This window comes from Mycolicibacterium sp. XJ870 (assembly GCF_053483975.1).
Map to the genome: position 1 here is coordinate 1 of NZ_JBEFTI010000009.1, position 114,080 is coordinate 114,080.

Genomic DNA, 114,080 nt, shown 5'->3' on the forward strand with positions numbered 1-114,080 from the left:
CAAACTGCTGCTGTTTGACGGCGTGTCGGGCAACTGACGCGCACGCTCGCGGTGCAGGGTGACCCCCTTGACCTCTAGTCCACGTCGAAGGCGCGGGCGCGCAGTGAGCGCTCGACGCCGGCGCGGCCTTCGACCACCAGGCGGCGTAGAGCGGGTGGCACGTCCGGGTCGGACAGGAACCGGTCGGCCGCGTCCAGCCCGTCCTGGCTGATGTCCCATGACGGGTAGAGCCCGATGACCACGGTCTGGGCGACCTCGCTGGAGCGTCGCTGCCACACGCCGGAGATCGCGCCGAAGTAGCGGTCCCGATACGGCGCCAGCAGCTCGGCCTGCCCCGGCTGTACGAAGCCGCCGACGATCGCGCGGGTGGTGATGTTGGCCATCGTGTCGTCCTCGATGACCTGCTCCCAGGCCGCGTCCTTGACCGCCGCTTGCGGCCGGGCCGCCGACGCCGCCGCGGCCTGGCGCTTGCCCGCCGCTGTCGGATCGCGCTGCGCCTCGGCATCGATGAACGGCGTCTGCGGTCCGTCCGCGTCGACCTGTCCGGAGCGCGCCAGCGCGGTGACGATCCGCCAGCGCAGGTCGGTATCGACCTCGACGCCCGGCAGTCCCAGCGTCACCGGATCCTTGTCCAGCAGATCGGCCAGCACGATCGCGTGCTGCGTCGACAGCACCGAGGTGCACAGCGCGTTGATGAACGCCAGCTGATGATCGGATCCGGGCGCGGCGCCGCGGGCCAGCTCGAGCAGGCGGTCGGCGAACGCCGGCCAGCCATGGGTGGCGGCCCATTCCGGATCGGCGTAGGAGATCAGCGCGGTCTGCGCCTGCAGCAGCAGCCGCTGCGCCACTCCGACCTCGGTCTCGGCGTGCACGCCGCCGGCCACCAGGGCCACGAAGTCGCGGGCCTTCATCTCGGCCTCGCGGGTCATCTCCCAGGCGGCCGACCAGGCCAGGGTGCGGGGGAGCGGTTCGGCGATGTCGGCGATGCGGGTCAGCACCGTCGACAGCGATTCGGGATCCAGACGCAGCGAGCAGTAGGTCAGGTCATCGTCGTTGACGAGAATGAGCTTGCCGCGTGGAATACCGACCAGCGCAGGCACTTCGGTGAGGTCACCTTCAACGTCGAGCTCTTCGCGGTGTACCCGCACGAGCTTGCCGTCGACGTCGTCATACACCCCGACCGCCAACCGGTGCACGCGCGTCTCGCCTGCGCCGGGCGCCGCGCCGGACTGGGCGATCGCGAACCTGGTGAACGCGCCGGAGCCGTCCACGTCGAAATCGGCACGCAGCGTGTTGAGTCCCGTTGTCTTCAGCCATTGCCGGCCCCACCCCGACAGGTCGCGCCCGGAGGCCTTCTCCAGCGCGCCGAGCAGATCGCCGAAGGTGGCATTGGCGAAGGCGTGGTCGCGGAAGTAGTCACGCAGCCCCGCCAGGAATTCCTCCAGCCCGACGTAGGCCACCAATTGCTTCAAGACGGATGCGCCCTTGGCATAGGTGATCCCGTCGAAGTTCACCTCCACGGCGGCCAGGTCCGGAATATCGGCGGCCACCGGATGCGTCGAGGGCAGCTGATCCTGCCGGTAGGCCCACGACTTCTCGACGTTGGCGAACGTCGTCCAGGCCTCCTTGTACTCGGTCGCCTCGGCCTGGCAGAGCACCGAGGCGAACGTCGCGAACGACTCGTTGAGCCAGAGGTCGTCCCACCAGGTCATTGTGACCAGGTCGCCGAACCACATGTGCGCCATCTCGTGCAGCACGGTCTCGGCACGCCGCTCGTAGGACGCCCGGGTGACCTTCGACCGGAAGACGTAGTCCTCCAGGAAGGTCACCGCGCCGGCGTTCTCCATCGCGCCCGCGTTGAACTCCGGCACGAACAGCTGGTCGTACTTGCCGAACGCATACGGCGCCCCGAAATTGGCGTGGTAGAAGCCGAAACCCTGCTTGGTCTCGGTGAACAGCCGCTCGGCGTCCATGAACTCGGCCAGCGACTTGCGGCAGAACAGGCCGAGCGGAATCTTGCCGTGCTCGTCGGAGTATTCGTCACGCCACACCGCGTACGGGCCGGCGATCAGCGCGACGAGGTAGGTGCTCATCCGCGGCGTGTTGGTGAAAACGTGGGCACCACCATCGGCACTGACGGTCGCCCCGTTGGAGATCACCTCCCAGTGCGGCGGCGCGGTGACCTGGACGTCGAAGGTCGCCTTGAGGTCGGGCTGGTCGAAGCACGCGAACATCCGCTTGGCGTCGGCGGTTTCGAACTGCGAGTACAGGTAGACCTCGTCGTCGACGGGGTCCACGAAGCGGTGCAAACCCTCGCCGGTGTTGGAGTACAGGCAGTCGGCGTCGATGACGACGACGTTGTGCTCGGCAAGGCCGGTCAGCGCAATGCCGTCGCACTCGTCGTATGCGGACACGTCGATCGCCTTGCCGTTGAGTGTCGCGCTGTGGATCTTGTCGGCCGCGAGGTCGAGGAAAGTGTCCGCACCGGCCAGCGCGTCGAACTCGACGGTCGTGGTCGACCGGAAAGTGCGTTCGCTCGGCTTGCCTTGGCCGTCGGTGAGGTCGAGGACGATGCGGTAGTTGTCGACGGTGACCAGAGCTGCGCGCTCGATGGCCTGATCGCGAGTGAGATTGGGAAGTGCCACCCGTCCAACTTATCGGCTGCCTGACGGGCGGGCCCGGCTACGGGCGCAGCAGGTTCAGACCGGGGGTCGCCAGCATGCTCAGCAGGGTGCCGTTGTTGATGGACGAAATCATCTGTGGGCAGTACATCGAGATCGCGATCCCGGTGAAGAAGGCCGCCATGTCCGGTGAGATGCCGTTGTCGCCGCGCAGCCTGGAGGCGACCGAGGCGAACGATTTGCCCGGCTCGACCAGCATCGGACACACCTGCTGGCCGAGCGCGACAGCCGCGCCCGGATCGTTGTAGGTCACCCCGCCGCTGTTGAGTGCGGCCAGGAACGAATCGTCGATCGGGTCGGCGTGGGCCGGTGCAGCGGTCAACATCGCCGCGGCGACGCCGGCGATCACAGGGGCGATCATGGTGCGAGCGGTCATGAACCGGCTCCTCCAGTTGTCACGGAGAGCACTCAGAGCGCTCTAGTACCTTTGGCAACACTGGTGTACCAGGGTCACAGAGGCAACACGATTCGATAAAGATCCGCACACTATGCGTTTCCTGTGCGCGGTTTCCGCGGCGGGTGTGCAAACAGCCGTCACACCTCGATCGTGTGAACCGTCGCGTCGTCGTCGAGCACCCGCACCGTGACCACGTCACCGTGGTCCTGCTCGGCCTTTGTGGCCTCGGCGATCGCCTCGCGCATCACGGTGCGCTTCGCCTCGGAATCCGGCCTGGTGTCCGACGTGGTGAACCACAGCGTGAACGGTGTGGCCGGGTCGGCCTGAAGGCGGGTTTCGATTATGGTCCGCACCACCGACGGGTTGGGGTTGCCCGACGCACCGTTACCGCTCAGCACATAGTGCTCGGCCAGGACCCGGCGCGTGAATTCGGCGCTGACGTTGTGCTCCGCGCCGTGGTGCTGCACCTTGAGCACATTGCACCGGAACGGTTCGCGGCGAAGCAGTTTCGCGGCCTTGAGCCCGTCGATGATCTCCGGTTCGGCCGCGTCTCCGGTGAGCAGGCAGGTGCGGCCGTGTTCCTCGGCGAGCAGGATGATCGACGCCCGGTTGGGTACGGTCACCTTAGATGCGTTGGCTTTCTTGATGATCTCGGCCTGGGCGGTCACGTTCTGGATCAGTTCTTTGGACGCGTCGAGCGCCATGTCCAGCGGGACGCCCCCGATGGCCAATGCCGGGCTGCGTGAGCCCCCACGGCGGGTGCCTCGTGGCGGCGCGGCGTCGAGCAGCACCTTGAATTCTTTGCGCAATTCGGTGATGTGCTTTTTCGCCGGTCCCAGCACGCTGAGCTTGAGCTCACCCAGATTCTCGACATGAATCGGACTGCGCAGCAACACCATTCCGTTGAACGGGTGGTTGAACGGGATCGGCACCCTGCCACCTTCGATCTTGAGCATCAGGTCCTCGCCCTGCTTCACGCTGGTGGCGAGGTTGGCCAACGCCAGCGCGGGTTCGGGCACTTCGGTGGCGTCGGCGCCGTATGCCAGGTCGACCGCAGCTCCGACGCTCTGTGCCAGATTGCCCGCCGGGTCGGCGAGCTTGTCGCCGAGTTGGCGACGCCATGAGTTGTGCCAGATCCCCTTGATTTCAGGTGGTTTCGGAACCTTCGGGGGCCGCAGGGTGTCACGTTCGTCCGGGTCAGCTTGCTGGTGTTCGAAACTAGCCCACTTCTCCACGGCATCCAGGAGCGGGATGATGCCGGTGATGTGGTCGGCGTCGATGTGGGAGACCACCACGAGGTCGAGCGCCTTGCCTTCGGTCGCCAGTGCATCGAGCATCGGCTGGGTGCATTCCTTGAAGCTGGTGCGCCGGCCGCCGTCGACGAGAACCCGGTGCCCGTCGGCCGATTCGAGCAGCATGCAGTCCCCGTCGGTGGCATGGAATACGTGCAGCTTCATTTTCGGTCCCCTGCGTTGTAACTGGCTGCTTCTGCGACGCAACCCGCAGGGTTGATCAACCCGAAGCCGGCGTCTTTTCGCCAGTTGAAGTTGTGTCCGATCAACGGCGTGGACGTCGCCCGGATGATGCCCTGGATCTGCGCGGCGGTGAGCCACGGGTGTGCTGCCAGCATCAGCGCCGCGACCCCGCACACATAGGGGCTGGCCATGCTGGTGCCCGTCATCGCCGTCCACTGGTTCCATGGATCGAAGCCGCACGCCGCGACCACATCGGTACCGTCGGCGCCGATATCGGGTTTGCAGCGGCCGTCTCGGGTGGGGCCGCGGCTGGAACTGACGTTGACCTTCTCGCGCCGGGCGTCGATGTTGGCCACCGCGATCACCCGGTCCGGGCAGGCCAGCGAGTTGATCATGCGGTCGGCGCTGTATGAGCCCGGTCCGAAGTAGGACGGGAAATCCCACAGGTTTCCGCCCCAGCGCTGCGGATCGTCGCGTTCGATCCAGGCGTCAAAACCGCCGTCGCGCACCACGATTCCGTGCAGTCGCACGGTCCACTGCCCCGGCGTAATGGGTTTCGGCGGTGGTTGCATGCCGTCGACCGGATCGGGGAACCGCGGCGAGAGCAGTATGGAGATCCGATTGGAACCGTTTGCCGGATAGTAGGTTTCGTTGACGATGCTGACCCGGGTGCCGTCGTCGAGGCGCTTGTTGATCAGCTCCTTGTTGGGTTTGATCCACGGGCTCCAGGCACCGCCAGGTGGCCGGACTGCCACCTCGATTCTGTCCTGTGCGTGGTACCAGATCTCCATCTCGTTCTCCGAGACGTCGGCGATCTGGTCATTGCCCTCGACGATCCAGGTGAGGTCGCGGCGCAACCCGGTGGCCCGCAGCGTGCCATTGGCATGGATTCGGCCGGTGATGAAGCCGCGGTCCTCGCTCGTGGCCGGTTCGGTCTGCCCCGAGTTCCCGCTGGCGATCGCGATGCTGCGGCCACGGTTCGACAGCGCGTGATCGATCCACTGCGCGGTGGGGCTCGTGGAATCGTGGGCATGTCCGTTGGTGCCAAGGCTGATGTTGAGCGACACGGACAGCGCGCCGCCGTCCCCGCCGAGTTCGGCGGCGAGGTCCAGCAGGTAGTCGACGGCGTCGGTGACGCGGGTCGAATCGTAGAAGCCGACCGGGGCTTCCCCGGACTGGCTGCCGAGGTCGATCAGCACCCCGGCCAGCCGGGCCTTGCGCGCCACACCGCGGTTGCCCGCCGCGATCGACGCGACATGCGTGCCGTGCGATCCCGGCACCATCTGCGACTGGGGTTCGAGCGAGGTGGCCGCCATCCGGCGCTCGGCGGCGGCATCGATCGCGGTGTCCATGTGGCGCTTCCGGATCAGCGACCCGTACTCGAAGCCGTTCTTGTCGCCGGCCCGCCCTGACGGCGGCGGACGGGTGCCACCCCCTTGATCCCAAATGGCTTCGAAACGGGTGTGGCCGGTTTCGTCGAGGAAATCGGGGTGGGCGAAGTCGAACCCGTTCACGTCGATGATTCCGACAAGGACACCCTCGCCGTACTTGTGTTGTTGCCGGCATTTCGTGATGCGGCGAAGACCGAAGTCCGGGGCACGATCGGATTTGGTTTCCGTGGGCCTCGGCGCGCTGAGACTCAAGCCGGTCTCCACGTAGCCGACACCTGGAATGAGGGCGATCCTGCCGACATCGCGGGTGCTCACCTCGACCATCGCGGTGTTGGACTTCCATCGCACCCGGCGCGCCGTCCCCGCCAGCGCGTCGGTCACGATGCGCCGGCTGTTGTCGTCGAGTTCGGCGTCGAGGTGCACGTAGACGCTGATCATGGTTTCGGTGGGATGGGCGGCGTCCACTGCTACCGATGAGCTTTGCCGGGCCCGCGCGTGGTTCGTCTGCTCGGAAGTCATCGCTATCACTTCCACCTTGGGCGCCAGTCCCATTGCAGCCGGTTTTGGATCGGCGTTGATCATGTGTGCCTCTCTGCCCACCAGACCAGTGCGATCACGATAGAACCGGGCGGCCGCACCGCGGATGCGTAATCGACTACTCGTTTTTTGTCCGCTCCCCGACTTTGCTGCCGCGGCGGCGCGAGCGGCAGGATGGGTATGACGGGAACAGTCCGGGGGCGCCCGGAGTTGTGCTGCACGGAGTTCTGCCCAGGTTCGCATCGAGAGGACATGTTGATGGCTCAAAAAGATGTCGCAGGTTTCTGGTTCGACCCGCTGTGCCCGTGGTGCTGGATCACTTCACGCTGGATCCTCGAAGTGGAGAAGGTCCGCGACATCGAGGTGCAGTTCCACGTGATGAGCCTGGCGGTGCTCAACGAGGGCCGCGATCTGCCCGAGGAATACCAGGAGATGATGAAGAAGGCCTGGGGTCCGGTCCGGGTCGCCATCGCCGCCGAGCAACTCAAGGGCCCGGAGATCCTCTCGCCGCTGTACACCGCGATGGGCTTCCGGATCCACAACCTGGACAACAAGGATTTCGACGAGGTCATCGCGCAATCCCTCGAGGAGGTCGGGTTGCCTGCCGAACTGGCCGAGGCCGCCAACACCGACAAGTACGACGAGGCGTTGCGCAAGAGCCACCACGCCGGCATGGATGCCGTCGGTGAGGACGTCGGCACCCCGACCATCCATGTGAACGGCGTCGCCTTCTTCGGCCCGGTGTTGTCGAAGATTCCGCGCGGCGAAGAAGCCGGCAAACTGTGGGACGCGTCGGTGATCTTCGCCTCCTACCCGCATTTCTGGGAGCTCAAGCGCACCCGCTCTGAGCGCCCCGAATTCGACTAGGCCCATTCAGCTTGCGTTACACCGCGGTTCACGCCACGGTGTAACGCATGACAGCCCCTGAGCCCAGCACCGACGGCTCTTATCGCGACCGAATCGCAGCGGTCGAACCCGGCGGCAACGAGTTCATCGCCGAGGCGGATCGGCACGGTAAGCCCAGTCAGCTGCTGTGGACCTGGGCATCACCCAACCTGGAGTTCGCCACCATCTTCCTCGGCGTGCTCGCCGTGGCCTACTTCGGAATGACCTTCTGGCAGGCGGCAGCGGGCATCGTGATGGGTGCCGGCCTCGGTGCGCTCGCGCACTTCTTCCTGTCCGCCCGCGGACCGCGACATGGTGTGCCGCAGATGGTGTTGGGGCGCTTGCCGTTCGGTTTCAAGGGCAACATCGTGCCGTCGACGTTGATGGCGATCACCGCCGGCGTCGGCTGGTTCGCCACCAACAGCGTCAGCGGTGCATTCGCGCTTTCGACGTTGTTCGGGATCGGCCCGCTGCTGGCGCTGGTGTTGGTGGTCGCGATCCAGACTGCGCTCGCGTTCTTCGGGCACAACTTGGTGCAGGCGTTCGAGCGCTGGGCGTTCCCGGTGCTTGCGGTGATCTTTGCGATCACGTCGGTCGTGATCCTCACCAACGCCGATCTGGGTGCGCCTGCGGTCGAGGGTGGCCTGGGCGGGGTGGGTGGTTTCCTGCTGACGGTCGGGACCACCTTCGGTTACGTGGCGGGGTGGGCGCCATATGCGGCCGACTTCAGCCGCTATCTGCCGAGCACTGTGTCGCCGGTCCGCACCGGCTTGTTCGCCGCGGCAGGCCTTTTCCTGGCGTGCACGGTCCTCGCGATCGTCGGTGCGGCCTCGGTCACCATCGTCACGGCCGCCACTGACAACCCGACCGACGCGTTCACCAGCTCGCTGCCCGGTTGGCTCGCCGCGGCGACGCTGCTGGCCATCGCGATCGGCGCCGTCGCGGCCAACGCGATCAACGTCTACTCGGCCGGGATGGCGTTCGTCACCACCGGAGTCAAGCTGCCCGCGCACCTCGCGCGGGCGTTGGCCACGGCATTTTTCGGGGTGGCCGGGTTCCTCATCGCCTGGTGGGCACTGGCCGATGCGGCCACCAGCTACAAGGGATTCCTGTTCCTGATCGCCTACTGGGTCGGCCCATGGCTGGGCGTCGTCTTCGCCGATCAGTATCTTCGCCGCGGTCACCGGGTCGACGGATTTCTCTATGACCGCAATTACTCCAACTGGCCGGGGCTACTGTCGTTCCTGATCGGTCTTGTGGTGTCGGTGCTGCTGTTCTGCAACCAGGAGTTGTTCGTGGGCTATGTGGTCCGGGCGGTGCACGAGCTGGGCGATATCGGGTTCTTCGTCGGATTTGCGCTCGCCGCCGGCTGCTATCTGACGCTGTGCCGGTCCAAGATCCAATCCGAACGGGTGGCGCTGTGAGTCCTGGGGAAATGCTCGACGTCGCGGTCGAGGAAGCTCGAAAAGGGTTGGCCGAGGGCGGTATTCCCATCGGAGCGGCACTGTTCACCACCGACGGGGTGCTGCTGGGCAGCGGACGCAACCGCCGCGTACAGAATGACGACCCGTCCGTGCACGGGGAGACCGACGCGTTCCGCAACGCCGGCAGGCAGCGCGACTACCGGTCGACGGTGATGGTGACGACGCTCTCGCCGTGCTGGTACTGCAGCGGGCTGGTGCGTCAGTTCAACATCGGCGCGGTGGTGATCGGGGAGTGCCGCACGTTCACCGGCGGCCACGATTGGCTGGCCGAAAACGGTGTACAGATCACACTGCTCGATGATCAGCGGTGCGTGACAATGATGGAGGAGTTCATCGCGGCACGGCCCGAACTATGGAACGAGGATATCGGGGTGGCTGAGTGAGTGCCATTGCGACGGTTGATATCTCACGCTGGTATGCGGGCGGCGCCGAAGCGGACGCAGTTGCCGCCGAGGTCGACGCTGGTCTGCAGCGGGCCGGGTTCATCGTGGTCACCGGCCACGGCGTGGACACCGAGCTGGCCGCTCGGGTGCGCGCGGCCAGCCGCGAGTTCTTCGCGCTGCCCGATGACGTCAAACAGCGCTATTCGGTGCCCGTCGGGGGGCACGGCTGGATCGGCCCGGGCGCCGAGGCCAACGGCTACGCCGAAGGCACCGAGACGCCACCGGACCTCAAGGAGAGTTACAGCCTGGGCGCCGAGACGGCCACCGGCGATCCCGAGGTCGACCGGATCTGGTTCGCGCCCAACGTGTGGCCGGCCGAGGTGCCTGCACTGCAGCCGTTGATCGCCGAGTACACCGCGGCGATGCGCAAGCTCTCCGACGATCTGCTGGAGCTGTTCGCCCACGCGCTCGGACTCTCCGTGAATCCCTTTGTGGCACTTGCGGACCAGCCGACATGGACGATGAACATCAACCACTATCCGCCGGTGAGCGTGGTGGGTGAGCCAGAGCCGGGACAGTTCCGGATCGGGCCGCACACCGACTTCGGAACCGTGACGGTGCTCGACCGCGAGCCCGGCGCCGGGGGACTGCAGGTGTACTCCGAGGCCGAAGGCTGGGAGGACGCTCCTTGGGAACCGGGTGCCCTCACGGTCAACATCGGCGATCTGCTGGAGTACTGGAGCGGACGGCGCTGGCCCTCGGGTCGCCACCGGGTGCTACCGCCCCAGCCGCATGCACCGGAAGAGGATCTGGTTTCGCTGATCTACTTCTACGAGGCCAACCACGATGCGTTGGTCACTCCGCTGGAACCACCGATCGGCCGGGTGCCCGGACTGGAGCCGGTGACGTCGTCGGCGTTCATCAAGGAGCGTCTCGACGCCATCACGATCGGGTGACACCGGCGTCTGCCAGAATGACCGGCATGCGCGTCTACCTGGGTGCCGACCACGCCGGACTCGAATTCAAGCAAACGATCATCGACCATTTGAAGAAGAACGGCCACGAGCCGATCGACTGCGGGGCGTTCAGCTACGACGCCGAGGACGACTATCCCGCCTTCTGCATCGCCGCCGCGGAGAAGACGGTCGCCGACCCGGGCAGCCTCGGCATCGTGCTCGGCGGCTCGGGTAATGGCGAGCAGATGGCCGCGAACAAGGTGCCGGGCGCCCGCTGTGCGCTCGGTTGGAGCGTCGAAACCGCGAAGCTGGCCCGTGAGCACAACAACGCACTGCTGATCGGTATCGGTGGCCGCATGCACACCACCGAGGAGGCCCTGGCGATCGTCGACGCGTTCCTGTCCACGCCGTGGTCGGGCGCCGAGCGGCACCAGCGCCGCATCGACATCATGGCCCAGTACGAGAAGGACCACGTCGCACCGCCGGTTCCGGGCGCGCCGGCCTGACCCGTGCCTGAGGGGCACACCCTGCACCGGCTGGCCCGGCTGCATCAACGCCGCTTCGGCCGGGCGCCCGTCATGGTGTCCAGCCCGCAGGGCCGGTTTTCCGACGGTGCCGCAGCGGTCAACGGCCATACCCTCAAACGTGCCAGCGCGTGGGGCAAGCATCTGTTCCATCACTACGACGGCGGCCGGGTGGTGCACATCCACCTCGGGTTGTACGGCGCATTCACCGAGGTGCCGGTGCCCTTACCGGTGCCGGTCGGCCAGGTGCGGATGCGGATGGTCGGCGCAGAGTACGGCACCGATCTACGTGGTCCCACCGTCTGCGAGTTGATCGCCGAACCCGAGATCGCCGATGTGATCGCCAAACTCGGCCCCGACCCGCTCCGCGCCGATGCCGACCCGACGCTGGCCTGGAAGCGGATCACCAAGTCGCGCAAGGCTATCGGTGCGTTGCTGATGGACCAGACGGTCATCGCGGGCGTCGGCAACGTCTATCGCAGTGAACTGCTGTTCCGCCACGGCATCGACCCCTATCTGCCCGGTATCCGATTGGGACAGGACGAGTTCGACGCACTGTGGACCGATCTGGTCGAGCTGATGAAGGTCGGGGTGCGCCGCGGCAAGATCGTCGTGGTCCGGCCTGAGCATGACCACGGTGCACCGTCATATGGACCCGGCAGGCCCCGCACCTACGTCTACCGCAGGGCGGGGGAGCCGTGCCGGGTCTGTCGGACGCCGGTGCGCACCGCAGTGCTGGAGGCCCGCAATCTGTTTTGGTGCCCCACCTGCCAGGTGTGAACGGGCTGGGGGTTAGGCGTCAGAACCCGCCGAAATCCCCACCGAAGTCGCCGCCGCCCCAGTCGCCGCCGGTGTCCATGCCGCCCCAGTCGCCCGCGCTGTCGCCGCCGCCGTCCATCCCGCCGTCCTGTCCTGAGGCGAGTCCATCGGAGGCGCCGTCGCCGTGGCCGCTCTCGAAGGCCTGGGCGTCATAGCCGACGCCTGCCATGCCGCTGAACATCGTGCTGAACAACAGCGCCGATCCGATACCCCAGGCGCCCGCGACGAGCGCAGGCTTCCACCACGGTTCGGAGTACCAGCCTGCGGGGACCGGGCGTCCCGCGACGCGTCCGCCGGGGTAGTAGTTCGGGGTGCGCTCCGAGGGTGTCGGGGAGGCCTCGATCTGGCGGCCTTCGAACTCGACGCGTCGATCCTCGGTGACACTGCCCGCGGTGCGTTGGCCCGCAAGGGATTCCAGTTCGGGGCCGGGATCCATGCCCATCGCCGTCCGCGCGGCGCGGACGTAGTAGAGCCCCTCGATCGCGCTCTCCTTGGCCAGTGCGGCCTGCGTGGCCGTGGTGGCCTGGTCGATCTGCGACGACGCCGCTGTGTAGCGCTCGGACGCGTCGACGAGAGCCTGCCTGGACGCTTCGTCGTTGCCGGTCAGGTTGAGCACCTGGCCGCCGAGCCGCTCGATGATTCGGCGCGCGTCCGCCTTGGCGTCGGCCAGGGATTCCGCCGAGCGACGGCTACTCGCCTTCGACGAGCTGTAGACCGCGAAAGCGATCCCAGCGATGACGAGAATGATCAGTACCAGCACGACGCTGTTCATGGCGTCCAGCGTACCTACAGGAAACGGTGTTTCCGGGTCTGTGAACAGGCCCTTAAATTACGCCCAGAGCGGAGTACACCTCGTTGGACAGCGCGACGGTGCGTGGGTCGGCGTTGCACTTCGTGGCGTCGAAACGATTCATCACGTACGCGTAGCCGATCCGGTGTTCCAGGTCGACGAATGCGAACGAGCCACCGGATCCGCCGTGGCCGAACGTGCGCGGGTTCGGGCCCGCCACCCGACGCTGATTGAGCATGTAACCCAGGCCCCAGCCGTGATCGGCGACGCGCGGACCGAGCACGACGTCGGTGTCGAATCCGCCCTGCGAGACCCGGCACAGCTCCATGTGCTCCCGGCTCAGCAGCTTCTCCTGGGCCAGGGCGTTGTAGAACGTCGCCATGCCCAGCGCCGACACGTGCGCGTTGGTGCTCGGGAATTCGGCTGCCCGCCAGGTCCCGATGGCCCGGGCCCCCAACTCGTCGTCGGGCACGAAGTTCATCGACACCGCCCAGCCGGCCATCGGATGGGCGTCGAGCCCGTCGGGCGGCGCTGAGACTCCGCTGTCGGCTAACAGCCCACGCACCGTGGGCTTGTTCACCATTTCGGCGCAGCGGTGGTGCTCGGCGGCGGGCAGCCCAATATGGACATCGATACCGAGTGGCTCGGCGATCTCGGTGCGCAGATACTGGCCCAGCGTTCGGCCCGTCACCCGGCGGATCACCTCACCGAGAATGAACCCGAACGTCACCACGTGGTAGCCCTGCGCGGTACCCGGCGGCCACCACGGCTCAGCGACCGCGATGCGCTGGCAAACACTGTCCCAGTCAGCGACGTCACGCCAGCCCATGGGTTCGCGCGGGCCGATCACCCCCGACCGGTGTCCGAGCACCATGGCCAGCGTGATGTCCTGTTTGCCCGCCTGGGCGAACTCCGGCCAGTAGCGGGCCACCGGTGCGTTCAGGTCGATCTCACCGCGATCGGCCAGCAGGTGCACGCAGGTGCTCGCCAGGCCTTTGGACCCGGAGAAGACGCTGGCCAAGGTGTTTTGGGTCCACGGCCGGCCCGCGGCGGTGTCGGCATGCCCGCCCCACAGGTTGACCACCAGATCACCCTCGACCCAGACAGCGACGGCAGCGCCGACCTCGCCGCGCTCGGCGAAGTTGTGCTCGAACGCGTCGCGCACCTTCTCAAAGCCGGACGCGCAAGTCCCGTTGGTCGTGACTGTCGGTTGGTCCCTCAACGATCCCTCCCTATATCGGCGAAGGCCCTGACCCGAGCGGGCGACTTCGATAGCACCCGCGAACCGATCCGAATGTCTGTATCGCCCGATCGTAGGCGGCTGTCGCCCAGTACACCGATAGCCGGAGCGGGATTGTTACTGCCTCGGAACCTTCGGCATTTTCCACGGGGTGGCCTTGATTCGCTGAGTAAAGTCAGTGTCAGGGTCCAGTTCTACGTGGTGTGCCGACGGGTCGCGGCCGCGGAGATAGGCAGACGCTGCCAGCGCACCACCCGAAAAGGGGAGGTCGGACGCGTGGCAAAGCTCAGAGGTCGTCAGATTGTGGTCGGTAGCGCTGCCGGGTTCGCGTTGTCGGTTGGTGCGTTGTTCGGGTCCGGCCTGGCGGGCGCCGCCCCGCCGGACGTCGTCGGCGAGACGTATGCCGACGCGGCGTCCACGCTCGAGGAGGCCGATCTCACACCCAAAGTGATCGCCACCGTCGGCGGCCGGCTACCTCAGGACGAGTGCATCGTCACCAGCGTCAGCGATCACAAATACCTGCGCCCGGCGACCGACGACACCATCTATGAGTACAGCTGGGACGAAGTGTGGCTGTCGTTGAACTGCAATGGCAGCCATGCCACCGCCAACTCACCGGGTGCGTCCGTGGCTTCTCCGGAAGGGCGCGAGGCTGCAGACCATGAGGAAGAGGTGCAGTGGCGTTCGGAGAATCCCGAGTGGTGCGAGGACGCCATGCTCGAGCATCCGGAGTGGGGCGAAATGGAAGGCTGCACCTACGAGTGAGCCAAGGGCGCGACGACGATGGTGCCCAGCTGTTCGCGCTGGCGCTGGCCCGGTTCAGGCGAGTGAAGTAGGCCAACGCCGACGACCACGCCGAGGCGATGGGCGGCTGGACGCGATGGCAGCCGCACCGGACTACGGGGAAAACGTTGTGCCGCTGAGAGGTTGATGCGCGATTGGCTGCGCTTTCACCAAGCCATCATGTCTACGAGTTCGATGTCGGTATCGAACGGCACGTGCATGTTGGAGTCTGACGCTGGAGTGCCGTCAGGTAGCTGGGATTTCCGGTACCACACGGTGACTCCTGGGGCCGCGCCTTCGTTGACGTGCTTGACCTTCAGGATCTTCAGGCCGTAGTTGTAGCCGTTCTCGTGGGCACCGATCCACTGACCAATGTGGGTGTCGTTCAGGTCGCGGGCCTTAATGCGCACAACTCTTACGGCTGCGTGCGTCTCCGGTCCACCGGGGACAACATCGACGATGGCCATCTCGGCTTCTTCCGGGTCAGGTGTCATCCGAACCTCCGTTGGGTGAAGTGTTGTGCCGCTTCCCCCTACTGCTGGATGTGTCCGCTCTCGAACCAGCCAACAAGGGTCACTGCCAGGATTACTGCTGACTCGGCCTCTTCCTGGGTGACGGCAGGAACCCCGACAGTCGAGGGTCCACCGTGGCGGTCGTGGTGACCGCGCCAGAGGGTGCGGAGCATGCCGACGAGGACGTCGTGGGTAGGCGCGAGATGGTGTTCCCGAAGATGCGGGAGCCTCCAGGTTCCGCCATCAATCGTGCGGATGACATCGCCGAGCGTCGATTCAGCCTTGCCGGTCGGCACCACCGGGATGGACGCATCCTCCACTGCTTTGACCGCCAGGGCGTAGGCGTTCGACGGGTCGGGGTTGACGCCGAACGCCTCTTCCCACGCAGCCGCCAATCTCTTACCCGCGTTGGGCTTTTGGAATGCCGCTTCGGCAGCGGTCTTGACTCCCTGGGGTACGCGGCGGACAAGTCCGGACTTGCCCTGTCGGTCACCGATCTCCCAAGCGGCCCCTGATTGGACGAGGATCTTGCCCAGCTCGTCAATCGCTCCGCTCCGGCGGTGAAGTTGCGACGCGAGAAAGTCGACCAGCCGCCAGGTCAAAAGGTCTGGGCCCCGGACTGCGTTCTGGACAGCGTGAAAACTCTCGTCGGGGTACGGGCCATGGTCTGCGATTGAGATCTTCAGGACTCGTTCACATTCCCGCGCGAGGCGGGGATTGAAGATCCGAGTCCTCTGTGTCGAGCCAGACGCCGAGAACCGATCGAAGATCCATGTCCACAGTGACCGGTAGAGGTAATCTGGCACGCCCTCGCGGAGCGCCGTGAACACCTCGACCTCAACTTCTCCAAGTTCGAGAGGTTCCCACTGGTCGTCGGTCATCGTCATGCTTCCGGTCCTTCGGTCCGCCCTTGGCGGCATTTCTCAGGGCTCTGTCGTAATCGAGCCCGACTGCAATTCACGGTATACGAACATCTGTTCGATGCAATGCGACACGCCGGGCGCGGGGTGGCCATGAGTGGCCGTCACGCAACACTGGTAACTCCAGGCTCGGGAGTCCCAGCGGTAACAAAGGAAATGCCCGTACCGCTCTGAGTGGCGGTACGGGCGCGGTACGGGAATTCCGTCCGAACGTCTGCGCTACCGCGTCGCCGCAGGTAGCTGGTGGAGCGGGCGGCGGGAATCGAACCCGGCGTAGCTAGTTTGGAAGGTTATTGCCGGCGTCGAACGGGCTGTGTACACCACGGGTTTCGGCAGGGTGTCGCGGACGGGCACCGCGAGTTCCGTGTGTTGCCTGCCTGCTCGAATTGGCGTATCCCTGGTGTCACTTTGCAGTCCGTAATCACAAGGAAGTTCAGGGCGGCCTATGCATCAGCGGGATAAACCCCCAGTGGGACGGGTCGGCCGCGTCCTCCGCGGGCGGCATGAGGGCTTTTACGTTGAGGTCGACGATGACACCAAGCGGCCGACAGGCAGCGGCTACTACGTTCTGTGGTGGACCCCTGATGTGTGTTACGACGATTGGGTTCTGGACTGGGAGGCCGTTGCCGAAGTCCTCGGCGAATCCGAGATTGAATGGCTAAGCCTTGAGGAATCCAACCGGATTGCGGGCCGACATCGCCACGGGCCTTGATGCCGCCTCGTGACGGTTCAGTCGTCGAAACTTCGTTCGCCCTGGTAAACACGCCTTTCCAGGGCTTTGATGGAGCGGGCGACGGGAATCGAACCCGCGTAATCAGTTTGGAAGACTGAGGCTCTACCATTGAGCTACGCCCGCATGTTGCAGCACCAGCACTGTACCGGTGCGCCCCGAATCAAATCCAATTGAATGCTCCGTGTCGCCAGCACGTAGTATCTCGCGTGGTCCTTTCGCGGGTTTTCGCTTGCGGGTCGGCCACGAATACGGGGTGTAGCGCAGCTTGGTAGCGCATCCGCTTTGGGAGCGGAAGGCCGCAGGTTCAAATCCTGTCACCCCGACTTACCCGCCAGTACGACAGAGACATCTGGAAAGACATCGAGGAGCACAAGAGTGAAGAGCACGGTCGAGCAGTTGAGCCCCACGCGAGTGCGCATCAATGTGGAGGTGCCCTTCACCGAGCTTGAGCCAGACTTTGACCGCGCGTTCAAGGAGCTGGCCAAGCAGGTTCGGCTCCCCGGCTTCCGCCCCGGCAAGGCCCCGCGCAAGCTGCTGGAGGCCCGCGTCGGTCGCGGCGCCGTGCTGGAGCAGGTCGTCAACGACGCGCTGCCGAGCCGGTACAGCGAGGCCGTCACGACCCAGGACGTGAAGCCGCTGGGCCAGCCCGACATCGAGATCACCAAGCTCGAGGACAACGAGGAGCTGGTGTTCACCGCCGAGGTCGACGTCCGCCCGGAGATCACGCTGCCCGATCTGGAGGCGCTGAAGATCACCGTCGACCCGATCGAGGTGACTGACGAGGAGGTCGACGCCGAGCTGCAGACCCTGCGGGCCCGGTTCGGCACGCTGACCGGTGTCGAGCGTGGCGCACAGGAAGGCGACTTCGTCTCGATCGACCTGTCAGCCACCGTCGACGGCAAAGAGGTCCCGGAGGCAGCCACCGAGGGTCTGTCCCACGAGGTCGGTTCCGGTCAGCTGATCGAGGGCCTCGACGACGCGATCAAGGGTCTCAAGGCTGATGAGTCCAAGGTGTTCACCACCAAGCTGGCCGCCGGCGAGTACGCCGGGCAGGACGCCGAGGTGACGGTCACGGTCAAGTCGGTCAAGGAGCGCGAGCTGCCTGAGCCCGACGACGAATTCGCCCAGCTGGCAAGCGAATTCGACACCATCGACGAGCTCAAAGAGAGCCTCACCGACCAGGTGCGCCGGGCGAAGAGCGTGCAACAGGCCGAGCAGATCCGCGACAAGGCGATCGAGGAACTGCTGGAGCAGACCGAGGTTCCGCTGCCGGAGAAGATCGTTCAGGCGCAGGTCGACGACACGCTGCACAACGCGATCCACGGTATGGAACACGACGAGGACAAGTTCGCCGAGACGCTGACCGAGCAGGGCAGCAGCCGCGAGGAATTCGACGCCGACAACCGCAGCAACGCCGAGAAGGCCGTCAAGACCCAGCTGCTGATGGACGCCGTCGCTGACAAGCTCGAGATCGAGGTCGGCCAGAACGACCTCACCGAGCGGCTCGTGCTGATGTCGCGCCAGTACGGGCTGGAGCCGCAGCAGCTGATCCAGATCTTGCAGCAGAACAACCAGCTGCCCGCGATGTTCGCCGACGTGCGCCGTGGACTGACCATCGCCGCGGTGGTGCACGCCGCCACGGTCACCGACACCGACGGCACCGTGATCGACACCGCGGAATTCTTCGGACCGCCGGCTGATCAGGCCGCCGCCGAAGACACTGCCGAGGTTGCCGACGACGCCGAGGGCAGCGAAGCCACAGACGAGGCCGACGACACCGACAAGTGACGCTGTGAGCGAACGCGCGCCTTTACGGGAGTGCACGGCGGTTCAGGTTGGTTAGTGTCGTCAGTACCAAGACGTAAGAGAAAGCAGGTATCCAGTCGTGACTGACATGCGTGGCGCCGGGCAGGGGCTCAACCTTGTCGACTCGGTGTACGAGCGGCTGCTCGCCGAGCGAATCATCTTCCTGGGTTCCCAAGTGGACGACGACATCGCCAACAAGCTGTGCGCGCAGATTCTGCTGCTGTCGGCGGAGGATCCGACGAAGGACATCCACCTCTACATCAACTCGCCGGGTGGATCCATCTCGGCGGGCATGGCGGTCTACGACACCATGGTGCTGGCACCGTGCGACATTGCCACGTACGCCATGGGCATGGCCGCCTCGATGGGTGAGTTCCTGCTCGCCGCGGGCACCAAGGGCAAGCGCTACGCCCTTCCGCACGCGCGGATCCTGATGCACCAGCCGCTGGGCGGTGTCACCGGCAGCGCGGCCGATATCGCCATCCAGGCCGAGCAGTTCGCCGTCATCAAGAAAGAGATGTTCCGGCTCAACGCCGAGTTCACCGGGCAGAGCATCGAGCGCATCGAGGCCGACTCCGATCGTGACCGTTGGTTCACCGCGCCGGAGGCACTCGAATACGGCTTCGTCGACCACATCATCACCAATGCCAACGTCAACGGTTCAGGCCCAGGAGCAGGACTCGACAAATGACCGACCACACGGACCCCCGTCTTCAGCCCCAGGCGCGCTACATCCTGCCGTCGTTCATCGAGCATTCGAGCTTCGGCGTCAAGGAGTCCAACCCGTACAACAAGCTGTTCGAGGAACGCATCATCTTCCTCGGCGTGCAGGTGGACGACGCGTCGGCCAACGACATCATGGCCCAGCTGCTCGTGCTGGAGTCGCTGGATCCCGACCGCGACATCACCATGTACATCAACTCGCCCGGTGGCTCGTTCACCTCACTGATGGCGATTTACGACACCATGCAGTACGTGCGCGCCGACATCCAGACCGTGTGTCTGGGGCAGGCCGCCTCGGCCGCCGCGGTGCTGCTGGCCGCCGGCACGCCTGGTAAGCGGATGGCGTTGCCCAACGCCCGCGTGCTGATCCACCAGCCCTCGCTGGGCGGCGTCATCCAGGGCCAGTTCTCCGATCTGGAGATCCAGGCTGCCGAGATCGAGCGGATGCGCACGCTGATGGAGACCACGCTGGCCCGCCACACCGGCAAGGATGCCGAGGTCATCCGCAAGGACACCGACCGCGACAAGATCCTCACCGCCGAGCAGGCCAAGGACTACGGGATCATCGACACCGTGCTGGAATACCGCAAGCTGTCCGCGCAGACCGCATAGGTTCTGTTCGCAAAACGACACGGGCCCCCGGGGGACCCGTGTCGTTTTGCGTTGTGTCCCCCTCACACTTTGACAGCGGTGACAAGCAGATACTCGGCCTCATAGGCCGTGCGCTCGATGGCCTGATTGGTCTCGGTCAGGAAAGTCAGAAAGGCGTGGTCGAGTGCCTCGACGCGTTCGGGGGATTCGGCGTTGAAGTTGTAGACCGCGATGGTCGGCCCGTAGTTGGCCTTCCAGTACTCGCGGAATTCCTCCGGCGTGGCGCAGTGGTCCATGGTGATCGTTCGGCGGTGCATCGTCAGCGCAGTCACCCTGTCGCCGAACAGCTCTCGTACATGGTCGGGATCTCCCCACAGCGGCGCCGGGCTGGCGCCCGGCGGTAGGGGAGGCGCATAGGGCTTCATCGTGGCGAACAACCGGCCGATGAATCCGGTGGGCGTCCAGTTGATCATCGCGATCGTGCCGCCCGGTCGGCACACGCGCACGAGTTCGTCGGCGGTCGGCTGGTGGTGCGGTGCGAACATGGCGCCGACACAGGACATCACCACGTCGAAACCGTTGTCCGCGAACGGTAATGCCTCGGCGTCCGCTTCGGCCCACGTCACGTCGACGCCGCGCTGGGCGGCGATCGCGCGGCCGGCGTCGAACAGTTCGGGAGTGAGATCGCTTGCGGTGACCGCCGCCCCGGCTGCCGCGGCGGGGATCGCAGCATTGCCGGCTCCCGCGGCGACATCGAGTACGCGGTCGCCGGGGCCGAGCCCGCTGGCCCGCACCAGCTCGGGGCCGAGTTGTGGGATCAGGTCCGCAGCGACCGCGGGATAGTTTCCGGACGCCCACAGGGCGCGCTGCTTGGCCTTGAGTGCACGGTCCGCGTCGGTCGCGGAGGCTGTTTGGGTCATACCGCGATACTTGCGCGCTGCGTGCACGGGCACATGAGGCGTTTGCCTCAACTTCTCGTCGGCCGCTACACCGGATTCACCAGACCGTGGCGCAGCGCGTACATGCTGGCGCCGATGCGGTTGGACACCCCGATCTTCGCGTAGGTGCGCTCGACGTGATTGCGGGCCGTCTTCTGGCTGATCACGAGCGATTCCGCGATCTCCTTGTTCGACGCGCCTCGCGCAACGAGGCGCAGCACGTCGACCTCGCGCGGGGTCAGACCGTCCGGCCGTACTTTCGGGCGTTCGGCGCGGTGTCCGGCAGCGTGCAGTACCGCCGCGACCGCGGCGGCGTCGAGTTCACCGGCGGCCACCCGCTCGCGAAGCCGTCGTGCCGCGGCTGTGGGAGTCAGCTCCTCGCGGTATGGCCTTGGCTCACAACCGGATTGGTAGCCGACGGCAGCAGCGAGAATCCGGTCGGGCAGGCTGAGCGTCGCCTCGGTGAGGCCACGCGGATACCCTGAGCCGTCGAGGCATTCATGGTGGTTGCCTGCGAGCTGGGCCACCGGACCAAGCCCCCGCACCTGGCTGAGGATCCGCACCGTCAGATACGGGTGCAGCCGCACGCGCTCGAATTCCGCCGCGGTCAACGGTCCCGGCTTGGACCAGATCTGGTTCGACACCCCGATGCGGCCCAGATCGTGGACGTGGCCCGCCCGCCGAACCAGCGCCACCGCTGCGGCATCGAGGCCTGCCGTTGTGGCAGCGTCTGCCGCCAGCGCTGCCACTGCCCGCGAATGCCCGAGAGTGAACGGGCACTTGAGATCCACGAAGTCACCCAGGGCCATGAGCAGCGAATCCAGGCCCCGGTCGTCGAGCTCGTCGTGGCGATCCGGCGCCTCCTTCAGCGCGGCCGCCCACGCGTCCCCGGTCGGCGGGCCGGCAAGGATCGCGTCGGCATCACGCACGAACACGTCGACTACCTGCGGATCGAACTGGCCGCCGCGCCGGCGCGACGCCATCGCCACCGCACCGGCGACCCCGTGGGTCCGGTGGTGCACTTCGGCCAGATCGGCGAGCTGTGCGACCCGCATCTGTATCGGAATGTCGTCACCGCGCACGCCGGCGGGCATGCCGCCGCCGTCGTAGCGTTCGAACGCGAACGCCAGCGCGGCCTGGACGTCGGGTCCGAGTCCCATCCGGTCAGCCAGCAGGGCAGCGGACGTGCAGTGCGAGTGAATCATCCGGGACAGGTGGCCGCGGGCGTTGACCATCAACGTCGCCATCACCTGCAGCCGGTGTGCCAACGGCTCACCGCGAGCGACGTTGTTGACCAGAAACCGCAGGAACGGCAGCCCCGACACGTCGACGGAGTAGGTGTCGTGGCGCACCGCGATGTCGTCTCCGAACCACTGTGCGTACTCATGTGAATCCGCGTGGCACCCGATCCACATGATCAACGTCGTGTAGTAGATGCAGTCGCGCTGCGGCCTGCTCAGGCCTAGCCGATCGGCGAGCCTGGTCGCGATCAACGCCGACCGCAGCATGTGCTCACTGGGCTGGCCGAGCCCGAGATCGACCGCCACCGACAGGGCCGCCAGCAACTCGGCCCGACTCGGTGATCGGATCGACGGCTCCGGCGGAGCCGGCTGCGAAGCCATTCGCTGATTATGCGCCCAGGTCCGGCGTCGTTCCGTCGATCAGGACGGTGCGGGCGGCGCGGTGCCGGGCCGCGTCGAACGTGTCGAAGTGTCCGGAACCGACCACGAAGATGCCACGCTGCGGGGGCCGGAAGTCGGCCAGCACGGCCTGGCGGTCCAGTGGTCCGGCCGGACCGAGGTCGGTGCCCTGCAGCACGGCGTGCCCGTCTGCGAGCCACACCTGTGTCGGCGCGATCATGAAGTGCTGGCCGTTCGGGGCAGTCCCGGCCAGTTGGATGGTGCCCGCGCGCAGCAGGGTTCCTGCCGTGCGGCCGATGAGCGCGAGCATGGCCGGACTGGTCCACGCGCGAGTGGGCAACCACCCGCCCAGAGTGCTGACCAGGCGCGTCGACCCGGTCGAGCGGATATCGACGGTCCATTCCAGCAGTCCGGGGATACCGACGAACAGCGACCACGGGTCCACCCAGGCGAAGTCGATGTCGCACTGGACCGCGTCGTTCGGTGTCGCCGAGCTGAAATACCTGGCACAGCTCTGCTGGCCCGGGGTGGTGGCGTAGAACGTCCACACGCCGGTCGGATCGCGGTGCCACACCGATCGGTAGCCCGGCGAGAACGTCGTCGCGGGGAAGTGACGCAGCGCCAGGTAGTGGCCACTGGCGAAGGGAAATCCCATGACGCCGAAGCCGACGAACCTCTCGTCGGCCCCCGCGGGCAGGGTCGGATCGGTCAAGACTGCCGTTGCGGCGTCCAACGGGGTACGTGGTTTTGTCATGTGCACCACCCTGCAGCGGGCCATAACCGCAGCGCATGGGGCGTTTGCCTCAACTTCGCGACCGGCCCCGACGGCGCGCACGGTATCGTGGTGACCGGCGAACATCACGGTTTTGGCGTTGTTCTCAGACCTCTGTCCGATTACCGCGGCGACACGCCAGGGACACAGTCCGCGTGCTGAGGGGTGGCAAGCCACCAGGAGCGATATGTTCTCCTGCACACGGTAAATACCAACGGAGCGATTCGGGCTTAACGGTCGCACCGTGACGGAACGAACGGGTAGCGTCGGGTTTACGCCCGAGGTGACCCACCAAGTGGCGTAAGACCGACGCGAACAGGAAGTAGGGCCTCCCCATATGGCGCGCATTGGAGACGGTGGTGACCTGCTGAAGTGCTCGTTCTGTGGGAAGAGCCAGAAGCAAGTCAAGAAGCTCATCGCGGGGCCGGGCGTATATATCTGCGATGAGTGCATCGACCTGTGCAACGAGATCATCGAGGAGGAGCTCGCCGACGCCGACGACGTCAAACTCGACGAGCTGCCCAAACCGGTCGAGATCCGCGACTTCCTCGAGGGCTATGTCATCGGCCAGGACACTGCGAAGCGGACGCTGGCTGTGGCGGTCTACAACCACTACAAGCGGATTCAGGCGCAGGAGAAGGCGCGCGATTCCCGATCCGAGCCCGTCGAGCTGACCAAGTCCAACATTTTGATGCTGGGCCCTACGGGCTGCGGTAAGACCTATCTGGCGCAGACGCTGGCCAAGATGCTCAATGTCCCGTTCGCAATTGCGGATGCGACGGCACTCACTGAAGCCGGCTATGTCGGTGAGGACGTCGAGAACATCCTGCTCAAGCTGATCCAGGCTGCCGACTATGACGTCAAGCGCGCCGAGACCGGCATCATCTACATCGACGAGGTCGACAAGATCGCCCGCAAGAGCGAGAACCCGTCGATCACCCGCGACGTCTCCGGTGAGGGCGTGCAGCAAGCCCTCCTGAAGATTCTGGAGGGCACCCAGGCGTCGGTGCCGCCGCAGGGTGGACGTAAGCATCCGCACCAGGAATTCATCCAGATCGACACCACGAATGTGCTGTTCATCGTCGCGGGGGCCTTCGCCGGGCTGGAGAAGATCGTCTCCGACCGGGTCGGCAAGCGGGGCCTCGGCTTCGGCGCGGAGGTACGCAGCAAGGCCGAGATCGACACCCAGGACCACTTCGCCGATGTGATGCCGGAGGACCTGATCAAGTTCGGTCTGATCCCGGAGTTCATCGGCCGCCTGCCGATCGTCGCTTCAGTGACCAACCTCGACAAGGAATCACTGGTCAAGATCCTCTCGGAACCCAAGAACGCGCTCGTCAAGCAGTACCTGCGACTGTTCGAGATGGACGGCGTCGAGCTGGAATTCACTGAGGAAGCACTGGATGCCATCGCCGATCAGGCCATCCACCGTGGCACCGGAGCCCGCGGGCTGCGCGCCATCATGGAAGAGGTGCTGCTGCCGGTGATGTACGACATCCCCAGCCGCGACGACGTCGCCAAGGTCGTCGTCACCAAGGAGACCGTGCAGGACAACGTGCTGCCGACCATCGTGCCGCGCAAGCCATCTCGTTCCGAGCGCCGCGACAAGAGCGCTTAACTTTTCTGCTCGCGGCTAGTGCTTCACGCGGTCGGGACGGGTGTAGACGTTCATCGACTCGCCGCGCAGGAACGCGACCAGGGTCAGGCCGGACTGGCTGGCCAGGTCGACGGCCAGTGACGACGGCGCCGAGACAGCCGCCAGCACCGGAATGCCCGCCATCACTGCCTTCTGGGTGAGCTCGAACGAGGCTCGACCGCTGACGAGCAGTACGGTGCCGGTCAGCGGTATCCGATTCTGTTCCAGCGCCCAACCGATCACCTTGTCCACCGCATTGTGCCTGCCGATGTCCTCCCGGACGGTCAGCATTGTGCCGTCCGCCGTGAACAGGGCTGCACCGTGCAGACCGCCGGTGCTGGCGAAAACCTTTTGGGCGTCGCGCAGTTGGGCGGGCATCGCCGAAAGGGTCTCGGCGGCGACCGTGGATGGATCGTCGCCAGGGCAGTAGCGGCTGATCAGCCGGACGGCGTCCAACGAGGCCTTGCCGCACACGCCGCATGACGAAGTGGTGTAGAAGTTTCGGGTGACGTCAACCTCTGGCGCCGGCACATCCTGGCCAAGTGTCACGTCGAGCACGTTGTAGGTGTTCACACCTTCGTCGTTCGCGCCCCGGCAGTATCGGACGGTGAGCACGTCCTCGCGACCCCGGATCACCCCCTCGGTCAGCAGGAACCCTTGCGCCAGTTCGATGTCCGACCCTGGGGTGCGCATGGTGACGGTGATCGGTGTGCCGTTGACCCGGATCTCCAACGGTTCCTCGACGACGAGCGTCTCCGGCCGGGCCTCGGCATGGTCCGCGGTGACGTGATGAGCGCGGCGGCGCGCGGTCACTCGGCCCATGGCTCGAGCCTTATGACGACGGCCTTGGACACCGGGGTATTGGACCGCTCCGCGGTGTGGTCGAGCGGAACCAATGGGTTGGTCTCCGGGTAGTAGGCGGCAGCATTGCCCACCGGGGTCGAGTATTCGACCACAAGAAAGTCCTTCGCCCGGCGTTCCTCGCCGTTGAACTCCGACACCAGATCAACCCGGTCGCCCACCTTGAAACCCAACCGTTCGATGTCGGCGGGATTGACGAACACCACCCGGCGGCCACCCTTCACCCCGCGATAGCGGTCGTCGAGGCCATAGATGGTGGTGTTGTACTGGTCGTGGCTGCGCAGGGTCTGCAGCACGAGCCGGCCCTCGGGCACCGGAACCCACTCCAGCGGATTCACCGCGAAGTTGGCTTTACCTGTGTGGGTGTGGAATTCGCGGGAATCCCGCGGCGGGTGGGGGAGTTGGAACCCGTCGGGCTGGCGCACCCGGGCGTTGTATCCCTCACAGCCGGGCACGACAGCGGCGATGGCGTCGCGGATCGTGTCGTAGTCGCCGGCGAAGGTCTCCCACGGGACAGGATGATCTGGGCCGAGCAGGGTACGAGCGAGCTGACAGACGATGCCGACCTCACTGCGCAACTGATCGCTGGGCGGGTGCAGGCTGCCGCGTGACAGATGCACCATCGACATCGAATCCTCCACCGACACCTGCTGTTTGTGGCCGTTGATGATGTCTCGGTCGGTCCGGCCCAGTGTCGGCAGGATCAGCGCGGTCGCACCGTGCACCAGGTGACTGCGGTTGAGTTTCGTCGAAATCTGCACGGTCAGGGTGCAACTGCGCAACGCGGCCTCGGTGACCTCGGTGTCCGGGGTGGCTGAGACGAAGTTGCCGCCCATGCCGATGAACACCTTCGCGCGGCCGTCGCGCATCGCACGGATCGCGTCGACGGTGTCGTAACCATGCTTGCGCGGGCTGGCTATCCCGAACCGGCTGTCGAGGGCAGTCAGGAACTTCTCGGGCATCTTCTCCCAGATACCCATCGTGCGATCGCCCTGCACATTCGAGTGGCCACGCACGGGGCACACCCCGGCGCCGGGCTTGCCGATCATGCCGCGCATCAACAACAAGTTGGTGGCCTCGCCGATGGTGGCCACCGCGTGGCGCTGCTGGGTCAGACCCATCGCCCAGCACATCACGGTGCGCTGCGAGGCGATGAGCATGTCGGCGACCCGCTGCAGCTGTGCGCGATCGACACCGGTGGCCGCGGTGACGATGTCGAGGTCCACAGCGCGGGTCTGGGCGGCGTAATCGTCGAATCCTGCGCAGTGCGCGGCGACGAAATCATGGTCCACAACAGGCGAGCCGGTGCCGCCGGCCATTTCGTCAGCCTCCAGCAGCAAGCGGCCCAGTCCGGCGAACAACGCCATGTCGCCGCCGATGCGGATCTGCACGAACTCGTCGGCGATCGAGACACCGTGGCCCACGACGCCGTGCACCTTCTGAGGATCCTTGAACCGGATCAGCCCCGCTTCGGGTAGCGGGTTGACGGCGATGATCTTGGCGCCGTTGGCTTTTGCCTTCTCCAGGATCGACAGCATGCGGGGATGGTTGGTGCCCGGATTCTGCCCGGCGATCAGGATGACGTCGGCCAGCGTCAGATCCTCGACGGTGACCGAACCCTTGCCGATGCCGATCGATTCGGTCAACGCCGTGCCCGACGATTCGTGGCACATGTTCGAACAGTCCGGCAGGTTGTTGGTGCCGTAGCTGCGCACCATCAACTGGTACAGGAACGCGGCCTCATTGCTGGTGCGTCCGGAGGTGTAGAACAGCGCTTCGTCCGGTGAATCCAGCGCGTTGAGCTCGTCGGCGATCAGCCGGTAGGCATCGTCCCAATCGATGGGGCGGTAGTGGTTGTCACCGGGCCGCAGCACCATCGGATGGGTGAGCCGGCCCTGCTGCGACAGCCAGAACTCGGGTTTGGCTTCGAGCTCGTCGACGGTGTGACGTGCGAAGAACTCGGGGGTCACCACGCGCTTGGTGGCTTCCTCGGCGACCGCCTTGGCGCCGTTCTCGCAGAACTCGGCGAGTTTGCGGCCGCCGTGCTCCTCCGGCCAGGCGCAACCGGGGCAGTCGAAGCCGTGCCGCTGATTGAGCCGGGTCAACGCCGCGGCCATGCGCAGCGGTCCCATCTGCTCAATCCCTCGCTGCATCGACACCATGACGGCCTTGACGCCGGCGGCCTCGTGCTCGGCCCCGGTGACCACCGCGGCATGGTCGTCGTAGTCGGCTGGGTAGTCGGAATCGGGATTGCGGGCCATGTCTCTATCTTGCTCCGTTCCCAAAAGCAGCGGCGCATGAACCTAGGCAATACACCTTGGACTCCTGTGGCCTGCGAACCGAACCGTTGTTCTGAGTGTGCCCTTTCATACGCAGTTCACGGCGCGCCGCGTATGAAATCACACAATCGGCAACCGGTCCGTTAGGCGCCGGGGATGGAGGCGCGGTCGACCATGGACACCTCGACGCGCTCGCCGGTGTTCAGTGATTCGACGCCGGCAGCGCATACCGCGGCCGCGGCGTAGCCGTCCCACGCTCGCGGGCCATCGACGTTGGCGCCGGCTCGGACGGCGTCGACCCAGCGCTGGAACTCGATGTCGTAGGCCAGGCCGAAGCGCTCCCGGAAGCCTGGCGTGATCTGACCACCCCAGGTGCCGGGTACTCCCTTGCGGATCAGCCCGACGTCGAGTCCGATGAATGCCGAGCCCTTCTCGCCGACGAGTTCGGTGCGGACCTCGTAGCCGACGCCGGTGGTGACGAACAGCTCCACGTCTACATGCTTGCCCGAAGCGGTGCGCATGATCGCGATCTGCGGATCTTGAATGCCTTCAGGCGCACCCGGATTGGTTGCCGGGCGGACGATCTGGATCGACGTGATCTCTTCGTCGAACAGGTACCGGGTGACATCGACCTCGTGAACCAGCGAGTCCTTGACGATCATCGAGCTGTCGAAGGACGGTGGCACAGCGGCATTGCGGTGCACGCAGTGCAGCACCAGGGGCCTGCCGAACTCGCCGGCGTCGAGCAGCGATTTCAGCTGCATGTACTCGGGGTCGAAGCGGCGCATGAAACCGACCTGGATGAGCCGCGTGCCGAGTTCGGCCTCGCGCCGTACCACCTCGAGTGCTGAGTCGACATCGGTGGTCAGCGGCTTTTCGCACAGCACCGGCTTGCGATGTTCCAGGCATGCCAGCAGTTGCTTGTCATGCGTCGGTCCCGGCGTCGCGAGCACGACGGCGTCGACGTCGGGATCGGCGATGGCGTCCAGAGGATCGCCCACCACCCGGCAGCCGGGGACACCGGCGGCGATCTGTTCAGCCCTCTCGGTGATGAAGTCGTTGACGACGGTCACCCGGGCACCGGAAATCCGGGCCGACAACCGGGCAACGTGATCGGCGCCCATGATGCCGACGCCGAGGACGGCGACGCGGAGATCGGACATGGCTAGTTGAACCTCACTGACGGGACACCGCACGAACCCAGGTAGGACCGGGTGCGCTTGGCGATGGGCAGGGGAGCTTCGACCTCGCAGGGATACATGTCCTGCTCGACGATCGCGAACACATCGATGCCCAGTTTTTCGACCGCGGCCAGAAGCGGTGGCATATCGGGGATTCCACGCGGCGGTTCGGTCATCGCGCCGAGTTTGACGGCTTCGCCGAACGGCAGATCCTCGGCTTCGACCTTGGCCCGCACCTCGGGATCGACCTGCTTGAGATGTAGATAGCCGATGCGCTCGGGCGCGCGTTCGATGATGGCGATGTTGTCGCCGCCGCAGTAGGAGATGTGCCCGGTGTCGAGGCAGAGGTTGACGAACTCGCCGTCGGTGCCGTCGAGGAACCGGTACACGTTCTGCTCGGTGTCGACGTGGCTGTCGGCGTGCGGATGGTACTGCGCACGCACACCGTACTTCTCGAACATTGCCTTGCCCAGTTCGTTCATGCCCTGAGTCTTCTTCTTCCACTGCTCGGGCGTGAGGTTGCGGTCCTCGAGGACCGCGCCGGTGGCCGGATCTCGCCACATCTCCGGGATGACGACGACGTGCTTACCGCCCACGGCCGCAGTCAGTTTCGCGACGTCCTCGATCTGACTCCACACCGCGGACCACGAATCATCCTGGTGCAGGTGCTCGAACACGGTCCCCGCCGACAACTTGAGATCACGCGCCGCAAGTTCGTCGGACAGTTGCTTGGGATCGGTGGGCAGATAGCCGTAGGGGCCCAGCTCGATCCACTGGTAGCCGGATGCGGCCACCTCGTCGAGGAACCGGGTGTACGGGGTCTGCTGCGGGTCGTCCGGAAACCAGACGCCCCAGGAGTCGGGTGCGGAACCAACCAGAATCGTGCTCATTGTTTCTTTCAGCGATCGGAGGGATTGACAAGGGGGCGTTGGACTTTCTTCCAGTCCGCGTAGCGTTGGTAGGCCTGTTGCGTCGATGCCAGCGTTGATACCTGGCTGACCGGCACGTCCCACCACGACTGGCTGTCCGGCGCGAAGATCATGGGGTCGGTTTCGACGTAGATGACCGTGGTGTGATCGCCGGCCTTGGCGACCTTGACCGCGTCGGAGAACTCCGCGGCCGTGCCCACCTTGATGACGTCTGCGCCCAGGCTGGCCGCGTTGGCGGCGAGGTCCACCGGCAGCGTGTCGCCGTCGAGGCGGCCGTCGGCGCTGCGGTACCGGTAGGCGGTGCCGAAGCGTTGTGAACCCACCGACTCGGAAAGCCCACCGATCGAGGCGAATCCGTGGTTCTGCACCAGCACGGGGATGATCTTGACGCCCTCTTGGACGGCGGTGACAAGCTCGGTGGCCATCATCAGGTATGAGCCGTCGCCGACCATGACGAAGACGTCGCGGTCCGGGGCGGCCATCCGAACCCCGATGCCGCCGGCGATCTCATATCCCATACACGAGTAGCCGTATTCGACGTGGTAGCCCTTGCGGTCCCGGGTCCGCCACAACTTGTGCAGGTCGCCCGGCATCGAGCCGGCAGCACACACCACGACGTCACGCGGGTCCGACAGCGTGTTGACGAGGCCGATCACCTGGTTCTGGTTGAGCGCAGCCGTGTCCTCGGTCGCGTAAACCGAGGACACTGTGTCATCCCACTCCTTGGCGAGTTCAGCAGTGCGGGAGCGGTATTCGTCACTCACGGAGTAGCCGTCCAATGCGGCGGTCAACCCGTCGATGGCCTCCCGCGCGTCGGAGACGACGCTGACACCGCCCTGCTTGACCGAGTCCAGTGACGCCACATTGATGTTTACGAACCGGACATCGGGATTGTTGAACGCGGTGCGCGATGCCGACGTGAAATCGCTGTAGCGGGTGCCGATCCCGATGACGACATCGGCTTCGGATGCCAACGCGTTGGCCGCGGTGGTGCCCGTCGACCCGATGGCACCGACCGACTGCGGATGGTCGAACCGCAGCGACCCCTTGCCTGCCTGGCTCTCACTCACCGGTATCCCGGTCTGCTCACAGAACGTCGCGAGGGTGTCTGAGGCGCCGGAGTAGATGACCCCGCCGCCAGCCACGATCAGCGGCTTGGTGGCCGACCGGATGACTTCGGCGGCCCGGGCGATCACTGACCGCTCCGGCAGCGGTCGGGCCACGTGCCAAGTGCGTTCGGCGAACAAGGATTGCGGCCAATCGTGTGCCTCGGCCTGAACGTCCTGGGGGATGGCAACCGTCGCCGCCCCTGTTTCGACGGGATCGGTCAGTACCCGCATGGCGCCCAGCAGCGCGGCGGGCAGCTGCTCGGGCCGCCACACCCGGTCGAAGTAGCGTGACAGCGGCTTGAAGGCGTCGTTGACCGTGACGTCGCCCGAGGACGGCAGTTCGAGTTCCTGCAGCACCGGGGAGCTGACGCGGGTGGCGAATGTGTCGGCGGGCAAGAGCAGCACCGGAAGCCGGTTGATGGTGGCCAGCGCGGCGCCGGTGAGCATGTTGGTGGAGCCGGGCCCGACGCTGGCGGTAACCGCCCAGGCCTGCAGGCGGTCCTTCTGCCGGGCGTAGGCGACCGCGCTGTGCACCATGGCTTGTTCATTGCGGCCCAGCACGTACTTGAGCCCGGGATCGCGTCCCGCCTCGGAGGCTTCGACCTCATCTTGTAGCAGCGCCTGGCCCAGCCCGGCGACATTGCCGTGGCCGAATATGCCGAAACAACCGGCGAAGAACTTCGCTCGCTCGCCGTCACGCTCAACGAACTGGTTGGCCAGAAATCGAACGGTGGCCTGTGCCACCGTGAGTCGCACGGTCGGTTCGTTGTCGACGAGCTTGTCGGTCGATTTCGGTGCGGTCGAAACCATTTTGCTCAGGCTCCTTTTTCGTGCAGGGGCAGCCGCGGATCGATTTCCTGGTCATCCCAGGTGCCGCGCAGCCAGGTGTGCTCGGGGTCGTCGACGATCTTCCAAGCCCGTTCGGCGCCCGGGCCTGCCATCACATTCAGGTAGTACATGTGATAGCCGGGCGCTGCGACCGACGGGCCGTGATAGCCGTGGGGCACGAGCACCACATCGCCGGTACGCACCTCTTCGAGCACCTCGATCGGTCGGTCCGGCGTGCCGTACACCCGGTGATAGCCGAAACCACGCGAACCGTCAGGGCCCGGGGCGATCTCGAAATAGTAGATCTCTTCGAGCGCGGTCTGGGTCGCCGTGTTCTCGTCGTGTTTGTGTGCCGGATAGCTCGACCAGTTGCCGCCCGGCGTGATGACCTCGCACGCGATCAACGAGTCGGCCTCGAACGTGTCGGCGGTGCCGAAGTTGTGCACCTGGCGGCTGCAGTTGCCGGCGCCGCGTAATTCGAGCGGCACGTCGGCGGCCGCGACCCGACGGTTGGGGAAGGACCGCTTGGCCCGTGCCCCGCAGATCGCGAACCTCCCGGCCCCCGACAACAGGTACACCTGGTCGATGCCGAGGTAGACCATGTCGGCGGGGCCGTCGAAAACCGATGCGCGCGGGGACAGTTCGAAGGTCTCACCGCCGCATTCGACGGTGCCTCCGCCGGCAAGGGGGAGGATCATCACCTCGGTTCCCCCGGTGTGCAGCTCGGCGGTCTGACTGTCATCGAGTTCGATCACCTGAAGCGAGGATTCGGTCCAGCCGGCCGATGCCGGGGTGACGTCGACGGTGAACGGCAGCTCGGCGCTGCGGGCTGGGATGTACAAGTTGCTGTGCATTCGTTACCTCACCAACTTGACGGCGGTTGCGACGGCCGAACTCACATCATCGTCGACCGGATATAGGAGCGTGCGTCCGACGATGAGGCCGCGCACCGACGGCAGGGCCAACGCCTTCTCCCAACTGGCGAACGCCTCGTCGGGATCGGTCGGGTCGCCGCCGAGGAGCAGCGTCGGCATCGTCGTCGATTCCATGACCCGGTCCATTTCGGGGACCACGGGCAGCTTCATCCAGGTGTACGCCGAGGTGGAGCCCAGCCCCTGACTGATGTGCACGGATTTGATCACCGCATCGGGGGTCAAATCGTTGCGGACCTTGCCGTCAACCCGGCTGGACATGAACGGCTCCAGCATGGCGATCAGGCCGTGGGCGGCGAGCTCATCGACGGCCCGGGCGCACGCGGTGAGCGTGGACACCGTGCCTGCGTCGTCAAGGTCGATGCGGCACAGCATCTTTCCGCCGTTCATCCGCGCTGCCGCGGTGGAGGCGGCGCTGGCACCGGTCATCCGGTCGTCCAGCTCGAACGACGAGCCGGCCAGCCCGCCCCGATTGAACGAGGAGAACACCACCTTGTCCTCCAGCGCCCCCAGCAGCAGGAGATCGTCGAGGATGTCGGCGGTGGCAAGCACACCGTCCACGCCGGGATCGGCCAGCGCCGTGCAGAGCCGGTCCAACAGATCGGTACGGCTGTTCATCGCAGTGGGGCGGGAGCCGACGGCCAGCGCGCCGCGGGCAGGGTGGTCGGCGGCCACGATCATCAGCCTGCCGTCACCGCGCACGGTCGGACGGGTGGTGCGGTCCTGCCATGCTCGTGCCACCGCAGCGGGGTCTCCAGCACGCAAATCGGTGAGCTCGGAGTGGTTCTTGCACAATGCGTCAGACATTGACGGCCCCCACTGCGGTTTGCTCGGCTAGATCGGCCACCTCCACAGCGGTCGGCATCGCGGTTGAGCATTCCAGGCGCGAAGCGACGATTGCTCCGGCAGCGTTGGCGTAGCGCAGGGTCTTCTCCAGCGGCCAGTTGCGCAGCAGGCCGTGAATGAGACTGCCGCCGAACGCGTCCCCGGCGCCGAGGCCGTTGACGACGTCGACTTCGTTGGGTAGCACGGTGACCGAGCTGTGTCTGGTCTTACCCAGCACGCCGCGGGGACCCTGCTTGACGATCGCGAGTTCGACCCCCAAGTCGAGCAATGCCTCGGCAGCCTTGTGCGGGTTGGACTCCCCGACCGCGATCTCGCACTCCTCGCGGTTGCCGACGGCGACGGTCACGTGTTGCAGCGCGCGTTGTACCTGTTCGGTGGCGGCGGCGGGGGTGTCCCAGAACATCGGCCGGTAGTCGAGGTCGAGCACCGTCAGCGGAGCTCGGTCGCGAATCCCCCAGGCTGCGAAATGGGCGCTGCGGCTTGGTTCTTCCGATAGACCGGTGACCGTCGACCAGTAAAGCCGGGCACTGCGCACCGCGGCCTCGTCGATCTCTTCGGCCCGGATCTGCAGATCGGGCGCCGACGGCTTGCGGTAGAAGTACAGCGGGAAGTTGTCCGGCGGGAAGATCTCACAGAACGTCACCGGCGTCGGGTACTCGCCATGTGTGGCGACGAACCGGTTGTCGACGCCGAGGGCTGCGAGTTCGTTGCGTACGTACCGGCCGAACGGATCGTCGCCGACACCCGAGATCAGCGCGCTGTGGTTGCCCAGGCGGGCCGCTGCGACGGCAACATTGGCGGCGCTGCCGCCCAGGAACTTGCCGAACGATTCGACCTGCTCGAGCCCGACGCCGATCTGAAGCGGGTACACGTCGACGCCGCAGCGCCCGATGGCGAGGACATCGAAAGCCTGGTTGGCGGTATCGGTCACGATTGACTCCCGGGTCCTTATGTCAGCGGGGATGGCGTGAGCGGCGACAAATCCTCCTGCTCTCGATGTTGACTGTGCGCCCCGCCACCGTCCAGTGTCAAGACTTTGTTCGGACATTCTTACTTTCAGTCATCAGCAGGTACCCTGAGGAATCACCCACGCAAATCCTGCATGGAGCTCATGACGATCGGAGCGAGAGTGACCCCGACACTGACCGTCGAAATCGACCGTTCGAGTCCGGTGCCGCTGTACTTCCAGGTTGCGCAAGTCTTCGAAAAGGCCATCCTCGACGGACAACTCAAGCCTGGGGACCGATTCGAGAACGAGCTCGCGCTGGCCAGCCGGCTCAACCTGTCGCGTCCGACGACCCGACGCGCTATCCAGGAACTCGTCGAGAAAGGGCTGCTGGTGCGCAAGCGTGGCGTCGGCACCCAGGTCGTGCAAACCCCGGTCCATCGTCCCGTGGAGCTCACCAGTTTGTACGACGATCTGGCTCGCGCCGGGCAGGAGCCGGCCACCACGGTGCTCGAGTACACGCTGGGCCCGGCATCCGACGACATCGCCGAGCGGCTGAACCTGACGCCCGGCAGCGAGGTCGCGAAGATGCGCCGGCTGCGTACGTCTGGCGGCCAGCCACTCGCGCTGATGACCAACCATCTGCCCGTCGCACTGGCGCCGGACCGAGACGAACTCGAACGGGCCGGGCTCTATCAGTCGCTGCGCTCGCGTGGGGTGCACATCCGGTTGGCCCGCCAGCGGATCGGCGCCAAGGCTGCCGATCGGGATGAGGCGCGGCTGCTCGACGAGAAGCCCAAGGCCCCGCTGTTGGTGATGGAACGGACCGCGTTCGATGACTCCGGGCGCATCGTTGAGTACGGCAGCCACGCGTATCGGGCATCGCGGTACTACTTCGAAACCACGCTCGTGGATCGATAGGGAACGGTCAAAAGCGGTCTTTGTCAACTCTTTTCCCGCAACTGCCCGGCGGCGGCGGTCGCATCGCCCTGCGCTCTGCGCATTTGATATGCAGTCCTAATGTCCGAACAAAGTCTTGACTTTCAGATGTGAGCGGTATTACATCAGGAGCGAGGCCGCGCCGCTTGTCACTGGAGTCCAGACGCACAAGCACCGGTGACGTCGAGACGAGGAGAAGCAATGAGATTGAGTCGGCTTGTGGCGGCAGCCGGGGCTGGTGTGCTCGTGCTGAGCGCCGGCGCGTGTTCCAGCACCGGGGGCAAGCCGGAGAGCAACGGCAACGGCATGGGAGCGGGAACAGCCGACACCCCGCGGATGACCATCGCGATGATCACCCACGAGGTGCCGGGTGACTCCTTCTGGGACCTGGTCCGCAAGGGCGCCGAGACCGCGGCCAAGAAGGACAACATCGAACTGCGCTACTCCAGCGATCCCGAAGCGCCCAACCAGGCCAACCATGTGCAGACCGCGGTGGACAGCGGCGTCGACGGCATCGCGGTGACGCTCGCCAAGCCCGACGCCATGAAACCGGCCGTGCAGAACGCCGCAGCCAAGGGCATCCCGGTTGTCGCGTTCAACGCCGGGCTCGATGCCTGGCGGGCGATGGGAGTCATGGAGTACTTCGGTCAGGACGGTTACATCGCCGGGCAGGAAGCAGGCAAGCGGCTGGCCTCCGAAGGTGCCAAGAAGGTCGTGTGCGTGATCCAGGAGCAGGGCCATGTCGACCTCGAAGCCCGCTGCGCAGGTGCCAAAAACACGTTCCCCGGCACCGAGGTCCTCAACGTCAACGGCAAAGACATGCCGTCCGTCGAGTCGACGATCACCGCGAAACTGCAGCAGGATCCGGCCATCGACACCATCCTCACACTGGGGGCGCCGTTCGCGCTCACCGCGGTGCAATCGGCGCGCAACGCCGGCAGTTCGGCCAAAGTCGCGACCTTCGACACCAATGCCGCGCTGGTGGACGCGATCAAGAACGGCGATGTCCAGTGGGCCGTCGATCAGCAGCCGTTCCTGCAGGGATACCTCGCTGTGGATTCGCTGTGGCTCTACCTCAACAACGGCAACGTCATCGGCGGCAATCAGCCGACACTGACCGGGCCGTCGTTCATCGACAAGTCGAATATCGATGCTGTCGCTGAGTACGCGAAGAACGGGACGCGCTGATGAGCGCTTGCGCGAAGAAGAGAGAACAGTGATGAGTACGCAAGCAGATCTTGACATCGAGTCCCACAAGGTCGTTCACGACGAACGCGTCAAAGAACAGAACAAGCTGCAGCGCTTGATCATTCGTCCGGAGATGGGCGCTGCTGTGGGCGCCGTCGGCATCTTCGTCTTCTTCCTCATCGTCGCGCCGCCGTTCCGCTCGCCCGAGTCGCTGGCGACCGTGCTGTATGCCAGTTCGACCATCGGCATCATGGCTGTCGGTGTCGGGTTGCTGATGATCGGTGGCGAGTTCGATCTTTCGGCCGGCGTCGCGGTCACCACCAGTTCGCTGGCCGCCTCGATGCTCGCCTACAACCTGCACCTGAACCTGTGGGTAGGTGCCGCGCTGGCGCTCATCGTGTCGCTGGCGGTCGGGTTCTTCAACGGTTATCTGGTGATGAAGACCAAGATCCCGTCGTTCCTCATCACCCTGAGTACGTTCTTCATGTTGGCCGGAGTCAATCTGGCTGTGACCAAGCTGCTTTCGGGACAGGTCGCCACGCCGAGCGTGTCGGACATGCAGGGTTTCGAGTCCGGCCGGACCGTCTTCGCGTCGTCGATCTCGGTGGGGCCGATCGAGGTCAGGATCACCGTGTTGTGGTGGATCCTGTTCACGCTCGTCGCCACCTACGTGTTGTTCAAGACCCGCATCGGCAACTGGATCTTCGCCGTCGGCGGTAACCAGGACAGTGCGCGCGCGGTCGGTGTGCCGGTGACCAAGGTCAAGATCGGCCTGTTCATGGTGGTCGGGTTCTGCGCCTGGTTCGTCGGCATGCATCTGCTGTTCTCGTTCAACACGATTCAGTCTGGCCAGGGCGTAGGGAACGAGTTCTTCTACATCATCGCCGCGGTCATCGGTGGCTGCCTGCTCACCGGTGGGTATGGCACGGCGATCGGCGCCCTGATCGGAGCGCTGATCTTCGGTATGACGAACCAGGGCATCGTCTACGCCGGATGGAACCCGGACTGGTTCAAGTTCTTCCTCGGCGCGATGCTGCTGTTCGCGGTGATCGCCAACAACGTCGTCCGCAATTACGCAGCGAAAAGGTAAGTAAATGAGCACAACTGCTGAAGCTCCTATCGCGGAGACGCCATCGGGCGGCGAGGTGCCGCTGGTCGAACTGCAGCACGTCGGAAAGAGCTACGGAAACATCATCGCCCTCAAGGACATCAACCTGCGGGTCGGCGCCGGTCAGGTCACCGGCGTGCTCGGTGACAACGGCGCAGGCAAGTCCACGCTGATCAAGATCATCGCGGGTCTGCACAAGCCGACGGAGGGCGAACTGCTCATCGACGGCAAGCCCACGGTGTTCGATTCGCCCAAAGATGCTTTGAAAGCGGGCATCGCCACCGTGTATCAGGATCTGGCTGTGGTGCCGCTCATGCCGGTGTGGCGAAACTTCTTCCTGGGCAATGAGTTGCGCAAGAAGGGCTTGCTGAAGCCGTTGGACATCAACGGGATGCGCGCCACCACCATTTCCGAACTGCGCAAGATGGGCATCGACCTGCCCGACGTGGACGCGCCCATCGGGTCGCTGTCCGGCGGTCAACGCCAGTGTGTGGCAATCGCGCGGGCGATCTTCTTCGGCGCCCGCGTGCTGATCCTCGACGAGCCCACCGCGGCGCTGGGTGTCAAGCAGTCCGGCATGGTGCTGCGCTACATCACCGCGGCCAAGGACCAGGGTTTCGGCGTCATCTTCATCACCCACAACCCGCACCACGCGCACATGGTGGGCGACCACTTCGTGCTGCTCAACCGCGGACGGCAGAAGTTGGACTGCACCTACGACGAGATCACGCTCGACCACCTCACCCAGGAGATGGCGGGCGGAAACGAACTTGAGGCCCTGTCCCACGAACTGGGCCGCAAGTAGTCTTCGCGATCCCTATTTTCGCGAGCGTGCGGGTCTGCCGGTCGACACGCCGCGTTTTCACTGCAGTTTGCGCACGCTCGCCGTCAGCGGCGGGTCAGGGCGAACACGCGCAGATCGCGATCAGTGCGCCGACGGTAGGCCGCATACATCGGATATTCGAAGAACTTGACCAGCGCCTGCTCGCGCTCGGAGTCCCGCAGCTGAGTCGCGGTGACCGGGATCTCCTCACCGGCTATCGACACCGCGGCTTCGGGATAGGCCACCAGATTCGAGGACCAGCTGGGATGGCTCTTGCCGCCGAAGTTGCTTCCCAGCACCAGTATTCGATCGCCGTCACGCAGATACGACAGTGGTGTCTTGCGGGGCTGTCCGGATTTTCGGCCGGTCGATGTCAGCAGCAGCTGAGGTAGGGAAGTGGGCCCGAAGAGTGTGTAGCGGCCGTTGGTGCGGTTCATCACCTTCCGATCCAGCGGCACCAGCCGGCGGATGAACCAGGATCCAAACGGCGTCGACGCGAACGCGTACACAGGCTTGAAGACCGGCGAGATACCCTCGCGGCCCCAGCGTGGCTCCGGGAACGGGTCATTGGCCATGCCCATCATTCTGCGGCGTGCGGCTGGCGAGCGTGCACAAAATGCTGCGTATCCACGGTGTGTCGGGCAACAGACCCGCACGCTCGCGGTGCGACCCGGGCCGCCCTACGAGAACGCGGCGCGGAAGGCGTCCAGAGCGGCGACGCTGTCGCCCGCGGCGTAGGCCTCCATGCCGATGGTTCCGGTGTACCCGCTGTCGCGCAACGCCTTTGCGATGGCGGGGTAGTGGATCTCGCCGGACCCCGGCTCGCACCGGCCGGGGACGTCGGCCACCTGGATCTCGCCGATCGCCGATCCGGCCCGGCGCACCAAGTCGACAAGATTGCCCTCGCCGATCTGCGCGTGGTAGAGGTCGAGCATCATCTTGACGTTGGGATGCCCGACGGCCTCGATGAGGGCGAGGGTGTCCTTGGCGCGTGCCAGTGGGACGCCGGGGTGGTCGACGATCGTGTTGAGATTCTCCAGACAGAACGTGATATCGGCCTCGGCGCCGAGTTCGCCCAACGCCTCGAGGCCGCGTAACGCCGAGAACCACATTTCGCCGGTGGCGCGGTATTGGGGCCGGGCGGCCTGACCGTTGACCAGCTCCCCGGGATGCACCACGAGCCGTGGAACACCAAGGACAGCAGCGGCTTTGACCGCTTGGTGGGCTGTGCGCACTACTTCTTGCGCGCCCTCACGGTCGTAGAGATCACCGTGAAGATAGCCGGTCATCGATGAGAAGCGTGCTCCCGTCGCTGCCAAGGCGTCGAGGTCCTTGTCGTGAAAACTCCAGATCTCCACCGAGAAGCCCAGATCGGAGATGCGTCGGACACGCTCGACGATGTCGAGATCGGTGAACACCATCTCGGCACAAACAGCCAGGTCGAATGTCATCGCGGCACCAATCCTGCGGCGCGGTAGGCCGCGTCGACGTAGGACATGTTGGCCACCGCATCGGCCGGACCGAACGGCAGCGCCTCGCCACGCTGCACGTGGTCCGCGAAGGCCTGCAGTTGGTAGGTGTAGCTGGGCCGGGTGCCCAGCCGCTCAACCCGCTCGCCCGCCGTGGAACGGACTGTCAACCGATCGTCGTCATTGGGCCGGATGAAGTCGTGCACCAGCAGGTCGCCGTCGCTGCCGACGATGCGGATGGTGAACGAATACTCCTCAGCCACCATCGAATTGGTACTCAAACCAGTTGCACCGCCGGGGAATGCGAGCTCGACGTGACAGCGCGCGTCCACCCCGGGCGTGCGCTGCTCGGCGACTGCACCCGCGATCGACGGTTGCCCGCCGAGGCCGTCGATGTCGAGGCGGCCCAGTGACCGCATGACGTGCATGCCGTAACAACCGAGGTCCATCATGGCCCCGCCAGCGAGCTCCAGTGACCAGCGCGGATCGCCGTCGTCCGGGGCCGGCATGGCCATGCGCACCTCCACCTGCGTGATCCGGCCCAGTTCGCCTGCGGCGGCCGTCGTGAACGCGCGCTGGGTCACCGGATGAAAGTAGTAGTGGAAGCCCTCGAAAACGGTCACCCCGGCGGCCTCAGCGGCATGCGTCACCGTCGCCGCTTCAGACCGGTTGCGGGCGAACGGCTTTTCGGTGAGCACCGGCTTGCCCGCGGTGACCGCCGCCAGGTTCCACGGGGCGTGCAGCGAATTGGCCAGCGGGTTGTAGATGACGTCGACCTCGGGGTCGTCGATCACCTCGGCATAAGAGCCGAGTGCTCGTTCGACACCGTGTTTCTCGGCGAACTCCACAGCGCGCAGCGGATCGCGCGCCGCCACGGCCACCAGCCGGTGGCCGAGTTCGTTGGCGGGCCCGACGATGGCCTTCTCGGCGATCCTCGATGCGCCGAGAATTCCGATGCGCAGCCCTGTCATGCGGTGACGGACCTCAGATAGGCCACGCTGTCCAGCACGTCGCGCACCGGACCCTCGTCGCTGGGCTCACCGTCGAGGATGGTGTCCTGCTCCAGCACGAACCAACCGTCGAAGCCGTTGTCCCGCAGTACGGAAATGATGCCTGCGATGTCGATGTCGCCGGTACCCAGCGGGGTGTACATGCCGGCCCGCACCGCGTCGGTATAGCTCAGGTCACCGGCCTGGACGCGGGCTGCCAGTGCGGCGTCGACGTCCTTGAGGTGGGTGTGCTTGATGCGCTGCGGCACGGCTTTCGCCAACTCCAGCGGGTCGGTGCCGCCGATCAACAGATGACCGGTATCCAGGCACAGCGGAATCGACGACCCGGCCAGTACCCGGTCCACGTCGGCGCGCGTCTCCACCATCGTGCCCACGTGCGGGTGCAGCACGGCCAAAAGGCCGGCCGCTGCGGCGATCCCGGAGAGCCGGTCGAGGTTGGCCAACAACGTCGCCCACTGCGAGTCGTCGAGTTCGGGCCGCGAATCGTAGCCGTCGGCTCCGGAGGCTGCGGCCAGCACCACTACGCCCGCACCCGCCGCGCGCAACGCCGCCAGCGGCCCGGCCAGATCGTGCGCCGGATCGTGGCCGGAATCGTGCAGCACCACCGGCACGAACCCGCCCACACATGAAAGATCCTGTGCCGCAAGAACTGCGGTCAACTCCGCGGTGTCTGCAGGGAGAAAACCGTCGGGGCCCAACTCGGTGGCGGTCAGCCCGGCGCTGCGCATTTCGGCGAGCACTCGGTCCCGCTCCAATTGGTAACCCCAGCCGGGAACTTCACACACGCCCCACGAGATCGGGGCCCCCGCGATTTTGATCCCCCGGTCGCTTCGCTCCTGCCCGCCGACCTTAATCGTGCTCATGCGTTCCGGACCTCCTCGATGCGCACCGGGACGCCCCGGCGCAGGGATTCGGTGGCCGCCTCGGCCAGCCAGGCAACCTCGACCGCATCGGCCACCGTCGCGCCCAGGATCGCATCGCCCTTGACCACCGTGACGAACCCGGCGAGCTCGGCGCGGAACGCCTCGGTGAACCGGTCCATGAAGAAATGGTGTGGGGGACCCGTCGGGAACGCGTCGTCAGACTGGAAGCGGGGATCCATGTTCCGCACCGGAGCGCCCTGGTCCCAGCCCGCCACCACGGTGTCGTTGAAGCCGTGCACCTCCAGGCGGCAGTCGTATCCGCGGGCGTTGTAGCGGGCCGCCGAGACGATGCCCATCGCACCGCCGTCGAACGTCACCACCGCCGCTGCGGTGTCGACGTCGCCGTATTCGGCGAACCGCGGGTCACCCTGGACGGTTCCGGTGGCGTACACCTCCACGGCGTTCTGCCCGGTGATCCAGCGCAGCACATCGAAATCGTGTACCGCGCAGTCCCGGAAGATGCCGCCGGAGCCCTTGATGTAGTCCATCGGCGGGGGAGCGGGATCCATCGTGGTGCTGCGCACCGTGTGCAGGTGGCCCAACGAACCGGAGTCCACGGCGCGTTTGGCCGCTGCGAAGGCTGCGTCGAACCGGCGCTGGTAACCGACCTGGACGGGTACTCCGGAGCGCGCGATGACCTCGGCGACATGCGCGCTTTCGGCGGCGGTCGACGCGATCGGCTTCTCGCAGAACGTGGGCAGGCCCCGGTGCACCGCGGCCAGGGTCAATTCGGCGTGGGCCGGCGTGGCCGCGGCCACCACGACGCCGTCGACTCCGGAATCAAGCAGGTCTTCTACCGAATCAGCTGGTTTGGCACCGTGTTTGGCGGCGACTGCGGCCACCACGTCGGGCCGTTCGTCGGCGACGACGAGTCCGTCGATGCCGTCCAGACCGGACAGCGTGTCGACGTGGAAGGCGCCGATGCGACCGAGTCCGATTACGCCGAGCGTGGTCATGGGATTCTCCGTTCGTTCTGCAGGCTGAGGATGGTGTCGAGTTCTGCGGGGTCGAGACCGTCGGCGAGTGCGGCGAGCACGGCGTCGACCTGACTGGGCGGCGCGAGGCTGCCGATGGGTTGGTCGTGGTCGAGATTGGTCGGGAAGGCGTAGCCCTCGGCGGTGGCATTGACGATGTTGGCCAGTTCGCGCTCCGGGCGACCGGCGGTCTTCATCGCCAGTAGTTCGGGGTAGACGGCACGGATCATCGCGGTGCGGTCCAGCGACTCCATCGCCCGGCCGAACGGCGACGAGATCTGTAGCAGGTTGGCCATCCGCCGGATATCGGTTGACGTATTGGCGCCCGCACCGTGGAACAGCGCCGGGTTGAAGAAGACGGCGTCACCCTTGGCGAGCGGAAGCTGTACCTGATGCGCAGCGAAGAACTCGATGAACTCCGGCTGGTAAAAGGCGATGTAGCCGCCGGGAAAGCTTTGTGAGTAGGGCAGCAACATGGTCGGGCCACTCTCCAGTGGCATATCGCAGTGGGCGACCGCGCCTTGCAGGGTCAGCGCGGGCGAGAGCCGGTGCAGGTGCGCGGGATAGCCGGCAAGTTGTCCGGGGTCGACGAACCCGAGATGGTAGTCGCGATGCGGAACCTGCGCCGCGCCACCGGGATTGACGATGTTGACCTGCGAGGTGACCTGGTAGCGCGGGCCAAGCCAGGCTTGGGAGACAACCGCCAGAACGTCGTTGGCGTAGTACTCGGCAAAGACCTCGGGGAAGCGCAGCGCCAACTTCTGGGCGGCGTTCCAGATGCGGTCGTTGGCGCCGGCCTTGCCGAAGTGGTCGCCTGCGGCCCCTCCTTCCGCATGCTGCGCCTCGATCAACGCGGCGAACGCTGCGCTGGCCGCATCGACGGCTTCTTCGTCGAATGCGCCTTCGAACATCACCACGCCGGGCCCATCGGTCAAGGCGGCGATCAGTTCCGATTGCAGCTCGCGGCGCTCCGCCTCGGTCATCGTTTCCGCCGCGTACACCGGCACGTTGGCCCGGACATCCGCGGCGTGCGGGTAGTCGGCCGGGTCGGTTTCGCGGTCGACGTGAGCGCGGAAGTCGTCGATTGAGCAGTCGATCTCGCCGATCCATGCGCGGTGCGTGGCGGTCGATGCGGTCATGGCAGCCAGTCTTGCTGTGCGCTGTGCCACAATCAACGGCAAAAAGCCATCAAAAAACCATCACCAATCTGCCGAGCAGACGCACACTCGCACTCTTCGGCACCGTGGAGTGCGAGTCTGCGTCTGCTCGCCGGGAGGAGTCCCCCCAACATGGCGCATCGCTACAAGGTCCGGGAGATAGCGCAGCAGTGCGGCTTGAGTGAGGCGACCGTCGACCGGGTGCTAAACAATCGGCCAGGGGTGCGGGAGAACACGCGCGCCGAGGTGCGCCAGGCGATCGCCGATCTCGACAAGCAGCGGGCGCAGTTGCGGCTCAACGGGCGGCGGTACCTGATCGATGTGGTGATGCAGACGCCGCAGCGGTTCTCCGACGCGTTCCGTACCGCTATCGAGGCGGAGTTGCCCGCGTTTGCACCGGCCATGCTGCGGGCACGGTTCCACCTGTGGGAATCCGGCTCGACGGCACAGATGATCGATACGCTCGCGAGCATCCGCAGCAGTCACGGCGTGGTGCTCAAGGCTGCCGACGAGCCCGAGGTGGCCGAGGCCGTCGATCGTCTGGTGTCGTCCGGAGTTCCGGTGGTGACCTACACGACCGACGTGTCGGCCAGCGCGCGCTGCGCATACGTCGGCATCGACAACCACGGTGCGGGGGCGACGGCGGCCTACCTGATCGAACAGTGGCTCGGCCCGGCTCCCTCCGGGGTGCTGATCACCCTGAGCCGCACGGTGTTCCGCGGCGAGGGGGAGCGCGAGGTGGGATTTCGATCGGGGCTGCGCGGCTCAGGCCGAACCGTTGTGGAGGTGACCGACAGCGACGGCATCGACGCGACTGTCGAACGCCTGGTGCTCGACGCCCTTGAGCGTCACCCTTTGGTGGAAGCCGTCTATTCACCCGGCGGCGGCAACACCGCGACGGTCGCCGCGTTCGAGAAATTGGGACGCCCGTGCAAAGTCTTCATTGCACACGACCTCGATGCCGACAACCGCAGACTGCTGCGCGACGGCCGGATCTCGGCGGTGCTGCACAACGATCTGCGTGCCGACGCCCGCTTGGCGATGCGGTTGATCCTGCAGCAACATGGCGCGCTACCTGCAGAGCCCGGGCGCCCGGCGCCCATCCAGGTGATCACCCCGTACAACCTGCCGGCGTGAACACCCAGCGTTGGCAGCTACCATTTCGGCCCACGGCCACATCGGTGTGTGTGGACCGCCGCCAGACTGTGACCGATCGTGACCGGGAGACTCATCCATGCCGCCAGAGCTAGTCCCCGGCGTGACCGTGCTCGGCAACCTGGCGATCGACATCATCGACGGCGCCGAGCCGAGTCCCGGCGGCTGTGCGTCGTTCGCCGGGGTCGCGTTGCAGGCGGCCGGCGGAACCGGCCGGATCGTCGCGATGGGCGCCGAACGCGACCACACGTTGTTCGATCCGCTCCTCGATCGGTTCGGGCCGTTGGTGCGGATCCTGCCGTCGGACCGGACGAGTTCGTTCAGCCTCGATTACGACGACACGGATCACCGCCATATGGGGGTGGGAGCGATCGGCCCGGTCTGGGCCCCGGCCGATATCGAGGCCGCTGACCCCGCCACCACGTGGGTTCACCTCGCTCCGCTGTTGCGCACCGACTTCCCGGCTGCCACGCTCGCCGCCCTGGCCGAGCGAGGGCATCGCATCGCCTATGACGGGCAGGGCCTGGTGCGGGCTGATCGATTGGGCCCACTGGTCGAGGATCGTCATTTCCCGGCCAACCTGCTGACCAATCTGGACATTCTCAAACTCGCCGAGGACGAGGCGGTCATCGTCGCGGACGGCGCCTTCGATCTCTCGACCGCACAGCGGCTGGGCGTGCCGGAGATCCTGGTGACCTACGGCTCCGAGGGCTGTGACATCTACCTTGACGGCGCGGTGTCCCGTGTCCCGGCAGCCTGGCCGGTGCTCGGCGTTCAGACCACCGGCGCCGGGGACATGTTCACCGCCTGTTACGTCGCGCACCGCGCCGCCGGGGCGGATCCGCACCGGGCCGCCGAACTCGCCAGTGCGCTCGTGGCAGGGGAGCTGGATAAGAGGCCGCAGGTGGGCTCGACCGACCGGGTGTAGGTCGACGCGCGTCGAGTTGCCGCAAGCCACTGCTAGCCACCAGCTACTGACGGGTAGCCTTTTCCTTAGAGAATGACATTCTCCTAAAAGTGACGAAAGCCACACTTTTGTCTCAAACCGGCCTTCTTCACGTCGGTGAGCAGCGTGTTCAGTCAGGATCGGCCTGCGTGTCGAACCCCGGCGGGGTAAAGCCCAGCCTAAGAGCAGTGCAATAATCGGTACTGGTAGTGACACAAAATTTTCCGGTGTACGTCGAACCGACTGGCCCGTCGCGCGATGCGACCGGTGAGACGCAGCCGAACAGCGTGAAAGGCGGGAGCCGTGGGTGAGAACGGCAACGGCAATGGCGCCACTCCGCGGCAGAAGCTGGAGAAGGTCGTCATCCGATTCGCCGGTGACTCCGGCGACGGTATGCAGCTGACCGGTGACCGGTTCACCTCCGAAGCCGCCTTGTTCGGTAATGACCTTGCGACCCAACCGAACTACCCGGCCGAGATCCGTGCCCCCCAGGGCACGCTGCCGGGTGTTTCGTCGTTCCAGATCCAGATCGCCGATTACGACATCCTGACCGCAGGTGACCGTCCCGACGTGCTCGTCGCGATGAACCCCGCCGCGCTCAAGGCCAATGTCTCCGATCTGCCCCGGGGCGGCCTGATCATCGCCAACTCCGACGAGTTCACCAAGCGCAACCTCGCCAAGGTCGGCTACGACGCCAACCCGCTGGAGTCCGACGAGTTGTCCGACTACGTCGTGCAGTCCGTCGCGATGACCACCCTGACGCTCGGTGCGGTCGAGGCGATCGGCGCCACCAAGAAGGACGGCCAGCGCGCCAAGAACATGTTCGCCCTCGGCTTGCTGTCGTGGATGTACGGCCGCGAGCTCGAGCACAGTGAGACCTTCATCCGGGAGAAGTTCTCCCGTAAGCCCGAAATCGCCGAGGCTAACGTGCTGGCGCTCAAGGCCGGATGGAACTACGGCGAAACCACCGAGGCGTTCGCGACCACCTATGAGGTTTCGCCGGCCAAGCTCAAGACCGGTGAGTACCGGCAGATCTCAGGTAACACCGCCCTTGCCTACGGCATCGTGACCGCGGGTCATCTGTCCCAGATCCAGGTGGTTCTCGGTACCTATCCGATTACTCCGGCTTCGGACATCCTGCACGAGCTGTCCAAGCACAAGAACTTCAACATCCTGACCTTCCAGGCCGAGGACGAGATCGCCGGAATCGGTGCGGCCATCGGCGCTTCGTATGGCGGTGCGCTGGGCGTCACCAGCACGTCGGGTCCGGGTGTCTCGCTGAAGTCCGAGGCGATCGGCCTGGCCGTGATGACCGAGCTGCCGCTGATCATCATCGATGTGCAGCGCGGTGGCCCGTCCACCGGTCTGCCCACCAAGACCGAGCAGGCCGACCTGCTGCAGGCGCTGTTCGGGCGCAACGGTGAGTCGCCGGTCGCGATCCTCGCGCCACGGTCGCCGTCGGACTGCTTCGACATCGCCGTGGAGGCAGCCCGCATCGCGGTGAACTACCACACCCCGGTCATCATCCTGTCCGACGGCGCGGTGGCCAACGGCTCGGAGCCGTGGCGGATCCCCGATATCAGCACCTACCCGGCGATCGAGCACACGTTCGCCAAACAGGGCGAACCCTTCCAGCCGTATGCGCGGGATCCGGAGACGCTGGCGCGGCAGTTCGCGGTCCCCGGCACCCCCGGTCTCGAGCACCGCATCGGTGGTCTGGAGGCCGCCAACGGCTCGGGCAACATCTCCTATGAACCCAAGAACCACGACCTGATGGTCCGGCTGCGCCAAGAGAAGATCGCCGGCATCAACGTGCCGGACCTCGAGGTCGACGATCCGACCGGTGACGCCGAGCTGCTGATGCTCGGCTGGGGCAGCTCGTACGGGCCGATCGGTGAGGCCTGCCGCCGCGCCCGGCGCAAGGGCATCAAGGTCGCGCAGGCGCACCTGCGGCACCTCAACCCGTTCCCGGCCAACCTGGGCGAGGTGTTGGGCCGCTACGAGAAAGTCGTTGTGCCGGAAATGAATCTGGGACAGCTCGCGTTGCTGCTTCGCGGCAAGTATCTGGTGGACGTACAGTCGGTGACCAAGGTGGAGGGCATGGCCTTCCTTGCCGACGAGGTCGAAGGAATCATCGACGCCGCCCTGGACGGCACCTTGGGTGAAAAGGAAAGTGACAAGGCCAAGTTCGCGCGGTTGGCGGCAGCCACCGTAGAAACTGGTGTGGGAGCGAACGCATGACTGACCTTATCGGCGCAGACCTGGGACTGACGGAGGGTGGTCTGAACAAGACCAGCCTGGTGCCCAGGACGGATCAGCCGCAGAAGGGTAAGGATTTCACCAGCGACCAAGAGGTCCGTTGGTGCCCCGGCTGCGGTGATTACGTCATCCTCAACACCATCCGCAACTTCCTGCCCGAGTTGGGCCTGCGGCGCGAGAACATTGCGTTCATCAGCGGCATCGGCTGCTCCAGCCGCTTCCCCTACTACCTGGAGACCTACGGTTTCCATTCCATCCACGGCCGTGCCCCGACCATCGCCACCGGCCTGGCACTGGCCCGGCCCGACTTGTCGGTGTGGGTCGTCACCGGTGATGGTGATGCGCTGTCGATCGGTGGCAACCACCTGATCCACGCGTTGCGCCGCAACATCAACATCACGATTCTGCTGTTCAACAACCGGATCTACGGCCTGACCAAGGGCCAGTACTCCCCGACGTCCGAGGTCGGCAAGGTCACCAAGTCCACGCCGATGGGCTCGCTGGACTACCCGTTCAACCCGGTGTCGCTGGCGCTTGGCGCCGAGGCCACCTTCGTGGGCCGGGCTCTGGACTCCGACCGCAAGGGTCTGTCCGAGGTGCTGCGCGGTGCCGCAGCGCATCGTGGCGCCGCCCTGGTGGAGATCATGCAGGACTGCCCGATCTTCAACGACGGGTCCTTCGATGCGCTGCGCAAGGAGGGCGCCGAGGAGCGGCTGATCAACGTCACCCACGGTGAGCCGATCACCTTCGGCACCGACGGTGAGTACTGCGTGGTGAAGTCCGGCTTCGGCTTGGAGGTCGCCAAGACCGCCGACGTGCCGGCCAGTGAAATCGTGGTGCACAACGCCGAGATCGACGACCCGGCGTACGCATTCGCGCTGTCGCGCCTGAGCGAGCAGAACCTCGATCACATGGTGATGGGCATCTTCCGGCAGGTCAACCGGCCCACCTATGACGATTCCGCACGCCAACAGGTCGACACGGCGATCGAATCAAAGCCCCATGACACCGCCGCTCTGCAATCCTTGCTGCGTGGCAAAGACACCTGGACCGTCGACTGACCGCGTTGACCTGAGTTCGACCGCCCCGCTCGCCGCCATCGTGCTGGCGGGCGGGGCTTCTCGTCGGATGGGACGCGACAAGGCGACCCTGCCGTTCGACGGGTCCACTCTGGTTGAACGGGCGGTGTCGACGGTGAGTATCCGCTGTTCGCCCGTTTTCGTGATCGCGGCGCCAGGCCAGCCCCTGCCGGAACTTTCCGCACACGTGTTGCGCGACGAGGTCCGTGGCGTGGGTCCGCTCGTCGCCACCGGCCGTGGTCTGCGCGCTGCGGCCGAGGCGGGCCGGGACCTGGCCTTCGTCTGTGCGGTCGATATGCCGTACCTCTCTGTTGACCTGATCGACGCGCTGATCGGACCTGCGAGGCGGTTGCAGGCCGATATCGTGCTGCCCTGGGATGGCCGGGACCACTATCTGGCGGGGGTCTACCGCTCCGCGTTGACGGAGCGGATCTCGACTCTGGTGAGTGCAGGCGAGCGCAGCATGCGGGCGCTGGCCGAGACGGTCGACACCCAGCGGATCGTGATGGAACCTCAGCGAGCCCTGACCAACGTCAATACGGCCGCCGATCTGTCCTGACACTCGGTATTTCACACACCGCGCTGCAGCAAATTTCGAATTACGTCGGCTAAAGGGCTGCATTTATCGTTTCGATATTAGTCTGCGATTATTTCGTCATTTATCGCGTGCCGGTACGTTGCCTGATTGGCGACCCATTGTCTGTGTTTTGATCGAGCGAATCGCCGAAATATCTTGGCACCGTTGAGATTTGGTCGGAGATTCGGTTGGCGGGCCAGCTCCGTTATTTGGTGGGCTAACGGTCGAGAGGGACGCTTTAGCGGAGCATATCGGCGCCGGCCATGCGCATTGCTGCTGCTCGCGGGCCTGGCGGGCGTGGACAGTTCCAACCCGTAGGCCGGAGGTATCCGGCGAGGGGCTCGAAATTTGTTGGCGTTCCCCAGTTTTCATCTGGCGACTGCCGCTGGCGAATGTCCTGTCCCGTGCCGCAGGCCGTCAACGGACTACGAACGACCAGGGATATCGGTTGCGGGACAGGATGATTGGCATGGGCCGCCGGCTCGAGGCTCACGGTTGGGCAGCGAACAATCGCCGACTGTCGCCGCCGTGTGCCATTCGCCAGTGGCGTCTACCTGCGTGTTTTCTGGCCAAGGCGGTGCTCATGGCCCTTGACCGGCACGAATAGCGTGGCACAGCTCACAAAAAGCGGGTGATCTACCTCACGTTTGAAACGCTCCGCATGAGAAGTGCGCAGGTCGCAAAACCCAGAGTTGACCTGCATAAACGAATATCTAATCGTCTCGTTATCTGTCTGTGATCTTTCCGCGATTGCTTCGACATCGATATGACTTCCGTTCGAGACCTTTGTACGGTCCCTGGGACTCCTCAACGGAGCAAACAATTTCAAACCCAAGTACCTGCGTGTGAGTGGGGCCGCGGCGGCGAAAGCGCCCACGCGGGAGCCGGGCCGCAGGCCCGGTGGGGCGTTCTGGCCCCCCCTTTCGTGCCTGACCGAGACGGCACGAACCAACCCCTCCTGCCTGGATCCAGGTAGCCGCGCCCGCGTGAGCGGGTGTGGATGGTGCGCGCTTGGCGAAAGGAACGAAGTGAAAAACATCCGCAAGACGTTTGGCCTCGGCATCATCGCCGGAGCGCTCGCTGTGGCTCCCGTGGCGCTGGGTGCCGGCACCGCCAATGCGGACAGCGTTAACTGGGATGCCGTTGCGGCCTGCGAGTCGGGTGGCAACTGGTCGATCAACACCGGTAACGGCTACTACGGCGGCCTGCAGTTCAACCTGGGCACCTGGAAGTCCCACGGTGGCTCGGGCATGCCCCACCAGGCTTCGCGCGCGGAGCAGATCCGTGTCGCCGAGAAGGTGCTCAACACCCAGGGCATCGGCGCCTGGCCGACCTGCGGGAAGCGCGGCTAGGCACAATCGACGCGAAACCGTCGAGATGGCGGCCAGGCAGCCCCTTGGCCAGCAATTACGCCGGTTTCCAGAGTGATCACCAGTCACTCACCGAAGCATTGCGGAAGCGGTGCCGGGCAGATCGCCCGGCACCGCTTTTGTTTCCTCATCATGCTCTGCGGTTACTCCAGCCCCCAGAAGAACAACAGCCTCCGCTGTAACGGGTGAGGTTGGTCACACGAAGTCATTAGTGACCGCACGGTTGCACGAATGTGACCCATGTTTGGTTGCGGTCCAGGTGTCGAGGTCGGGGAAGGACCGCGATGAGGAACATCAGAAGGGCGATAAGCAGGAGTTTTTGGCTCGCCGCGCTGTGCGGGGCGTTCGCTGTGGGCCCACTGGCCCTCTCGCCTGCGACGGCGGGCGCGGACAGCGTCAATTGGGACGCGATCGCGGCCTGTGAATCCGGGGGCAACTGGTCCACCAACACCGGCAACGGTTTCTACGGGGGTCTGCAGTTCAAGCCGTCCACCTGGGCCGCCCACGGCGGGGTGGGATCACCTGCCATGGCGTCCCGCGAGGAGCAGATCCGGGTGGCCGAGAACGTGCTGGCCAACCAGGGGCTCGGCGCGTGGCCCAAATGCGGTCCCAGCGGCGGAGCCCCGGCAGGGTGGGGAGCCCCGAGCGCAGGCACTGTAGGCAACGGTTGCAACGCCGTGCGGCCGGGCGCGGTGCTCGGCATCTTCGATCTGCGCCGGCTGTGCTCGACGTTCCTGAACCCGCTGGGTGCCTTCGGGCGCTGAGCCTCAGCGCACCGGCGTGAACGCCGAGCGTGGCGATCGGTCGAATCTGTCCACCGACGTGGATTCCCGCCGCCGAGTTGGGATCGGTAGCCTGCCCGCGGCGGCACGCTGTGCTCGCAACTCCCGCGCCGAAGTCAGCGGGGGACAAACCCTGAGAGGAACAGATGAAGATGACCCGCTTCGGCGTTGCGCTCACCGCTACCGTGCTCGCAGCCTCCGCGCTAAGCGGTTGCGCGAAGGTCGACGAGATCAAGAAGGTGGCCTCTGACGCGGCCGAGCAGGCGGTCTCCACGGGTACGGAGAAGATCACCGAAGCCGTCTCGGGCAACTTGTTCACCGCCGAAGGAATCGACAATGCCTATGCGGCGATTGCGGAAAAGGTCGGCGCCAACCCGATGCAGGTGGTGGAGGTGAACATCGCCCCCGGCGTGCTGTCCATCGAGGCTGTTGATCCGAACGCCCCGACCGAGCTGAATCAGTGGTCCTACACCGCCGGCGCCGTCGGACCGTCGCGTCCGGTCGATTACGACGACGACGGCGAAGCGCTGAAGCAGAACCTTTTCGCCATCACCGACGTCCCGACAAGCGCCATCGTCACCGCCATCGATGCCGCGGTGCCGGCAAGCCAGATCGACGGTGGCACCGTGCAGACCGTGACCATCAAGCGCAATCTGCCGTTCGACGAGAATCTGCTCATGTTCATCGGCGTGGACAGCGACCGCAGCAGCAAGCAGGTGCGTGCGGACAGCGCCGGCCAGATCACCGACGTGGTCTGAGCCGGCAGCGCCGCTACCGTGGGTGACCATGACGCCGTTTCACGATCTCGACGAGTACCTCGCACTGCCACGGGTATCGGGCCTCGCGGTATCGCCGGACGGTTCGCGACTGGTCACCACGGTCGGCGCACTGAACGATAAGAAGATCGAATTTCGCACTGCCGTATGGGAATTGGATCCTGACGGACACAGGCCCGCGCGGCGGCTGACCTACGGGATCAAGGGAGAGTCGGCGCCGGTGTTCGCCGTTGACGGCGACGTGTTGTTTCTCGCCGCCCGGGCCGCCGATGACGAAGAATCCCCTGCCGCATTGTGGCGGTTGCCTGCGGCCGGCGGTGAGGCGTTCGAGGTGCTCGCGATGCCCGGAGGGGTCACCGGCGTGGCAACTGCGCGGGCCGCCGACGTCACAGTGGTCACTGCGCCGCTGCTGGCCTCGGCCGGAAGTGTCGACGACGACAAGGCGCTGCGGGATCGGCGCAAGGACAACAAGGTGTCGGCGATTCTGCACACCGGTTATCCGGTGCGGCACTGGGATCACGATCTCGGAGCCGAGCAGCCACATCTCTTCGACGCGGAAGGGCCTCGGGACCTCACGGCCGATGCGGCTACAGCATTGCGGGACACCACATTCGACGTCAGTTCCGACGGCTCCTTCCTGGTCAGTTCCTGGCACGTGCCTGGCCCGGGTGCGGCGATGAGGTCGGTTCTGGTCCGCATCGACCGCGCCACCGGCGGGCGCACCACGGTCGCCGCGGCACCTGACGCCGACTTCGAGCATCCGGTCATCGCGCCGGATGCCCACGCCGTGGCGTTTACCAGGGAAACCCACTCCACACCGACAACACCACCGCGGATCACCTTGTGCTGCATGCGCTTCGGTGCCGAGCCGGTGGAGCTGACGGCGGACTGGGATCGGTGGCCGAGCTCGGTTGCGTGGTCGGCGGACTCGTCGACTCTGATCGTGACCGCCGACGAGAACGGGCGCGGACCGATATTCGCCGTGGATCCGGTCACCGGCGTCGTCACGCGCCGCACCGAAGACGACTACGCCTATACCGACGTCCGTACCGCGCCCGGCGGTGTGATCTACGCGCTGCGCAGCAGCTACACCGCGCCGCCGCATCCGGTGCGGCTCGATGTGGACGGCACCGTGACGGAATTGCCGTTCCTCGACGCCCCGGAACTGCCCGGCACACTGACCGAGGTGACGGGCACCGCCGCCGACGGTACGCAGATCCGGTCCTGGCTGACGCTGCCCGCCGGTGCGGAGCCTGCGCCGCTGGTGCTCTGGGTTCACGGCGGGCCGTTGGGTAGCTGGAACAGTTGGCACTGGCGCTGGAACCCCTGGCTGCTGACCGCTCAGGGCTACGCGGTGCTCATGCCTGATCCGGCGCTGTCCACCGGCTATGGGCAGGGGTTCATCGGCCGCGGCTGGGGGGCGTGGGGCGCCGAGCCGTACACCGATCTGCTGGCCGCGACCGACGCGGCGTGTGCCCATCCGCGCGTCGATGCGGCCAGGACCGCCGCGATGGGCGGCTCGTTCGGCGGCTATATGGCCAACTGGATCGCCGGGCACACCGATCGGTTCGACGCCATCGTCACCCACGCGAGTTTGTGGGCGCTGGACCAGTTCGGCCCCACCACCGACGGCGCCTACTGGTGGGCGCGCGAGATGACGACCGAGATGGCGCAGCGCAATTCGCCGCACCGGTTCGTCGCGCAGATCAACACCCCGATGCTGGTGATCCACGGCGACAAGGACTATCGCGTGCCGATCGGCGAGGCGCTGCGACTGTGGTACGAGCTGCTGACGGAGTCGAGCCTGCCGGCCGACGACAACGGCGAAAGCCCACACCGATTCCTCTACTACCCGACGGAGAACCATTGGGTGCTGGCCCCGCAGCACGCCAAGATCTGGTACCAGGTGGTGACCGCTTTTCTCGGTCAGCACCTGCTCGGCGAAGCGGTCGAGCTGCCAGAACTGCTCGGGTAGCGTCGGAAGGGTGACGCAGCGCGAGTTCGATCTGGTTCTGTACGGGGCGACGGGATTCGCCGGAAAGCTGACCGCCGAGTATCTGTCCAGAGCGGGCGGCGAGGCGCGGATCGCGCTGGCAGGCCGCTCGGAGGGCAAGCTGCGGGCGGTGCGTGCCACGCTCGGCGAATCCGCGCAGGACTGGCCGTTGGTGATCGCCGACGCCACCGAGCCGTCCACGCTCGACGCGATGGCCGCGCGCACCCAGGTAGTGGTGACGACGGTGGGCCCCTACACGCGTTACGGCATGCCACTGGTGGCGGCGTGCGCGGCGGCCGGCACCGATTACGCCGATCTCACCGGCGAGACGATGTTCATCCGCAACAGCATCGATCTGCACCACAAGCAGGCCGTCGACACCGGTGCTCGCATCGTGCACTCCTGCGGATTCGATTCGGTGCCATCCGATCTCACCGTGTTCGCGCTGTACCGGAGAGTCAGCGCCGACGGCGCCGGTGAACTCGGCGACACGAACCTGGTGGTGCGTTCGTTCGCCGGCGGGGTGTCCGGTGGCACGGCCGCCTCGATGCTGGAGGTGCTGCGCACCAGTTCCAGCGATCCCGAAGCACGCGCGCTGATGAACGATCCGTACACGCTCAGCCCGGACCGGGCCGCCGAGCCCGAACTGGGCGCGCAGCCCGACGTGCGGTGGCGCCGGGGTGGTGAGATCGCGCCGGAATTGGCCGGGTACTGGACCGGGGCCTTCGCCATGGCAGCGCCCAACACCCGAATTGTCCGACGCAGCAACGCTTTACTGGACTATTCCTATGGGCGCCAGTTCGAGTATGCCGAGCAGATGAGTGTCGGCCGCTCGCCGGTCGCTCCCATTGCCGCAGCTCTGGTAACCGGCTCCAACGCCGCCACAATGGGCCTGGGCGGCCGGTACTTCGACCGACTGCCCGCCGGTTTGGTCGAGCGGGTGATGCCCAAGCCGGGCACCGGCCCCAGCGAGCGGACCCGGGAACGCGGCCACTACCGGGTCGAGACGTACACCACGACAACCTCGGGCGCTCGCTATGTCGCGACGATGGCCCAGCGCGGCGACCCGGGGTACAAGGCCACCGCGGTGCTGCTGGGGGAGTGCGGGCTGGCGCTGGCGCGCGACCGCGACAAGCTTTCGGACCTTCATGGTGTGTTGACCCCGGCGGCCGCGATGGGTGACGCGCTGCTGGCCCGCCTGCCGGCCGCGGATGTGACGTTGGAAACCACAGCACTGGCTTGAGCCGGCGCCACTTGAATTGCCCCCGCGCGCGCAGAAGACCTGTCGGACAAGATCAATTCGACTAGTGTCGGGGCCGAGGGCTTCAACTACGCCAGCAACGAAGGTGGGATGGAACATGGCCGGTCTCGACGAACTTTTCGCGCAGATCCCGGTAGGGGAGATCGCAAACAAGCTTGGCGCCGATGAAGGCGAGGTGAACTCCGCCATCAAGACGTTGGTGCCTGCGCTCGTCGGTGGTCTTGCGGAGAACGTCCAGTCCAACGAAATCGACTCGAGTGACCTTGAGTCGGCGGTCACCTCCCAGGCGGCGAGCGGCCTGCTCGACGGCGGCGTGAGCGTCGATCAGGTCGATGAAAAGCAAGGCGACCAGATGGTGGCGAAGATCTTCGGCGGCAACGACAGCAATCAGGTCGCGTCGGCCTTGGCCGGTACGGGTGCAGGTGGCGGTGATCTGATCAAGAAGCTGCTTCCGATTCTGGCCCCGATCGTGCTCGCTTACATCGGTAAGCAGTTCTCGCAGCAGAACGCCCCTGCGCAGTCGGCGCCCCAGGCTCAGGCTTCCGGCGGGGGGCTCGGCGACATCCTCGGCAGCATTCTCGGTGGCGCCGGCGGCGCAGGCGGCGGTAACAATCCGTTGGGCAGCATCCTCGGCAGCGTGCTCGGGGGCGGCGGTAGCGGCGGTCAGGGCAACGCCATCGGCGAGATTCTCGGTGGTCTGCTCGGCGGCGGCAGGAGGTAGACCTCTTCCCTTTGCGAGCAGACGTAGGAGCCCCCGCACGCCCGGCGTGTCGGGGGCTTTTACGTCTCCTCGCCCCGCTTCCATAGAATCGACCGGTGACCCCCACCCCTGACAATCGCGCCGATGCCCTCCCCAAGTCGTGGGATCCGGGTTCGGTAGAAGCCGACCTGTACCAGGGCTGGGTGGATGCCGGATATTTCACCGCCGATTCGAAGAGCGACAAACCGCCGTACTCCATCGTGCTGCCGCCGCCGAATGTCACCGGCAGCCTGCACATGGGCCACGCGCTCGACCACACCCTGATGGACGTGCTCACCCGCCGCAAGCGGATGCAGGGCTACGAGGTGCTGTGGCTGCCCGGCATGGATCACGCCGGTATCGCGACGCAGAGCGTGGTGGAGAAGCAGCTCGCCGTGGACGGCAAGACGAAGGAAGACTTCGGCCGTGAGTTGTTCGTCGACAAGGTGTGGGACTGGAAGCGCGAATCCGGCGGCACCATCGGTGGGCAGATGCGCCGCCTCGGCGACGGGGTCGACTGGAGCCGCGACCGCTTCACGATGGACGACGGACTTTCCCGCGCCGTGCGCACGATCTTCAAGCGGCTGTTCGACGCGGGCCTGATCTACCAGGCCGAGCGGCTCGTCAACTGGTCACCGGTGCTTGAGACCGCGATCAGTGACCTCGAAGTCTCCTACACCGACGTCGAGGGCGAACTGGTCTCGTTCCGGTACGGGTCGATGAACGACGACGAACCGCACATCGTGGTGGCCACCACCCGAATGGAAACCATGCTCGGAGACACCGCGATCGCGGTGCACCCCGACGACGAGCGCTACCGCCACCTGGTCGGAAAATCGTTGCCGCACCCGTTCGTCGACCGGGATATGGTTATCGTCGCCGACACCCATGTCGATCCCGAATTCGGTACGGGTGCAGTGAAAGTCACGCCCGCACACGACCCGAACGACTTCGAGATCGGGCTGCGTCACCAGCTCCCGATGCCGACGATCATGGATGCCAAGGGCCGGATCGCCGACACCGGAACCCAATTCGACGGGATGGACCGCTTCGAGGCGCGGGTGAAAGTGCGCGAGGCGTTGGCCGCCCAAGGTCGAATCCTCGAGGAGAAACGCCCGTACCTGCACAGCGTCGGCCATTCCGAGCGCAGCGGCGAACCGATCGAACCCCGCCTGAGCCTGCAGTGGTGGGTCAAGGTCGAGGCGCTGGCCAAGGCGGCCGGCGACGCGGTCCGCAACGGCGACACCGTGATTCATCCACCGAGCCTGGAGCCGCGGTGGTTCGCCTGGGTGGACAACATGCACGACTGGTGCATCTCCCGGCAGCTGTGGTGGGGCCACCGCATCCCGATCTGGCACGGCCCGGGTGGCGAGACGGTGTGCGTCGGGCCGGACGAGACTCCACCGGACGGGTGGGAGCAGGACCCCGACGTGCTCGACACCTGGTTCTCCTCGGCGTTGTGGCCGTTCTCCACGATGGGCTGGCCCGAGCACACTGCTGAGCTCGCCAAGTTCTATCCGACCTCAGTGTTGGTGACCGGCTACGACATCCTGTTCTTCTGGGTGGCCCGGATGATGATGTTCGGCACCTTCGTCGGCGATGATCCGGCGATCACGCTCGAAGGCGATCGTGGCCCGCAGGTTCCGTTCGAGAACGTGTTCCTGCACGGCCTGATACGCGACGAGTTCGGCCGCAAGATGAGCAAGTCGCGCGGAAACGGCATCGACCCGCTGGACTGGGTGGAGAAGTTCGGCGCGGACGCACTGCGATTCACCCTGGCTCGTGGCGCCAGCCCCGGCGGCGACCTGTCGATCGGCGAGGATCACGCGCGGGCCTCCCGCAACTTCGCCACAAAACTGTTCAATGCCACGCGATTCGCGCTGATGAACGGCGCCGCACTCGCGTCGCTGCCCGCCGTGGCCGAGCTGACCGATGCCGACCGGTGGATCCTGGGCCGGTTGGAAGAAGTTCGCGCCGAGGTCGATTCCGCATTCGACAGCTACGAGTTCAGCCGGGCCTGCGAGTCGCTCTACCACTTCGCCTGGGACGAGTTCTGCGACTGGTATGTCGAGTTGGCCAAAGTCCAGTTGAACGAAGGTGCCACTCATACGACCGGCGTGCTGGCGTTTGTCCTCGACGCACTGCTCAAACTGCTGCACCCGGTCATGCCGTTCGTCACCGAGACGCTGTGGAAGACGTTGACCGGTGGCGAGTCGGTGGTCGTCGCGCAGTGGCCGGAGCCGTCCGGGTACGCACTTGATCGTGATGCCACGCAACGCATCACCGATATGCAGAAACTGATCACCGAGGTGCGCCGATTCCGCAGCGATCAGGGCCTGGCCGACCGGCAGAAGGTCCCGGCGAGATTGTCCGACACCGCCGCGGCCGACCTGACCGCACAGCTGCCCGCGATCAGCTCGCTGGCCTGGCTGACCTCACCCGGTGATGGATTCACCCCGTCGGCTTCGGTGGAGGTGCGGTTGTCGCGGGCCACGGTGGTCGTCGAAGTCGACACCTCAGGCACCGTCGACGTTGCGGCCGAGCGCCGTCGGCTGGAGAAGGACCTGGCGGCCGCGCAGAAGGAATTGGCGGGCACCACAGCCAAACTCGGTAACGACGCCTTTCTCGCCAAGGCGCCCGCCGACGTCGTCGACAAGATCCGCGGCCGCCAGCAGTTGGCCGGCGAGGAAGTCGAACGCATCACCGCACGTCTGGCAGCACTCAGATGACCGATCCGGTACCCACACCGGACGAGATCGCCGCGCTGCTGCAGGTTGAGCACCTGCTCGACCAGCGGTGGCCGGAGACGAAACTGGAGCCCAGCACCGCGCGCATCGTGGCATTGCTGGAGCTGCTCGGGTCCCCGCAGCGGTCCTACCCGTCGATCCATGTCGCCGGGACCAACGGCAAGACCTCGGTGTGCCGCATCATCGACGCCCTGCTGACCGCCCTGCACCGCCGCACCGGACGGACGACGAGCCCGCACCTGCAATCCGCTGTCGAGCGCATCTCGATCGACGGAAAGCCCATCACTCCAGCGCAGTACGTGGATACCTACCGCGAGATCGAGCCGTTCGTGCAGCTGGTGGACCAGCAGTCCGAAGCTGCCGGTGGCCCTGCCATGAGCAAGTTCGAGGTACTCACCGCGATGGCGTTCGCCGCATTCGCCGACGCGCCGATCGATGTCGCCGTGGTCGAGGTCGGGATGGGCGGGCGTTGGGACGCCACCAACGTCGTCAATGCCCCGGTCGTTGCCGTCACCCCGATCGGGATCGATCACACCGACTACCTGGGTGACACCATCGCGGCGATCGCGGGGGAGAAGGCCGGGATCATCACCAAACAGGAAGACGATCTGGTGCCAACCGACACCGTTGCGGTGATCGCCAAGCAAGATCCTGAGGCCATGGAGGTGCTGCTGGCCGAGGCGGTACGCGCCGACGCCGCAGTGGCCCGTGAGGATTCCGAGTTCGCGGTGCTGGGCCGGCAGGTCGCCATCGGCGGGCAGCTGCTGGAACTGCAAGGACTGGGCGGGGTGTACTCCGACATCTTCCTGCCGCTGCACGGCGAGCATCAGGCGCACAACGCGGTCCTCGCGCTTGCAGCCGTGGAAGCGTTCTTCGGTGCGGGCGCGGACCGGCAACTGGATCTCGACTCGGTGCGGGCCGGGTTCGCGGCGGTGCGCAGTCCGGGTCGGCTGGAACGGATGCGAAGTGCGCCAACAGTTTTCATCGATGCGGCGCACAATCCGGCGGGTGCGACGGCGTTGACGCACACCCTTCAGCAGGAGTTCGACTTCCGGTATCTGGTCGGCGTGGTGTCGGTGATGGGGGATAAGGACGTCGACGGAATCTTGACCGCGCTTGAGCCGGCTTTCGACCAGATCGTGGTGACCCACAACGGCTCTTCCCGGGCCCTCGACGTCGAATCGCTGGCGATGCGGGCCGAGGAACGATTTGGCCAGGACCGGGTGATCGTCGCCGCGACTCTGCCCGACGCCATCGAAACCGCGACCGCCCTCGTCGAGGAATCAGGCGGCGACGGTGAGGGGATGTCCGGGGCAGGCATCGTGATCACCGGTTCGGTGGTCACGGCCGGCGCGGCCCGGACCCTGTACGGACGGGATCCGGCATGAGCGAACAACCGGCACCGACTGACCCGTGGAAAAGTTTCCGTGGGGTGATGGCCGGGACCCTGATCCTGGAAGCCATCGTGGTGCTGCTGGCGCTGCCGGTGGTCGCGAACAGCGGCGATGGTCTGACACCGGTCTCCGGCGGCTACCTGGTGGGGCTTGCCGTGGTGCTGATCCTGATGTCCGGGGTGCAGGGCAGGCCGTGGGCGATCTGGGCGAACGTCGGCATCCAGGTCGTGGTCATCGCCGGAGCCTTCATCCACGGCGCGATCGGATTCATCGGCGTGGTGTTCGGCGTCGTCTGGCTGCTGATGGTCTATCTCCGGGCAGAGGTCAAGCGCAGGCAGGACCGTGGTCTCCTTCCTGGTCAGCAACCCCCCTCCGAATAGCCGCGGGACCGTGCTGGCGGGCGTTGATTACCGACCGGTACGCTTCTGCCGTGACTGAGCAGACCCTCGTGTTGATCAAGCCCGACGGCGTCAAGCGCCAACTCGTAGGGGAGATCCTCAGCCGGATCGAACGTAAGGGCCTGACCCTGGCGGCCCTCGAACTCAAGAACGTCAGTGACGACCTGGCCCGGCAGCATTACGCGGAGCACGACGGCAAGCCGTTCTTCGATTCGCTGCTGGAATTCATCACCTCCGGACCTGTGGTCGCGGCCATCGTGGAGGGTCCGCGGGCAGTGGCCGCGTTCCGCCAGATCGCCGGCGGCACCGATCCCGTGGAGAAGGCCGTGCCCGGCACAATCCGCGGTGACCTGGCCCTTGTCACCCAGGACAACCTGGTGCACGGGTCCGATTCGCTGGAATCGGCGGCCCGTGAGATCGCTCTGTGGTTCCCCAGCGAAGCGACCGTCTCCTAGCTGCACTTCCCGCCCGTCGCGCCCATCTGGTCAGTGGCGCGTCAGTGATGTGGGATACTGGTTGCGGGTAACCGTCCTCAACCGAGGTCGGGCACCCGAATGAAGACTTCGACGAGCGCGACCACCGCAACCCGGTGTGGCGCCGACCGTCCAGCCATCATTCAGCCAGGCACCGGGTGAGTGCGGTAAGCGGACCGCTCGGAGCGAGACCACAACAAGTCCGGGGAAAGTGTCCCGGGCCAATAGCGGAAGCCCTCGCGTGGCCGCGTCGAAACGACGCGCCCGGGGGCTTGAGGAGAATTCGTGGCCGAAGATGCCCATACCCAAGACCTATCAACCCAGACTCCGCAGGACGGACTCCCAGAGCGGCTGAGAGTCCATTCGCTCGCGAGGGTGCTCGGTACCACCAGCCGGCGGGTGCTCGACGCACTCGCCGAGTTCGATGGACGCCAGCGCAGTGCGCACTCCACCGTCGACAAAGTCGATGCCGAACGGGTCCGTGACGCCCTGGCCGTCGAACCCGTCGAACCCGTCGAACCGGTCGCCGAGCCCGTGCAGGTCGCATCGGTCACTGTCTCGATGACCGAAAGTGCTCCGGTGCCGCCGGTCGACGAACCGGCCGACAAGGGCGATCAGCCCGCTGAAGTCGAAGCGCAAGCGCAAGCCGAACCTGAGTCTGAGTCCGCAGCGGCGGTGTCGCGCGAGGCCGCTCTGGTGGGCGATGAGCCGGAGTCTCGGCTGATCCTGGAGACCGCCAACATTCCCCCGGCACGCGAAGTCACCATCGAGCGGGCCGATTATCTGCCGCTGTTCGTCGCGCCCCAGCCCGTCATGTTCGCTCCGGTCGAAGCCATCGACGATGAGGACGACGACGAGGACAGCGAGTCCGGCACCGACACCGACACCGACACCGACGATGAGCAGGGCGACAAGCCTGCCGCACGCCGCCGGCGTCGCGGCCGCCGTGGCCGTGGCAGGGGCCGGGGCGAGCAGAGCGACGACAACGCCGAATCCGATGGCGACATCGACGAGGACGAGGCCGGCGACCAGGATTCCGGTGACGAATCCGAGGACTCGGATGAGTCCGGCGACGAGGACTCGGGCACCGAAGGCGGCACCCGCAGGCGTCGCCGCCGCCGCAGGCGCAAGGCCGGCTCGGGCGACGGCGACGACGGCACGACGGTCTCGCCTGACGATCCGCCCAACACTGTCGTCCACGAGCGCGCACCGCGCTCGGACCGGTCCGACAAGGCCGACAAGTCCACCGGCGACGACCAGATCCAAGGCATCAGTGGGTCGACCCGGCTGGAGGCCAAGCGGCAGCGCCGGCGCGACGGGCGCGACGCGGGCCGTCGTCGTCCACCGATCCTGAGCGAAGCCGAGTTCCTGGCGCGCCGGGAAGCTGTCGAGCGCACGATGATCGTGCGGGACAAGGTGCGCGCGGAGCCGCCGCACGAAGGTGCCCGGTACACCCAGATCGCCGTTCTCGAGGACGGCGTCGTCGTCGAGCACTTCGTGACGTCGGCGGCCCAGACCTCGCTGGTCGGCAACATCTACCTCGGCATCGTGCAGAATGTGCTGCCCTCGATGGAGGCGGCGTTCGTCGACATCGGTCGCGGCCGCAACGGTGTGCTCTACGCAGGCGAGGTGAACTGGGAGGCCGCAGGCCTCGGCGGTGCACAGCGCAAGATCGAACAGGCACTCAAGCCCGGCGACTACGTCGTCGTCCAGGTCAGCAAGGACCCGGTCGGGCACAAGGGTGCCCGGCTCACCACACAGGTGTCGTTGGCCGGCCGCTACCTGGTCTATGTGCCCGGGGCATCGTCGACCGGAATCAGCCGCAAGCTGCCGGATACCGAGCGCCAGCGCCTCAAGGAGATCCTGCGCGAGGTCGTTCCCTCCGACGCCGGTGTGATCATCAGGACGGCGTCAGAAGGCGTCAAGGAAGAAGACATCCGGTCCGACGTCAACCGGCTTCAACAGCGCTGGACCGAAATCGAGGCCAAAGCCGCCGAGATCACCGCGAAGAAGGCCGGTGCGGCCGTCGCGCTCTACGAAGAGCCCGATGTGCTGGTGAAGGTCATTCGCGACCTGTTCAATGAGGACTTCTCGACCCTGATCGTGTCCGGTGACGACGCGTGGGACACGATCACCAAGTACGTGGACACCGTCGCACCCGACTTGATGGGGAGGCTGACCAAGTACGAACCCGCGGGCGGCTCCGAAGGGCCCGACGTCTTCGCCGTGCATCGCATCGAGGAACAGCTCGCCAAGGCCATGGACCGCAAGGTGTGGCTGCCTTCGGGCGGAACCCTTGTCATCGACCGCACAGAGGCGATGACCGTCGTCGACGTCAACACCGGCAAGTTCACCGGTTCGGGCGGCAACCTCGAACAGACCGTCACGCGCAACAACCTCGAAGCCGCCGAGGAGATCGTGCGGCAACTGCGGCTGCGCGATATCGGCGGCATCATCGTCATCGACTTCATCGACATGGTGCTGGAATCGAACCGCGACCTGGTGCTACGCCGGCTGACCGAGGCCCTGGGCCGTGACCGTACCCGCCACCAGGTGTCTGAGGTGACCTCGCTCGGGTTGGTCCAGCTGACCCGCAAGCGATTGGGAACCGGCCTGGTCGAGGCGTTCTCGACGTCGTGCTCGCATTGTGCCGGCCGCGGCATCGTGCTGCACGGTGACCCCGTCGACTCCGCGTCGGCGAGCACTGGCCGCAAGGCCGACTCCAGCGGCGGCGGACGCCGCGGCAAGCGGGGCAAGAAGGGCAACGCCCGCCCCGAAGAGGTTCACGTGGCCAAGGTGCCCGATCACACACCAGGCGAACATCCGATGTTCAGGGCGATGGCGGCGGCCAACGGCCGTCACGACGAGGACGGCGACGAGGACACCACCGCGCAGGAGGTCCTCGAGTCCGAAGGCGACGACGAGCAGGTCGCGGCGGCCGGACACCGGGAGCCTGAAAACGGTCGTGCGCCTACCGACGACGAGTTCGAAGACAGCGAAGACGAGGACACCGACGAGGATTCCGACGATGACTCGGACAGTGACGAGTCCGAGGAAGAGATCGACCTCGACGACGATGATGACGAGGATGACCTCGACGAGGACATCGAAGTGATCAACGACTCAGACGACTCGGACGACGAGGACTCGGACGACGACTCCGACGACGAGGACTCCGACGACGAACCGGCGGTCGCGATCTACCAGCCGCCGGTGGCGCGGGGTCGCGTACGCCGGCGCGCCGCAGCGCGTCCTGCCGGGCCGCCCGCACACGAGGGCTGACCGGTGGCGTTCACCGACGAGGAGATCGCCTACCTGCGGTCGCAGCCGTTGGGCCGGTTGGCGACGGTGAACGCCGATGGGCAGCCTGATGCGGTGCCGGTCGCCTATGAGGTCGACACCGCGGCAGACGGCGTTTTCTTCTGGGTGGGCGGCGTCGGAGCCGAGGTGCTGCGTACCCGCAAATTCGTCAATATCGGCGACGGCCGGACCAAGGTGTCGCTGGTGATCGACGACCTGGTGTCGATGGAGCCGTTCGTTGCCCGCGCCATGCGCATCTACGGCGACGCTGAGCCGCCGGTCGAACGCGTCGGCATGGTGGGACCCGGCTGGTACGCGCGGATCACCCCGCGCGTGGCGTGGAGCTGGAATCTGGCCGGGGAACCGGCAGGTGAACAGCCCTACGGCGCGCGACGCACCGCACATTAGGGCCGGTTTGACCCTTTACCCGCTGGTCACGTACCCTTGACCAGTTGTCGTCAGTGCCTGTAGTTGGCAGGCCGGCGACGGCGGGGCACCCCGCCACCCAAGACCCGCGCACGCACCGTCCCGGTAGCGCGCGCGCCCGCAGAGCAGCAGAGCAGAGGACACGATGGCGACATACGCAATCGTCAAGACCGGCGGCAAGCAGTACAAGGTTGCCGCAGGCGACGTGGTGAAGGTTGAGAAGCTCGACGCCGAACCCGGCGCGTCGGTATCGCTGCCCGTTGCCCTGGTGGTCGACGGCGCAAACGTGACCAGCAAGGCCGACGACCTGGCCAAGGTCGCCGTGACCGGCGAGGTGCTGGAGCACACCAAGGGTCCCAAGATCCGCATTCACAAGTTCAAGAACAAGACCGGCTATCACAAGCGCCAGGGGCATCGTCAGCAGCTGACCGTGCTCAAGGTCACCGGAATCAAGTAGCAAGGGAGCGAACCAATGGCACACAAGAAGGGCGCTTCCAGCTCACGAAACGGCCGCGACTCAAACGCCCAGCGGCTCGGCGTCAAGCGCTTCGGCGGCCAGGTCGTCAAGGCTGGCGAGATCATCGTCCGCCAGCGCGGCACTCACTTCCACCCCGGCGTCAACGTCGGTCGTGGCGGCGACGACACCCTGTTCGCCACCGCACCCGGTGCTGTCGAGTTCGGCCTCAAGCGCGGACGCAAACTGGTGAACATCGTCCCAGTTCCGCGCCCGGAGGCGTAAGACTTCGAGGACCCCGCCCGCGAATGTGAAGCAGCTGCGAGTTCTCGATGGAACTTCGCGATAGCTTCACATTCGACGGAAAGGATGTCCGATGTCCCGGTTCGTCGACCGCGTCATCATCCACGCGCGAGCTGGCAACGGCGGCAACGGCTGCGCGTCAGTACACCGCGAGAAGTTCAAACCACTCGGCGGTCCTGACGGCGGCAACGGCGGTCGCGGCGGCAGTATCGTGTTCGTCGTCGACCCGCAGGTGCACACCCTGCTCGACTTCCACTTTCATCCGCATGTCGTGGCCCCGTCGGGCAAGCCGGGCGCGGGCAACAACCGTGAGGGTGCTGCGGGCGCCGATCTGGAAGTCCGGGTGCCCGACGGCACTGTCGTGTTGGACGAACAAGGCCGGATGCTCGCCGATCTGGTGGGCGCGGGTACCCGATTCGAGGCCGCGGCCGGTGGTCGTGGCGGCCTCGGCAATGCCGCGCTGGCGTCTCGGGCCCGTAAGGCACCCGGTTTCGCGCTGCTGGGTGAGCAGGGCCAGGTTCGCGATCTCACGCTCGAGCTCAAGACCGTCGCCGATGTCGGGCTGATCGGTTTTCCGTCCGCCGGGAAATCATCACTCGTCTCCGTCATCTCGGCCGCCAAGCCCAAAATCGCCGACTACCCGTTCACCACGCTGGTGCCGAATCTCGGTGTGGTGTCAGCGGGAGACCATACGTTCACCGTCGCCGACGTCCCCGGCCTGATCCCCGGCGCATCCGAAGGGCGCGGTCTCGGGCTGGAGTTCCTGCGTCACCTCGAGCGTTGCGCGGTGCTCGTGCACGTAGTCGACTGCGCGACCATGGATCCCGGACGCGACCCGATCTCCGATATCGAAGCACTGGAAGCTGAACTCGCGGCCTACACCCCGACCCTGCAAGGCGATTCGACGCTGGGCGATCTGGCCTCGCGACCGCGGGCGGTGGTGCTCAACAAGATCGATGTCCCAGACGCGCGGGAGCTTGCCGACTTCGTTCGCGACGAGGTGGCTCGCCGTTTCGGCTGGCCCGTGTTCGAGGTGTCGACAGTAGCCCGCGATGGACTGCGCCCGTTGACCTTTGCGCTGTGGGAGATGGTGAAGAGCTATCGGGACAGCCAACCCGCGGTGGTTCCGCGGCGCCCGGTGATCCGGCCGATCCCCGTCGACGAGAGCGGCTTCACCGTCGAATCCGACGGGCAGGGCGGCTTCGTGGTGCGCGGTAGGCGGCCGGAACGCTGGATCGCCCAGACGAACTTCGAGAACGACGAGGCGGTCGGCTACCTCGCCGACCGGTTGGCCCGCTTGGGCGTCGAGGATGAGTTGCTGAAGCTGGGAGCCAAGCCCGGCTGCGCCGTCACGATCGGCGACATGACGTTCGACTGGGAGCCACAGACCCCGGCCGGGATCGACGTGCCACTCACCGGACGCGGCACCGATGTTCGACTCGAGCAGACCGACCGGGTCGCCGCCGACGAGCGTAAGGCCGCACGGAAGGCACGCCGGGAGAGCAGCGAATGAGCGTCCAGTCCGGCGCATCGGCACCCTCGGAGCACAGGGAGGCTGTGCGGACCGCGCGCAGCGTCGTCGTCAAGATCGGTACCACCGCGCTGACAACCCCGTCCGGCGTGTTCGACGTGAGCCGCCTGGCCACGCTGGCCGAGGCCATCGAGGGCCGCATGAAGGCCGGCTCGGACGTGGTGATCGTGTCTTCCGGCGCGATCGCCGCAGGCATCGAACCGCTGCGCCTGTCCAAGCGTCCGACCGATCTGGCCACCAAGCAGGCCGCGGCGAGCGTCGGGCAGGTTGCCCTGGTCAATGCGTGGAGCGCAGCCTTCGCGTCATACAACCGCACCGTCGGCCAGGTGCTGCTGACCGCCCACGACATCTCGATGCGGGTGCAGCACAACAACGCCCAGCGCACGCTGGACCGGCTGCGCGCACTGCATGCGGTGGCGATCGTGAACGAGAACGACACGGTGGCCACCAACGAGATCCGGTTCGGCGACAACGACCGGCTGTCCGCGCTGGTGGCGCAGCTCGTCGGTGCCGACGCGCTGATCCTGTTGTCCGATATCGACGGGCTCTACGACTCAGATCCACGAAAAGGTAACGCCCGCTTCATTCCCGAGGTGGCCGCAGCCGGCGACCTCGACGGCGTGGTGGCCGGCCGGGGCAGCCATCTCGGCACCGGCGGCATGGCGTCGAAGTTGTCCTCGGCCCTGCTGGCCGCCGACGCCGGCGTGCCGGTACTGCTGGCCGCGGCGGCCGACGCGGCAGCCGCGCTCGAAGACGCATCAGTGGGCACGGTGTTCGCGCCGCGGCCCGAACGGATGTCAGCGCGCCGGTTCTGGGTGCGCTATGCCGCGGAGTCGGCGGGGGCGCTGATCCTGGACGACGGTGCGGTGCGCGCGGTCGTCAAGCAGCGTCGGTCGCTGCTGCCGGCCGGGATCACCGAGGTGACCGGACGTTTCCACGGCGGTGACGTGGTCGACCTGCGTGCCCTTGACGGGCGGACGGTCGCCCGCGGCGTGGTGGCCTACGAAGCGGCCGAACTCGCGTCGATGATCGGCCGCTCGACGCCGGATCTGCCTGCCGAGATGCGCCGGCCCGCGGTGCACGCCGACGATCTGGTCGCCACCTAGCGATTTGGGCGCATCTACCGGCGGTGAGCGCCGGTGGATGCACACAAATCGCCGGGTTTTGTGAGCTCACCGGCGAGCAGGGTCAGCATTTCGGAGCAGCCGGCCTCGACTTTCACGGTGGCGTCCTCGTCGCCGCGGGTAGAGCCGCGGTTGATGATCGCGACGGGAATGCCGCGCGCCACCGCGTGCCGCACGAACCGGTAGCCCGAGTACACGGTCAGCGAGGACCCCGCCACCAACAAGGCCTGGGTGTCGGCGAACAAGGAAAAAGCTTGCTCTACACGGTCTTTCGGCACACTCTCGCCGAAGTACACGATGTCGGGCTTGAGCATCCCGCCACAGGCCGGGCAATCCACGATCACAAATGACGCGGTGTCGCTCACCACCGCGTCGGCGTCAGGCGCGACGGCGATGCCCCCGACGGCTTCGGCCCGTTCGATGAAACCAGGATTGGCGGCTTCCAGCAGGTCCGCGAGCCGACCTCGCGACATGGTGTCTCCGCAATCCAGGCACACCACCTGCGCGTAGCTGCCATGCAGATCGACCACATTGCGACTGCCCGCCTTCGTGTGGAGCAGGTCCACGTTCTGGGTGATCAACCCCGTCACCACACCCGAGGATTCCAGCGCAGCCAGCGCACGGTGCCCCGCATTGGGCATGGTGTGATCCATGTGTCGCCAGCCGACGTGGTTACGGGCCCAGTAGCGTTGCCGGAACACCGGATCGGCAGTGAACTGCCGGATGGTCATCGGATTACTGGGCGGGGAGTCCGGGCCTCGGTAGTCGGGGATGCCCGAGTCGGTCGACATACCCGCGCCGGTCAGCACGACGATGCGGCGACCGCCCAGCAGGGCGACAAGTTCGGGAGCGTCCACCCTTTCGAGGGTAGGCAACTGTTGGTCGTTCAGTGAGCGGTAGTGATCGATACTGCGTGTTAGTGAGCGGGGTCGGCGCGACGATCAGCTTGTCGGTGGTGGCTGTGAGTATGTGGGCGTGGCCAAGCGGCGGTTGTTGCGGCGGGTCGCTGATCCGGTGGTGGCGGCGGCCCCGGCGGGGGTGCGGATCCGGACCCGGATCCATCCGACTGTCGATGAGGCAGCGGCGTTGACCGCGATCGGCGAGTTGTTGGGGTCGGTGTATCGCGGTGAGTTGGCGACGCGGATCGCGCTGGGCCAGTTGGATCCTCAAGGTCATGCGGTGTGGCGGGCCGGACGCAAGCAGGCGTTGACGGCGGTGTCGTCGTCGCGGTGGGCCGGGGCGATCACCCGCGCGGTCGAGGATCAGTATCAGTTGGGGATGCGGGGGCTTGCCGCCCAGGTTGCTGATCTGCGGGCCGCGGTCGAGGTGCTCGAGGCGCGCTGTGCGCTGCGGCCGGGACAGCTCGCACCCGCCACCGACGGCGAGGGGCCTGCTGGGCGGGGGCGGTTGCGGCGGGTGCGCGGGTATCGCAGCGCCGCGGAACGGTTCGCCAAGACCCGCCGCCTGGCCATCCTGAAAACACGGCTCGCCATAGCTGAGGCGGCATTGGCGGCGGGGCGGCCGTCGGTCACCGTGGGTGGAAAGCGGTTGTTGCGTCACCGCAACCATCTCGATGCCGCCGGGTTGACAGAAGAACAGTGGCGGGCGCAGTGGGATGCCGCGCGGATGTTTCTGACCGCCGACGGTGAGTCCGGCAAACCGGGTGGCAATGAGACCATCCGTGTCGACGAGCACGGACACCTGCGTGTCAAAGTGCCCGCAGCGCTCGTCGAGCGGTTCGGAACCCACCTCACGGTCGGCGCGCCGGTGGCGTTTCACCACGGTGCCGAGCAGTGGGCGGAGCGGGTGGCTGGGCGGCGGGCGGTGCGCTACGACATCAGCTATGACCCGCGCCGTGACCGCTGGTATCTGGACGCGTCCTGGAAAACCGCGCCTGATTCGGCACCCGGGATTGACGAGTTGCGGGCCGGGCCGGTGCTCGGGGTGGACCTCAACGCCGATCATCTGGCGTGTTGTGTGCTCGACGCGTCGGGTAACCCGATCGGGGAGCCCGTCACCATCGGGGTCGAGACCGCGGGTTTGCGGGCGTCGCGGCGCGATGGGCGGGTCCGCGCGGCCATCACCGTCTTGCTGGATCTGGCTGTCCGGCACAACTGCGCTGCCGTCGTGGTGGAGAATCTGGATTTCGCCGACGCCCGGGCGACCGGCCGCGAAACGCTGGGCCGCGGAAAGCGTGGGAATCGGTTGCGCCGCACCGTCGCCGGGTTCCCCACCGCCAGATTCCGGACCCGCCTGGTCGGTATGGCCACCCGCCGCGGCATCGGGGTGATCGGGGTGGACCCGGCCTACACCAGCCGCTGGGGCGCTAGGCACTGGCGCACACCGTTACAGCAGCAGACTTCCGATCCGGCTACCGTGACTGGTCATCATGGGGCGGCGGTCGCGATCGGTAGACGTGGACTCGGCGTGGCGATCAGGCGTCGGCCGGCAGGACCCCGCACCCGACAGCGGACGGGTGCGGGCACTCCACCGGCCAGGCCTGAGCACCCCCCGGGAACCACACGACGGTGCCGTAGTCCCGGCTCACCGCCACGCCCACCATGAGGCGCGGCGGTCCACCGGACAACCCCCACCGCCAGCGGCCAACACCGTTCGGGCCGCACAGGACACACTCCTGCTCACTAACCAGGAACGGTAGAGCGGCCGTCAAAGCGGTTACCCAGAGCGCATGCGCGCACTCACCGTGAAACCCGGCCAAGCCGGATCTGTGGAGATCCGCGACGTGCCCGATCCCGTCCCGCAAACCGGTGAATTGCTGGTCGAGGGCATCGCGCTCGGCGTCTGCGGCACGGATCGGGAGATCGCCGATGGCGAATACGGGTGGTCGCCACCGGGCGCCGAGCGACTGATACTCGGACACGAAGCACTGGGTCGGGTTCGCCAGGCGCCCGAGGGCAGTGACTTCGCGGTCGGCGATCTGGTCGCTCCGGTGGTGCGCCGGCCCGATCCGGAGCCGTGCGGAGCGTGTGCCCGCAGCGAGTTCGACATGTGCCGCAACGGCCGCTACACCGAACGCGGCATCAAGGAACTCGACGGGTATGGTAGTCAATTATGGGCGGTGCCAACTGATTACGCGGTACTCATCAATGCTTCGCTGCAACGGGTCGGGGTGCTGACCGAACCCGCTTCGGTATTGGCCAAGGCCTGGGACCAGGTCGACCGGGTTGGTGCCCGCAGCTGGTTCGAACCGCACACCGTACTGGTGACCGGCGCTGGGCCGATCGGGCTGCTGGCCGCCCTCGTGGGTGTGCAGCGTGGACTGGAGGTGCACGTGCTCGACCGGGTCACCGAAGGCGTGAAACCCGACCTGGTATCGGACCTGGGCGCCACCTACCACCACGAGGACATCGACACGGTGGCCGGCGAGTTGCAGCCCGACATCGTGATCGAGGCCACCGGGGCGGCCGCCGTAGTGTTCGGTGTGCTGCAGCAGACCAGCAGCTACGGCATCACCTGCCTGACCGGCGTATCGCCGTCGGGACGCCACATCCAGGTCGACGCCGGTGCGGTGAACCGGGAGATCGTGTTGGAGAACGACGTGGTGATCGGATCGGTGAACGCCAACCTGCGCCACTATCGTCAGGCCGCCGACATCCTGGCGGCTGCCGACTCCGGTTGGCTGGAGCGACTGATCACGCGGCGGCTGCCGCTGGAGGAGGCCGTCAGTGCGTTTGACGGTGACGGCAGCGACGTGAAGGTAGTGATCGACCTCCAGTGACCGCCAATCCGATGACGCCCGACGACCTGGCTGACCGCAGTGCGCGGGCCGCTCAGGCGGCGCTTGACGCCGGTCGAGCACTGGGAGTCGAGGCCGACCGAGCCACGGTGCTGCATGACGCCTTCTCGGTCGTCGTTCATCTCGAACCGGCTCCGGTGGTCGCACGGATCCAAGTGGTGCTGCCGACAGGGATCACACCTCATACTCAGGCCGCACGGCAACAGCGCGAACTCGACGTGGTGGCCTGGTTGCACCGCGAGGGCGTCGTCGCAGTGGTGCCGCCGGCCCCGCAGGTGCCCCGGTCGCCGGTGCGCCGCGACGGGTTCGGAATGACATTCTGGGAATTGGCCGATGTCGCCGAGGACCACGAGCCGTATGCCGCAGTCGACATGTCGTACAGCGCGGCTCTGCACGAGGCGCTGGGCGCATACCACGGGCAGCTGCCATTCCTCGCTCCGTTCAACGCCGGGGTTGGTGACATGCTCGATTCGCTCGACGCCTCTGGAGGACTGCACGCGGCAGATGTCGCCCGGGCCAGGGCCGAATATGCGCGGCTGCGGTCAGTGTTGGCAGACCGTGCCGCGTTCGAGGCCAGATATCCCGGTGTGACCGCCCAGCCCATCCACGGGGATGGGCCGTCGCACAACGTTATTCGGACGACCAATGGCGTCGTGTTCTCGGATTTCGAGGACGTCACCTGTGGGCCGGTCGAGTGGGATCTCGCGTTGGTCGGCCCGGCGGAGGTCGCCGAATACGACGAAGCGGCTCGGGCACACGGACTTCGGACCACCGATCCTGCAGTGCTGGAACTCATGAACGCCGCCCGAATGTTGCAGATGATCAGTTGCCTTGCGCTGGTGCCCCAGCTGCCTGTTCTCGCCGAGGGTTTGGCGCCGCTGGTCGAATCCTGGCGCGCTGCTCCGTCAACTGCCTGAAGCTCAACGCAGGCAGTCGGCCGCCGGCAGGATCTCGGCGCTCATGTTTCGCTGCATCATCCGTAACGCCGCATCGCCCAAGGTCGGGTCGATGTGGGCCACCGCGTCGGAAGCCACCGTTACATCGAAAAGCCGTACGTATGCGTCGAGTGCGCTGTAGAGGATGCACTGCTCGGTGACCTGGCCGACCAGCACCACGCGTTCGGTTCCCAGTCGGCCCAACAGGTACTCCAGCGCCGTGGCGTAGAAGACGCTGTGCCGGACCTTCGTCAGCAGGAGGCAGCCGGTGTCGGGGACGATCGGGCGGACAAGATCCGGCCGCTCACCGTCAAGCGCCGACTCCACGATGTCGCTGAACTGTGCAGTGAAGTCGCCGTAGTTGTCATTGACGTAAATCAGGTCGACGTCTTCGCGCTCGCGGGCCGCACCGATCAGCTTGACCAGCGGATCGATGATCTCGGCGACGTTGGGCGTCAACTTTTCGGCATCCTCGTGGTCGTAGCAGTTCATCATGTCCACGACCACGACAGCGGTATCGCTCATCAACTGTTGGTACCCCGTCACCGGATCTTGACACTTCGCGGGCGACAATAGGGGTGATGGACTTCTACTCGGCCTACCACCACGGTTTCGCGCGGGTTGCCGCCTGCACCCACCACACTGCACTGGCGGATCCGCCGGCCAATGCCGAATCGGTGCTGAGACTGGCCGAAGCCTGCCACGACGATGGTGTCGCAGTCGCGGTGTTTCCCGAACTCACGCTGTCCGGGTATTCGATCGAGGACATCCTGATGCAGGACGCCCTGCTGGAGTCCGTCGAAGAGGCACTCATCGAAATCGTCGCCGCCTCGGCCGTGCTCGCGCCGGTGCTCGTGGTCGGCGCCCCGGTGCGCCATCGGCACCGGATCTACAACACGGCAGTCGTGATCCACCGGGGTGCGGTGCTCGGGGTCGCCCCGAAGTCGTATCTGCCGACCTATCGGGAGTTCTACGAGCGCAGGCAGATGGCGGCGGGCGACGAGGTGCGCGGCACGGTCCGGGTCGCAGGTGCCGACGCGCCGTTCGGGCCGGATCTGCTGTTCGTGGCGTCCGATCTTCCCGGCTTCGTACTGCACGTCGAGATCTGTGAGGACATGTTCGTGCCCGTTCCGCCGAGCGCGCAGGCCGCGCTGGCCGGTGCGACGGTGCTGGCCAACCTCTCTGGCAGCCCGATCACCGTTGGACGCGCGGAGGATCGGAGTCTGCTGGCCCGGTCGGCATCGTCACGGTGTCTGGCTGCGTACGTGTATGCCGCCGCCGGTGAGGGGGAGTCGACCACCGATCTGGCGTGGGACGGGCAGACCATGATCTGGGAGAACGGCGTGCTGCTCGCCGAGAGCGAGCGCTTCCCACGCGGTGAACGACGCGCGGTCGCCGATGTCGATCTGGAATTGCTGCGTGCCGAGCGGTTGCGGATGGGCACCTTCGATGACAATGCCAGACACCACCGGGCCGACGCGGATTCCTTCCGCCGGGTGGAGTTTCAACTCGATCCGCCGACGGGCGATATCGGGTTGTTGCGCGAGATCGAGCGGTTCCCGTTCGTGCCATCGAATCCGGAACGGCTGCAACAGGATTGCTACGAGGCGTACAACATCCAGGTGGCGGGTCTGGAGCAGCGGCTGCGGGCGCTGAACTTCCCGAAGGTGGTCATCGGCGTATCGGGTGGCTTGGATTCCACGCATGCGCTGATCGTCGCGGCGCGTGCGATGGACCGCGAAGAACGCCCGCGTAGCGACATTCTCGCGTTCACGCTGCCGGGTTTCGCCACCGGGGACCGCACCAAGAACAACGCGATCCGGCTGGCGCAGGCCCTTGGTGTGACGTTCGAAGAGATCGACATCAAGGCGACCGCCGAACTGATGCTCACCGAAATGGACCATCCGTTCGGCCGCGGCGAGAAGGTCTACGACGTCACGTTCGAGAACGTGCAGGCCGGACTGCGCACCGACTACCTGTTCCGGCTCGCCAACCAGCGCGGCGGCATCGTGCTCGGCACCGGTGATCTGTCCGAGCTTGCACTGGGCTGGTCGACCTACGGGGTCGGCGACCAGATGTCCCATTACAACGTCAACGGCGGAGTGCCGAAAACCCTTATCCAGCACCTGATCCGGTGGGTCATCTCGTCCGGCCAGTTCGGGGATGACGTGAACGAGGTGCTGCAGTCTGTGCTGGACACCGAAATCACCCCTGAACTGATCCCCACCGGCGAGGACGAGGAGATCCAGAGCAGCGAGGCCAAAATCGGACCTTATGTGCTGCAGGACTTTTCGCTGTTCCAGGTGCTGCGCTACGGGTTCCGGCCGTCGAAGGTGGCCTTCCTGGCCTGGCATGCCTGGCACGACGCAGCCCACGGCGACTGGCCCGTCGGCTACCCCGAAGACAAGCGACCGACGTACTCTCTCAAAGAGATCCGGCACTGGCTGCAGGTGTTCGCGCAGCGGTTCTATTCATTCGCACAGTTCAAACGCTCGGCAATGCCGAACGGGCCCAAGGTTTCGCACGGCGGCGCGCTCTCGCCCCGCGGCGACTGGCGGGCACCGTCGGACATGTCGGCGAGAATCTGGCTCGACGAGATCGAGCGCGAGGTTCCGGAGCGCTAGCTGTCAGTACACCTAGCGCTTGAGTCCCATACCCGGCAGGAACCGGCCGACTTGGGCGAGATAGTCGCGGTAGGTATCACCGTGTGCTGACAGCAGGTACGGCTCTTCAACCACTCGGACCTGCATCTCGATCGTCGCAGTCAGCAGGGCAAAACCGATGATCGCCACCAGATTCGGTGTCACCAGGGCGATGCCGAGTCCGAAGATCAGCATGGCGGTGAAGATCGGGTTGCGGACCCGGCCGAACGCGCCGGTGTGCACCAGCGTGGTGCTTTCGGTGGGGTCGACGCCGATGCGCCATGAATCGCCCATGTCGATCTGCGCGTAGACCGTCCCGGCGATGCCGACGACGGCGAGCGCGATGCCGGTGAACTGAATCCAGTTGCCGTGCAGGAGACTCAGCGGCGACACCACCCCGACCAGTTGCAGCACCGGTGCGAGCACGGTGGCGACGATGGCGCCGACGAACCCGGCTCCGGCGAACCACTCCGCGGATCCGACGCGTCCGCTGACCCCTTTGAAACCGGTCGATCCGGTGCGACGCCATTGATGCCAACTACGCCAGCCAAAACCGAGCAGGGCGAAGACGGCAGACAGTGCGAGCGCGATGACGGGCATCTCGATTCCCCTCCCTAGCAGCACGGGTCGCCGCGCCAGGCGTTGATGCCTTCGCGGACCGCCAGTGCGGCGATCACCAGGGCAGCGACCCCGTCGGCCCAAGCCCATCCGAACAGCGCGTTCAGCAGTAGACCGACCAGTAGTGCGGCGGACAGATACGTGCACAGCAGGGTCTGTTTGGAATCGGCGAACGCCGAGCGCGAACCCAACTCACGCGCGGTGCGGCGCTGAGTCAGGGAGAGCACGGGCATGATGATCAGGCTGGCGGTGGCAAGCACGATGCCGACGAGCGAATGCCGGGCTTCGCCCACGCCGAACAGCGACATGGTCGCGTCGACGGTGACGTAGGCGGCCAGGGCGAAGAACGAGAACGCGATGAGCCGCAGCGCCGTCCGCTCGCGGGTTTCGGGATCCTTGGCGGCGAACTGCCACGCCACCACCGCCGCTGATGACACCTCGACCGCGGAATCCAGGCCGAATCCGATCAGGGCTGACGACGACACCCGGGCACCCTCGGCGAGTGCGATCACCGCCTCGATCACGTTGTAGGTGATGGTGGCGGCAACCAGCCAGCGGATTCGGCGGGCCAGCACGTCCTGTCGCGTCGTCGTGGGCATCAGCAGCAGTCCTCTGTCTCGGCTGCCGGGCAGCACGCCGGGTCGACGGTCAACACCAGGCCGACCAGATCGTCGAGGGCGTGGGCGATGCGGCGGTCGGTCAGTTCGTACCGGTTACGCCGGCCCTCCGGTTGGGCGACAACCAGCCCGCAGCCGCGTAGGCAGGCCAGGTGATTGGACAGGATCTGCCGGGATACCCCGATCGCCTCGGCCAGGTCGGACGGGTAGCTCGGCCCGTCGCGCAGCATGAGCAGGATGCGCGCCCGCGTCGGATCGGACAGTGCACAGCCGAACCTGGACAGTGCGTCGCTGCTGATCGCCGTCTGCATAACTCCAGACGGTACATCTGAAACTGAATTCAGGGAAGGGTGAACTAACGCGCCTAGAGCCGGCCGTTGGCTCGAAGCTCGGGGTGCACCCAGTCCGGCGAGCGCCGTTCCTTGAAGGAGCGGAAGCCCTCGACGGCCTCGGCACCGCTGTAGCTGGCCTTCATCCCGATCCGGTCGTACAGGCCGAGATAGTTGTCCAAGCTGGACTTCACCACACCGCGTGCGCCGGGTGCGGTGCGGCAGCACTGACTCAGCACTTCGCGGGCCGCGTCGAACACTTCGTCGTGCGGCACCACGCGCGCGACCATGCCCCAGTCGACGGCCTCCTCGGCGCTGAGCGTGCGCCCGGTGAACATCAGATCGCGCGTTCGCACGGGCCCGATCAGCCTCGCCAGCATCTGGCTGTAGTAGGTGTCGGCGATACCGCGGTACAACTCGGGGACGCGGAATGTGGCGCGGTCGCTGACCACCGCCATATCGCTGCACATCGCGATCTGCAGACCGCCACCCTGACACAACCCGTTGACCGCACTCACCACCGGTTTGACTGATTGCCGCAGGATTTCGAACGGCGTCACATCCATCGAGAGCGCCGCGCCGAAGCTCATCCAATCGTCGACACCGTCGCCGCCGCCGAGATCACCGCCGGGTGCGAACACGTCTCCGGTGCCGGTGATCAGCAGGCCTGCCAGGTCCGGATCGGCCTCGACGTGGGTGACCGCATAGCGGATGCCGAAGTACATCGCCGGCGTCATGGCGTTGCGGGCCTCGGGGCGGTCCAGCGTGACGACGCCGAACGGCCCCTGCCGGTCGAACTTGAGATAGGGCGTGCCGAGCCAGTCGCCCTCGGGCGGTCGCGGTGTCATAGCTCGCGACTATAACGGCAACGGTATCGGCTTCAGTTGGGTGCGTCAGTTCGTCAGCACAGCGTCGATGTCGGCCTCTGTAGGCGCACAGTTGCCGGCCCCGCGCACGAGCGTCGCCAGGGCACCGGCCGCGCATGCCCGCCGCAGCGCATGCTCGTACCCGGTGAGCCAGCCGGCGGCCAGAACGCCCGCGAACACGTCACCGGCGCCCGCGGTGTCCACCGCCCGCACCGCCGGTGAGGGCACATCGAACCGTTCGCCGTCGCCCAGATAGCTCGCCCCCCGCGGACCACGGGTGATCACCAGATGCGCGACCGGCCAATGCCAGTCGGCAGCTTCGGTCTCGTTGACCACCACCACGTCGGCCAGTTCCGAGAGTGCGAGCAGGTGGTGCGCGGCGGTACCGCCCGGTGAGGCGTTGAGCATGACGACCGCTCCGGCCGCGCGGGCCAACCGAGCCGCGGCGATGGCAGTCGGTGCGGGGATCTCGAGCTGCAGCAGTACCACGTCGGCCGCGGCGACCGCGGCACGGGCGGGCGGTGAGTCCACTGTCAGCTGCGAGTTCGAACCCGGAGCCACCACAATGCTGTTCTCGCCGGCGGCATCGACGACGATGACCGCCGATCCGCTCGGGCCGGGCAGGCCGACCACCGCTGCCTGGTCCACGTCGTTAGCCCGCAGGTGGGCGCGCAGCGAGTCGGCAGCGCTGTCTTCGCCGACCGCGGCCACCAAGGCGACGCAGCCGCCGGCGCGCGCTGCGGCGACCGCTTGATTGCCACCCTTTCCGCCCGGTGCCGAGGACAGTGACGACGCGAGCACGGTCTGGCCCGGACGCGGCAGGCTGTCGACGGAGAACGTGAGGTCGGCGTTGATACTTCCGACGACGCACACCCGCGCAGCGGCCATAGCCGACAACCTAATCCAGCCCGGGCCTGACGCGTGTCGAAGCCCTTCAACAGGTCCGATACGCTGGCTAGATGAGTGTCCAGACCCCGTCGATGACGGCTGCGGCACCGCAGCCCGACCTGCGTGAACAGGTGCACGCCGCCGCCCGGCGGGCTCGCGTGGCCGCCCGCACCCTTGGCACGCTGAGCGCCGCGACGAAGAACAGTGCCCTGCACGCCGCTGCGGACAGTGTGCTCGCGCATGTCCATGACGTGCTGGCGGCCAACGCGGCCGATCTTGACGCCGCCCGCGCTGCCGGCACCCCCGAGGCGATGCTCGATCGCCTCGCGCTCACCCCGCAACGCGTCGACGGCATCGCCGCCGGCCTGCGCCAGGTTGCCGGCCTGCCCGATCCGGTAGGGGAGGTGCTGCGCGGCAGCACGCTCCCCAACGGCCTGCAACTGCGCCAGCAGCGGGTGCCGCTCGGTGTGGTGGGCATGGTCTACGAGGGCCGGCCCAATGTGACCGTCGACGCCTTCGGCTTGACGCTGAAGTCCGGCAACGCGGCGCTGCTGCGCGGCAGTTCGTCGGCGGCCCGGTCCAATCAGGCGCTGGTGGAGGCGCTGCGGTCGGCGCTGGCGGCTGAGGGTCTGCCGATTGATGCCGTGCAACTACTGCCGAGCCAGGACCGCGCAAGCGTCACCCATCTGATCCAGGCCCGAGGCCTGGTCGACGTGGTGATACCACGCGGCGGAGCGGGGCTCATCGATGCGGTGGTGCGCGATGCGCAGGTGCCGACGATCGAAACCGGTGTCGGCAATTGTCATGTCTACGTTCACGAATCGGCCGATCTCGACCTCGCCGAGAAGATTCTGTTGAACTCCAAGACGCGGCGGCCCAGCGTGTGCAACGCCGCCGAGACGCTGCTCGTGGACCGTGCGGTGGCCGAGACTGCGCTGCCACGGCTGACCGCGGCATTGGGGGATGCCGGGGTAACCGTGCATGCCGACCCCAGCGAGGAGGAACTGCACGCCGAGTTCCTCTCGATGGACATCGCCGTCGCGGTGGTCGACGGGCTCGACGCGGCCATCGCGCACGTCAACGAGTACGGCACCGGCCACACCGAGGCCATCGTCACAACGGATCTCGCTGCCGCGCAACGCTTTACCGAACGGGTGGACGCTGCAGCGGTGATGGTCAACGCCTCCACCGCGTTCACCGACGGTGAGCAGTTCGGCTTCGGCGCCGAGATCGGCATCTCCACCCAGAAACTGCATGCCCGTGGGCCGATGGGCTTGTCCGAACTGACATCAACCAAGTGGATCGTGTGGGGCGACGGCCAAACCCGCCCGGCCTGAGACAAACAGGAGAGATACGTGAGCTTGCCCGCACGCCCGGCGCCAATGTTCGCCGACATCGACGATGTCGCACGACGGTTGGCCGAGACCGGTTACCTACCCGATACCGCCACTGCCACAGCGGTTTTCCTCGCCGACCGGCTGGGTAAGCCGCTTCTGGTGGAGGGCCCGGCCGGGGTCGGCAAGACCGAGCTGGCCCGCGCTGTCGCCCAGACCACCGGATCCGAGCTGGTCCGGTTGCAGTGCTACGAGGGTGTCGACGAGGCGCGCGCGCTCTACGAGTGGAATCACGCCAAGCAGATCCTGCGGATCCAGGCAGGCAACCAGGGCGGTGGCGACTGGGACCAGACCAAGATGGACGTGTTCAGCGAGGAATTCCTGCTGACCCGCCCGCTGCTGACCGCCATTCGACGCACCGACCCGACAGTGCTGTTGATCGACGAAACCGACAAGGCGGACATCGAGATCGAGGGCCTGTTGTTGGAGGTGCTCTCCGATTTTGCGGTGACCGTCCCGGAACTGGGCACCATCAAGGCCGAGCGCGCCCCGTTCGTGCTGCTGACGTCCAACGCCACCCGGGAGCTCTCCGAGGCGCTCAAGCGTCGCTGCCTGTTCCTGCACATCGACTTCCCCGATCCGGACCTTGAGCGGCGCATCCTGCTGTCCCGGGTGCCCGAGTTGCCGGCGCACATCGCCTCCGAGCTGGTGCGGATCATCGGTGTACTGCGCGGTATGCAGCTCAAGAAGCTGCCGTCCGTCGCCGAGACCATCGACTGGGGCCGCACTGTGCTGGCGCTGGGCCTGGACACCATCGACGACGAGATGATCGCCGCAACCCTCGGTGTGGTGCTGAAACACCAATCCGACCAGCAGCGCGCCGCCGGTGAGCTCAGGTTGAACTGATGGCGTCCCGCCGGACCCGACCCGCTCAGCCGCTGGCCCCGCACGGCCTGCCTGGGCATCTCGTGGAGTTCGTCGAAGCCCTTCGCGCGCAGGGGATTTCGGTGGGGCCCTCGGAAACCGTGGACGCCGGCCGGGTGATGACGGTGCTGGGTCTGGACGACCGGGAGGCGTTGCGGGAGGGGATCGCGTGCGCGGTGCTGCGCCGCGCCGACCATCGCGACACCTACGACGCGATGTTCGACCTGTTCTTCCCGGCGGCGCTGGGCGCGCGCACGGTGCTCGATGACGACGACCCGGACAACGCCGACGACGCAGGCCTGCCGCCCGAGGACATCGAGGCGATGCGCGCAGCGCTGGTGCAGATGCTCACCGACAACGATGAGCTGGCCAACCTCGACGATCGGCTCGCGGCGATGATCGCGCAGATCGTCGAGGCCTATGGCAGATACAACTCCAGCCGTGGTCCGTCGTACTCGTCCTACCAGGCGCTCAAGTCGATGAGCCTGGACGATCTGGAGGGTCGGCTGTTGGCAGGCTTGCTCGCCCCCTACGGCGAGGAACCGACGCCCACCCAGGAGGAGATCGCCAAGGCGCTGGCGGCGCAGCGCATCGCGCAACTGCGCAAGATGGTCGAGGCGGAAACCAAACGGCGCACCGCCGAGCAGTTGGGCCGCGAGCACGTGCAGATGTACGGGGTGCCGCAGCTGGCGGAGAACGTCGAGTTCCTGCGCGCCTCCGGGGAACAGTTGCGGCAGATGCGGAAGACGGTGGCGCCGCTGGCCCGCACCCTGGCCACGCGGTTGGCCGCCCGGCGGCGCCGTTCCCGGGCCGGTGAGATCGATCTGCGCAAGACGCTGCGCAAGTCGATGTCGACCGGCGGGGTGCCGATCGACGTGGTGCTCAAGAAGCCGCATCCGGCCCGCCCCGAGCTCGTCGTACTCTGCGATGTGTCCGGTTCGGTGGCCGGGTTCAGTCACTTCACGCTGATGCTGGTGTCCGCGCTGCGCCAGCAGTTCTCCCGCGTCCGCGTCTTTGCCTTCATCGACACCACCGACGAGGTCACGGAATTGTTCGGCCCGGAGTCCGATCTGGCCGTAGCAGTACAGCGCATCACCCGCGAGGCCGGGGTGTACACGCGCGACGGGCACTCCGATTACGGGCACGCGTTCGTGTCGTTCCTGGAGAAGTACCCGAGTGTGCTCTCGCCGCGCAGTTCGCTGCTGGTCCTCGGGGACGGCCGCAACAACTACCGCAATCCGGAGACCGAGCTGCTGGCCCACATGGTGTCGTCGAGCCGCCACGCCCACTGGCTCAACCCGGAGCCCAAGCACCTGTGGGGCAGCGGGGATTCGGCGGTGCCGAAATACCTCGACGTCATCACCATGCACGAATGCCGCTCAGCCAAGCAGTTGGCCACGGTCATCGACGGGCTGCTGCCGGTCTGAGGGCGCGCCGGTGCTGCCGTAAGCTGGCTATTCGTGGCATCTCGACGCAGGCTTGGTGTAATGGGTGGGACGTTCGATCCCATTCATAACGGGCACCTGGTCGCGGCCAGCGAGGTTGCCGATCTCTTTGAGCTCGATGAGGTCGTGTTCGTGCCGACCGGACAGCCGTGGCAAAAGCACGATCGGCGGGTCTCCGCGGCTGAGGATCGGTATCTCATGACGGTGATCGCGACGGCTTCCAACCCGCGGTTCTCGGTCAGCCGGGTCGACATCGACCGCGGCGGCGCCACCTACACCAAGGACACCCTGCGCGACCTGCGCAACCTGAACGAAGACGCAGATCTGTACTTCATCACCGGCGCCGACGCCCTGGGGTCGATTTTGTCCTGGCAGAACTGGGAGGACCTGTTTTCGATGGCGAAGTTCGTCGGCGTCAGCCGACCCGGCTACGAACTCGACGGCGAGCACATCGCGGCGGCCGTGCGGGAACTGCCCCCTGACGCGCTGACCCTGGTCGAGGTGCCTGCACTGGCGATTTCGTCGAGCGATTGCCGCGCGCGTGCCCAGAAGGCGAGGCCCATCTGGTATCTGGTGCCCGACGGGGTGGTGCAGTATGTCGCCAAACGCAGGCTCTATACCGCGGACGCGCGGAGCACAACAGAATCGGAGGTAGCCCGATGACCGCCACTACCGAGGCCGTCGAGATGGCCATCTTGGCTGCGCAGGCGGCGGCTTCCAAGCTTGCCGACGACGTTGTGGTCATCGATGTGTCGGGGCAGCTGGTGATCACCGACTGTTTTGTCATCGCGTCGGCGTCCAATGAGCGCCAGGTCAACGCGATCGTCGACGAGGTCGAAGAGAAAATGCGGATGGCAGGCTACAAGCCTGCCCGCCGGGAAGGCACCCGGGAGGGGCGCTGGACATTGCTCGACTACGTCGACGTCGTGGTGCACATCCAGCATCAGGAGGAACGCAACTTCTATGCCCTTGACCGGTTGTGGCGGGACTGCCCGCTGGTTCCGGTGGACCTGGATCGGCCGCGGGAGGCACCTGAATGAGGGTGCGCCGACTGGTGATGCTGCGCCACGGCCAGACCGAGTACAACGCGGGCAGCCGGATGCAGGGACAGCTCGACACCGAGCTGTCGGATCTCGGTCGTGACCAGGCCGCCGCAGCAGCCGACGTGCTGGCGAAACGCCAACCGCTGCTGATCGTCTCGTCGGATCTCAAACGTGCGCTCGACACCGCTGTGACGCTGGGGGATCGCTCCGGCATTCCCGTGGAGGTCGACCGGCGGCTGCGCGAGACACATCTGGGGGACTGGCAGGGCATGACCCATCTGGAGGTGGACGCCGCCGCACCCGGTGCCCGGCTGGCTTGGCGCGAAGACGCACGATGGGCGCCGCACGGCGGTGAAAGCCGGGTCGACGTCGCCGAGCGGAGCCTTCCCGTGATCGCCGAAATTGTTGCCGAACAACAGGAGTGGGGTATCGACGGACCCGAGCGGCCGGTGGTGCTGGTCGCCCACGGCGGGCTGATCGCGGCGCTGACAGCCGGACTACTCAGGCTGCCGGTCGACAACTGGCCCGTGTTGGGCGGAATGGGCAACGCCAGTTGGGTTCAGCTTTCCGGCCATTCCGAAGATGCGGCAGACTTCGCTGCCATCCGGTGGCGCCTCGACGTGTGGAACGCCTCGGCACAGGTCGCCAACGATGTCCTCTGATCCGCGCAGACCCACGCTGTTGGTATTCGCCGATTCACTGTCGTACTTCGGCCCGACCGGTGGTCTGCCGGCAGACGATCCCCGGATCTGGCCCAATATCGTGGCCGACCAACTTGATTGGGATCTGGAGCTCATCGGCCGGATCGGCTGGACCTGCCGGGATGTGTGGTGGGCGGCGACCCAGGATCCCCGGTCGTGGGCGGCGTTGCCGCGGGCGGGCGCGGTGATCTTCGCGACCAGCGGTATGGATTCGCTGCCGTCCCCGTTGCCGACCGCGCTGCGGGAGTCGATCCGCTATGTGCGTCCGCCATGGTTGCGGCGCTGGGTCCGGGACGGGTACGGCTGGGTGCAGCCGCGGCTGTCGCCGATCGCCCGGTCGGCCCTGCCGCCGCACGTGTCGGTCGAGTATCTGGAGATGACGCGCGGCGCCATCGATTTCAACCGGCCGGGAATTCCCATGGTGGCTTCGTTGCCGTCGGTGCATATCGCCGAGACCTACGGTAAAGCCCACCATGGCAGGGAGCCGACGGTGCGCGCGATCACGGCGTGGGCGCAGGAGCACGATGTCCCGCTGGTGGACCTCAAGGCCGCCGTCGCCGACGAGGTGCTCAGTGGGCGCGGCAATCCCGACGGTATCCACTGGAACTTCGAAGCCCACCGGGCGGTTGCCGAGCTTATGCTCAAAGGCCTCGCCATGGCCGGTGTGCCACAAGAGAACTCCGACGACTGATATGGCAGTCGTGGTAGTCACCGACTCGTCTTCGCGCCTGGATCCGGATCAGCGCGAAAAGTGGGCGATCCGGCAGGTGCCGCTGCATGTCCTCGACGACGGCACCGATCTGCGTGACGGCGTCGATCCGGTGCCCCCCGACATTCATGATCGCGCCAAGGTCACCACAGCAGGTGCGACTCCGCTGGAGCTTGCCGACACGTACCGCCAGGCCCTGGCCGACAGCGGTGGGGATGGCGTTGTCGCCGTTCATATTTCGGCCGCACTGTCGAGTACGTTCAGTTCGGCGGTGTCGGCGGCGCGCGAGTTCGGCCAGGCGGTGCGGGTGGTGAACTCGCGCTCGGCGGCAATGGGTGTGGGGTTCGTCGCGTTGGCCGCTGCGCAATGTGCTCAGGCGGGTGCGGGTTTGGATGCCGTCGAGGCTGCGGCCCGGGCCGCGGTTCAGCGCGGACACGCGTTCATCGTGGTGCACCGGCTGGACAATCTGCGGCGTAGCGGCCGGATCCGTAGGGGAGCGTCCTGGCTGGGCACCGCATTGTCGCTCAAACCGTTGCTGTGCCTGGATATGGACGGCCGGCTGGTGCTGTCGCAGCGGATTCGCACCACCTCGAAAGCGCATGCGGCGCTGGTGGATCAGGTCGTCGAAGTGGTCGGTGACGGGCAGGCGAGTGTGGTCGTGCACCATGTCGACAACCGCGACGCTGCCGATGAACTCGGCGCCGCGTTGACGGCGCGGTTGCCGCAGCTGCAGGAACTTTCGGTGACCGACATGGGCCCTGTGCTCGCGGTGCACGTCGGCGGCGGCGCGGTCGGCGTGTGTGTGTCCATCGACGACCGCGACGGCTAGCCTCAGCCCGCGAAGCGCCCGGTGATCGGCGGCAGGTCTTTGAGCGTGACGATGCCGGGCGGGGCCGCCACCACCGCGGGTACCGCATTGGTGACCGGCAGCGCGGTGTAGATCATGCCAAGGCCCATGAAACCGGGCTCGGTCCAGTCCTTCGGCGGCAGGCAGTGCAGCACCGTCCGCATGTTGGGCAACCCGAAGACTTGGATAACATGCCCGTGCTCAAGGGGTTTGGGCGGTGTGACGTGATCGCCCATGGTCCAGTTGAAGCCGACACTGACGACGTTGCGGTCGCCGACCCAGCCGCGGTGGTAGCCGTACACGCCCGCCACCGTGCCCGCCGGGATCCGCATGAAGCCCAGATCGGAGTCGCCGGTTGCGGCGGTGAACGTCACGTCGAACGTCATGCGGTCCAGCTTGGCGCCGATGGCGTCGGCCATCATCGCCGCCGATTCGGCGAACACCTCGCTCTCGCGCCGCACGCTCTCGGCCAGGCCCGGGGTGTCGGGGGCCTGCGAGAAGCCCATTGCAGTTTGGGTGCCTGCGGATTCGTACGTCGAGCAGTCCACCGACTCGGTGATCCGGATCTCGTCGACGCGCTCACAGGACCCGGACAGCACCATCCCGACCATGTTGGTCATGCCGGGATGCGCTCCGTTGCCGAAGATCGTGGAATTGCCTGTCTCGCAGGCATTCCTGATCCGCTGCAGGTCTTCCGGAGTCTGCTTGCCGCCGGTGATCCACGCCGCGCTGGAGCAGATGTTGACGCCTGCCGACAGCAGCCGGGTCAGTTCGTCGATATCGGGCCACAGCGGGTTGTAACAGCAGGCGTCGGGTTTCAGTGCGATCAGTTCGTCGATGGAGTTGGTGGCCCGCACCCCGGTTGGCTCCGGCCAGCCGGCCAACTCGGCGGCATCGACGCCGACCTTGTCAGCGCCGTGTGCGTACACGCCCACCAGTTCCATGTCGTCGCGCCCGATGATGGCGTGCAGGGAACGCCGGCCGATATTGCCCGTGGTCCACTGGATCACCCGAATCGGCTTTTGCGCTGTCATGAATCGTCTCCTCGGTGGGCCGGCACAGTGCAGTAGACACTATCGAGGAGGTTGTTCACCACCGTCGCTGCCTCCGCCGACGTGGCGGCAGCCGCACCGGCGTCGCACAATCGAACTATGGGGTGAACAACTCGCCCGCACTGACTCCATGGATCGAGGCAGATCATGGACATGCTCTATTCGCTCGGGGTGACGGCGGCCGCCGCAATGGCTCTGGCGGTCCTGTGCTTGGGCAACATCCGTGTGGTCAAGCAGTACGAGAGAGGTGTGGTGTTCCGCTTCGGCCGGGTCCGAAACAGCGTCCGGCAACCTGGCCTGACGATGTTGATACCGGTCGCCGACCGCCTGCAGAAGGTCAACATGCAGATCATCACGATGCCGATCCCCGCGCAGGACGGAATCACCCGCGACAACGTCACCGTGCGGGTCGACGCGGTCATCTACTTCAACGTGGTGGACCCGGTGCGGGCCGTGGTCGACGTCCAGGACTACATGTCCGCGATCGGTCAGGTGGCGCAGACCTCACTGCGGTCGATCATCGGCAAGAGCAACCTGGACGATCTCCTGTCCAACCGGGAACGGCTCAATCAGGGTCTGGAGCTTCTGATCGACAATCCCGCCGTGGGGTGGGGCATTCACATCGATCGGGTCGAGATCAAAGATGTGGTGCTGCCGGATTCCATGAAGCGGTCGATCGCGCGTCAGGCGGAGGCCGAGCGAGAACGCCGGGCCCGGGTGATCACCGCCGACGGTGAACTGCAGGCCTCCGAGAAGCTCGCCGCCGCTGCTGATGTGATGGCCGCTGAACCCGCGGCCTTGCAGCTGCGGCTGTTGGAGACGGTTGTCGAGGTGGCCGCGGAGAAGAACTCCACCGTCGTGCTGCCGTTCCCCGTCGAACTGCTGCGATTCCTGGAACGGGTGACGCCGCAGCGAGCGGTGACAGACGATCCGCCTGCCGCCAGGTCGACCCGCGCGGCCGGGTAGCGCAGGTTATCCACAAAGCGGAGTTCATCCACAGCCGCTCAGGAGCGGCGTCGCGGCCGGCCCGAATCGTCCGCGTTCGCACCTACCGTCGCGGGCATGGGAACCGAACTGCCCGTGCAGCGGCTGCGCCGCCGACTCGGGGCGCATGATGCGGACGACGACGCAGGGGAGGGCCCCGGCGAGGTTCCGGACACCACGTTGTCGAAGTGGCTGCCCGACACGACCAACGCCGAATCGGACGGCTGGTTGGCGGCCGCGCGCGCCGACCCTGGACGTGCCGGGGTGATCGGCCTGGCCGCCGTCGGGGTGCTCGCGGTGCTCGTCACCGTCTTCACGCTGATCCGGGACAGCCCGAAACCTGTCACCTCGGCGAATCTTCCTCCGGTCCAGATGGTTTCGTCGGCCAGCCCGACGCCGGCCGCTGGGCCGGACGGGCCGGTGGTGGTCAGCGTCGTCGGCCTGGTGCACAAACCGGGATTGGTGACCCTTGATGCCGGAGCGCGGATCGCCGATGCGCTCACCGCGGCCGGCGGTGCGCTCGACGGCGCCGACATGATCGGGCTGAACATGGCTCGCCGGGTCACCGACGGTGAGCAGATCGTCGTGGGCATCGCCGCCGCGCCCGGGCAACCGACCACCATGGGTAGTTCGGTAACCGGCGAGACGACAACCGCGACAGCCGGTGAGCCGTCGGAAACCACTGCTGGTCCAGTGGATCTCAACACCGCCACCGCCGAGCAGCTCGACGAGCTCCCCGGGGTGGGTCCGGTGACCGCGGAGGCGATCATCGCCTGGCGGGACGCCAACGGCCGGTTCGGCAGCGTGGACCAGCTCGGCGAGGTGGACGGGATCGGCCCGGCCAAGCTGGAGAAGATTCGCGAGCTGGTCCGGGTGTGACGCTGGAGTCTCCGGCGGCTTCGCCCGACGGCGATGGCCTGGACCTGCGGATCGTCCCCGCGGCGTTGACCGCCTGGGCGGTGACCGCGGCCGGAATCCTCTGGAATATCGGGGGATCCGTCATCGTGCTGGCCGTCGCGACGGTGCTCACGGCGGTAACGGCACGAGGTGCAGGCGCGGCAGGCCGCGGCGGCACCGCTGCGGTGGTGGCCGTGGCGTTGGTCGGTGTCGGCTTCGCCGCGGCGGTCGGCATGCGCGGGTATCAGGTCGGCCACCACCCGATCGTCGAGCGGTACGGCGCCACCACCGAGGTAGTGGTCAGGCCGGAGGAGACGCCGCGGGTGCTCAATGGTGGCCGGCTGATGTTTCGGGGCACGCTCACCGAACTCGACGGCGTCGCCATGTCCGGACGCGTGGTGGTGTTCGCGCCGACGACCGGCTATGCCGAGGTGACCGCGGGGCGCCCGACACGGTTCCGGGCCACGGTCGCCCGACCGGAGCGGCGGGATCTCACCGTGGCCGTGCTGTCGACGTCGGGGCGGCCCTCGGTGGGGGAAGCCTCCGCGGTGCAACGCGCCGCCCAGCGCGTCCGGACGGATCTCGCCGACTCGGCGCGGTCGGTGCTGCCCACGGATCAGGCGGCGATGTTGCCGGCACTGGTGCTCGGGGACACCTCGACCGTCACCGGGCAGACCACCGCGGAGTTCCGGGCGGCCGGGCTCACGCACCTGACCGCGGTATCGGGCGCCAATGTCACCATCGTGTGCGGGGCGCTGCTGCTGACGGCCGCCTTGGTGGGCCCGCGGATCGCCGTCGGACTGGCAGCGGTGGGGCTCGTCGGGTTCGTCATCGTGGTGCAACCGTCGGCCAGTGTGCTGCGAGCGGCGGTGATGGGTGCTGTCACGCTGCTGGCTGTCCTGACCCATCGGCGGCGGCGAGCCGTCCCTGCGCTCGGCGCCAGCGTGTTGGCGTTGATGATCGCGGCGCCCGAACTTGCCGTCGACGCCGGATTCGCGTTGTCGGTGTGCGCAACGGCGGGCATCGTCGTCGTCGCGCCGCTATGGACGCGTCGCCTCGAAGACCGTGGCTGGCCGCGACCGGCCGCGGCAGCTGTGAGCGTCGCGGTCGTCGCCCAACTGGTCACCGCACCGCTCGTCGCGGCGATATCGGGCACGTTCAGCGTGGTGGCCGTCGCAGCCAATCTGGCGGTCGCAGGGGTCATTCCGCCCATCACTGTGCTGGGTACCGCGGCGGCGGCGATGGCGCCGGTGTGGCCGGGCGGCGCACAATTGCTGATCCGGTTCACCGGGCCTGAGTTGTGGTGGCTGTTGTCGGTGGCGCGCTGGGCCGCCGCGGTCCCCGGATCGGCAGTTTCGACTCCGTCAGGGCTGGCCGGGGTGGTGTCGGTGGCGGCTGCCGGCATCGCGCTGACCGTGCTCTGGCGGTACCGGTGGATCCGTCGCAGCCTGGCTGGGCTGGCGTTCGGTCTGCTGGCCTGGACGCTGGCGGGCGCACTTCAAACCTGACTGCCGGCGTTGTCGGGCCGGCGTGACACGATCATCCCGTGAGCCAACAGGCCGATGGACTGCACCTGGTACTGGGTGATGAGGAATTGCTGGTCGAGCGCGCGGTGGCGGCTGTGTTGCGTGAGGTGCGCGAGCGGGCCGGATCCGACGACATTCCGGTGGACCGCCTGCGTGCCGGTGAAGTGAGCACCAATGAGCTCGCCGAGTTGCTCAGCCCGTCACTGTTCGCCGAGGAACGCTTGGTGGTGCTCGAGTCCGCGGCCGAAGCGGGCAAGGACGCCGTCAACCTCATCGCCTCAGCCGCCGCGGATCTGCCGCCGGGGACCGTACTCGTGATCATCCACACCGGTGGGGGTCGGGCCAAGGCGCTGGTTGATCAGCTGAAAAAGCTTGGTGCGCAAGTACATCCGTGTGCACGGATCGCCAAGCCGGCCGAGCGGGCGGATTTCGTCAGGGGTGAGTTCCGCAGCCTGCGGGCGAAGGTGTCCGATGACACCGTCACCGCGGTACTGGATGCGGTGGGGTCGAACATCCGTGAGCTGGCGGCGGTCTGCTCACAACTGGTGGCCGATACCGATGGGCAGGTCGATCCGGCCGCGGTGCGCCGCTATCACAGCGGTAAAGCGGAGGTGAAGGGCTTCGATATCGCCGACAAGGCTGTCCTCGGCGATGTGGCCGGGGCGGCGGAGGCGCTGCGGTGGGCCATGCTGGCCGGCGAACCTCACGTGGTGCTGGCCGATGCGCTGGCCGAGGCGGTGCACAGCATTGCGCGCGTAGGGCCGCTGTCGGGTGATCCGTACCGGCTCGCCGGAGAACTGGGAATGCCGCCGTGGCGCGTGCAGAAGGCGCAGAAGCAGGCCCGCCGATGGTCGCGCGATTCGGTCGCTGAGGCGATGCGAGTGGTGGCCGCGCTCAATGCAGACGTAAAGGGCGCAGCGGCAGATGCCGACTACGCCCTTGAGGCTGCAGTGCGCCGGGTGGCGCAACTCGCAGCCGGGTGACCGGAAACGGTCAGAGCTTGTTGAGCGCGACCGCGAGCGCCGACTTCTTGTTGGCCGCCTGGTTCTGGTGGATGACGCCCTTGCTGGCGGCCTTGTCCAGCTGGCGGCTGGTGGTCGCCAGCAACTCGGCGGCCTTGTCCTTGTCACCTGCATCGACAGCCTCGCGGAAACCGCGGACGGCCGTGCGCAGCGACGACTTCACCGACTGGTTACGCAGCCGACGGCGCTCGTTGGTGAGGATGCGCTTCTGCTGCGACTTGATGTTGGCCACGTAGGAGTTCCTTCTTGATTCTCTAGCTGGGGTTACGAAGTCTGTGTGTGCCTACCTGCACGGCGGGCAGCGACTGTTCAGGGTACCAGCGTGCCGTCCGATCTCCCAAAGCGGCGACTGCTGAACCCCGGCCCTCCGTCACCCTTTTACCATCACAACCCACCTGCTGGCCTGCCGAAACGCACTGTGCCGTTGAACCGGCAAAAAACCCGCAGGTGGTGCAGCATGTTGTGGATGGACGTTGGACCGCGAGGAGCGCAAAAGGTACCGCGGACGCGAGAAGTAGACGAGGATCTGCCGCCCCAGTCCGCGCGGACGACGCGCAGCAACAACTCCGCGGCTCGCGCCAAACACCAGGGCGTCTTCGACGGCTACAACCAGCTCGGCCGGTATTCCGAGGCCTTCGACGAGATGTTCGACGCGGCCGGCAACGTGCGTGGGCCGTACAAGGGCATCTTCGCCGAGCTTGCTCCGTCGGACGCGTCCGAGCTGCAGGCGCGCTCGGAGGCGCTGGGCCGGGCCTTCATCGACCAGGGCATCACTTTTTCGTTGTCCGGGCAGGAGAGGCCGTTCCCACTGGACCTCGTGCCGCGGGTGATCTCGGCGGCGGAGTGGTCACGGCTGGAACGGGGCATCACCCAGCGCGTCAAGGCATTGGAGATGTACCTCCACGACATCTACGGCGAGCAGGAAATCCTGCGTGATGGCGTGATCCCGCGACGGCTGGTCACCTCGTGCGAACACTTCCACCGCGAGGCGGCGGGCATCGTCCCGCCCAACGGGGTTCGCATCCATGTCGCGGGTATCGACCTGATCCGCGACGCCAAGGGCGACTTCCGGGTGCTCGAGGACAATCTGCGATCGCCGTCCGGGGTGTCCTACGTCATGGAGAACCGGCGCACCATGGCCCGGGTCTTCCCGAACCTGTTCGCCACCCACCGGGTGCGGGCGGTCGGCGACTACTCGTCGCATCTGCTGCGGGCGCTGCGCAATGCCGCCCCCACCAACGTCGCCGATCCCACGGTCGTGGTGCTCACCCCGGGCGTCTACAACTCGGCGTACTTCGAGCATTCGCTCTTGGCCCGGCAGATGGGCGTGGAGCTGGTCGAGGGCCGCGACCTGTTCTGTCGCGACAACGCGGTGTACATGCGCACCACCGAGGGCGAGCGCCAGGTCGACGTCATCTACCGCCGCATCGACGACGCCTTTCTGGACCCCATGCAGTTCCGGCCGGACTCGGTGCTCGGGGTCGCGGGACTGCTCAACGCCGCCCGCGCCGGCAACGTGGTGATCTCCAGCGCGGTCGGCAACGGGGTCGGCGACGACAAGCTGGTCTACACCTATGTGCCGACCATCATCGAGTACTACCTCGGGGAGAAGCCGGTGCTGGCCAACGTGGACACCCACCGGTGCTGGCTCGACGACGAGCGTGAGGAAGTGCTCGACCGGATCGACGAACTGGTCATCAAACCGGTCGAGGGGTCGGGCGGGTACGGCATCGTGTTCGGTCCGGACGCGTCGGCCAAGGAGCTTGCGACGATCAGCAAGAAGATCCGCAGTGACCCGCGCGGCTGGATCGCGCAGCCGGTGATGCAGCTGTCCACCGTGCCGACGCAGATCGACAGCAAGCTGGCCCCACGGCACGTCGACCTGCGGCCGTTCGCGGTCAACGACGGCAACGACGTGTGGGTGCTGCCCGGTGGACTGACCCGGGTGGCGCTGCCGGAGGGCTCGCTGGTGGTCAATTCCAGTCAGGGCGGCGGGTCGAAGGACACCTGGGTGCTGGCGACGCGGACCTCGGTGGCCGATCGTGAGCTGGCCGCGGCCGAGGTTGTGCGGTCCCTGCCCAAGGCCGCCAAAGGTCCCAAAGCCGATGGCGCTGATGAAGATTCGTCGCAACAGCAACAGCAACAGCAGTAGGGGGTGAGAGACAGATGCTGGCACGCAATGCCGAATCGTTGTACTGGATCGGACGTTACGTGGAGCGGGCCGACGACACCGCACGCATCCTGGACGTGACAGTGCATCAGCTGCTGGAGGATTCGAGCGTCGACCCGGATCAGGCGTCGCGGACTCTGCTACGGGTGCTCGGCATGGACCCACCCAAGGAGCGTCTCGACGTCTGGTCGCTGACCGACATCGTGGCGTTCAGCCGCGATACCTACGGCGGTGCCTCGATCGTCGACGCCATCTCGGCGGCCCGGGAGAATGCCCGCGGGGCCCGCGAGGTGACGTCCACCGAGATCTGGGAGTGCCTCAACACCACCTACAACGCGCTCGCCGAACGGGAACGGGCAGCCAAGCGGCTGGGCCCGCACGAGTTCCTGTCCTACGTCGAAGGCCGGGCGGCGATGTTCGCCGGGTTGGCCGACTCGACGCTGAGCCGCGACGATGGATACCGGTTCATGCTGCTGGGCCGCGCAATTGAACGCGTGGACATGACGGTACGGCTGCTGCTGTCCCGGGTCGGCGACAGCGGGTCCTCCCCGGCCTGGGTGACGTTGTTGCGCTCGGCCGGTGCGCATGACACGTACCTACGCACTTACCGCGGGGCGCTCGACGCGGGTCGAGTGGTCGAATTCATGATGCTGGACCGGTTGTTCCCCCGGTCGATCTTCTTTTCGTTGCGGTTGGCCGAGATCAGTCTCGACGAACTGCTCAACCGTCCGGACAACCGGCTCGGCGCGAAGGCGGAAGCACAGCGGCTGCTGGGCCGGGCCCGCAGCGAGCTGGAGTTCCTGCAGCCCGGCGTGCTGCTGGAATCCCTGGAGACGCGATTGGCCTGGCTGCAGGAAACCTGCCGAGACGTCGGAGAAGCGTTGGCGCTGCAGTATTTCCACTCCGCGCCGTGGGTGGCCTGGACGGACGCCGGGCGTGGCGAGGCAATGGTCATCGAAGAAGGCGAGATCTAGGCGATGAGCGCTTGCGCGAAGAGGAGACGATGATGTGGCGCATGCGGGTTGTGCACTCGACCGGATACGCCTACAAGTCACCGGTGACCGCGTCCTTCAACGAGGCACGGTTGACACCACGCTCGGACTCCCGGCAGAACGTCATCCTCAACCGGGTGGAAACCGTGCCGGCCACCAGGTCCTATCGGTATGTGGACTACTGGGGCACCGCGGTGACGGCGTTCGACCTGCACGCGCCGCACACCGAGTTGGAGGTGACGTCATCGTCGGTGGTCGAGACCGACGTCGGGGAAAGGCCTGCCGAGCCGGTCAGTTGGGACGATCTGCAGACCGAGGCTGTGTTGGACCGGTTCGACGAGGTACTGAGCCCCACCCACTACACGCCTCGTAGCAAGCGCATCCAGCGGGTGGGCGAGCGGATCACCAAGGATCACGAACCCCACGACGCAGTCATTGCCGTGGCGCGGTGGGTGCGCAGTGAACTCGACTATGTGCCGGGTACCACCGGAGTGCACTCGTCGGGTCTGGATGCGTTGCAGGAAGGCAAGGGGGTCTGCCAGGATTTTGCGCATCTGACGTTGATCCTGTTGCGCGCCATGGGCATTCCGGCCCGCTACGTGTCCGGTTACCTGCATCCGAACCGGGAGGCGGCATTGGGCGAGACCATCGACGGGCAGAGTCACGCGTGGATTCAGGCGTGGACAGGTGGTTGGTGGAACTACGATCCGACCAACGACGCGGAAATCAATGAGCAGTACGTCAGTGTCGGTGTGGGCCGGGATTATTCGGACGTCACTCCGCTCAAGGGGATCTACTCCGGCGAGGGGTCGACGGACCTCGACGTCGTGGTGGAGATCACCCGGCTGGCCTGACACACACCCCGGGATGCACCTCGACTCTGTGCAGATCGTCGCCGAGTTCGATCTGCCGGTCGAATTCGGACGCGGCCAGCGACCGCCACTGTTCCTCGGTGCCCGGGGCGATGGCAGGCACGTAGTGGGTGAGGATCAGAATCCCGACGCCGGCCCTGGCCGCAGTCGCCGCAGCTTCCTGCACCGACGAATGGTAGTCGCAGATATCCCGGATCCGTTGCTGCGGAAGCTTTTCGATGAGGTCCTTGCGGATCGCAGTGTGCACGAGCGCGCCCGCGCCCGCGGCCAGGCTGTCGAGGTCGTCGCACGGCACGGTGTCGCCGGCCAGGACCACTGACGCACCGCTGTGCTCGATCCGAAAACCGATGGTCGGCGCTACCGGTCGGTGGTCGGTGGGCGCCACCCGGATGCGCAGGCCGTTGTGGTCCCACACCATTCCCTCGGTGCTTTCGTGCACCTCGACCGGCGGTGGGCCGGTGAGATCGGCGTGGTGGGCGATGCGGTAGCCGATATCGAAACCGAAGGCCTTCAGCGTCGCCTCCACCACCTCGGCGGTCCCGGGTGGTCCGATGATGGGCAGTGGCGGCATGTCCGGGGTGAACGTGCTCACCCACCGGGTGATGAGCACGTCGCCCAGATCGGCGATGTGGTCACTGTGTAGGTGGGTGAGCAGTACCGCGCTCAGCCGATTGGCGCCAGAACCGACTGCGGCCAGTCGCTGTTGTACGCCACGGCCGCAGTCGATGAGGAAGCTCTGATCACCGGCACGCACCAACGTCGACGGTCCGGCGCGATGCGGGTCGGGGATGGGACTGCCGGTGCCGAGCAACGTGACCTCGATCATGAGGTCATTCCTACCGCGTCCAAGCCGCCGAGATCACTGATTCGCCTGCAAGCATGAGTTTTTCGCGTCGCGGACTACTCCCGGCCCGCCGAAACCCAGGAAAGATCGCTGTAGCGATCGCCCGACACCGCTGCGCCCGCGGCATCCAGCGCCGTGAGCTGGTCGGGTGTCAGGGCCAACGCCAGCGAGCCGAGGTTCTCCTCGACGCGGGTGGCGCGTCGGGTACCCGGAATGGGGGACGAGGCGATGCCCAGGGACTCGGCGCGGTAGCGCAGCCAGGCCAGTGCCACCTGCGCCGGCGTCGCCTCGACCTCGGTGGCGATCGATCGAATGACACCCACCACCGCGAGGTTGGCGTCCAGCGATTCTTCGGCGAAGCGGGGCATGGTCTTGCGGAAGTCGGTGGGCGACGCGAGATCGGCGGCCGACTGGACTGTGCCGGTGAGGAAACCACGGCCCAGCGGCGAGTACGGCACGAATCCCACTCCCAGCTCGACGGCCGTGGGGATGACATTGCGCTCGACGTCACGGCTCCAGATCGACCACTCGCTCTGCACCGCGGCGATCGGGTGCACCGTCACGGCGGCGCGCAGCTCGTCGGCGGTCACCTCGGACAGTCCGAGATGGCGCACCTTGCCTGCTGCCACGAGTTCCGCCATCGCCCCGACCGTCTCCTCGATCGGCACGGTCACGTCGCGACGGTGCATGTAATACAGATCGACGACGTCGGTTTCCAGGCGCCGAAGGCTTGCGTCGATGCTGCTCCGTACATACTCGGCGTCTCCTCGGGCGGTTGGGCGGCCTGCGGCGCGGTCGGCCGGGTTGCCATCGATGCCGAACTTGGTGGCCAGGGTGACCTCGTCGCGCCGGTCGGCCAAAAGCCGGGCGATCAACCGCTCGTTGTCTCCGCCGCCGTAGATGTTGGCGGTGTCGATGAAGGTGACGCCCAGGTCCAGGCAGTGGTGCAGCGTGGCCAGGGAGTCCTCGTCGTTCACCTCCCCGTACACCGGAGTCAGGGCCATCGCCCCGAAACCTATTGCGCTGACTGTCAATTCGTCACCCAACCGAGTGGTGGCGACGGACGGTGCACTGCTCATCGTGGGCTCCCTTGTTCGATGGTCACACGATTTCGGGACGTGCAGCCGATCCTCAGGCCGATTTATTCCTCTGCGAGAGACGGCCGAACCCCTTTCGCGCCGACCGCCACCGACCTAGCCTGTTGTGAGATGGATCACGATCGGAGGCGGGCGATGCGGATCGCGGACGTGCTGAAGAACAAGGGCACTGCAGTGGCGACGATCTCGCCGGAGACCACGGTGACCGAGCTGTTGGCCAGCCTCGCGGAGATGAACATCGGCGCCATGGTCGTCCTCGGACCCGGCGGGCTGATCGGCATAGTCTCGGAGCGCGATGTGGTGCGCAAGCTGCACGAGCGGGGCAGCAGCCTGTTGGCGCAGCCGGTGTCGGAGATCATGACGACGGTCGTCGCGACCTGCACGCCGCGTGACACGGTCGACCATCTCAGCGTGCTGATGACCGAGAACCGGGTTCGGCACATCCCGGTGTTGGACAACGGCAGGCTGGCCGGCATCGTCAGCATCGGGGACGTGGTCAAGACCCGCATGGAAGAACTGGAAGCCGAGCAGCAACAACTGCAGGCCTACATCACGCAGGGGCGTTGACCGCGTCGAAAGTCCGCCAAAGGCCAGCGCCACAAGGATTGCCGCGTCGTCGCTGTTATGGGTCGACGAGGTGTGCGATGGTGGGCCGGTGGCAGCTGTCGACGTTCGTCCCGCACGCAAATCCGATGTCAGGCGCTTGGCTGCCGTCCTCGGCCGGGCGTTCTACGACGACCCGGTGATGCAGTGGGTGCTGCCCGATGATGCGCGACGGTCCAAGGGCCTGCCGAAGCTGTTCGCAGCCATTACCCGCCACCACTTCCTGCGCGGCACGGCCGCCGAGGTGGCAAGCCGGGGCGGTGAGATCTCAGCGGCGGCGTTGTGGGATGCCCCCGGCCGGTGGAAGCAGACGCAACTCGAAGAGCTGCGCATGCTGCCCACCCTCATGTTGGCGTTCGGGCGCAGCATGGGGCGGGGCCAGCAGGTCGTCGAGCTCATGAAGGAGCATCACCCCGAGGAGCCGCACTGGTATCTGGCGGTGATCGGCAGCGATCCAGCGGTGCGCGGCGGTGGTTTCGGGCACGCACTGATGCATTCGCGCCTGGATCGGGTGGACGCCGAGCACGCACCGGCCTATCTCGAGTCGAGCAATCCCGACAACGTGCCGTACTACATGCGGTTCGGGTTTGAGGTCACCGGGGAGATCCGGTTGCCTGACGGCGGGCCCACGATGACGCCGATGTGGCGGCAGCCACGCTAGTCGAAGACGCCTGAGATGTTCATCACCAGCAGCACGCCGGCAGCGACGAACAGCGCAACCAGAAGCGCGAGACCCACCATGGCCGTGGCGGATGTGGGCGTCATCTTCCGCTTGGGGCGCGGCTCGGGCTCGCCGAGTCCGGAAGTCTGTCCCGAGTCCGGCGGCGTTGCACCGGGAGCGACGCCGCCTCCGGGCTCCAGGTCGGGAGTGTCGGCCGGATCGGGATCGGGCGGTACAGCGGTCATGGGCAGTGAATGCCCAATCGCGCCGAATTAATACCGCCGAACGTCAACTCCAGGAGTATTCGGCGCGCAGCCGCGCGGCGATGACCTCGAACCGGTCACGGTCGAGGATCGCGCCTTCGCGGCGGATACCTTCCTCCGGCACGTCGAGCACGCGGTCCAATCGGACCCAGCTCGCCCGGCCGTCGTAATCCCAGTTTCCGGTGCCGATGCCGACCCAGTCGGGATCCTCGCGGTGGTAGTCCTGGCTGGACAGCATCAGCCCGAGCAGGGTGCGCTGGTCGCGGCCCACCACGAGCACCGGCCGGTCCTTGCCTTTCGTCGGATCGTCCTCGTAGACGACCCAGGTCCACACGATCTCCCCGGGATCGGCGCGGCCGTCCAGGTCAGGTGAGTACACGAGCTTTCGGGCGCGCTGCTCTGTGGGAAGGCTGTGCTGCGATACCGGCCGTCCGGCGGCGAGCGCGGGAGCCTTCTCTGTCGGCCCACCCGCCAGGACGTCAAGACCCAGCCGGATGCCCTGCTGAATGCCCTGCTGCACGGCGCGCGGCACGTTCTCGGGATTCTGTAGTTGGCGCACGAATTTGGGCGCCTCGTTGAACACGAGGTTCTCCGCAAAACGCTGGAACGTCTTCCATTGCGACGCCATCTGTCGAGCATAAGTCAGGACCACCGGCGGACCGGAGCGCAGCGACCCGGGGATGGCTGCACCCGGCGATTGTGTCGCGAGGGGCGTTGCTCGATACCCTGGAGGCGCACACCACGTGCCAGACAGACGCGCTCACCAGGAGATTCCCATCAGCAGTTTCGCCGACAAAACCTTCACTGCGCCGGCGCAGATTCGGAACTTCTGCATCATCGCCCACATCGACCACGGCAAGTCGACGCTGGCCGACCGGATGCTGGGCATCACCGGCGTGGTCGCGGATCGCGATATGCGGGCCCAGTACCTGGACCGGATGGACATCGAACGCGAGCGCGGGATCACCATCAAGGCGCAGAACGTCCGGCTGCCGTGGGAGGTCAACGGCGAAGAGTTCGTGCTGCACCTGATCGACACGCCCGGCCACGTCGACTTCACCTACGAGGTGTCGCGGGCGCTGGAGGCCTGTGAGGGGGCCGTGCTGCTGGTCGACGCCGCGCAGGGCATCGAGGCGCAGACGCTGGCGAACCTGTACCTGGCGCTGGACCGGGATCTGACGATCATCCCGGTGCTCAACAAGATCGACCTGCCCGCCGCCGATCCGGATCGTTACGCGGGCGAGATCGCGCACATCATCGGGTGCGAACCGTCCGACGTACTCCGCGTCTCCGGCAAGACCGGTGAAGGTGTCCGCGAGCTGCTCGACGAGGTGGTGCGGCTCATTCCGGCCCCCGTCGGTGACTCGGACGCACCCGCACGGGCGATGATCTTCGACTCCGTCTACGACATCTACCGCGGCGTGGTGACCTACGTGCGCGTGGTCGACGGCAAGCTCAACCCGCGCGAGAAGATCGCGATGATGTCGACCGGCGCCACCCACGAGCTGCTGGAGGTGGGCATCGTCTCGCCCGAGCCGAAGGCCACCGTGGGCCTCGGGGTCGGTGAGGTCGGCTACCTGATCACCGGCGTCAAGGACGTGCGTCAGTCCAAGGTCGGTGACACGGTGACCACGGCCCGTCACGGTGCCAAGGAGGCGCTGACCGGCTATCGCGAACCCAGGCCGATGGTCTATTCGGGCCTGTATCCCGTCGACGGCTCGGACTACCCGGTTCTGCGGGACGCGCTGGACAAGCTGCAGCTCAACGACGCCGCCCTGACCTACGAACCTGAGACGTCGGTGGCGCTGGGCTTCGGGTTCCGCTGCGGCTTCCTGGGGCTGCTGCACATGGAGATCACCCGTGAGCGGCTGGAGCGCGAATTCAACCTCGACCTCATCTCCACGTCGCCGAACGTGGTCTACCGCGTCGTCAAGGACGACGGTTCCGAGATGGTGGTGACCAACCCGTCGGACTGGCCTGAGGGCAAGGTCCGTGAGGTCCACGAGCCGGTGGTCAAAACCACGGTGATCGCTCCTAGCGAGTTCATCGGCACCATCATGGAGCTCTGCCAGCAGCGTCGCGGCGAGCTCGGCGGCATGGATTACCTGTCGCCGGAACGTGTCGAGCTGCGCTACACCATGCCGTTGGGCGAGATCATCTTCGACTTCTTCGACTCGCTGAAGTCGCGCACCCGCGGCTACGCCAGCCTCGACTACGAGGAGGCCGGCGAGCAGGAGGCCGCACTGGTCAAGGTCGACATCCTGTTGCAGGGCGAGGCTGTCGACGCGTTCAGCGCGATCGTGCACAAGGATTCGGCGGCGGCCTACGGCAACAAGATGACCACCAAGCTCAAGGAGCTCATCCCGCGCCAGCAGTTCGAAGTCCCCGTGCAGGCCGCGATCGGTTCGAAAATCATTGCGCGAGAAAACATTCGGGCAATCCGTAAAGACGTGCTCTCGAAGTGCTACGGCGGTGACATCACCCGTAAGCGCAAGCTGCTGGAGAAGCAGAAGGAGGGCAAGAAGCGCATGAAGACCATTGGCCGGGTCGAGGTTCCGCAGGAAGCGTTCGTCGCGGCGCTGTCCACCGATGCCGCCGGGGACAAGTCCAAGAAGTAGCTGATTGACGCCGGTACCCCCGCGCGTACCTGCGCTGTCGGCGACAATGGGTAGATGGCAATCGGCACGGGCTGGGCCCGGCTGTGCACGGCGGGCGCCGCCGTGATCGCGTCGGTACTGCTGGCGGGATGCGTCACCACGGTGACCGGTTCGGCGCTGCGGGATCCCGACGCCCCGCCGCTGGAGACCACGCTGGAGGAATCCGACCTCGACGGTGTGCTCCTTCCGGTGGAGGATCTCAACAACATCGTCGGATCATTCGACCTTGAGGTCTCGTTGGATCTCGACGATCTGAACGACAACTCCGCCGCTGTGTCGGATCAGGATTGTCTCGGCGCCGCATTCGGCGCGCAGGAACGGGTGTACGGGGACAGCGGATGGACCGCGGCACGCGATCAGATCGTGCGGGAACCAGGCGACGACAATCCGCACTGGCTCGAGCAGGCGGTGGTGCTGTATCCGTCGGCCGAGCAGGCGCAGGACTTCTTCGACGTCTCGCAGGCAATGTGGGACAGCTGCGTGGGCTCGATCGTGACGTTCGACAGCGAAAACCTGCCGCTGGAATGGGCGGTCAGCGAGGTAACGGTCGAGGAATCCTTGATCAGCCAGATGTCCACCCCGAAGGGGGCTCCGAGCGGCGGGTGCCACCACGCGATGTCGGTGGCTTCCAACGTGATTGTCGAGGCGTGGGCCTGTGGCGACGACATCGACAGCCAAGCCGCGGAGATCGCCGCTCAGATCGTCTCGAACATCGAAAACATCTGAGCCTCTGACGATCAGCGGACGCGCAAGACCGCCTTGCCTGCGACTGTACGACTCAGCAACGCGTGCGCTGCAGCCGAAACGTTGTCCCACGAATCACGCAGGCCGATCTGCGGATCGAGCTCACCGTCGGCCAGCAGCGTCAGCAGGTATTGCAGATCATCACCGATGGGTGCGTGAACGGTGAACGGCTCCAACCGTTTCCGGTTGCCGAGGCGGCGTTCGTGTTCGAAGTCGATGGTGGTGGGCTCGTTGGAGGCCATCCCGATCGACTGCACCGACCCGCCGTCGGATACGAGACTGAACGCCTGTGCAAGTAGGTGTCCGCCGACGTTGTCCAACACACCGAACACCGGCTCGGTCACGCCGTCGAGCCCGACGACCACCTCGGCTGCGCCCAACTCCGGGAGGCCTGCCCCGCGCGCCGGGCTTCCGACCGCGGCGATCACATGGGCGCCGGCTCGGGCGGCCAGTTGTACCGCGAACCGGCCGACACCACCGGAGGCGCCCGTGATGAGCACGCGTCGTCCGACGACCGGGCCCAGCGCGCGTAGCGCCTGCAGAGCCGTCACACCGGCCACCGGTATCGCGGCGGCTTCCTCGAATTCGACGAACTCCGGTACCTCGGCCAGATTCTCGGTGTCCAGAGCGCGGCGCTCGGCCCAGCCCGCCCCGCCGTTGAAACCGACCACGCGGGTGCCGAGCGGGGGTCCGGAGCCGTCAGCCGCCGGCTGCACCACCACCCCGGCGCTGTCCCAGCCGGGCACCTCTCCGGGTTTCCGAGCATGATCGATGAAGTGCAGCTCGCCGAAGTTCAGGGCGATCGCGTGCACGTCGATCAATGCCTCCGATTCGGCTACCGGTGGTTCGGCCACCTCGTCGAACCGAAGATTGGCAGGGGCTTGCGGGTCGTAGACGATGGCTCGCATGACGGGGCAAACCTCGCCGGTGACGCTGCTATTCCCTGGCGGTCCGTAGGGTGACCGCGTGAGTGCGCAGGATCGGGACCGGTGGGACGCGACGTACGCGGACCGGGTGCCGCGCGAGGAGGTTGGCCCGCCCTCGGTTTTCGGTCCGTACTCGGCCGTCTTCCCAGTCGCGGGCACGGCACTCGATCTCGCCTGCGGGCCCGGGCTGGGGTCGGTCTGGTTGGCCAAGCGTGGGCTGACGGTCCGTGGCGTCGACGTGTCCGAGGTGGCGGTCGGTCAGGCGCGAGCCCTTGCCGAGCGGCACGACGTGGCGCAGCGTTGCCGCTTCGATGTCGTCGACCTCGACGACGGCCTGCCCGCCGGGCCACCCGTCGACGTCGTCCTCTGTCACCGGTTCCGGGATCCCAGGCTCTACCCGGCCATGGCCGAACGCCTCAGCCCCGCAGGCATTCTCGCGATCTGCGCGCTCAGTGAGGTTGGCGCGGCTCCCGGACGATTCCGCGCCCGCCCCGGTGAGTTGCCGGCAGTGTTCGCCGGGCTCGACGTCATCGCCGCAGGGGAGGGCGACGGCGAGGCGTGGCTTTTGGCGCGGTCACCGGGCGAGGCTGACGAGCCTGTCACCCGCGAGTGTGCGGTTTGATCCGAGCACACCGGCGAGCCGCGTACGAAACCGCACACTCGACACAATTTTCAAGGGCTGCAGGCGATCTACATAGGCGCGTTGGCGGGCACGAAGACCCCGGAGCTGTCGGCTTCCTCCTCGGCCCGGATGACGTGGACCACCGCGTTGATCAGAGCCAGGTGAGTGAAGGCCTGTGGGAAGTTGCCCAGGTGGCGGCCGGTGCGCGGCTCGATCTCCTCGGCGTACAGGTGCAGCGGGCTCGCGAAGGACAGCAACCGCTCACACAGATGTTTGGCGCGGCTCACCTCGCCGATCTCGACAAGGGCCGACACGAGCCAGAACGAACAGATTGTGAACGTGCCCTCTTCTCCGGACAGGCCGTCGTCGGTCTCCTCGACCCGGTACCGCAGCACCAGCCCGTCCTCGGTGAGCTCGTCGGCGATGGCCAGCACGGTCGCCCGCACCCGGGGATCGTCGGCCGGCAGGAATCGGGTCAGCACAGCCAGCAGCAGCGATGCGTCCAGCGCGTCGTCGCCGTAGCGCTGAGTCAGCACCCCACGGGAGTCCACTCCGCGGGCCAGGATGTCGGCCTTGATCTCCTCGGCGATCGCCCGCCACTGTTGGGCGTAGCTCTTCTCACCCTGGAGTTCGGCCAGCTTCGAGCCGCGATCCAGTGCCACCCAACACATGATCTTGCTGGAGGTGAAGTGCTGAGGCTCGCCGCGGACCTCCCAGATGCCGCGGTCGGGCTCCTTCCAGTGCTTGATCGCTTCCTCGACCTGATTCTTCAGCACCGGCCACAGTGCCTCGGGAATCTGCTCGCGGGACTTGGCGTGGAGGTACACCGAGTCGAGCATGGTGCCCCAGATGTCGTGCTGACGCTGGTTGTATGCGCCGTTGCCGATGCGGACCGGCCGGGAATTGTCGTAGCCCGACAGGTGCAACAGCTCTTCCTCGACCAGGCTGCGTTCCCCGCCGACGGCGTACATCACCTGCAGGGGGTGGCGTTCGCCGTTATAGGCGCCCGACACGTCGGCGATGAACGCGAAGAAATCATCGGCCTCACGATCCAGGCCGAGCGTGTACAGGCCCCACAGGGCGAACGTCGAGTCACGCACCCAGGCGTAGCGATAGTCCCAGTTGCGTTCGCCCTGTGGGGTTTCCGGCAGCGAGGTGGTGGGAGCGGCGAGCAGGGCGCCGGTTGGGGAGTAGGTCAGCCCTTTGAGGGTCAGCGCGCTGCGTTGCAGGTAGGACCGCCAGGGATGGTCGGGGAAGTTGCCGACGTTGATCCACTGGCGCCACGATTCACTGGTCTTCCACATCTTGTCCGCCGCCTCGTCGTACGTTTGCGGCGCCGGATGCTTCGACCAGCTCAGCGCGACATAGATGTTGTCGCCCTCGGTGAGCCGGGTCCGTGCCCGCGCTTCGCGTCCTTCCAAGCCGATCCGCAGATTGGTGGTGAGCCGCAGGGTGGGGTGGGAGTCGGGATTGCGGCTGGCCCGCGCGATCGCCTCGCCATAGGCAGGGCCGGAGTATTCCCAGGCAGCGCCGACGCGGTGATAGTCGAAGGACGGCTGGCAGTCCATCACGATCTCGACCGTGCCGCTCACACAGCGCACGGTGCGCAACAGGATGTGCTCGGCGTCCCAGTCCATCGGGGTGCGACGGTGGGTGCGCGAGCGGGTGTCGATGTCGTGCCAGGGGCCCATCACGAGGGCATCGCGCACGATCACCCAACCGGTGTGGGTCTGCCACGTGGTTTCCAGGATGAGGCTGCCGGGCAGATAGCGACGCGCGGCCGGCACCGACACCCCGTAGGGCCCCAGCCGAAAGTGACCGGCGCCGCGGTCCAGGATCGCGCCGAACACACTGGGCGAATCCGGCCGCGGCACACACAGCCATTCCACCGACCCGGCCGACGAGATCAGGCAGGTGTTCTCACAGTCCGACAGGAACGCGTAGTCCGCGATCGGCGGGAACGGGTTCCGCAGCGCGGCGGCGGGTGCATACGGCACCGGAGCCGTCATCGTCAGCGGCGCCTCGTGTGCTTTTTCGCCCGCACTGGCCCCGTGGGTGCGCTCGGTGTGTTGCAGAACCATCCGCACATCATCGACTGCGGATAGAGGTGACGTCTACCCGACAGGCCCGTGTCGAAGGTTACGGGCGGGGCCGGGATGAATCAGGATGAATCCCGCCCGTCGCATACGCTTGCCGCATGAGCGCGATCCTGAGCTGGTGGGACGGCGTCGAGCTGTGGCTGACCGGGCTGCCGTTCCTTGCCCAGACGGCGGTGGTGATGCCGGTGGTTCTGCTGCTGGCGTACGGCACCGCGGTGCTGCTCGACGGCGTTTTGAGCCAGGGGACCCAAGGCATCCGCCGACTGCGCCGGGCCGGCGCCGATGACCGGGCCGACGAATCATGACCGGCATGCCCCGTTCGCGCGTGACTCTGGCCCTGGTGGCCCTGGTGGTGTTGGTCATCGTCATGTGGTGGCTGACGCGCTGAACTGGCTCGCCGCGGGGCGCCATCCCGGAATTCTGTTATTCTTCGCGCCATGCACGCAGCGCCCGGCACCACGGAGAGCCACCTCCTGGCTCTCCTTGCCGTGGGTTCATGCGCTGCTGCTGACGTCGACTGTTGTCGCTGACTCCAACCCGTCAGCGGTTTGGTGTCAGTAGCGGCCATCCTTGTGCCCGGATACTGATCCATCGCCTTTCCGCAATGACGGACCTCCACTGTCCGGTGTTCGCAACGAAAGGTCATCAGGGCCCACTATGAAGTCCAACTTGAGCAGGTTCTGGCTGAACGTCGCCAGGAATTCGGCCGTTCTGGCCACCACCGGAGTACTGGCAGTCGGTTGCGCCGGCGGCGCCAGCGACGTTGCCGGAGACGACGGCTCCGCCGGGGGAGCGGGCACCAAGCTGACGCTCGTCGCGTATGCGGTGCCGGAGCCGGGTTGGAGCAAGATCATCCCGGCGTTCACCGCCACCGAGGAGGGCAAGGACACGGCGGTGACCACGTCCTACGGCGCCTCGGGTGACCAGTCGCGCGCGGTCGTCGACGGCAAGCCGGCCGACATCGTCAACTTCTCGGTGGAGCCCGACATCACCCGGTTGGTCAAGGCCGGGAAGGTGGCCGAGGACTGGAACGCCGGCAACACGAAGGGCATCCCGTTCGGCTCGGTCGTTTCGCTCGTCGTCCGCAAGGGCAACCCCAAGGGCATCAAGGATTGGGACGACCTGCTCCAACCGGGCCTCGAGGTGGTCACCCCGAGCCCGCTCAGTTCCGGTTCGGCCAAGTGGAACCTGCTGGCCCCGTATGCGGCGAAGAGCAACGGCGGCAAGGATTCGGAAGCGGGCCTGGATTTCGTCAACAAGCTGGTGACCGAACACGTCAAGACGCGTCCCAGTTCGGGCCGCGAAGCCACTGACGTGTTCTTGCAGGGCACCGGTGACGTGCTGATCAGCTACGAGAACGAGGCGATCAACGTCGAGCGGCAGGGCAAGCCCGTCGAGCACATCAATCCGCCGCAGACGTTCAAGATCGAGAATCCCGTCGCGGTCGTCAGCACCAGCCCCCATGCCGATGCAGCCAACGCGCTGAAGAACTTCCTCTACACGCCCGAAGGACAGAAGCTGTGGGCCGAGGCCGGTTTCCGACCGGTTGACCCGGCGGTCGCCGCGGAATTCACCGAGGACTTCCCGACGCCTGAGAAGCTTTGGACCATCGCGGATCTCGGTGGCTGGGCCGGGGTGGACCCGGCGCTGTTCGACAAGGACAATGGGTCGATCACCAAGATCTACAAGCAGGCAACTGGATGACCGCTCCCGCGGAGGCTGAGCCGGCATCCGCGACCGCGCCGGGAGCTTCGGCTCCCGGCGCGGTCCGCGGGCGCTACGGCACGACGTCTCTTCGGGTCGGTGCGGCGTCGATCTGGTTGAGCGTCATCGTGCTGCTGCCGCTGGCCGCGATCCTGTGGCAGTCCGCAGGCGGGGGCTGGAATGCGTTCTGGGCCGCGGTCACATCCAACGCCGCGCTGGATTCGTTCCGGGTGACGCTGACCATCTCCACCGGGGTCACGGTGGTCAACCTGGTGTTCGGCCTGCTGGTCGCGTGGGTGCTCACCCGGGACGATTTCCCGGGGAAGCGCATCGTGGATTCGTTGATCGACCTGCCGTTCGCGTTGCCGACGATCGTGGCGAGCCTGGTGATGCTGGCGCTCTACGGCCCGGCGAGCCCGGTGGATCTCCATCTGCAGCACACCAAGTGGGGTGTCGGTGTCGCGCTGCTGTTCGTGACCTTGCCGTTCGTGGTGCGTTCGGTCCAACCGGTGCTGCTCGAACTCGACAGGGAAGTCGAGGAGGCCGCGGCTTCGCTGGGTGCCAACAACCGGATCATCTTCACCAAGGTGATCCTGCCCGCACTGCTGCCGTCGTTGCTGTCCGGCGCCGGCCTGGCGTTCTCCCGGGCGATCGGCGAATTCGGGTCGGTCGTGCTGATCGGCGGCGCAGTGCCAGGGGAGACCGAAGTATCCTCACAGTGGATCCGGACCCTCATCGAAAACGACGACCGTACCGGCGCCGCAGCGATTTCGATTGTGCTGCTCGTTGTTTCATTCTTGGTGTTGTTCGTGCTGCGGGTGGTGGGGTCGCGGACCGCCAAACGCCAGGAGCTCGAGCGATGACGTTGTCGCCGTGGGCCCGAAATCTGGCGCGCTACCTGGCGCTGGCCTACATCGCCGTCCTGGTCATCGTGCCGGTGGGGCTGATCCTGTGGCGCACATTCGCACCGGGGTTCGGCGCGTTCTTCGCATCGATCAGCACGCCCGCGGCGATATCCGCGCTGAACCTGTCGCTGCTCGTGGTGGCGATCGTGGTGCCACTCAACGTCCTGTTCGGTGTGCCGACGGCGCTTGTGCTGGCACGCAACAGGTTCCGCGGCAAGAGTGCCCTGCAGGCCGTCATCGACCTGCCGTTCGCCGTCTCACCTGTGGTGGTCGGTGTTGCGTTGATCCTGCTGTGGGGATCGGCAGGTCTGTTCGGTTTCGTCGAGAACAACCTCGGTTTCAAGATCATCTTCGGTCTCCCCGGCATCGTGCTGGCCAGCATCTTCGTGACCGTTCCGTTCGTCATACGCGAGGTGGAACCGGTGCTGCACGAGATCGGCACGGACCAGGAGGAGGCTGCCGCCACGCTGGGATCCACGTGGTGGCAGACGTTTTGGCGGGTAACGTTGCCGTCCATCCGCTGGGGTCTGACCTACGGCATCGTGCTGACCATCGCGCGCACTCTGGGTGAGTTCGGCGCGGTGATCATGGTGTCGTCGAATCTGCCGGGCGCCTCCCAGACGCTGACGTTGCTGGTGGCCGACCGATACAACCGCGGTACCGCCGAATCGGTGTACGGCGCGTACGCGATCTCGACCTTGCTGATGGCCGTCGCGGTGATCGTCCTTGTGGTTCAGGTGATCCTGGATCGACGCCGCACCCGGGCCGAACAGTCTTAGAAGGAGTGGCCATGTCCAACGGGATGTCCGACACGGGGACCAACGCGATCGTGGTGCGGGGCGCCAACAAGCACTACGGCGATTTCGCGGCGCTGGACAACATCGACTTCGAGGTGCCCGCGGGTTCGCTGACGGCGCTGCTCGGGCCGAGCGGTTCGGGGAAGTCGACGCTGCTGCGCGCGATTGCCGGGTTGGATCAACCCGATACCGGCACGGTCACCATCAACGGGCGTGACGTGACCGGGATTCCGCCGCAGCGGCGCGACATCGGCTTCGTGTTCCAGCACTATGCGGCGTTCAAGCATCTCTCGGTGCGCGACAACGTCGCCTTCGGCCTCAAGATCCGCAAACGCCCCAAGTCGGAGGTAAAAGAGAAGGTCGACAATCTGCTGGAAGTGGTGGGGCTGTCCGGATTTCAGAACCGCTACCCCAACCAGTTGTCCGGCGGGCAGCGCCAGCGCATGGCCTTGGCCCGTGCGCTCGCGGTCGATCCGCAGGTCTTGCTCCTCGACGAACCGTTCGGTGCGCTGGACGCCAAGGTCCGCGATGACCTGCGGACCTGGCTGCGTCGTCTGCACGACGAAGTCCACGTCACCACCGTGCTGGTGACCCACGATCAGGCCGAGGCCCTCGATGTCGCAGACCGGATCGCGGTGCTCAACAAGGGCCGCATCGAGCAGGTCGGATCGCCGACGGAGGTCTACGACGAGCCGGCCAACGCGTTCGTCATGTCCTTCCTCGGCGCTGTCTCGGAGCTCAACGGAATCCTGGTGCGCCCCCACGACATCCGGGTGGGCCGCAATCCGGAGATGGCGATCGCCGCGGGCGACGGCACCGCGGAGGCCACGGGCGTGCTGCGGGCCACCATCGACCGGATCGTGATGCTGGGCTTCGAGGTCCGGGTCGAATTGACCAGCGCCACAAACAATGTCCCGTTCACCGCACAGATCACCCGCGGCGACGCCGAGGCATTGGGACTCGTAGAAGGTGACACCGTGTACGTGCGAGCCACCCGGGTCCCGCAGGTAGCGGGCGCCGAGACGAACCTCGCGCGAGCAGACGCTTAGGTACCCGAGAACGCGCGTTCTGCGGTACCTCCGCGTCTGCTCGCGGGAAGATCTAAGCCGCGAATCCGGCGCTGCGCGCGGCGAGTGCTTCCTCGTAGCGGTCGAGCACGGTCGCGGCAACCAACCGGTGCGGACCCAGTGGTTCAGCCATCGGAATGCCTTGGCTGCGGGCGAACTCGGCCACCCGGTCGGTGATGCGGCCGTGTGCCAGGAACCACGGGGCGATCACCAGTCGCTGGGCGCCGCGGGCGCGGAGCGCTTCAACCGCTTCGGGCACCGACGGCGTCTGGCCCGTCGCAAACGCGACCTGGACACCGGCCCAGCGAGTGCCGTCGGCCAAACTGCCGGCCAGTGCCGCGGTGCGGGCGTTGGCGGCCGGGTGTGACGATCCCACGCTGACGAGAACCACACCCAGGCCGGCATCGAAGCGTGAAACGCCTAGCGCGGCAAGCCGTTCCCGGACCACCTGCAGCAGCCGCGGGTCCTCGCCGAGCACGTCGGCCTGGTGTACCTGTGCGCCGGACGACGCGACGAGCGCGGGGATGTCGGTGCGGGCGTGATAGGCGCTGGCCAGCAACAGCGGGGTCACCACGGAGCCCGGCGCGGCGTCGGACAGCACGTCGACCAGATTCGGTGCGTTCTGCTCACAGAACGCCACCCGCACATCGGTGTCGGGCAGCAGTCGACGCAGATGGCCGGCGATCGCATGCGCGTTCGCCGACGAGCGCGGATCTGCGCTGCCGTGTGCGGTGAGAAGGAGTGTCACCGAGACCTCACGAGGCGTGCAGCCCGCATTCCGTCTTGGCCTGGCCGGCCCAGCGGCCGCTGCGCGGGTCGGCGCCCTCGATGGGCTTGCTGGTGCACGGCGCGCAGCCGATCGATGGATAACCCTCGTAGACAAGCGGATTGACGAGAATGCCGTTCGCGTCGATGTAGGCCTGCATCTGCTCGTCGGACCACGCCGCGATCGGATTGATCTTCACCAGGCCGAATGCGGCGTCCCAGCTGATCAGTGGAGCATTGGCGCGGGTGGGCGCCTCCACCCGGCGAATCCCGGTGACCCACGCCGAGTAACCGGAAAGTGCCTTGCTCAGCGGTTCGACCTTCCGCAGCCGGCAGCATTCACCCGCGTCGCGCGCGAACAGATCTTTCCCGAGCAACCTGTCCTGCTCGGCGACGCTGTGCTCGGGCGTCGCGTTGACCACCCGGACGTCGTAAACCGCCTCGACGGCGTCACGGGTCCCGATGGTCTCGGCGAAGTGGTACCCGGTGTCGAGGAACAATACGTCCACGCCCGGGCGCACCTTCGCCGCCATCTCGACCAGTACCGCGTCCTGCATGTTCGACGCCACCACATAGGCGCCACCGAAGTGCTTGTCAGTCCAGCGCAGCAGCTCCTCGGCGCTCGCGTCGGCCAACTCGACCGCGCTCTGTTCCGCAAATTCCCGTAGCTCGGTCTCCGTCGTCAAACCACTCACGTTCACGCTCACCTCAAATCAGCTTCGTCGGCCCGTACGGCCCACTGGGCGAAACGCTCATCGGCGTCGCGTTGTTTCACGAAGTTGCGAACGACCCGTTCGATGTAGTCGCCGAGCTCGCTGGCCAGCACTTTGTGCTGACGGAGCTTGCGTCCGAAACCGCTGTCCAGGCCCAGGCTGCCGCCCAGGTGAACCTGGAAGCCTTCCTCGGGCCCGTTGCCGTCGTCGACCATCTGGCCCTTGAACCCGATGTCGGCGACCTGGATGCGGGCGCACGAGTTCGGGCAGCCGTTGATGTTGACGGTCACCGGGACGTCCAGTTCGGCATTGAGGTCACCGAGGCGAGCCTCCAGCTCCGGCACCAACACCTGAGCCCGGCCGCGGGTGTCGGCGAACGACAGCTTGCAGTACTCGATGCCGGTGCAGGCCATCAGATTGCGCCGCCAGTGCGAAGGACGTGACTGCAGGCCCAGCGCCTCCAGGCCGGTGCGCAGCGCATCGACCTTGTCGTCGGGCACGTCGAGAATGATCAACTTCTGGTAGGCGGTGAAGCGTGCGCGGTCCGCACTTGCGGCCTCCATCAGATCGGCCACCTTGGTGAGGATGGTGCCCGACACCCGGCCGGCGATCGGCGAGACGCCAACCGCGTTGAGGCCGTTCTTGATCTTCTGGACGCCGACGTGATCGATGGTGTGCGGCACCTGCTCGGGAGCGGGGCCGTCGATCAGGGGCCGGTGCAGGTATTCCTCTTCGAGAACTTTCCTGAATTTTTCGGTGCCCCAGTCCTTCACCAGGAACTTCAGCCGCGCCTTGGACCGCAACCGCCGGTAGCCGTAGTCACGGAAGACCGCGGTGACGGCCTCCCACACGTCGGCGACCTCGTCCAGCGGTACCCACACGCCCAGGCGCTGGGCCAGCATCGGGTTGGTCGACAGACCGCCACCGACCCACACATCGAGGCCGGGGCCGTGCTCTGGATGGTTGACACCGATGAACGACACATCGTTGATCTCGTGGGCGACATCCTGCAACCCCGAGATCGCGGTTTTGAACTTGCGCGGCAGGTTCGAGAATTCCGGGTTGCCGATGTAGCGGCGTTCGATCTCGTGCAGCGCCGGGCTCGGGTCGAGCACCTCGACGAGCGAATCGCCGGCCAACGGGGAGCCCAGCATGCCGCGCGGGCAATCGCCGCAGGCCTCCATGGTCTGCAGCCCGACCTCGTCGAGTCGGCGCCACACCTCGGGCACATCCTCGAT

At 66.4% G+C, this 114,080-nt stretch carries 109 protein-coding genes and 2 tRNA genes (1 of these 111 running past the window's edge); 67 read left to right on the forward strand and 44 right to left on the reverse strand.

Annotated features, from left to right (window positions below):
- Positions 1–74: 74 nt before the first annotated feature.
- The 4 genes from pepN to ABQF30_RS24885 all read right to left on the reverse strand — a co-directional run bounded on the left by pepN (position 75) and on the right by ABQF30_RS24885 (position 6,463).
- Positions 75–2,645: an aminopeptidase N gene (gene pepN / locus ABQF30_RS24870; RefSeq protein WP_448468849.1), complete on the reverse strand. Its 2,571-nt coding sequence runs from the start codon at positions 2,643–2,645 to the stop codon at positions 75–77.
- 37 nt (positions 2,646–2,682) lie between these two features.
- Positions 2,683–3,057, reverse strand: a complete 375-nt coding sequence (locus tag ABQF30_RS24875) for a DUF732 domain-containing protein (RefSeq protein WP_448468851.1) — start codon at positions 3,055–3,057, stop codon at positions 2,683–2,685.
- Between the two features lie 158 nt (positions 3,058–3,215).
- Positions 3,216–4,535: an MBL fold metallo-hydrolase gene (locus tag ABQF30_RS24880; RefSeq protein ID WP_448468853.1), complete on the reverse strand. Its 1,320-nt coding sequence runs from the start codon at positions 4,533–4,535 to the stop codon at positions 3,216–3,218.
- Positions 4,532–6,463 (reverse strand): S8 family serine peptidase, encoded by a 1,932-nt coding sequence (locus ABQF30_RS24885; RefSeq protein WP_448468855.1) that lies wholly within the window; start codon positions 6,461–6,463, stop codon positions 4,532–4,534. The genes ABQF30_RS24880 and ABQF30_RS24885 overlap by 4 nt, the downstream gene beginning before the upstream one ends.
- A 276-nt stretch (positions 6,464–6,739) precedes the next feature.
- On the opposite strand from ABQF30_RS24885, the gene ABQF30_RS24890 reads away from it, so the two are divergent.
- From ABQF30_RS24890 to ABQF30_RS24915, 6 genes are read left to right on the forward strand one after another with little or no spacing between them, the layout of a single operon-like run.
- On the forward strand, positions 6,740–7,348 hold the full coding sequence (locus ABQF30_RS24890; protein WP_448468857.1) for a mycothiol-dependent nitroreductase Rv2466c family protein: 609 nt from the start codon (positions 6,740–6,742) through the stop codon (positions 7,346–7,348).
- 47 nt (positions 7,349–7,395) lie between these two features.
- A complete protein-coding gene (locus tag ABQF30_RS24895; RefSeq protein WP_448468859.1) occupies positions 7,396–8,790 on the forward strand; it encodes a purine-cytosine permease family protein in 1,395 nt (464 codons plus the stop codon).
- A gap of 11 nt (positions 8,791–8,801) precedes the next feature.
- A complete protein-coding gene (locus tag ABQF30_RS24900; protein WP_448469225.1) occupies positions 8,802–9,233 on the forward strand; it encodes a nucleoside deaminase in 432 nt (143 codons plus the stop codon).
- Positions 9,230–10,189: an isopenicillin N synthase family dioxygenase gene (locus ABQF30_RS24905; protein ID WP_448468861.1), complete on the forward strand. Its 960-nt coding sequence runs from the start codon at positions 9,230–9,232 to the stop codon at positions 10,187–10,189. The genes ABQF30_RS24900 and ABQF30_RS24905 overlap by 4 nt, the downstream gene beginning before the upstream one ends.
- A gap of 26 nt (positions 10,190–10,215) precedes the next feature.
- Entirely contained in the window at positions 10,216–10,695 is a 480-nt protein-coding gene (locus ABQF30_RS24910) for a ribose-5-phosphate isomerase (protein WP_448468863.1), read from the forward strand.
- A 3-nt stretch (positions 10,696–10,698) separates the two neighbouring features.
- Positions 10,699–11,493 (forward strand): Fpg/Nei family DNA glycosylase, encoded by a 795-nt coding sequence (locus ABQF30_RS24915; protein ID WP_448468865.1) that lies wholly within the window; start codon positions 10,699–10,701, stop codon positions 11,491–11,493.
- Positions 11,494–11,512: 19 nt separating this feature from the next.
- Here the strand turns inward: ABQF30_RS24915 and ABQF30_RS24920 are convergent, their stop codons facing one another.
- Positions 11,513–12,304 (reverse strand): DUF1542 domain-containing protein, encoded by a 792-nt coding sequence (locus tag ABQF30_RS24920; protein WP_448468867.1) that lies wholly within the window; start codon positions 12,302–12,304, stop codon positions 11,513–11,515.
- Between the two features lie 52 nt (positions 12,305–12,356).
- Entirely contained in the window at positions 12,357–13,544 is a 1,188-nt protein-coding gene (locus ABQF30_RS24925) for a serine hydrolase domain-containing protein (RefSeq protein ID WP_448468869.1), read from the reverse strand.
- A gap of 294 nt (positions 13,545–13,838) precedes the next feature.
- Here ABQF30_RS24925 and ABQF30_RS24930 point away from each other — a divergent pair, with 294 nt between their 5' ends.
- Positions 13,839–14,327 carry a PASTA domain-containing protein gene (locus tag ABQF30_RS24930; RefSeq protein WP_448468871.1) on the forward strand — a complete coding sequence of 163 codons (489 nt, stop codon included), beginning with the start codon at positions 13,839–13,841 and terminating at the stop codon, positions 14,325–14,327.
- 185 nt (positions 14,328–14,512) lie between these two features.
- Here the strand turns inward: ABQF30_RS24930 and ABQF30_RS24935 are convergent, their stop codons facing one another.
- The 3 genes from ABQF30_RS24935 to ABQF30_RS24945 form a co-directional block, all read right to left on the reverse strand.
- Positions 14,513–14,839, reverse strand: coding sequence for a hypothetical protein (locus ABQF30_RS24935; RefSeq protein WP_448468873.1), 327 nt, complete (start codon positions 14,837–14,839; stop codon positions 14,513–14,515).
- A 38-nt stretch (positions 14,840–14,877) separates the two neighbouring features.
- Entirely contained in the window at positions 14,878–15,744 is an 867-nt protein-coding gene (locus ABQF30_RS24940; RefSeq protein ID WP_448468875.1) for a hypothetical protein, read from the reverse strand.
- Positions 15,745–16,559: 815 nt separating this feature from the next.
- Positions 16,560–16,633 (reverse strand) — tRNA-Gly (locus tag ABQF30_RS24945).
- Positions 16,634–16,759: 126 nt separating this feature from the next.
- On the opposite strand from ABQF30_RS24945, the gene ABQF30_RS24950 reads away from it, so the two are divergent.
- From ABQF30_RS24950 to clpP2, 4 genes are all read left to right on the forward strand, one after another.
- Positions 16,760–16,833, forward strand: a tRNA-Pro gene (locus tag ABQF30_RS24950).
- Positions 16,834–16,885: 52 nt separating this feature from the next.
- The gene (tig, locus tag ABQF30_RS24955; RefSeq protein WP_448468877.1) at positions 16,886–18,298 is read left to right on the forward strand and encodes a trigger factor; all 1,413 of its coding nucleotides are present in this window, start codon (positions 16,886–16,888) and stop codon (positions 18,296–18,298) included.
- Between the two features lie 106 nt (positions 18,299–18,404).
- Complete coding sequence (locus ABQF30_RS24960; protein ID WP_448469226.1) at positions 18,405–19,007, forward strand: ATP-dependent Clp protease proteolytic subunit; 603 nt, start codon at positions 18,405–18,407, stop codon at positions 19,005–19,007.
- On the forward strand, positions 19,004–19,651 hold the full coding sequence (clpP2, locus tag ABQF30_RS24965) for an ATP-dependent CLP protease proteolytic subunit ClpP2 (RefSeq protein WP_448468879.1): 648 nt from the start codon (positions 19,004–19,006) through the stop codon (positions 19,649–19,651). The genes ABQF30_RS24960 and clpP2 overlap by 4 nt, the downstream gene beginning before the upstream one ends.
- Before the next feature lie 62 nt (positions 19,652–19,713).
- On the opposite strand, the gene ABQF30_RS24970 is transcribed toward clpP2, so the two are convergent.
- From ABQF30_RS24970 to ABQF30_RS24980, 3 genes are all read right to left on the reverse strand, one after another.
- Complete coding sequence (locus ABQF30_RS24970) at positions 19,714–20,550, reverse strand: class I SAM-dependent methyltransferase (protein ID WP_448468881.1); 837 nt, start codon at positions 20,548–20,550, stop codon at positions 19,714–19,716.
- 65 nt (positions 20,551–20,615) lie between these two features.
- Positions 20,616–22,190, reverse strand: a complete 1,575-nt coding sequence (locus ABQF30_RS24975; RefSeq protein WP_448468883.1) for an HD domain-containing phosphohydrolase — start codon at positions 22,188–22,190, stop codon at positions 20,616–20,618.
- A gap of 7 nt (positions 22,191–22,197) precedes the next feature.
- Entirely contained in the window at positions 22,198–22,962 is a 765-nt protein-coding gene (locus ABQF30_RS24980) for a hypothetical protein (RefSeq protein WP_448468885.1), read from the reverse strand.
- Positions 22,963–23,317: 355 nt separating this feature from the next.
- On the opposite strand from ABQF30_RS24980, the gene clpX reads away from it, so the two are divergent.
- Positions 23,318–24,598, forward strand: a complete 1,281-nt coding sequence (clpX, locus tag ABQF30_RS24985) for an ATP-dependent Clp protease ATP-binding subunit ClpX (protein WP_448468887.1) — start codon at positions 23,318–23,320, stop codon at positions 24,596–24,598.
- Between the two features lie 15 nt (positions 24,599–24,613).
- Here clpX and fdhD read toward each other — a convergent pair whose 3' ends face one another.
- From fdhD to iolC, 8 genes are all read right to left on the reverse strand, one after another.
- Positions 24,614–25,438, reverse strand: coding sequence for a formate dehydrogenase accessory sulfurtransferase FdhD (gene fdhD, locus ABQF30_RS24990; protein WP_448468889.1), 825 nt, complete (start codon positions 25,436–25,438; stop codon positions 24,614–24,616).
- Positions 25,426–27,738 (reverse strand): FdhF/YdeP family oxidoreductase, encoded by a 2,313-nt coding sequence (locus ABQF30_RS24995; RefSeq protein WP_448468891.1) that lies wholly within the window; start codon positions 27,736–27,738, stop codon positions 25,426–25,428. The genes fdhD and ABQF30_RS24995 overlap by 13 nt, the downstream gene beginning before the upstream one ends.
- A 161-nt stretch (positions 27,739–27,899) precedes the next feature.
- On the reverse strand, positions 27,900–28,919 hold the full coding sequence (locus ABQF30_RS25000; RefSeq protein WP_448468893.1) for a Gfo/Idh/MocA family protein: 1,020 nt from the start codon (positions 28,917–28,919) through the stop codon (positions 27,900–27,902).
- Between the two features lie 2 nt (positions 28,920–28,921).
- Positions 28,922–29,827, reverse strand: coding sequence for a sugar phosphate isomerase/epimerase family protein (locus ABQF30_RS25005; protein WP_448468895.1), 906 nt, complete (start codon positions 29,825–29,827; stop codon positions 28,922–28,924).
- 8 nt (positions 29,828–29,835) lie between these two features.
- Entirely contained in the window at positions 29,836–31,785 is a 1,950-nt protein-coding gene (iolD, locus tag ABQF30_RS25010; RefSeq protein ID WP_448468897.1) for a 3D-(3,5/4)-trihydroxycyclohexane-1,2-dione acylhydrolase (decyclizing), read from the reverse strand.
- Positions 31,786–31,790: 5 nt separating this feature from the next.
- Positions 31,791–32,657, reverse strand: coding sequence for a 5-deoxy-glucuronate isomerase (gene iolB, locus ABQF30_RS25015; RefSeq protein ID WP_448468899.1), 867 nt, complete (start codon positions 32,655–32,657; stop codon positions 31,791–31,793).
- Positions 32,658–32,660: 3 nt separating this feature from the next.
- On the reverse strand, positions 32,661–33,542 hold the full coding sequence (locus tag ABQF30_RS25020; protein ID WP_448468901.1) for a Cgl0159 family (beta/alpha)8-fold protein: 882 nt from the start codon (positions 33,540–33,542) through the stop codon (positions 32,661–32,663).
- Positions 33,535–34,512: a 5-dehydro-2-deoxygluconokinase gene (gene iolC / locus ABQF30_RS25025; RefSeq protein ID WP_448468903.1), complete on the reverse strand. Its 978-nt coding sequence runs from the start codon at positions 34,510–34,512 to the stop codon at positions 33,535–33,537. The genes ABQF30_RS25020 and iolC overlap by 8 nt, the downstream gene beginning before the upstream one ends.
- A gap of 180 nt (positions 34,513–34,692) precedes the next feature.
- Between iolC and ABQF30_RS25030 the strand changes: the two genes are divergently transcribed.
- From ABQF30_RS25030 to ABQF30_RS25045, 4 genes are all read left to right on the forward strand, one after another.
- The gene (locus ABQF30_RS25030; RefSeq protein WP_448468905.1) at positions 34,693–35,448 is read left to right on the forward strand and encodes a GntR family transcriptional regulator; all 756 of its coding nucleotides are present in this window, start codon (positions 34,693–34,695) and stop codon (positions 35,446–35,448) included.
- A 219-nt stretch (positions 35,449–35,667) separates the two neighbouring features.
- Positions 35,668–36,654 (forward strand): substrate-binding domain-containing protein, encoded by a 987-nt coding sequence (locus tag ABQF30_RS25035; RefSeq protein ID WP_448468907.1) that lies wholly within the window; start codon positions 35,668–35,670, stop codon positions 36,652–36,654.
- Positions 36,655–36,685: 31 nt separating this feature from the next.
- Positions 36,686–37,744 (forward strand): ABC transporter permease, encoded by a 1,059-nt coding sequence (locus ABQF30_RS25040; RefSeq protein WP_448468909.1) that lies wholly within the window; start codon positions 36,686–36,688, stop codon positions 37,742–37,744.
- A 4-nt stretch (positions 37,745–37,748) separates the two neighbouring features.
- The gene (locus ABQF30_RS25045; protein WP_448468911.1) at positions 37,749–38,567 is read left to right on the forward strand and encodes an ATP-binding cassette domain-containing protein; all 819 of its coding nucleotides are present in this window, start codon (positions 37,749–37,751) and stop codon (positions 38,565–38,567) included.
- An 83-nt stretch (positions 38,568–38,650) separates the two neighbouring features.
- Here ABQF30_RS25045 and ABQF30_RS25050 read toward each other — a convergent pair whose 3' ends face one another.
- The 6 genes from ABQF30_RS25050 to ABQF30_RS25075 form a co-directional block, all read right to left on the reverse strand.
- The gene (locus tag ABQF30_RS25050) at positions 38,651–39,160 is read right to left on the reverse strand and encodes a nitroreductase/quinone reductase family protein (RefSeq protein WP_448468913.1); all 510 of its coding nucleotides are present in this window, start codon (positions 39,158–39,160) and stop codon (positions 38,651–38,653) included.
- A 105-nt stretch (positions 39,161–39,265) separates the two neighbouring features.
- Positions 39,266–40,036, reverse strand: coding sequence for a TIM barrel protein (locus ABQF30_RS25055; RefSeq protein WP_448468915.1), 771 nt, complete (start codon positions 40,034–40,036; stop codon positions 39,266–39,268).
- Positions 40,033–41,025: a Gfo/Idh/MocA family protein gene (locus ABQF30_RS25060; RefSeq protein WP_448468917.1), complete on the reverse strand. Its 993-nt coding sequence runs from the start codon at positions 41,023–41,025 to the stop codon at positions 40,033–40,035. The genes ABQF30_RS25055 and ABQF30_RS25060 overlap by 4 nt, the downstream gene beginning before the upstream one ends.
- The gene (locus ABQF30_RS25065; RefSeq protein ID WP_448468919.1) at positions 41,022–41,927 is read right to left on the reverse strand and encodes a sugar phosphate isomerase/epimerase family protein; all 906 of its coding nucleotides are present in this window, start codon (positions 41,925–41,927) and stop codon (positions 41,022–41,024) included. The genes ABQF30_RS25060 and ABQF30_RS25065 overlap by 4 nt, the downstream gene beginning before the upstream one ends.
- Positions 41,924–42,943 (reverse strand): Gfo/Idh/MocA family protein, encoded by a 1,020-nt coding sequence (locus tag ABQF30_RS25070; protein WP_448468921.1) that lies wholly within the window; start codon positions 42,941–42,943, stop codon positions 41,924–41,926. Before ABQF30_RS25070 ends, ABQF30_RS25065 begins: the two co-directional genes overlap by 4 nt.
- Positions 42,940–44,100: a phytanoyl-CoA dioxygenase family protein gene (locus ABQF30_RS25075; protein ID WP_448468923.1), complete on the reverse strand. Its 1,161-nt coding sequence runs from the start codon at positions 44,098–44,100 to the stop codon at positions 42,940–42,942. Before ABQF30_RS25075 ends, ABQF30_RS25070 begins: the two co-directional genes overlap by 4 nt.
- 150 nt (positions 44,101–44,250) lie before the next feature.
- On the opposite strand from ABQF30_RS25075, the gene ABQF30_RS25080 reads away from it, so the two are divergent.
- The 21 genes from ABQF30_RS25080 (at position 44,251) to proB (ending at position 69,187) form a co-directional block, all read left to right on the forward strand.
- Complete coding sequence (locus tag ABQF30_RS25080; protein WP_448468925.1) at positions 44,251–45,255, forward strand: LacI family DNA-binding transcriptional regulator; 1,005 nt, start codon at positions 44,251–44,253, stop codon at positions 45,253–45,255.
- A 121-nt stretch (positions 45,256–45,376) separates the two neighbouring features.
- Positions 45,377–46,201, forward strand: a complete 825-nt coding sequence (locus ABQF30_RS25085) for a PfkB family carbohydrate kinase (RefSeq protein ID WP_448469228.1) — start codon at positions 45,377–45,379, stop codon at positions 46,199–46,201.
- Positions 46,202–46,522: 321 nt separating this feature from the next.
- A complete protein-coding gene (locus ABQF30_RS25090) occupies positions 46,523–48,460 on the forward strand; it encodes a 2-oxoacid:acceptor oxidoreductase subunit alpha (RefSeq protein WP_448468927.1) in 1,938 nt (645 codons plus the stop codon).
- Positions 48,457–49,539, forward strand: a complete 1,083-nt coding sequence (locus ABQF30_RS25095) for a 2-oxoacid:ferredoxin oxidoreductase subunit beta (RefSeq protein WP_448468929.1) — start codon at positions 48,457–48,459, stop codon at positions 49,537–49,539. Before ABQF30_RS25090 ends, ABQF30_RS25095 begins: the two co-directional genes overlap by 4 nt.
- Before the next feature lie 10 nt (positions 49,540–49,549).
- Complete coding sequence (mobA, locus tag ABQF30_RS25100; protein WP_448469229.1) at positions 49,550–50,116, forward strand: molybdenum cofactor guanylyltransferase; 567 nt, start codon at positions 49,550–49,552, stop codon at positions 50,114–50,116.
- Between the two features lie 1,046 nt (positions 50,117–51,162).
- A complete protein-coding gene (locus tag ABQF30_RS25105; RefSeq protein WP_448468931.1) occupies positions 51,163–51,486 on the forward strand; it encodes a transglycosylase family protein in 324 nt (107 codons plus the stop codon).
- 302 nt (positions 51,487–51,788) lie between these two features.
- Entirely contained in the window at positions 51,789–52,268 is a 480-nt protein-coding gene (locus tag ABQF30_RS25110) for a transglycosylase family protein (protein WP_448468933.1), read from the forward strand.
- A 164-nt stretch (positions 52,269–52,432) separates the two neighbouring features.
- Positions 52,433–53,044, forward strand: a complete 612-nt coding sequence (locus ABQF30_RS25115) for a hypothetical protein (RefSeq protein ID WP_448468935.1) — start codon at positions 52,433–52,435, stop codon at positions 53,042–53,044.
- A gap of 28 nt (positions 53,045–53,072) precedes the next feature.
- Positions 53,073–55,037: a S9 family peptidase gene (locus tag ABQF30_RS25120; protein ID WP_448468937.1), complete on the forward strand. Its 1,965-nt coding sequence runs from the start codon at positions 53,073–53,075 to the stop codon at positions 55,035–55,037.
- A 10-nt stretch (positions 55,038–55,047) separates the two neighbouring features.
- Positions 55,048–56,298: a saccharopine dehydrogenase family protein gene (locus ABQF30_RS25125; RefSeq protein ID WP_448468939.1), complete on the forward strand. Its 1,251-nt coding sequence runs from the start codon at positions 55,048–55,050 to the stop codon at positions 56,296–56,298.
- A 115-nt stretch (positions 56,299–56,413) separates the two neighbouring features.
- On the forward strand, positions 56,414–57,037 hold the full coding sequence (locus tag ABQF30_RS25130; RefSeq protein WP_448468941.1) for a DUF937 domain-containing protein: 624 nt from the start codon (positions 56,414–56,416) through the stop codon (positions 57,035–57,037).
- A gap of 95 nt (positions 57,038–57,132) precedes the next feature.
- On the forward strand, positions 57,133–59,784 hold the full coding sequence (locus ABQF30_RS25135) for a valine--tRNA ligase (RefSeq protein WP_448468943.1): 2,652 nt from the start codon (positions 57,133–57,135) through the stop codon (positions 59,782–59,784).
- Entirely contained in the window at positions 59,781–61,190 is a 1,410-nt protein-coding gene (gene folC, locus ABQF30_RS25140; RefSeq protein WP_448468945.1) for a bifunctional tetrahydrofolate synthase/dihydrofolate synthase, read from the forward strand. The genes ABQF30_RS25135 and folC overlap by 4 nt, the downstream gene beginning before the upstream one ends.
- Positions 61,187–61,576, forward strand: a complete 390-nt coding sequence (locus ABQF30_RS25145; protein ID WP_448468947.1) for a DUF4233 domain-containing protein — start codon at positions 61,187–61,189, stop codon at positions 61,574–61,576. Before folC ends, ABQF30_RS25145 begins: the two co-directional genes overlap by 4 nt.
- Before the next feature lie 50 nt (positions 61,577–61,626).
- Entirely contained in the window at positions 61,627–62,049 is a 423-nt protein-coding gene (gene ndk / locus ABQF30_RS25150; protein ID WP_448468949.1) for a nucleoside-diphosphate kinase, read from the forward strand.
- Between the two features lie 303 nt (positions 62,050–62,352).
- The gene (locus ABQF30_RS25155) at positions 62,353–65,349 is read left to right on the forward strand and encodes a ribonuclease E (protein ID WP_448468951.1); all 2,997 of its coding nucleotides are present in this window, start codon (positions 62,353–62,355) and stop codon (positions 65,347–65,349) included.
- Positions 65,350–65,352: 3 nt separating this feature from the next.
- The gene (locus ABQF30_RS25160) at positions 65,353–65,775 is read left to right on the forward strand and encodes a PPOX class F420-dependent oxidoreductase (RefSeq protein WP_448468953.1); all 423 of its coding nucleotides are present in this window, start codon (positions 65,353–65,355) and stop codon (positions 65,773–65,775) included.
- Positions 65,776–65,938: 163 nt separating this feature from the next.
- Complete coding sequence (gene rplU / locus ABQF30_RS25165; RefSeq protein ID WP_003879728.1) at positions 65,939–66,250, forward strand: 50S ribosomal protein L21; 312 nt, start codon at positions 65,939–65,941, stop codon at positions 66,248–66,250.
- Between the two features lie 15 nt (positions 66,251–66,265).
- On the forward strand, positions 66,266–66,532 hold the full coding sequence (rpmA, locus tag ABQF30_RS25170; protein ID WP_448468955.1) for a 50S ribosomal protein L27: 267 nt from the start codon (positions 66,266–66,268) through the stop codon (positions 66,530–66,532).
- A gap of 91 nt (positions 66,533–66,623) precedes the next feature.
- Complete coding sequence (obgE, locus tag ABQF30_RS25175; RefSeq protein ID WP_448468957.1) at positions 66,624–68,063, forward strand: GTPase ObgE; 1,440 nt, start codon at positions 66,624–66,626, stop codon at positions 68,061–68,063.
- The gene (gene proB / locus ABQF30_RS25180; protein ID WP_448468959.1) at positions 68,060–69,187 is read left to right on the forward strand and encodes a glutamate 5-kinase; all 1,128 of its coding nucleotides are present in this window, start codon (positions 68,060–68,062) and stop codon (positions 69,185–69,187) included. The genes obgE and proB overlap by 4 nt, the downstream gene beginning before the upstream one ends.
- Positions 69,188–69,201: 14 nt before the next feature.
- Here proB and ABQF30_RS25185 read toward each other — a convergent pair whose 3' ends face one another.
- Entirely contained in the window at positions 69,202–70,062 is an 861-nt protein-coding gene (locus ABQF30_RS25185) for an NAD-dependent protein deacetylase (RefSeq protein WP_448468961.1), read from the reverse strand.
- A gap of 118 nt (positions 70,063–70,180) precedes the next feature.
- Between ABQF30_RS25185 and ABQF30_RS25190 the strand changes: the two genes are divergently transcribed.
- The 3 genes from ABQF30_RS25190 (at position 70,181) to ABQF30_RS25200 (ending at position 73,879) form a co-directional block, all read left to right on the forward strand.
- Positions 70,181–71,770 carry a hypothetical protein gene (locus tag ABQF30_RS25190; protein ID WP_448468963.1) on the forward strand — a complete coding sequence of 530 codons (1,590 nt, stop codon included), beginning with the start codon at positions 70,181–70,183 and terminating at the stop codon, positions 71,768–71,770.
- Positions 71,771–71,894: 124 nt separating this feature from the next.
- Positions 71,895–72,944, forward strand: coding sequence for a glucose 1-dehydrogenase (locus ABQF30_RS25195; protein WP_448468965.1), 1,050 nt, complete (start codon positions 71,895–71,897; stop codon positions 72,942–72,944).
- A complete protein-coding gene (locus ABQF30_RS25200) occupies positions 72,941–73,879 on the forward strand; it encodes a phosphotransferase family protein (protein ID WP_448468967.1) in 939 nt (312 codons plus the stop codon). The genes ABQF30_RS25195 and ABQF30_RS25200 overlap by 4 nt, the downstream gene beginning before the upstream one ends.
- Positions 73,880–73,882: 3 nt before the next feature.
- Here the strand turns inward: ABQF30_RS25200 and ABQF30_RS25205 are convergent, their stop codons facing one another.
- Positions 73,883–74,422, reverse strand: coding sequence for a cysteine hydrolase family protein (locus ABQF30_RS25205; RefSeq protein ID WP_448468969.1), 540 nt, complete (start codon positions 74,420–74,422; stop codon positions 73,883–73,885).
- Positions 74,423–74,478: 56 nt separating this feature from the next.
- Between ABQF30_RS25205 and ABQF30_RS25210 the strand changes: the two genes are divergently transcribed.
- Positions 74,479–76,521, forward strand: a complete 2,043-nt coding sequence (locus tag ABQF30_RS25210; RefSeq protein WP_448468971.1) for an NAD(+) synthase — start codon at positions 74,479–74,481, stop codon at positions 76,519–76,521.
- 12 nt (positions 76,522–76,533) lie between these two features.
- Here ABQF30_RS25210 and ABQF30_RS25215 read toward each other — a convergent pair whose 3' ends face one another.
- The 5 genes from ABQF30_RS25215 to ABQF30_RS25235 are packed head-to-tail and all read right to left on the reverse strand — an operon-like array spanning position 76,534 to position 79,857.
- Positions 76,534–77,139, reverse strand: coding sequence for a methyltransferase family protein (locus ABQF30_RS25215; protein WP_448468973.1), 606 nt, complete (start codon positions 77,137–77,139; stop codon positions 76,534–76,536).
- 14 nt (positions 77,140–77,153) lie between these two features.
- Positions 77,154–77,756, reverse strand: coding sequence for a cation efflux transmembrane domain-containing protein (locus ABQF30_RS25220; protein WP_448468975.1), 603 nt, complete (start codon positions 77,754–77,756; stop codon positions 77,154–77,156).
- Entirely contained in the window at positions 77,756–78,085 is a 330-nt protein-coding gene (locus tag ABQF30_RS25225; protein ID WP_448468977.1) for an ArsR/SmtB family transcription factor, read from the reverse strand. The genes ABQF30_RS25220 and ABQF30_RS25225 overlap by 1 nt, the downstream gene beginning before the upstream one ends.
- Before the next feature lie 53 nt (positions 78,086–78,138).
- Positions 78,139–78,951, reverse strand: coding sequence for an enoyl-CoA hydratase/isomerase family protein (locus ABQF30_RS25230; RefSeq protein WP_448468979.1), 813 nt, complete (start codon positions 78,949–78,951; stop codon positions 78,139–78,141).
- A 45-nt stretch (positions 78,952–78,996) separates the two neighbouring features.
- On the reverse strand, positions 78,997–79,857 hold the full coding sequence (locus ABQF30_RS25235) for a ribokinase (protein ID WP_448468981.1): 861 nt from the start codon (positions 79,855–79,857) through the stop codon (positions 78,997–78,999).
- Positions 79,858–79,928: 71 nt separating this feature from the next.
- Between ABQF30_RS25235 and ABQF30_RS25240 the strand changes: the two genes are divergently transcribed.
- The 8 genes from ABQF30_RS25240 to ABQF30_RS25275 are packed head-to-tail and all read left to right on the forward strand — an operon-like array spanning position 79,929 to position 86,842.
- Positions 79,929–81,194, forward strand: coding sequence for a glutamate-5-semialdehyde dehydrogenase (locus ABQF30_RS25240; protein ID WP_448468983.1), 1,266 nt, complete (start codon positions 79,929–79,931; stop codon positions 81,192–81,194).
- 18 nt (positions 81,195–81,212) lie between these two features.
- Positions 81,213–82,097, forward strand: coding sequence for an AAA family ATPase (locus ABQF30_RS25245; protein ID WP_448468985.1), 885 nt, complete (start codon positions 81,213–81,215; stop codon positions 82,095–82,097).
- Complete coding sequence (locus ABQF30_RS25250; protein ID WP_448468987.1) at positions 82,097–83,542, forward strand: vWA domain-containing protein; 1,446 nt, start codon at positions 82,097–82,099, stop codon at positions 83,540–83,542. The genes ABQF30_RS25245 and ABQF30_RS25250 overlap by 1 nt, the downstream gene beginning before the upstream one ends.
- Positions 83,543–83,575: 33 nt before the next feature.
- Positions 83,576–84,223 (forward strand): nicotinate-nucleotide adenylyltransferase, encoded by a 648-nt coding sequence (gene nadD, locus ABQF30_RS25255; protein ID WP_448468989.1) that lies wholly within the window; start codon positions 83,576–83,578, stop codon positions 84,221–84,223.
- Positions 84,220–84,600, forward strand: coding sequence for a ribosome silencing factor (gene rsfS, locus ABQF30_RS25260; RefSeq protein ID WP_448468991.1), 381 nt, complete (start codon positions 84,220–84,222; stop codon positions 84,598–84,600). The genes nadD and rsfS overlap by 4 nt, the downstream gene beginning before the upstream one ends.
- A complete protein-coding gene (gene gpgP, locus ABQF30_RS25265) occupies positions 84,597–85,265 on the forward strand; it encodes a glucosyl-3-phosphoglycerate phosphatase (RefSeq protein ID WP_448468993.1) in 669 nt (222 codons plus the stop codon). Before rsfS ends, gpgP begins: the two co-directional genes overlap by 4 nt.
- A complete protein-coding gene (octT, locus tag ABQF30_RS25270; RefSeq protein WP_448468995.1) occupies positions 85,255–85,995 on the forward strand; it encodes a diglucosylglycerate octanoyltransferase in 741 nt (246 codons plus the stop codon). Before gpgP ends, octT begins: the two co-directional genes overlap by 11 nt.
- Position 85,996: 1 nt before the next feature.
- Positions 85,997–86,842 carry a DegV family protein gene (locus ABQF30_RS25275; protein WP_448468997.1) on the forward strand — a complete coding sequence of 282 codons (846 nt, stop codon included), beginning with the start codon at positions 85,997–85,999 and terminating at the stop codon, positions 86,840–86,842.
- A 2-nt stretch (positions 86,843–86,844) separates the two neighbouring features.
- Here the strand turns inward: ABQF30_RS25275 and ABQF30_RS25280 are convergent, their stop codons facing one another.
- Positions 86,845–87,894 carry an NAD(P)H-dependent amine dehydrogenase family protein gene (locus ABQF30_RS25280; RefSeq protein WP_448468999.1) on the reverse strand — a complete coding sequence of 350 codons (1,050 nt, stop codon included), beginning with the start codon at positions 87,892–87,894 and terminating at the stop codon, positions 86,845–86,847.
- 165 nt (positions 87,895–88,059) lie between these two features.
- On the opposite strand from ABQF30_RS25280, the gene ABQF30_RS25285 reads away from it, so the two are divergent.
- The 4 genes from ABQF30_RS25285 (at position 88,060) to holA (ending at position 92,302) form a co-directional block, all read left to right on the forward strand.
- Positions 88,060–88,878: an SPFH domain-containing protein gene (locus ABQF30_RS25285; RefSeq protein WP_448469001.1), complete on the forward strand. Its 819-nt coding sequence runs from the start codon at positions 88,060–88,062 to the stop codon at positions 88,876–88,878.
- Positions 88,879–88,974: 96 nt separating this feature from the next.
- On the forward strand, positions 88,975–89,775 hold the full coding sequence (locus tag ABQF30_RS25290; RefSeq protein WP_448469003.1) for a ComEA family DNA-binding protein: 801 nt from the start codon (positions 88,975–88,977) through the stop codon (positions 89,773–89,775).
- Positions 89,772–91,301 carry a ComEC/Rec2 family competence protein gene (locus ABQF30_RS25295; RefSeq protein ID WP_448469005.1) on the forward strand — a complete coding sequence of 510 codons (1,530 nt, stop codon included), beginning with the start codon at positions 89,772–89,774 and terminating at the stop codon, positions 91,299–91,301. The genes ABQF30_RS25290 and ABQF30_RS25295 overlap by 4 nt, the downstream gene beginning before the upstream one ends.
- A gap of 38 nt (positions 91,302–91,339) precedes the next feature.
- Positions 91,340–92,302: a DNA polymerase III subunit delta gene (gene holA, locus ABQF30_RS25300; protein WP_448469007.1), complete on the forward strand. Its 963-nt coding sequence runs from the start codon at positions 91,340–91,342 to the stop codon at positions 92,300–92,302.
- A gap of 10 nt (positions 92,303–92,312) precedes the next feature.
- On the opposite strand, the gene rpsT is transcribed toward holA, so the two are convergent.
- The gene (gene rpsT / locus ABQF30_RS25305) at positions 92,313–92,573 is read right to left on the reverse strand and encodes a 30S ribosomal protein S20 (protein WP_448469009.1); all 261 of its coding nucleotides are present in this window, start codon (positions 92,571–92,573) and stop codon (positions 92,313–92,315) included.
- A 411-nt stretch (positions 92,574–92,984) separates the two neighbouring features.
- Here rpsT and ABQF30_RS25310 point away from each other — a divergent pair, with 411 nt between their 5' ends.
- Genes ABQF30_RS25310 through ABQF30_RS25320 form a run of 3 tightly spaced genes read left to right on the forward strand, consistent with a single transcriptional unit; the run spans position 92,985 to position 96,357 of the window.
- Positions 92,985–94,493 (forward strand): circularly permuted type 2 ATP-grasp protein, encoded by a 1,509-nt coding sequence (locus ABQF30_RS25310; protein WP_448469230.1) that lies wholly within the window; start codon positions 92,985–92,987, stop codon positions 94,491–94,493.
- Between the two features lie 14 nt (positions 94,494–94,507).
- Entirely contained in the window at positions 94,508–95,485 is a 978-nt protein-coding gene (locus ABQF30_RS25315) for an alpha-E domain-containing protein (RefSeq protein ID WP_448469011.1), read from the forward strand.
- A gap of 32 nt (positions 95,486–95,517) precedes the next feature.
- Entirely contained in the window at positions 95,518–96,357 is an 840-nt protein-coding gene (locus tag ABQF30_RS25320; protein WP_448469013.1) for a transglutaminase family protein, read from the forward strand.
- Here ABQF30_RS25320 and ABQF30_RS25325 read toward each other — a convergent pair.
- Positions 96,341–97,201 (reverse strand): ribonuclease Z, encoded by an 861-nt coding sequence (locus ABQF30_RS25325; RefSeq protein WP_448469015.1) that lies wholly within the window; start codon positions 97,199–97,201, stop codon positions 96,341–96,343. The genes ABQF30_RS25320 and ABQF30_RS25325 overlap by 17 nt on opposite strands.
- A gap of 74 nt (positions 97,202–97,275) precedes the next feature.
- The gene (locus ABQF30_RS25330; protein WP_448469017.1) at positions 97,276–98,298 is read right to left on the reverse strand and encodes an aldo/keto reductase; all 1,023 of its coding nucleotides are present in this window, start codon (positions 98,296–98,298) and stop codon (positions 97,276–97,278) included.
- A gap of 153 nt (positions 98,299–98,451) precedes the next feature.
- On the opposite strand from ABQF30_RS25330, the gene ABQF30_RS25335 reads away from it, so the two are divergent.
- Both ABQF30_RS25335 and ABQF30_RS25340 read left to right on the forward strand, forming a co-directional pair.
- The gene (locus ABQF30_RS25335; protein WP_448469232.1) at positions 98,452–98,883 is read left to right on the forward strand and encodes a CBS domain-containing protein; all 432 of its coding nucleotides are present in this window, start codon (positions 98,452–98,454) and stop codon (positions 98,881–98,883) included.
- Between the two features lie 88 nt (positions 98,884–98,971).
- Positions 98,972–99,580, forward strand: coding sequence for a GNAT family N-acetyltransferase (locus ABQF30_RS25340; RefSeq protein ID WP_448469019.1), 609 nt, complete (start codon positions 98,972–98,974; stop codon positions 99,578–99,580).
- Here ABQF30_RS25340 and ABQF30_RS25345 read toward each other — a convergent pair.
- Both ABQF30_RS25345 and ABQF30_RS25350 read right to left on the reverse strand, forming a co-directional pair.
- On the reverse strand, positions 99,577–99,825 hold the full coding sequence (locus ABQF30_RS25345) for a DUF6480 family protein (protein WP_448469021.1): 249 nt from the start codon (positions 99,823–99,825) through the stop codon (positions 99,577–99,579). The two genes, ABQF30_RS25340 and ABQF30_RS25345, sit on opposite strands and share 4 nt — an antisense overlap.
- A gap of 43 nt (positions 99,826–99,868) precedes the next feature.
- Entirely contained in the window at positions 99,869–100,471 is a 603-nt protein-coding gene (locus tag ABQF30_RS25350; protein WP_448469023.1) for a type II toxin-antitoxin system PemK/MazF family toxin, read from the reverse strand.
- A 115-nt stretch (positions 100,472–100,586) separates the two neighbouring features.
- Between ABQF30_RS25350 and lepA the strand changes: the two genes are divergently transcribed.
- Together lepA and ABQF30_RS25360 are read left to right on the forward strand one after the other, a co-directional pair.
- Positions 100,587–102,461 (forward strand): translation elongation factor 4, encoded by a 1,875-nt coding sequence (lepA, locus tag ABQF30_RS25355; protein ID WP_448469025.1) that lies wholly within the window; start codon positions 100,587–100,589, stop codon positions 102,459–102,461.
- A 54-nt stretch (positions 102,462–102,515) separates the two neighbouring features.
- Positions 102,516–103,226 (forward strand): sensor domain-containing protein, encoded by a 711-nt coding sequence (locus tag ABQF30_RS25360; RefSeq protein ID WP_448469027.1) that lies wholly within the window; start codon positions 102,516–102,518, stop codon positions 103,224–103,226.
- 11 nt (positions 103,227–103,237) lie between these two features.
- Here the strand turns inward: ABQF30_RS25360 and ABQF30_RS25365 are convergent, their stop codons facing one another.
- The gene (locus ABQF30_RS25365; RefSeq protein WP_448469029.1) at positions 103,238–104,152 is read right to left on the reverse strand and encodes a zinc-binding dehydrogenase; all 915 of its coding nucleotides are present in this window, start codon (positions 104,150–104,152) and stop codon (positions 103,238–103,240) included.
- 58 nt (positions 104,153–104,210) lie between these two features.
- On the opposite strand from ABQF30_RS25365, the gene ABQF30_RS25370 reads away from it, so the two are divergent.
- The gene (locus ABQF30_RS25370) at positions 104,211–104,792 is read left to right on the forward strand and encodes a class I SAM-dependent methyltransferase (RefSeq protein ID WP_448469031.1); all 582 of its coding nucleotides are present in this window, start codon (positions 104,211–104,213) and stop codon (positions 104,790–104,792) included.
- A gap of 68 nt (positions 104,793–104,860) precedes the next feature.
- On the opposite strand, the gene ABQF30_RS25375 is transcribed toward ABQF30_RS25370, so the two are convergent.
- Positions 104,861–106,873, reverse strand: a complete 2,013-nt coding sequence (locus ABQF30_RS25375) for a glycoside hydrolase family 15 protein (RefSeq protein WP_448469033.1) — start codon at positions 106,871–106,873, stop codon at positions 104,861–104,863.
- 116 nt (positions 106,874–106,989) lie between these two features.
- On the opposite strand from ABQF30_RS25375, the gene ABQF30_RS25380 reads away from it, so the two are divergent.
- From ABQF30_RS25380 to ABQF30_RS25405, 6 genes are all read left to right on the forward strand, one after another.
- Positions 106,990–107,196, forward strand: coding sequence for a hypothetical protein (locus ABQF30_RS25380; protein ID WP_448469035.1), 207 nt, complete (start codon positions 106,990–106,992; stop codon positions 107,194–107,196).
- Between the two features lie 132 nt (positions 107,197–107,328).
- Entirely contained in the window at positions 107,329–107,421 is a 93-nt protein-coding gene (locus ABQF30_RS25385; RefSeq protein ID WP_448469037.1) for an Ms4533A family Cys-rich leader peptide, read from the forward strand.
- Positions 107,422–107,548: 127 nt separating this feature from the next.
- Positions 107,549–108,595: a sulfate ABC transporter substrate-binding protein gene (locus ABQF30_RS25390; protein ID WP_448469039.1), complete on the forward strand. Its 1,047-nt coding sequence runs from the start codon at positions 107,549–107,551 to the stop codon at positions 108,593–108,595.
- Positions 108,592–109,458 carry a sulfate ABC transporter permease subunit CysT gene (cysT, locus tag ABQF30_RS25395; protein ID WP_448469041.1) on the forward strand — a complete coding sequence of 289 codons (867 nt, stop codon included), beginning with the start codon at positions 108,592–108,594 and terminating at the stop codon, positions 109,456–109,458. Before ABQF30_RS25390 ends, cysT begins: the two co-directional genes overlap by 4 nt.
- Complete coding sequence (gene cysW / locus ABQF30_RS25400) at positions 109,455–110,279, forward strand: sulfate ABC transporter permease subunit CysW (protein ID WP_448469043.1); 825 nt, start codon at positions 109,455–109,457, stop codon at positions 110,277–110,279. The genes cysT and cysW overlap by 4 nt, the downstream gene beginning before the upstream one ends.
- 11 nt (positions 110,280–110,290) lie before the next feature.
- Positions 110,291–111,346, forward strand: coding sequence for a sulfate/molybdate ABC transporter ATP-binding protein (locus ABQF30_RS25405; protein WP_448469045.1), 1,056 nt, complete (start codon positions 110,291–110,293; stop codon positions 111,344–111,346).
- 52 nt (positions 111,347–111,398) lie between these two features.
- Here ABQF30_RS25405 and ABQF30_RS25410 read toward each other — a convergent pair whose 3' ends face one another.
- The 3 genes in view from ABQF30_RS25410 to ABQF30_RS25420 are tightly spaced (at most 8 nt apart) and all read right to left on the reverse strand, a layout consistent with a single transcriptional unit that may run on beyond the window.
- A complete protein-coding gene (locus ABQF30_RS25410) occupies positions 111,399–112,112 on the reverse strand; it encodes a sirohydrochlorin chelatase (RefSeq protein WP_448469047.1) in 714 nt (237 codons plus the stop codon).
- Positions 112,113–112,119: 7 nt separating this feature from the next.
- Positions 112,120–112,824 (reverse strand): phosphoadenylyl-sulfate reductase, encoded by a 705-nt coding sequence (locus ABQF30_RS25415; protein ID WP_448469234.1) that lies wholly within the window; start codon positions 112,822–112,824, stop codon positions 112,120–112,122.
- Positions 112,825–112,832: 8 nt separating this feature from the next.
- Positions 112,833–114,080 carry the 3' portion of a nitrite/sulfite reductase gene (locus tag ABQF30_RS25420; protein ID WP_448469049.1) on the reverse strand. 441 nt of this gene lie beyond the right edge of the window, so the window shows 1,248 of its 1,689 coding nt (coding positions 442–1,689); the start codon falls outside the window, past its right edge; its stop codon occupies positions 112,833–112,835.

Bases quoted from the DNA above. Each gene is read 5' to 3' on its own strand.
- ABQF30_RS24875 (WP_448468851.1), bottom strand. From the start codon at position 3,057: ATGACCGCTCGCACCATGATCGCCCCTGTGATCGCCGGCGTCGCCGCG.
- ABQF30_RS24880 (WP_448468853.1), bottom strand. From the start codon at position 4,535: ATGAAGCTGCACGTATTCCATGCCACCGACGGGGACTGCATGCTGCTC.
- ABQF30_RS24885 (WP_448468855.1), bottom strand. From the start codon at position 6,463: ATGACTTCCGAGCAGACGAACCACGCGCGGGCCCGGCAAAGCTCATCG.
- ABQF30_RS24890 (WP_448468857.1), top strand. From the start codon at position 6,740: ATGGCTCAAAAAGATGTCGCAGGTTTCTGGTTCGACCCGCTGTGCCCG.
- ABQF30_RS24895 (WP_448468859.1), top strand. From the start codon at position 7,396: ATGACAGCCCCTGAGCCCAGCACCGACGGCTCTTATCGCGACCGAATC.
- ABQF30_RS24900 (WP_448469225.1), top strand. From the start codon at position 8,802: ATGCTCGACGTCGCGGTCGAGGAAGCTCGAAAAGGGTTGGCCGAGGGC.
- ABQF30_RS24910 (WP_448468863.1), top strand. From the start codon at position 10,216: ATGCGCGTCTACCTGGGTGCCGACCACGCCGGACTCGAATTCAAGCAA.
- ABQF30_RS24920 (WP_448468867.1), bottom strand. From the start codon at position 12,304: ATGAACAGCGTCGTGCTGGTACTGATCATTCTCGTCATCGCTGGGATC.
- ABQF30_RS24935 (WP_448468873.1), bottom strand. From the start codon at position 14,839: ATGACACCTGACCCGGAAGAAGCCGAGATGGCCATCGTCGATGTTGTC.
- ABQF30_RS24940 (WP_448468875.1), bottom strand. From the start codon at position 15,744: ATGACGATGACCGACGACCAGTGGGAACCTCTCGAACTTGGAGAAGTT.
- ABQF30_RS24960 (WP_448469226.1), top strand. From the start codon at position 18,405: ATGCGTGGCGCCGGGCAGGGGCTCAACCTTGTCGACTCGGTGTACGAG.
- clpP2 (WP_448468879.1), top strand. From the start codon at position 19,004: ATGACCGACCACACGGACCCCCGTCTTCAGCCCCAGGCGCGCTACATC.
- ABQF30_RS24970 (WP_448468881.1), bottom strand. From the start codon at position 20,550: ATGACCCAAACAGCCTCCGCGACCGACGCGGACCGTGCACTCAAGGCC.
- ABQF30_RS24975 (WP_448468883.1), bottom strand. From the start codon at position 22,190: ATGGCTTCGCAGCCGGCTCCGCCGGAGCCGTCGATCCGATCACCGAGT.
- ABQF30_RS24980 (WP_448468885.1), bottom strand. From the start codon at position 22,962: ATGACAAAACCACGTACCCCGTTGGACGCCGCAACGGCAGTCTTGACC.
- clpX (WP_448468887.1), top strand. From the start codon at position 23,318: ATGGCGCGCATTGGAGACGGTGGTGACCTGCTGAAGTGCTCGTTCTGT.
- fdhD (WP_448468889.1), bottom strand. From the start codon at position 25,438: ATGGGCCGAGTGACCGCGCGCCGCCGCGCTCATCACGTCACCGCGGAC.
- ABQF30_RS24995 (WP_448468891.1), bottom strand. From the start codon at position 27,738: ATGGCCCGCAATCCCGATTCCGACTACCCAGCCGACTACGACGACCAT.
- ABQF30_RS25000 (WP_448468893.1), bottom strand. From the start codon at position 28,919: ATGTCCGATCTCCGCGTCGCCGTCCTCGGCGTCGGCATCATGGGCGCC.
- ABQF30_RS25005 (WP_448468895.1), bottom strand. From the start codon at position 29,827: ATGAGCACGATTCTGGTTGGTTCCGCACCCGACTCCTGGGGCGTCTGG.
- iolD (WP_448468897.1), bottom strand. From the start codon at position 31,785: ATGGTTTCGACCGCACCGAAATCGACCGACAAGCTCGTCGACAACGAA.
- iolB (WP_448468899.1), bottom strand. From the start codon at position 32,657: ATGCACAGCAACTTGTACATCCCAGCCCGCAGCGCCGAGCTGCCGTTC.
- ABQF30_RS25020 (WP_448468901.1), bottom strand. From the start codon at position 33,542: ATGTCTGACGCATTGTGCAAGAACCACTCCGAGCTCACCGATTTGCGT.
- ABQF30_RS25030 (WP_448468905.1), top strand. From the start codon at position 34,693: ATGACGATCGGAGCGAGAGTGACCCCGACACTGACCGTCGAAATCGAC.
- ABQF30_RS25035 (WP_448468907.1), top strand. From the start codon at position 35,668: ATGAGATTGAGTCGGCTTGTGGCGGCAGCCGGGGCTGGTGTGCTCGTG.
- ABQF30_RS25040 (WP_448468909.1), top strand. From the start codon at position 36,686: ATGAGTACGCAAGCAGATCTTGACATCGAGTCCCACAAGGTCGTTCAC.
- ABQF30_RS25045 (WP_448468911.1), top strand. From the start codon at position 37,749: ATGAGCACAACTGCTGAAGCTCCTATCGCGGAGACGCCATCGGGCGGC.
- ABQF30_RS25050 (WP_448468913.1), bottom strand. From the start codon at position 39,160: ATGGCCAATGACCCGTTCCCGGAGCCACGCTGGGGCCGCGAGGGTATC.
- ABQF30_RS25055 (WP_448468915.1), bottom strand. From the start codon at position 40,036: ATGACATTCGACCTGGCTGTTTGTGCCGAGATGGTGTTCACCGATCTC.
- ABQF30_RS25060 (WP_448468917.1), bottom strand. From the start codon at position 41,025: ATGACAGGGCTGCGCATCGGAATTCTCGGCGCATCGAGGATCGCCGAG.
- ABQF30_RS25065 (WP_448468919.1), bottom strand. From the start codon at position 41,927: ATGAGCACGATTAAGGTCGGCGGGCAGGAGCGAAGCGACCGGGGGATC.
- ABQF30_RS25070 (WP_448468921.1), bottom strand. From the start codon at position 42,943: ATGACCACGCTCGGCGTAATCGGACTCGGTCGCATCGGCGCCTTCCAC.
- ABQF30_RS25075 (WP_448468923.1), bottom strand. From the start codon at position 44,100: ATGACCGCATCGACCGCCACGCACCGCGCATGGATCGGCGAGATCGAC.
- ABQF30_RS25080 (WP_448468925.1), top strand. From the start codon at position 44,251: ATGGCGCATCGCTACAAGGTCCGGGAGATAGCGCAGCAGTGCGGCTTG.
- ABQF30_RS25095 (WP_448468929.1), top strand. From the start codon at position 48,457: ATGACTGACCTTATCGGCGCAGACCTGGGACTGACGGAGGGTGGTCTG.
- ABQF30_RS25110 (WP_448468933.1), top strand. From the start codon at position 51,789: ATGAGGAACATCAGAAGGGCGATAAGCAGGAGTTTTTGGCTCGCCGCG.
- ABQF30_RS25115 (WP_448468935.1), top strand. From the start codon at position 52,433: ATGAAGATGACCCGCTTCGGCGTTGCGCTCACCGCTACCGTGCTCGCA.
- ABQF30_RS25120 (WP_448468937.1), top strand. From the start codon at position 53,073: ATGACGCCGTTTCACGATCTCGACGAGTACCTCGCACTGCCACGGGTA.
- ABQF30_RS25130 (WP_448468941.1), top strand. From the start codon at position 56,414: ATGGCCGGTCTCGACGAACTTTTCGCGCAGATCCCGGTAGGGGAGATC.
- folC (WP_448468945.1), top strand. From the start codon at position 59,781: ATGACCGATCCGGTACCCACACCGGACGAGATCGCCGCGCTGCTGCAG.
- ABQF30_RS25145 (WP_448468947.1), top strand. From the start codon at position 61,187: ATGAGCGAACAACCGGCACCGACTGACCCGTGGAAAAGTTTCCGTGGG.
- rplU (WP_003879728.1), top strand. From the start codon at position 65,939: ATGGCGACATACGCAATCGTCAAGACCGGCGGCAAGCAGTACAAGGTT.
- rpmA (WP_448468955.1), top strand. From the start codon at position 66,266: ATGGCACACAAGAAGGGCGCTTCCAGCTCACGAAACGGCCGCGACTCA.
- obgE (WP_448468957.1), top strand. From the start codon at position 66,624: ATGTCCCGGTTCGTCGACCGCGTCATCATCCACGCGCGAGCTGGCAAC.
- proB (WP_448468959.1), top strand. From the start codon at position 68,060: ATGAGCGTCCAGTCCGGCGCATCGGCACCCTCGGAGCACAGGGAGGCT.
- ABQF30_RS25195 (WP_448468965.1), top strand. From the start codon at position 71,895: ATGCGCGCACTCACCGTGAAACCCGGCCAAGCCGGATCTGTGGAGATC.
- ABQF30_RS25205 (WP_448468969.1), bottom strand. From the start codon at position 74,422: ATGAGCGATACCGCTGTCGTGGTCGTGGACATGATGAACTGCTACGAC.
- ABQF30_RS25210 (WP_448468971.1), top strand. From the start codon at position 74,479: ATGGACTTCTACTCGGCCTACCACCACGGTTTCGCGCGGGTTGCCGCC.
- ABQF30_RS25215 (WP_448468973.1), bottom strand. From the start codon at position 77,139: ATGCCCGTCATCGCGCTCGCACTGTCTGCCGTCTTCGCCCTGCTCGGT.
- ABQF30_RS25220 (WP_448468975.1), bottom strand. From the start codon at position 77,756: ATGCCCACGACGACGCGACAGGACGTGCTGGCCCGCCGAATCCGCTGG.
- ABQF30_RS25225 (WP_448468977.1), bottom strand. From the start codon at position 78,085: ATGCAGACGGCGATCAGCAGCGACGCACTGTCCAGGTTCGGCTGTGCA.
- ABQF30_RS25230 (WP_448468979.1), bottom strand. From the start codon at position 78,951: ATGACACCGCGACCGCCCGAGGGCGACTGGCTCGGCACGCCCTATCTC.
- ABQF30_RS25235 (WP_448468981.1), bottom strand. From the start codon at position 79,857: ATGGCCGCTGCGCGGGTGTGCGTCGTCGGAAGTATCAACGCCGACCTC.
- ABQF30_RS25240 (WP_448468983.1), top strand. From the start codon at position 79,929: ATGAGTGTCCAGACCCCGTCGATGACGGCTGCGGCACCGCAGCCCGAC.
- ABQF30_RS25250 (WP_448468987.1), top strand. From the start codon at position 82,097: ATGGCGTCCCGCCGGACCCGACCCGCTCAGCCGCTGGCCCCGCACGGC.
- rsfS (WP_448468991.1), top strand. From the start codon at position 84,220: ATGACCGCCACTACCGAGGCCGTCGAGATGGCCATCTTGGCTGCGCAG.
- gpgP (WP_448468993.1), top strand. From the start codon at position 84,597: ATGAGGGTGCGCCGACTGGTGATGCTGCGCCACGGCCAGACCGAGTAC.
- octT (WP_448468995.1), top strand. From the start codon at position 85,255: ATGTCCTCTGATCCGCGCAGACCCACGCTGTTGGTATTCGCCGATTCA.
- ABQF30_RS25275 (WP_448468997.1), top strand. From the start codon at position 85,997: ATGGCAGTCGTGGTAGTCACCGACTCGTCTTCGCGCCTGGATCCGGAT.
- ABQF30_RS25280 (WP_448468999.1), bottom strand. From the start codon at position 87,894: ATGACAGCGCAAAAGCCGATTCGGGTGATCCAGTGGACCACGGGCAAT.
- ABQF30_RS25285 (WP_448469001.1), top strand. From the start codon at position 88,060: ATGGACATGCTCTATTCGCTCGGGGTGACGGCGGCCGCCGCAATGGCT.
- ABQF30_RS25290 (WP_448469003.1), top strand. From the start codon at position 88,975: ATGGGAACCGAACTGCCCGTGCAGCGGCTGCGCCGCCGACTCGGGGCG.
- ABQF30_RS25310 (WP_448469230.1), top strand. From the start codon at position 92,985: ATGTTCGACGCGGCCGGCAACGTGCGTGGGCCGTACAAGGGCATCTTC.
- ABQF30_RS25315 (WP_448469011.1), top strand. From the start codon at position 94,508: ATGCTGGCACGCAATGCCGAATCGTTGTACTGGATCGGACGTTACGTG.
- ABQF30_RS25320 (WP_448469013.1), top strand. From the start codon at position 95,518: ATGTGGCGCATGCGGGTTGTGCACTCGACCGGATACGCCTACAAGTCA.
- ABQF30_RS25325 (WP_448469015.1), bottom strand. From the start codon at position 97,201: ATGATCGAGGTCACGTTGCTCGGCACCGGCAGTCCCATCCCCGACCCG.
- ABQF30_RS25330 (WP_448469017.1), bottom strand. From the start codon at position 98,298: ATGAGCAGTGCACCGTCCGTCGCCACCACTCGGTTGGGTGACGAATTG.
- ABQF30_RS25335 (WP_448469232.1), top strand. From the start codon at position 98,452: ATGCGGATCGCGGACGTGCTGAAGAACAAGGGCACTGCAGTGGCGACG.
- ABQF30_RS25345 (WP_448469021.1), bottom strand. From the start codon at position 99,825: ATGACCGCTGTACCGCCCGATCCCGATCCGGCCGACACTCCCGACCTG.
- ABQF30_RS25350 (WP_448469023.1), bottom strand. From the start codon at position 100,471: ATGGCGTCGCAATGGAAGACGTTCCAGCGTTTTGCGGAGAACCTCGTG.
- ABQF30_RS25360 (WP_448469027.1), top strand. From the start codon at position 102,516: ATGGCAATCGGCACGGGCTGGGCCCGGCTGTGCACGGCGGGCGCCGCC.
- ABQF30_RS25365 (WP_448469029.1), bottom strand. From the start codon at position 104,152: ATGCGAGCCATCGTCTACGACCCGCAAGCCCCTGCCAATCTTCGGTTC.
- ABQF30_RS25375 (WP_448469033.1), bottom strand. From the start codon at position 106,873: ATGGTTCTGCAACACACCGAGCGCACCCACGGGGCCAGTGCGGGCGAA.
- ABQF30_RS25380 (WP_448469035.1), top strand. From the start codon at position 106,990: ATGAGCGCGATCCTGAGCTGGTGGGACGGCGTCGAGCTGTGGCTGACC.
- ABQF30_RS25385 (WP_448469037.1), top strand. From the start codon at position 107,329: ATGCACGCAGCGCCCGGCACCACGGAGAGCCACCTCCTGGCTCTCCTT.
- ABQF30_RS25390 (WP_448469039.1), top strand. From the start codon at position 107,549: ATGAAGTCCAACTTGAGCAGGTTCTGGCTGAACGTCGCCAGGAATTCG.
- cysT (WP_448469041.1), top strand. From the start codon at position 108,592: ATGACCGCTCCCGCGGAGGCTGAGCCGGCATCCGCGACCGCGCCGGGA.
- cysW (WP_448469043.1), top strand. From the start codon at position 109,455: ATGACGTTGTCGCCGTGGGCCCGAAATCTGGCGCGCTACCTGGCGCTG.
- ABQF30_RS25405 (WP_448469045.1), top strand. From the start codon at position 110,291: ATGTCCAACGGGATGTCCGACACGGGGACCAACGCGATCGTGGTGCGG.